The sequence below is a fragment of the Paenibacillus nasutitermitis genome (assembly GCF_014641075.1).
Taxonomy (GTDB): domain Bacteria; phylum Bacillota; class Bacilli; order Paenibacillales; family Paenibacillaceae; genus Paenibacillus_Z; species Paenibacillus_Z nasutitermitis.
On sequence record NZ_BMHP01000009.1, the window covers coordinates 1 to 115,343 of the forward strand.

General features: G+C 49.6%; 103 protein-coding genes and 3 pseudogenes (1 of these 106 running past the window's edge). 82 read left to right on the top strand and 24 right to left on the bottom strand.

Annotated features, from left to right (window positions below; all coding sequences use genetic code 11):
* The 3 genes from IEY46_RS31860 to IEY46_RS31870 all read right to left on the bottom strand — a co-directional run.
* The coding region (locus IEY46_RS31860) for a sigma factor-like helix-turn-helix DNA-binding protein (RefSeq protein ID WP_268239553.1) at positions 1-201 on the bottom strand (201 nt) is incomplete at its 3' end.
* Positions 202-607: 406 nt separating this feature from the next.
* A complete protein-coding gene (gene map, locus IEY46_RS31865) occupies positions 608-1,354 on the bottom strand; it encodes a type I methionyl aminopeptidase (RefSeq protein WP_188999156.1) in 747 nt (248 codons plus the stop codon).
* Between the two features lie 7 nt (positions 1,355-1,361).
* A complete protein-coding gene (locus tag IEY46_RS31870) occupies positions 1,362-1,946 on the bottom strand; it encodes a TetR/AcrR family transcriptional regulator (protein WP_188999159.1) in 585 nt (194 codons plus the stop codon).
* Between the two features lie 536 nt (positions 1,947-2,482).
* Between IEY46_RS31870 and IEY46_RS31875 the strand changes: the two genes are divergently transcribed.
* The 7 genes from IEY46_RS31875 (at position 2,483) to IEY46_RS31905 (ending at position 12,476) form a co-directional block, all read left to right on the top strand.
* Positions 2,483-4,105 (top strand): sensor histidine kinase, encoded by a 1,623-nt coding sequence (locus IEY46_RS31875; protein ID WP_188999161.1) that lies wholly within the window; start codon positions 2,483-2,485, stop codon positions 4,103-4,105.
* Between the two features lie 16 nt (positions 4,106-4,121).
* The gene (locus IEY46_RS31880; RefSeq protein WP_188999163.1) at positions 4,122-5,807 is read left to right on the top strand and encodes a helix-turn-helix domain-containing protein; all 1,686 of its coding nucleotides are present in this window, start codon (positions 4,122-4,124) and stop codon (positions 5,805-5,807) included.
* Between the two features lie 106 nt (positions 5,808-5,913).
* On the top strand, positions 5,914-7,626 hold the full coding sequence (locus IEY46_RS31885) for an extracellular solute-binding protein (protein ID WP_188999167.1): 1,713 nt from the start codon (positions 5,914-5,916) through the stop codon (positions 7,624-7,626).
* Between the two features lie 73 nt (positions 7,627-7,699).
* The gene (locus IEY46_RS31890; RefSeq protein ID WP_188999168.1) at positions 7,700-8,599 is read left to right on the top strand and encodes an ABC transporter permease; all 900 of its coding nucleotides are present in this window, start codon (positions 7,700-7,702) and stop codon (positions 8,597-8,599) included.
* A gap of 19 nt (positions 8,600-8,618) precedes the next feature.
* The gene (locus IEY46_RS31895; protein ID WP_188999170.1) at positions 8,619-9,503 is read left to right on the top strand and encodes a carbohydrate ABC transporter permease; all 885 of its coding nucleotides are present in this window, start codon (positions 8,619-8,621) and stop codon (positions 9,501-9,503) included.
* A gap of 11 nt (positions 9,504-9,514) precedes the next feature.
* Positions 9,515-10,921 carry a DUF4832 domain-containing protein gene (locus IEY46_RS31900; RefSeq protein WP_188999173.1) on the top strand — a complete coding sequence of 469 codons (1,407 nt, stop codon included), beginning with the start codon at positions 9,515-9,517 and terminating at the stop codon, positions 10,919-10,921.
* A 19-nt stretch (positions 10,922-10,940) separates the two neighbouring features.
* Positions 10,941-12,476, top strand: a complete 1,536-nt coding sequence (locus IEY46_RS31905) for a glycoside hydrolase family 31 protein (protein ID WP_188999176.1) — start codon at positions 10,941-10,943, stop codon at positions 12,474-12,476.
* A 108-nt stretch (positions 12,477-12,584) separates the two neighbouring features.
* Here the strand turns inward: IEY46_RS31905 and IEY46_RS31910 are convergent, their stop codons facing one another.
* Together IEY46_RS31910 and IEY46_RS31915 are read right to left on the bottom strand one after the other, a co-directional pair.
* Positions 12,585-12,980: a type II toxin-antitoxin system death-on-curing family toxin gene (locus IEY46_RS31910; RefSeq protein WP_188999179.1), complete on the bottom strand. Its 396-nt coding sequence runs from the start codon at positions 12,978-12,980 to the stop codon at positions 12,585-12,587.
* A 1-nt stretch (position 12,981) separates the two neighbouring features.
* The gene (locus IEY46_RS31915; RefSeq protein WP_188999182.1) at positions 12,982-13,245 is read right to left on the bottom strand and encodes an AbrB/MazE/SpoVT family DNA-binding domain-containing protein; all 264 of its coding nucleotides are present in this window, start codon (positions 13,243-13,245) and stop codon (positions 12,982-12,984) included.
* 277 nt (positions 13,246-13,522) lie between these two features.
* On the opposite strand from IEY46_RS31915, the gene trpB reads away from it, so the two are divergent.
* The 14 genes from trpB (at position 13,523) to IEY46_RS31985 (ending at position 31,660) form a co-directional block, all read left to right on the top strand.
* Complete coding sequence (trpB, locus tag IEY46_RS31920) at positions 13,523-14,686, top strand: tryptophan synthase subunit beta (protein ID WP_188999185.1); 1,164 nt, start codon at positions 13,523-13,525, stop codon at positions 14,684-14,686.
* 356 nt (positions 14,687-15,042) lie between these two features.
* The gene (locus IEY46_RS31925) at positions 15,043-16,380 is read left to right on the top strand and encodes an ABC transporter substrate-binding protein (RefSeq protein WP_229750683.1); all 1,338 of its coding nucleotides are present in this window, start codon (positions 15,043-15,045) and stop codon (positions 16,378-16,380) included.
* Between the two features lie 82 nt (positions 16,381-16,462).
* On the top strand, positions 16,463-17,392 hold the full coding sequence (locus tag IEY46_RS31930) for a carbohydrate ABC transporter permease (RefSeq protein ID WP_229750684.1): 930 nt from the start codon (positions 16,463-16,465) through the stop codon (positions 17,390-17,392).
* 1 nt (position 17,393) lies between these two features.
* Entirely contained in the window at positions 17,394-18,221 is an 828-nt protein-coding gene (locus tag IEY46_RS31935; protein ID WP_188999187.1) for a carbohydrate ABC transporter permease, read from the top strand.
* Positions 18,222-18,257: 36 nt separating this feature from the next.
* Positions 18,258-19,454, top strand: coding sequence for a trans-sulfuration enzyme family protein (locus IEY46_RS31940; protein WP_188999190.1), 1,197 nt, complete (start codon positions 18,258-18,260; stop codon positions 19,452-19,454).
* A 165-nt stretch (positions 19,455-19,619) separates the two neighbouring features.
* On the top strand, positions 19,620-20,297 hold the full coding sequence (locus IEY46_RS31945; RefSeq protein ID WP_229750685.1) for a FadR/GntR family transcriptional regulator: 678 nt from the start codon (positions 19,620-19,622) through the stop codon (positions 20,295-20,297).
* A 304-nt stretch (positions 20,298-20,601) separates the two neighbouring features.
* Positions 20,602-22,356, top strand: coding sequence for a methyl-accepting chemotaxis protein (locus IEY46_RS31950; protein WP_188999192.1), 1,755 nt, complete (start codon positions 20,602-20,604; stop codon positions 22,354-22,356).
* A gap of 297 nt (positions 22,357-22,653) precedes the next feature.
* Entirely contained in the window at positions 22,654-24,795 is a 2,142-nt protein-coding gene (locus IEY46_RS31955; RefSeq protein WP_188999194.1) for a hemoblobin-interacting domain-containing protein, read from the top strand.
* A gap of 56 nt (positions 24,796-24,851) precedes the next feature.
* Positions 24,852-26,630: an S-layer homology domain-containing protein gene (locus IEY46_RS36840; RefSeq protein ID WP_268239554.1), complete on the top strand. Its 1,779-nt coding sequence runs from the start codon at positions 24,852-24,854 to the stop codon at positions 26,628-26,630.
* Positions 26,631-26,884: 254 nt separating this feature from the next.
* Positions 26,885-28,276 carry an MATE family efflux transporter gene (locus IEY46_RS31965; RefSeq protein ID WP_188999198.1) on the top strand — a complete coding sequence of 464 codons (1,392 nt, stop codon included), beginning with the start codon at positions 26,885-26,887 and terminating at the stop codon, positions 28,274-28,276.
* A gap of 55 nt (positions 28,277-28,331) precedes the next feature.
* Positions 28,332-29,573 (top strand): MFS transporter, encoded by a 1,242-nt coding sequence (locus IEY46_RS31970; protein WP_229750686.1) that lies wholly within the window; start codon positions 28,332-28,334, stop codon positions 29,571-29,573.
* A gap of 164 nt (positions 29,574-29,737) precedes the next feature.
* Entirely contained in the window at positions 29,738-30,550 is an 813-nt protein-coding gene (locus IEY46_RS31975) for an alpha/beta fold hydrolase (protein ID WP_188999200.1), read from the top strand.
* Positions 30,551-30,659: 109 nt separating this feature from the next.
* The gene (locus tag IEY46_RS31980) at positions 30,660-31,001 is read left to right on the top strand and encodes a DUF1801 domain-containing protein (RefSeq protein ID WP_188999202.1); all 342 of its coding nucleotides are present in this window, start codon (positions 30,660-30,662) and stop codon (positions 30,999-31,001) included.
* Positions 31,002-31,045: 44 nt separating this feature from the next.
* The gene (locus IEY46_RS31985; RefSeq protein ID WP_188999205.1) at positions 31,046-31,660 is read left to right on the top strand and encodes a DUF8426 domain-containing protein; all 615 of its coding nucleotides are present in this window, start codon (positions 31,046-31,048) and stop codon (positions 31,658-31,660) included.
* Positions 31,661-31,899: 239 nt separating this feature from the next.
* Here the strand turns inward: IEY46_RS31985 and IEY46_RS31990 are convergent, their stop codons facing one another.
* A complete protein-coding gene (locus tag IEY46_RS31990) occupies positions 31,900-32,652 on the bottom strand; it encodes a phytanoyl-CoA dioxygenase family protein (protein WP_188999207.1) in 753 nt (250 codons plus the stop codon).
* A 162-nt stretch (positions 32,653-32,814) separates the two neighbouring features.
* Between IEY46_RS31990 and IEY46_RS31995 the strand changes: the two genes are divergently transcribed.
* A complete protein-coding gene (locus tag IEY46_RS31995) occupies positions 32,815-33,690 on the top strand; it encodes an AraC family transcriptional regulator (RefSeq protein ID WP_188999210.1) in 876 nt (291 codons plus the stop codon).
* 153 nt (positions 33,691-33,843) lie between these two features.
* Here IEY46_RS31995 and IEY46_RS32000 read toward each other — a convergent pair whose 3' ends face one another.
* Both IEY46_RS32000 and IEY46_RS32005 read right to left on the bottom strand, forming a co-directional pair.
* Positions 33,844-36,798 carry a DEAD/DEAH box helicase gene (locus IEY46_RS32000; protein ID WP_188999212.1) on the bottom strand — a complete coding sequence of 985 codons (2,955 nt, stop codon included), beginning with the start codon at positions 36,796-36,798 and terminating at the stop codon, positions 33,844-33,846.
* On the bottom strand, positions 36,795-38,444 hold the full coding sequence (locus IEY46_RS32005) for an SWIM zinc finger family protein (protein WP_188999215.1): 1,650 nt from the start codon (positions 38,442-38,444) through the stop codon (positions 36,795-36,797). Before IEY46_RS32005 ends, IEY46_RS32000 begins: the two co-directional genes overlap by 4 nt.
* 217 nt (positions 38,445-38,661) lie before the next feature.
* Between IEY46_RS32005 and IEY46_RS32010 the strand changes: the two genes are divergently transcribed.
* The 5 genes from IEY46_RS32010 (at position 38,662) to IEY46_RS32030 (ending at position 43,100) form a co-directional block, all read left to right on the top strand.
* Positions 38,662-39,129, top strand: a complete 468-nt coding sequence (locus tag IEY46_RS32010; protein ID WP_188999218.1) for a cytochrome c biogenesis protein CcdC — start codon at positions 38,662-38,664, stop codon at positions 39,127-39,129.
* A gap of 34 nt (positions 39,130-39,163) precedes the next feature.
* Positions 39,164-39,826: a peptide-methionine (S)-S-oxide reductase MsrA gene (locus tag IEY46_RS32015; protein WP_188999221.1), complete on the top strand. Its 663-nt coding sequence runs from the start codon at positions 39,164-39,166 to the stop codon at positions 39,824-39,826.
* A gap of 74 nt (positions 39,827-39,900) precedes the next feature.
* On the top strand, positions 39,901-40,827 hold the full coding sequence (locus IEY46_RS32020; RefSeq protein WP_188999224.1) for an AraC family transcriptional regulator: 927 nt from the start codon (positions 39,901-39,903) through the stop codon (positions 40,825-40,827).
* A 165-nt stretch (positions 40,828-40,992) separates the two neighbouring features.
* Positions 40,993-42,246, top strand: coding sequence for a hypothetical protein (locus tag IEY46_RS32025; protein ID WP_188999226.1), 1,254 nt, complete (start codon positions 40,993-40,995; stop codon positions 42,244-42,246).
* Between the two features lie 71 nt (positions 42,247-42,317).
* Positions 42,318-43,100: a glucosamine-6-phosphate deaminase gene (locus IEY46_RS32030; protein WP_188999229.1), complete on the top strand. Its 783-nt coding sequence runs from the start codon at positions 42,318-42,320 to the stop codon at positions 43,098-43,100.
* A gap of 171 nt (positions 43,101-43,271) precedes the next feature.
* On the opposite strand, the gene IEY46_RS32035 is transcribed toward IEY46_RS32030, so the two are convergent.
* From IEY46_RS32035 to IEY46_RS32045, 3 genes are all read right to left on the bottom strand, one after another.
* Positions 43,272-44,012 carry an SDR family NAD(P)-dependent oxidoreductase gene (locus IEY46_RS32035; protein WP_188999231.1) on the bottom strand — a complete coding sequence of 247 codons (741 nt, stop codon included), beginning with the start codon at positions 44,010-44,012 and terminating at the stop codon, positions 43,272-43,274.
* A gap of 83 nt (positions 44,013-44,095) precedes the next feature.
* Positions 44,096-45,274 carry an epoxide hydrolase family protein gene (locus IEY46_RS32040; protein ID WP_188999234.1) on the bottom strand — a complete coding sequence of 393 codons (1,179 nt, stop codon included), beginning with the start codon at positions 45,272-45,274 and terminating at the stop codon, positions 44,096-44,098.
* Between the two features lie 105 nt (positions 45,275-45,379).
* A complete protein-coding gene (locus IEY46_RS32045) occupies positions 45,380-46,324 on the bottom strand; it encodes a helix-turn-helix transcriptional regulator (protein WP_188999236.1) in 945 nt (314 codons plus the stop codon).
* Positions 46,325-46,592: 268 nt separating this feature from the next.
* Here IEY46_RS32045 and IEY46_RS32050 point away from each other — a divergent pair, with 268 nt between their 5' ends.
* The 13 genes from IEY46_RS32050 (at position 46,593) to IEY46_RS32110 (ending at position 57,296) form a co-directional block, all read left to right on the top strand.
* A complete protein-coding gene (locus IEY46_RS32050; RefSeq protein WP_188999239.1) occupies positions 46,593-47,894 on the top strand; it encodes a phytoene desaturase family protein in 1,302 nt (433 codons plus the stop codon).
* Positions 47,872-48,735: an RNA polymerase sigma factor SigJ gene (gene sigJ, locus IEY46_RS32055; protein WP_229750687.1), complete on the top strand. Its 864-nt coding sequence runs from the start codon at positions 47,872-47,874 to the stop codon at positions 48,733-48,735. The genes IEY46_RS32050 and sigJ overlap by 23 nt, the downstream gene beginning before the upstream one ends.
* 296 nt (positions 48,736-49,031) lie before the next feature.
* Positions 49,032-49,703, top strand: a complete 672-nt coding sequence (locus IEY46_RS32060; protein ID WP_188999244.1) for a Crp/Fnr family transcriptional regulator — start codon at positions 49,032-49,034, stop codon at positions 49,701-49,703.
* 73 nt (positions 49,704-49,776) lie between these two features.
* Positions 49,777-50,331 carry a redoxin domain-containing protein gene (locus tag IEY46_RS32065; RefSeq protein ID WP_188999247.1) on the top strand — a complete coding sequence of 185 codons (555 nt, stop codon included), beginning with the start codon at positions 49,777-49,779 and terminating at the stop codon, positions 50,329-50,331.
* Positions 50,332-51,010: 679 nt separating this feature from the next.
* Positions 51,011-52,471 (top strand): HAMP domain-containing sensor histidine kinase, encoded by a 1,461-nt coding sequence (locus IEY46_RS32070; protein WP_229750688.1) that lies wholly within the window; start codon positions 51,011-51,013, stop codon positions 52,469-52,471.
* 51 nt (positions 52,472-52,522) lie between these two features.
* Positions 52,523-53,188, top strand: a complete 666-nt coding sequence (locus IEY46_RS32075) for a response regulator (protein ID WP_188999252.1) — start codon at positions 52,523-52,525, stop codon at positions 53,186-53,188.
* Positions 53,189-53,216: 28 nt separating this feature from the next.
* Positions 53,217-53,669 (top strand): hypothetical protein, encoded by a 453-nt coding sequence (locus IEY46_RS32080; protein ID WP_188999255.1) that lies wholly within the window; start codon positions 53,217-53,219, stop codon positions 53,667-53,669.
* 75 nt (positions 53,670-53,744) lie between these two features.
* Entirely contained in the window at positions 53,745-54,320 is a 576-nt protein-coding gene (locus IEY46_RS32085) for a DUF3995 domain-containing protein (RefSeq protein WP_188999257.1), read from the top strand.
* Positions 54,321-54,737: 417 nt separating this feature from the next.
* Positions 54,738-55,046: a PadR family transcriptional regulator gene (locus IEY46_RS32090; RefSeq protein ID WP_308422870.1), complete on the top strand. Its 309-nt coding sequence runs from the start codon at positions 54,738-54,740 to the stop codon at positions 55,044-55,046.
* Entirely contained in the window at positions 55,043-55,390 is a 348-nt protein-coding gene (locus tag IEY46_RS32095) for a DUF1048 domain-containing protein (protein WP_188999260.1), read from the top strand. The genes IEY46_RS32090 and IEY46_RS32095 overlap by 4 nt, the downstream gene beginning before the upstream one ends.
* 11 nt (positions 55,391-55,401) lie before the next feature.
* The gene (locus IEY46_RS32100; protein WP_188999262.1) at positions 55,402-55,752 is read left to right on the top strand and encodes a DUF1048 domain-containing protein; all 351 of its coding nucleotides are present in this window, start codon (positions 55,402-55,404) and stop codon (positions 55,750-55,752) included.
* A gap of 15 nt (positions 55,753-55,767) precedes the next feature.
* Positions 55,768-56,526 carry an ABC transporter ATP-binding protein gene (locus IEY46_RS32105; RefSeq protein WP_188999264.1) on the top strand — a complete coding sequence of 253 codons (759 nt, stop codon included), beginning with the start codon at positions 55,768-55,770 and terminating at the stop codon, positions 56,524-56,526.
* A complete protein-coding gene (locus IEY46_RS32110) occupies positions 56,526-57,296 on the top strand; it encodes an ABC transporter permease (RefSeq protein ID WP_188999266.1) in 771 nt (256 codons plus the stop codon). The genes IEY46_RS32105 and IEY46_RS32110 overlap by 1 nt, the downstream gene beginning before the upstream one ends.
* Positions 57,297-57,460: 164 nt before the next feature.
* On the opposite strand, the gene IEY46_RS32115 is transcribed toward IEY46_RS32110, so the two are convergent.
* The 4 genes from IEY46_RS32115 to IEY46_RS32130 form a co-directional block, all read right to left on the bottom strand.
* Positions 57,461-58,120, bottom strand: a complete 660-nt coding sequence (locus IEY46_RS32115; RefSeq protein ID WP_188999267.1) for a peroxiredoxin-like family protein — start codon at positions 58,118-58,120, stop codon at positions 57,461-57,463.
* Between the two features lie 107 nt (positions 58,121-58,227).
* Positions 58,228-58,428, bottom strand: a complete 201-nt coding sequence (locus IEY46_RS32120) for a cation transporter (RefSeq protein ID WP_188999269.1) — start codon at positions 58,426-58,428, stop codon at positions 58,228-58,230.
* 76 nt (positions 58,429-58,504) lie between these two features.
* A complete protein-coding gene (locus IEY46_RS32125) occupies positions 58,505-58,933 on the bottom strand; it encodes an SRPBCC family protein (RefSeq protein ID WP_188999270.1) in 429 nt (142 codons plus the stop codon).
* 48 nt (positions 58,934-58,981) lie between these two features.
* Positions 58,982-59,374 (bottom strand): VOC family protein, encoded by a 393-nt coding sequence (locus IEY46_RS32130; protein ID WP_188999272.1) that lies wholly within the window; start codon positions 59,372-59,374, stop codon positions 58,982-58,984.
* Positions 59,375-59,547: 173 nt separating this feature from the next.
* On the opposite strand from IEY46_RS32130, the gene IEY46_RS32135 reads away from it, so the two are divergent.
* Positions 59,548-60,426: a TetR/AcrR family transcriptional regulator gene (locus tag IEY46_RS32135; protein ID WP_188999273.1), complete on the top strand. Its 879-nt coding sequence runs from the start codon at positions 59,548-59,550 to the stop codon at positions 60,424-60,426.
* Positions 60,427-60,907: 481 nt separating this feature from the next.
* Here IEY46_RS32135 and IEY46_RS32140 read toward each other — a convergent pair whose 3' ends face one another.
* Complete coding sequence (locus IEY46_RS32140; RefSeq protein WP_188999275.1) at positions 60,908-61,342, bottom strand: SRPBCC family protein; 435 nt, start codon at positions 61,340-61,342, stop codon at positions 60,908-60,910.
* Positions 61,343-61,588: 246 nt separating this feature from the next.
* On the opposite strand from IEY46_RS32140, the gene IEY46_RS32145 reads away from it, so the two are divergent.
* The 6 genes and pseudogenes from IEY46_RS32145 to IEY46_RS32170 all read left to right on the top strand — a co-directional run bounded on the left by IEY46_RS32145 (position 61,589) and on the right by IEY46_RS32170 (position 67,249).
* Entirely contained in the window at positions 61,589-62,266 is a 678-nt protein-coding gene (locus IEY46_RS32145) for a response regulator transcription factor (RefSeq protein WP_188999276.1), read from the top strand.
* Positions 62,267-62,283: 17 nt separating this feature from the next.
* A complete protein-coding gene (locus IEY46_RS32150) occupies positions 62,284-63,618 on the top strand; it encodes a HAMP domain-containing sensor histidine kinase (RefSeq protein ID WP_188999565.1) in 1,335 nt (444 codons plus the stop codon).
* A 259-nt stretch (positions 63,619-63,877) separates the two neighbouring features.
* On the top strand, positions 63,878-64,840 hold the full coding sequence (locus tag IEY46_RS32155) for a hypothetical protein (RefSeq protein ID WP_188999279.1): 963 nt from the start codon (positions 63,878-63,880) through the stop codon (positions 64,838-64,840).
* 156 nt (positions 64,841-64,996) lie between these two features.
* Positions 64,997-65,442: pseudogene (locus tag IEY46_RS32160) on the top strand (group II intron maturase-specific domain-containing protein); the annotation flags it as partial.
* Between the two features lie 119 nt (positions 65,443-65,561).
* Positions 65,562-66,806 (top strand): hypothetical protein, encoded by a 1,245-nt coding sequence (locus IEY46_RS32165; protein WP_229750690.1) that lies wholly within the window; start codon positions 65,562-65,564, stop codon positions 66,804-66,806.
* Between the two features lie 20 nt (positions 66,807-66,826).
* A complete protein-coding gene (locus IEY46_RS32170; RefSeq protein ID WP_188999285.1) occupies positions 66,827-67,249 on the top strand; it encodes an HIT family protein in 423 nt (140 codons plus the stop codon).
* A gap of 450 nt (positions 67,250-67,699) precedes the next feature.
* On the opposite strand, the gene IEY46_RS32175 is transcribed toward IEY46_RS32170, so the two are convergent.
* The gene (locus IEY46_RS32175; RefSeq protein ID WP_188999288.1) at positions 67,700-68,269 is read right to left on the bottom strand and encodes a dihydrofolate reductase family protein; all 570 of its coding nucleotides are present in this window, start codon (positions 68,267-68,269) and stop codon (positions 67,700-67,702) included.
* A gap of 708 nt (positions 68,270-68,977) precedes the next feature.
* Positions 68,978-69,094: pseudogene (locus tag IEY46_RS32180) on the bottom strand (IS1595 family transposase); the annotation flags it as partial.
* A gap of 84 nt (positions 69,095-69,178) precedes the next feature.
* Between IEY46_RS32180 and IEY46_RS32185 the strand changes: the two are divergent.
* The 3 genes and pseudogenes from IEY46_RS32185 (at position 69,179) to IEY46_RS36635 (ending at position 71,328) form a co-directional block, all read left to right on the top strand.
* Positions 69,179-69,397 (top strand): hypothetical protein, encoded by a 219-nt coding sequence (locus IEY46_RS32185; protein WP_505814133.1) that lies wholly within the window; start codon positions 69,179-69,181, stop codon positions 69,395-69,397.
* Positions 69,398-69,536: 139 nt separating this feature from the next.
* Entirely contained in the window at positions 69,537-70,850 is a 1,314-nt protein-coding gene (locus IEY46_RS32190) for an MFS transporter (RefSeq protein ID WP_229750691.1), read from the top strand.
* 116 nt (positions 70,851-70,966) lie between these two features.
* A pseudogene (locus IEY46_RS36635) lies at positions 70,967-71,328 on the top strand (collagen-like protein).
* A 186-nt stretch (positions 71,329-71,514) separates the two neighbouring features.
* Here IEY46_RS36635 and IEY46_RS32200 read toward each other — a convergent pair.
* Positions 71,515-72,372 carry an SDR family NAD(P)-dependent oxidoreductase gene (locus tag IEY46_RS32200; RefSeq protein WP_188999294.1) on the bottom strand — a complete coding sequence of 286 codons (858 nt, stop codon included), beginning with the start codon at positions 72,370-72,372 and terminating at the stop codon, positions 71,515-71,517.
* 275 nt (positions 72,373-72,647) lie between these two features.
* On the opposite strand from IEY46_RS32200, the gene IEY46_RS32205 reads away from it, so the two are divergent.
* The 3 genes from IEY46_RS32205 (at position 72,648) to IEY46_RS32215 (ending at position 75,541) form a co-directional block, all read left to right on the top strand.
* On the top strand, positions 72,648-73,154 hold the full coding sequence (locus IEY46_RS32205; RefSeq protein ID WP_188999297.1) for a MerR family transcriptional regulator: 507 nt from the start codon (positions 72,648-72,650) through the stop codon (positions 73,152-73,154).
* 548 nt (positions 73,155-73,702) lie between these two features.
* Positions 73,703-74,143 carry an Rrf2 family transcriptional regulator gene (locus tag IEY46_RS32210; protein ID WP_188999300.1) on the top strand — a complete coding sequence of 147 codons (441 nt, stop codon included), beginning with the start codon at positions 73,703-73,705 and terminating at the stop codon, positions 74,141-74,143.
* Positions 74,144-74,347: 204 nt separating this feature from the next.
* Positions 74,348-75,541 (top strand): MFS transporter, encoded by a 1,194-nt coding sequence (locus tag IEY46_RS32215; protein WP_188999303.1) that lies wholly within the window; start codon positions 74,348-74,350, stop codon positions 75,539-75,541.
* 158 nt (positions 75,542-75,699) lie between these two features.
* Here IEY46_RS32215 and IEY46_RS32220 read toward each other — a convergent pair whose 3' ends face one another.
* On the bottom strand, positions 75,700-75,939 hold the full coding sequence (locus IEY46_RS32220; protein ID WP_188999305.1) for a hypothetical protein: 240 nt from the start codon (positions 75,937-75,939) through the stop codon (positions 75,700-75,702).
* Between the two features lie 571 nt (positions 75,940-76,510).
* Between IEY46_RS32220 and IEY46_RS32225 the strand changes: the two genes are divergently transcribed.
* The 6 genes from IEY46_RS32225 (at position 76,511) to IEY46_RS32250 (ending at position 84,883) form a co-directional block, all read left to right on the top strand.
* Positions 76,511-78,769 carry a helix-turn-helix domain-containing protein gene (locus tag IEY46_RS32225; protein ID WP_229750692.1) on the top strand — a complete coding sequence of 753 codons (2,259 nt, stop codon included), beginning with the start codon at positions 76,511-76,513 and terminating at the stop codon, positions 78,767-78,769.
* Positions 78,770-78,965: 196 nt separating this feature from the next.
* Positions 78,966-79,889, top strand: coding sequence for an ABC transporter permease (locus tag IEY46_RS32230; protein ID WP_188999308.1), 924 nt, complete (start codon positions 78,966-78,968; stop codon positions 79,887-79,889).
* 12 nt (positions 79,890-79,901) lie between these two features.
* Positions 79,902-80,801, top strand: a complete 900-nt coding sequence (locus IEY46_RS32235) for a carbohydrate ABC transporter permease (RefSeq protein ID WP_188999310.1) — start codon at positions 79,902-79,904, stop codon at positions 80,799-80,801.
* Between the two features lie 114 nt (positions 80,802-80,915).
* On the top strand, positions 80,916-82,628 hold the full coding sequence (locus IEY46_RS32240) for an ABC transporter substrate-binding protein (protein WP_188999313.1): 1,713 nt from the start codon (positions 80,916-80,918) through the stop codon (positions 82,626-82,628).
* 52 nt (positions 82,629-82,680) lie between these two features.
* The gene (locus IEY46_RS32245) at positions 82,681-83,925 is read left to right on the top strand and encodes an alpha-L-fucosidase (RefSeq protein ID WP_188999316.1); all 1,245 of its coding nucleotides are present in this window, start codon (positions 82,681-82,683) and stop codon (positions 83,923-83,925) included.
* 85 nt (positions 83,926-84,010) lie between these two features.
* The gene (locus IEY46_RS32250; protein WP_188999318.1) at positions 84,011-84,883 is read left to right on the top strand and encodes a sugar phosphate isomerase/epimerase family protein; all 873 of its coding nucleotides are present in this window, start codon (positions 84,011-84,013) and stop codon (positions 84,881-84,883) included.
* A 239-nt stretch (positions 84,884-85,122) separates the two neighbouring features.
* Here the strand turns inward: IEY46_RS32250 and IEY46_RS32255 are convergent, their stop codons facing one another.
* On the bottom strand, positions 85,123-85,893 hold the full coding sequence (locus IEY46_RS32255; RefSeq protein WP_188999320.1) for an ANT(4')-I family aminoglycoside nucleotidyltransferase: 771 nt from the start codon (positions 85,891-85,893) through the stop codon (positions 85,123-85,125).
* A gap of 445 nt (positions 85,894-86,338) precedes the next feature.
* On the opposite strand from IEY46_RS32255, the gene IEY46_RS32260 reads away from it, so the two are divergent.
* From IEY46_RS32260 to IEY46_RS32285, 6 genes are all read left to right on the top strand, one after another.
* On the top strand, positions 86,339-87,541 hold the full coding sequence (locus IEY46_RS32260) for a glycosyltransferase family 39 protein (protein WP_229750693.1): 1,203 nt from the start codon (positions 86,339-86,341) through the stop codon (positions 87,539-87,541).
* Entirely contained in the window at positions 87,531-88,007 is a 477-nt protein-coding gene (locus IEY46_RS32265) for a hypothetical protein (RefSeq protein WP_188999325.1), read from the top strand. The genes IEY46_RS32260 and IEY46_RS32265 overlap by 11 nt, the downstream gene beginning before the upstream one ends.
* A 42-nt stretch (positions 88,008-88,049) precedes the next feature.
* Positions 88,050-89,267 (top strand): hypothetical protein, encoded by a 1,218-nt coding sequence (locus tag IEY46_RS32270; protein WP_188999328.1) that lies wholly within the window; start codon positions 88,050-88,052, stop codon positions 89,265-89,267.
* Positions 89,268-89,346: 79 nt separating this feature from the next.
* Positions 89,347-90,426 carry an ankyrin repeat domain-containing protein gene (locus tag IEY46_RS32275; protein WP_188999331.1) on the top strand — a complete coding sequence of 360 codons (1,080 nt, stop codon included), beginning with the start codon at positions 89,347-89,349 and terminating at the stop codon, positions 90,424-90,426.
* 82 nt (positions 90,427-90,508) lie between these two features.
* Entirely contained in the window at positions 90,509-90,880 is a 372-nt protein-coding gene (locus IEY46_RS32280; RefSeq protein ID WP_229750694.1) for a hypothetical protein, read from the top strand.
* 68 nt (positions 90,881-90,948) lie between these two features.
* Complete coding sequence (locus IEY46_RS32285; protein ID WP_188999574.1) at positions 90,949-91,563, top strand: hypothetical protein; 615 nt, start codon at positions 90,949-90,951, stop codon at positions 91,561-91,563.
* Positions 91,564-91,677: 114 nt separating this feature from the next.
* Here the strand turns inward: IEY46_RS32285 and IEY46_RS32290 are convergent, their stop codons facing one another.
* Positions 91,678-92,010, bottom strand: coding sequence for a DUF1904 family protein (locus IEY46_RS32290; RefSeq protein WP_188999333.1), 333 nt, complete (start codon positions 92,008-92,010; stop codon positions 91,678-91,680).
* Positions 92,011-92,187: 177 nt separating this feature from the next.
* On the bottom strand, positions 92,188-94,566 hold the full coding sequence (locus IEY46_RS32295; RefSeq protein WP_188999336.1) for a PDC sensor domain-containing protein: 2,379 nt from the start codon (positions 94,564-94,566) through the stop codon (positions 92,188-92,190).
* A gap of 342 nt (positions 94,567-94,908) precedes the next feature.
* On the opposite strand from IEY46_RS32295, the gene IEY46_RS32300 reads away from it, so the two are divergent.
* The 7 genes from IEY46_RS32300 to IEY46_RS32330 all read left to right on the top strand — a co-directional run bounded on the left by IEY46_RS32300 (position 94,909) and on the right by IEY46_RS32330 (position 102,417).
* Positions 94,909-95,772: an ABC transporter permease gene (locus tag IEY46_RS32300; protein ID WP_229750695.1), complete on the top strand. Its 864-nt coding sequence runs from the start codon at positions 94,909-94,911 to the stop codon at positions 95,770-95,772.
* 26 nt (positions 95,773-95,798) lie between these two features.
* The gene (locus IEY46_RS32305; protein WP_188999338.1) at positions 95,799-97,352 is read left to right on the top strand and encodes an extracellular solute-binding protein; all 1,554 of its coding nucleotides are present in this window, start codon (positions 95,799-95,801) and stop codon (positions 97,350-97,352) included.
* 86 nt (positions 97,353-97,438) lie between these two features.
* Positions 97,439-98,314, top strand: coding sequence for a carbohydrate ABC transporter permease (locus tag IEY46_RS32310; protein WP_229750696.1), 876 nt, complete (start codon positions 97,439-97,441; stop codon positions 98,312-98,314).
* Between the two features lie 37 nt (positions 98,315-98,351).
* On the top strand, positions 98,352-100,328 hold the full coding sequence (locus IEY46_RS32315) for a tail fiber/spike domain-containing protein (protein ID WP_188999341.1): 1,977 nt from the start codon (positions 98,352-98,354) through the stop codon (positions 100,326-100,328).
* Between the two features lie 214 nt (positions 100,329-100,542).
* Entirely contained in the window at positions 100,543-101,397 is an 855-nt protein-coding gene (locus IEY46_RS32320) for an ABC transporter ATP-binding protein (protein WP_188999344.1), read from the top strand.
* Positions 101,390-102,046: an ABC-2 transporter permease gene (locus IEY46_RS32325; RefSeq protein ID WP_188999347.1), complete on the top strand. Its 657-nt coding sequence runs from the start codon at positions 101,390-101,392 to the stop codon at positions 102,044-102,046. Before IEY46_RS32320 ends, IEY46_RS32325 begins: the two co-directional genes overlap by 8 nt.
* The gene (locus tag IEY46_RS32330; protein WP_188999349.1) at positions 102,043-102,417 is read left to right on the top strand and encodes a GntR family transcriptional regulator; all 375 of its coding nucleotides are present in this window, start codon (positions 102,043-102,045) and stop codon (positions 102,415-102,417) included. Before IEY46_RS32325 ends, IEY46_RS32330 begins: the two co-directional genes overlap by 4 nt.
* Positions 102,418-102,859: 442 nt before the next feature.
* Here IEY46_RS32330 and IEY46_RS32335 read toward each other — a convergent pair whose 3' ends face one another.
* Positions 102,860-103,420 carry a TetR/AcrR family transcriptional regulator gene (locus IEY46_RS32335; protein WP_188999351.1) on the bottom strand — a complete coding sequence of 187 codons (561 nt, stop codon included), beginning with the start codon at positions 103,418-103,420 and terminating at the stop codon, positions 102,860-102,862.
* Between the two features lie 171 nt (positions 103,421-103,591).
* On the opposite strand from IEY46_RS32335, the gene IEY46_RS32340 reads away from it, so the two are divergent.
* The 10 genes from IEY46_RS32340 to IEY46_RS32385 all read left to right on the top strand — a co-directional run.
* Positions 103,592-104,317: a hypothetical protein gene (locus IEY46_RS32340; RefSeq protein ID WP_188999353.1), complete on the top strand. Its 726-nt coding sequence runs from the start codon at positions 103,592-103,594 to the stop codon at positions 104,315-104,317.
* A gap of 45 nt (positions 104,318-104,362) precedes the next feature.
* The gene (locus IEY46_RS32345) at positions 104,363-104,914 is read left to right on the top strand and encodes a cupin domain-containing protein (RefSeq protein ID WP_188999356.1); all 552 of its coding nucleotides are present in this window, start codon (positions 104,363-104,365) and stop codon (positions 104,912-104,914) included.
* Positions 104,915-105,425: 511 nt separating this feature from the next.
* Positions 105,426-105,878: a helix-turn-helix domain-containing protein gene (locus IEY46_RS32350; RefSeq protein WP_188999359.1), complete on the top strand. Its 453-nt coding sequence runs from the start codon at positions 105,426-105,428 to the stop codon at positions 105,876-105,878.
* Positions 105,879-106,033: 155 nt separating this feature from the next.
* Positions 106,034-106,351, top strand: a complete 318-nt coding sequence (locus IEY46_RS32355; protein WP_188999362.1) for an ArsR/SmtB family transcription factor — start codon at positions 106,034-106,036, stop codon at positions 106,349-106,351.
* Positions 106,352-106,365: 14 nt separating this feature from the next.
* Entirely contained in the window at positions 106,366-106,848 is a 483-nt protein-coding gene (locus IEY46_RS32360; RefSeq protein WP_229750697.1) for an SRPBCC family protein, read from the top strand.
* A 159-nt stretch (positions 106,849-107,007) separates the two neighbouring features.
* The gene (locus IEY46_RS32365; RefSeq protein WP_188999366.1) at positions 107,008-107,406 is read left to right on the top strand and encodes a DoxX family protein; all 399 of its coding nucleotides are present in this window, start codon (positions 107,008-107,010) and stop codon (positions 107,404-107,406) included.
* A 97-nt stretch (positions 107,407-107,503) separates the two neighbouring features.
* Positions 107,504-107,914 carry a VOC family protein gene (locus tag IEY46_RS32370; RefSeq protein ID WP_188999369.1) on the top strand — a complete coding sequence of 137 codons (411 nt, stop codon included), beginning with the start codon at positions 107,504-107,506 and terminating at the stop codon, positions 107,912-107,914.
* A gap of 335 nt (positions 107,915-108,249) precedes the next feature.
* On the top strand, positions 108,250-112,494 hold the full coding sequence (locus IEY46_RS32375) for an RCC1 domain-containing protein (RefSeq protein WP_188999372.1): 4,245 nt from the start codon (positions 108,250-108,252) through the stop codon (positions 112,492-112,494).
* A gap of 194 nt (positions 112,495-112,688) precedes the next feature.
* A complete protein-coding gene (locus IEY46_RS32380) occupies positions 112,689-114,419 on the top strand; it encodes a sensor histidine kinase (RefSeq protein ID WP_188999375.1) in 1,731 nt (576 codons plus the stop codon).
* Positions 114,419-115,343: the 5' portion of a response regulator gene (locus IEY46_RS32385; RefSeq protein ID WP_229750705.1), read on the top strand. Its footprint extends 191 nt past the window's final position; 925 of the gene's 1,116 nt are visible here — the first part of the coding sequence; it begins with the start codon at positions 114,419-114,421; its stop codon lies off the right edge, out of view. The genes IEY46_RS32380 and IEY46_RS32385 overlap by 1 nt, the downstream gene beginning before the upstream one ends.

Below are 115,343 nucleotides of genomic sequence, written 5' to 3' on the forward strand. Positions count from 1 at the left end.
TTGTTCGAAGGCTTCCACATACCGTGATAGCAGCTCACGATCAGGTTCGACATCCATCATGCTAAACTCGTTAGAATGAAGTTTCGTTCGGTCCATTGTTTCTCTGGCTCTTTGCAAGGCACTGTTAACCGCTGCCGGCGTCATTCCTAACGATTCCGCGATCTGTTTGGAGGACCATTCGAATACATCTTCCTCACGCATCTCTGAATATAACGGTAGCTTCGTCTACAGAGTAGCATAATTCGGTTCCCATGAACATTTTTTAAGCGGATGTTCCATCCGCTTTGTTTGCTGTACGCTTTTTCCTTGCTTGCATAAAGGGGCTGGTGTTTGTCGCGCGGTTCACCGGAGATGAATTCATCGTACTGGCATGTGATCGCGCCCAGACTAGCAGCCTCATCACAATCCTTGAAGATACGCTATCCGTGATCTTGCTGCGGCTTGAAAACGGGAACGTGCTATCGATTACCGTAATATCGGAGCCAGCAATTATCCGAAAAAAGCCTTTGAGCTCTATAAGAGAGCAGGTGAACGCATGTATCGGATGAATGCTATGCCGCATACGTAAAAAAGAAGTCGACTATCTCGGTAGCCGGCTTCTAATATTCTATTGGGCGGTCAGGATTTGTGGACCTTCAGCCGTGATAGCGATCGTATGCTCGTATTGGGCGGCGAGCTTGCGGTCCAGCGTCCGCGCGGTCCAGCCGTCCGGATCGATTGTCATGTCGTAGGTGCCTTCGGTGATCATGGGCTCGATCGTGAACACCATGCCTTCCTTGATGCGGAGGCCTTTGCCGGGCTTGCCGACATGCATATAGTTCGGATCCTCGTGCAGGTCCCGGCCAATGCCATGCGCGAGAAGGTCGCGCACGACGCCGAAGCCGTTCGATTCGGCATGCTGCTGGATGGCGCTCGTCACGTCACCGAGCCGATTGCCGGGCAGCGCCCGCGAGATGCCGAGGTCAAGGCATTCCTTCGTGACGCGCATCAGCTTCTCAGCCGTCGGCGAGATCTTCCCGACTGCATAGCTCCAGGCCGAATCGCCGAGCCAGCCGTCGAGCTCCGCGACCGTGTCGATCGTCACGATATCTCCCTCCTCAAGTGGCTTATCGCCAGGGAAGCCATGAGCGATCACGTCGTTGACGGAGGCACATGTCGCATATTGATAGCCCTTGTAGCCCTTCGTGTAGGGCTTGGCGCCGTGCTTCAAGATAATGTCCTCGAAGATGCGCTCAATCTCGTTCGTCGTGATTCCCGGTTTGATGAGCGGTGCGATCGTGCGATGGCATTCGGCCACCACTTGGCATGCCTTGCGGATAGCCTCGATTTCATGCTTGCTTTTTAAGATGACCATGTTCGTATCAGGACTCCTTCGTAATAGCTTGCATCGCGAGCTTGGCGATTCGATCGACGTCCAGTTCGGAAGTGCCCGCATAGTAGTGCAGCCCACAGCAGCCGACCAGCACAGCAAGCATATGGTCGACGCTGTCGTCTTCGCGCTGGGTGATCGATTGAAGCGGAACGTACAGCCGTTCCATGAATCGTCTCTTGGTGGGGTGCCGATCCTTCTCAGGCAAGCCCGCATAATGTTCCGCCGCCATTTTGTAGACGAGATATGCGCGGGCGTCCGACTGCCACAGCCGGAGCAGCGACTTGCAATACGTCAACAGCTGCCTATCATCCGGGCTGCCGCCGCAGATGTTTGCCCATTCTGTCAGGGCTTGCTCGCATCGCTCGAAGCCGCTGGCCAGCACATCCTCTATTAATAAATGCCGGTTGGGGTAATAATGGTATACCGTGCCGTAACCGAGCTCGGCCTCGCGGGCGACGTCGCGAATATCAAAGCTGCCGCCTGTGCGAAAGTAGGCACACGCAGCGGCGTCCAGGATCTGTTCTCTGCGCTGCATGCGGATGAGCTCATTTTGTTCTTTGGTACGGGGGCACATGTCGTGTGAACCTCCTTGTTTAGACCTGCAAATATGTCGATATAAATATAATAATGCATGGGGCGGGGATATGCAAATTATCTGTTGGCGGCGAACTGTGGTTTGCATAGCCACGGTTCGCCTCCACCAGCCTTATCAAATACGAACATACTTATCCGTAACGGTTTGGAATAAAAAGGAGGTTAGGGCACATTGAGAAGTCATTGCTGTTCCGACCGACTGGCTTACCAATAGCGGCAAACAAGTCGATAAAGCGCAAGGAAGTAAAAAGATCGAAATATCCGATTGAGGAACCCGGTGATATACTGGAAACGGACTGTACAAAAAATGATTTGTCTTACTGCACGATATGAACGCATGTCATGCCTGGGAAGCTGCTCCGCTTTTTCGGGATTTTGTCTTGTTCTCCTTTAATTAGAGGCCGCAAAAAATTACAGGAGGGATACGCCATCAAATTTTCCGTTTATATTAAAGTTCTCGTCGTTTTCACTGTTCTGATTATCCCCGTCTATGTCGTAAATTTTTGGATGAACGCGATGGGTATGAATTTTATTCGCCAGAAGGATGAGGAGACGAGGACCTACAATCTGCGGTTTTACGCGAGCCAGCTAAATGAACAACTTTATTTTATTCGTAATCTCCAGAGGCAGCTGCTCACCGATTCGGATCTTCAGAAGCTCGCCTTCCGGTCCGGATCACTGGATCTGTACGATGAGTTTCGTTTAGCCAGCAGTGTCAGCGAGAGATTGGCGACGATTCGGAATTCCAATGAATATGTGATAAACGCAGGCGTCTGGGTCAAATCGTACAACAAAAGTATCTCTACGAGCCAGGGCATTTCGGCGCTTCCGAACGAGGAGTGGTCGACCATCGAAAGCATCGTCGGCCTTACTCCCAGGCCATTGATTTATTATGGAGAAAATAGATTGTTTTTTCTCGAATATTCGAACAATGCGAGCATTGTCTCTTATCTGGAGCTGTCGATCCCGAAGCTGCAAAGCACGTTGAACCGGCTTGCACCATACCCGGGGTCGGGCGTGTTGCTGACGAACAGCCGGTTTGAAGGTTTGATCTCAGATCGCTTCGATGAGAAGATCGTGGCGGCCATTCGCGACCAAGCGAACGCTCATGACAGCAGTGGCTCCGAGACGGATAGCTGGCTCTTGCGTGTGGATGGCGGCCAATACCGCGTAAGCCTGAATCTGGTACCGGCTATGGGGTGGACCATTTATACGTATGTTGATGAAAACGAGCTCACGGGCTTCCTCAAAAAGTACAGCATCTGGTTTATCGTACTTTCCGTCGTGTCCGGCATCGTAATTATCGCGTTTGCTTTTTCCGTCAACCGGATGATTCACCGCCCGCTGCGCAAGCTTATCCGCGTCTTCAACAAGATGGAGCCGGATCACGTTCGCCTCCCCTCGGGAGGGAAGGAAGAAAGCGAATTCGATTACTTGTATCGAGGCTTCGACAAGATGGTGGAGCGGCTGAATAAGTCGATTCGGGAAAATTACGAGGACAAGCTGGCGCTCCAAAATTCCGAGCTCAAACAGCTTCAGTCCCAGATCAACCCCCATTTCCTGTACAACAGCTTCTATAATATTTACCGGTTTTGCAAAATCGGAGACTACGATCATGTAGCGATTCTGACGCAGAAGCTGGCGAGCTATTACCAGGCGATTACGCGTAACGGCAAGGACGAAGTGCCCCTGGACAAAGAATACCGACATGCCATGGATTATTGCGAGATTCAGGCGATTCGATTTTCGAACCGGATACGCGTCTCGGCGCCAGAAGTACCGGAATCGTGCAAATCGCTTACAGTGCCTCGCTTGATCATCCAGCCGCTTATCGAGAACGCCTTCGAGCATGCTTTCGAGAGTGTTGCGCGGCCAGGTCATATTCGCTTGACCATGACTTACGAGGATCGCCGTTTCACGCTTTGTGTGGAAGATGACGGAACCGGCTTGACCGTTGAGTCATTAGCCGAGCTGCAGCGCAGGCTGGGTTATCCCGTAACGGGGAAGAATACCGAAACAACCGGGCTGATCAATGTATGCCGGCGTATCCGGCTAAAATACGGTGAGAACAGCGGCGTATTCGTGTCGAGAAGCGAGCTTGGCGGTCTGAGAACCGAGCTCGTCATCTTGTGGAGTTAAAAGGAGGTCAAACAAGATGTACCGATTACTGATTGTAGATGACGAGCCGATTGTCGTAGACGGGCTCGGACAGTTGTTCCGGGAGCAAGAGCCAGGTCTGGACGTGTGTCAGGCTTATTCGGCCGTTGAGGCGCTGTATTGGATCAAACGGGCGAAGGTGGATATCGTCATCAGCGATATTCGTATGCCGGAGAAAAACGGACTCCAACTGATCGATGAACTGATGCATTATTGGCCTTCCTGCAAAGTTGTTTTCCTGACGGGGTACAACGAATTTGATTATGTCTACTCGGCGATTCGCAAAAACGCGGCGTTCTATATTTTGAAATCCGAGGATGATGCCGTGCTGCTGGATGCCGTTAATCAGTGTGTACGACAGTTGGATGAGGAGGCAAAACAGGTCAACATGATCGAAGCGGCTCGCAGCCAGATGATCCTGATGGGGCCTCTGTTCCGAAAGCAGCTGCTGGAAGCGGCGCTCTACGGTGAGAATGTGAAGGAGCTTGTCGCGGAGATGGACAATCGTGCATGGGATGATGCCGATGGCCAGGGGTTCGCGATGGAAATGAACATGAACATGCCGGTGCTGCTGCTCGCTTGCCGTGTGGACCGCTGGCGGAAACAATCCACGTACAACCATAAGCTGCAAGCGTATTTTTCCATCCAGCATGTCGTCGAAGAACGTCTGGCCAAGTCTATTGTCCGTGAATCACTGGTGTTCGAGCATGAGCTGATTGTATGGTTCCTTCAACCTGATCCCACCACAAGCAAGTTCTGCGGGGACGGCGGAACGGTGGATTGGCGCGGGTTGAGCACTTATCTTACTGGCGTATTAGAGTCCGTGCAGCAAGATTACGGGGATGGGGCGGGTGAGAATCTGATCTTCATCATGGCCAAACAGGCCGCGGCGTGGGAGGACGTTCAACGGGAGTTCGACGTGCTTCGGTTATTTCTGAAACATCGGTTATTGCCGAACCGGGAATCGGCGGTCATCGACTTGGGCGTGCAAGGCGGTATTGGAACGAGGAGCGCCGAGACGCCTCTGACCCCTATGCTCGAATTCAAACGCAAGCTGCATGAGCTGGAACGAAGCCTGGAGGGAGAAGAAGATGCGCATGCTGAACGGATCTGCCGGGAATTGCTGGCAGACATTCGCCTACAGGTCGAGACTTACTATTTGACGGGCACAGAGAAGTATTACGCGTTCTTGCTCGTCTTTCTAAGCGCCATGGATGTGCTCGAAGTCGATCAGGTCACGATAACCAATATTCCGACGGATTGGGACGCCGCCGCTGAACATTTTGTTGGACTGGGACGGCGAATCTGCGCAGACAAACGTCAGCGGCGGCACCGGGAGGGGGATGACCTCATTCGGCGGCTGCAAAACTATATTCAGGAAAATTTGCATGACGATCTTTCCCTTGTCCGCATGGCGGAAGTGACGTTTTTTAATCCGAGCTACTTGTCCCGTTTGTATAAGCAGCATACGGGAACGAACTTGTCGGACTATATTCAATCCGAGCGATTGGAGGCAGCCAAACGTCTGCTTGCAGAGTCAGGGATGAAGGCGAATGATATCGCGGTCAAGCTCGGTTTCAGTTCTCCGTCGTATTTCTCTACCTTCTTTCGGAAGATGATGGGTCGTACGCCGCAGGAATATCGGGAAGACTTAAGCAGCTCCGAAAGAAAGTCATCAAAGTAAAACGATGTAAAAGAATCGAAATTGTAATCGCTTACGGGGGTACCTATAATTAGGCTCAGAAAGGTCGACCTTTCCATAATCATGACTGTTAATTGGGGGAGAACGCATGCCAGGTAAATGGATAAGCGGAATAATGGCTGTAATGTTGTGTTCGACAATTCTGCTTGCGGCCTGCAGCTCGCAGGATAACGAAGAGCAAGCACCTCAGACGCCTGCGGCGAATTCGGACAGCAGCGGAAGTCCATCCGAGAGCGGCAACGCACCTGACGAACCGGCCGCGGATCCGCTGGGCAAATACGAAGAGCCGATCACGGTGACTCAAGTGCTGGGATTCGCCCCGCCTCAGGATTCCAAGACGCCGAAGGGTCTTACGCCTGAGAAGAACGGCTACGTTCTGAAATTGAAAGAGATGCTCAATATCGACCTGAAATACTTGTGGACTGTGCCTACGGAGCAGGCCGAACAGAAGTTTGCGTTGACTGTATCGTCAGGTGAGCTGCCTGACGTGCTATCGCTGAGTCTGCTCGATTTCGAGAGCTTCAGGCAGCAGGGACAACTGGCTGACCTGACCGAAGCTTATCAGAAATATGCTTCTCCGACGTTGAAGAAGTACCTGGAATCGGATGGCGGCCGAACATTGGATATGTTCACGTACGAAGGCAAGCTGCTCGGGCTGCCGTCTTATGAGGATCCGTTCATGTCCAGCCAGATGCTTTGGATTCGGGCGGATTGGCTGGACAAATTGAAGCTTCAGCCGCCAACGACGCTGGATGAATTGGAGAAGGTCGCGGAGGCATTCGTGAATAACGATCCCGACGGCAATAACAAGAACGACACGTACGGCATCGCAATGAACAAGGAACTCATTTCATGGGGATTCGATGCCAGGGGATTATTTTATTCGATGGGTGCCTATCCGAAGGCGTGGACCAAGGGCAGCGACGGCAAACTCATCCCGGGTGAAATTCAGCCGGAAACAAAAGCCTCGCTGGAGAAGCTGAACGATTGGTACATGAAGGGCATTCTGGACAAAGAATTCGCCTTCAAAGATATTGATAAAGCCGTTGAAGACGTCGTAGCGGGTAAAGTGGGCATCACGTTCGGCGAGTGGTGGGATCCCGAATGGCCTCTGAACCTTGTCAAGGAGAAAAATCCAAAAGCGGAATGGATGGCGCTGCCACTCCCTTCTTATAATGGAAAGCCGGGCATGACGCTCGTTCCGGGACTGCGGCTCAATTGGGTCGTGTCCGCAAACAAAGAAATGGAACATCCGGAAGCGCTCGTCAAGATGGCGAATTTCTACCACGAGTTAGGGCTGCCGAAATATAAGGACGAGAACAAACCGGAGAATGGCTTCGTGTACAACTGGTATAATCCGAGGATTTACAATCCGCTCAATATCGACGATTTGTACACGCGGGTGAACGCCGCCCTCAAAGCGAATCAGGACACGATAGATTCGGAAAACCCTGAGGCTCCGAAGCTGTTTGAGCAAGCCAAAAAGTTTCTGGCCGGAGATACGGACCCGACCGCCTGGGGCTTCTATAATAGCAGGGTAAATGAAAACGGGGGCTGGGGTCTGACCCGCAAAATCAAGGAAGAGAAGAAATTCGTATACAATGAATTTTACGGTACACCGACAGCAACTCAAGTGGAACGCGGCAGTTCGCTCGGCAAGCTGACGGATGAGACCTATCTGAAAATCATCATGGGCTCAGGCAAAACGGACGAATTCGAAAAGTATGTCGATAGCTGGAAGAAGCTCGGCGGGGATGAGATTACCGAAGAAGTGAACGCGTGGTACACAGAGCGTCAATAAATGAAATGCAATCGAAAGGGGAGAACTGCACCTGGGCTCTCCCCTTTGCGGTTCATGTAGGAGGTTGTGACCGATGGGAATCAGAAGCCGTTTGAAGGTGGAATGGCCGCTGCACTTTCTTCTCTTGCCAGGCGTATTGGTAACGCTGGTTTACCATTACGGTCCCATGCTGGGGATCGTCATGGCTTTCCAGAAATTCCAGCCCATTCTCGGCTTCTTCAAATCGGAATGGGTCGGGATGCGAAACTTCGAGTATGTATTCCACCTTCCTGGATTTGAGCAAATTTTGTGGAATACGCTCATCATCTCGTTTTTCAAGATCTTTTTCGGCCTCGTGGTGCCGCTCACGCTTGCGCTGCTGCTCAACGAGGTACGCAAAGCGTGGTTTCAGCGCATCATTCAAACGAGCATCTTTATGCCGTTCTTTCTGTCTTGGACAGTGCTTGGGGGCGTAATCTTCGAATTATTCACCCTTCAGGGTCCCGTCAACGGGATGCTGTCGGCGATCGGAGTTGAGCCGATCATGTTTATGGGGAGCAACGGATGGTTTCGGGGCATTCTGATTGGGTCCGATGTCTGGAAAGGCATGGGCTACAACATGATTATTTTTCTGGCGGCCATCGTGGGCATTAACCCGAATTTGTACGAAGCGGCGGAAGTGGATGGGGCAGGCAGATGGAAGCAAATGCTGCATATTACGCTGCCCGGCATGATGCCGATTATCATATTAATGTCCACTTTGAGCATCGGCAACATTTTGAATGCAGGATTCGATCAAATTCTACTGCTGTATAATCCGATCGTCTACAAAGGCTCCGACGTAATCGATACGTTCGTGTATAGGCTTGGATTGTTCGACCGTCAGTATGGTCCCGCGGCAGCGGTCGGACTGTTCAAGTCGGGGATTTCGCTGTTGCTCGTCTCCATTTCCTATTTCATGGCATATCGGTTCAGCAGGTACAGAATTTTTTAACATAAAGGAGGTCGGACCTATGTTTTATAAAGAATCGCTCGGCAGAAGGTTCTTTCACATCGTTAACGTTATCTTGCTGAGCGCCATCACGCTTATGGGTTTTCTTCCTTTCGTGCATTTGCTCGCTGTTTCGCTAAGCTCCAACACCTTTGCCTCCGCCGGCGAAGTCACTTTATGGCCGAAAGGGTTTACGACCAATGCTTACCAATACATGAGCCAGAATGCAGCCTTCTTCAAGTCGGTCGGCGTATCTTTGAAACGGGTACTGATCGGGACTATCGTCAACATGCTGTTGGTCATCATGACGGCTTATCCGCTGTCGAAGGAGAACACCAAATTCCAATTCCGGACAGTCTACGTGTGGTTTTTCGCCATTACCATGTTTTTCGGCGGCGGGTTGATTCCCACGTATATCGTCGTGAAGGAAACCGGACTGCTCGACTCGATATGGGCACTGATCTTGCCGGGGGCGCTCAACGTGTGGTTCACGGTTATGCTGTTGAACTTCTTTCGCGGCGTGCCCAAAGATTTGGAGGAGGCAGCAATTATCGACGGGGCGGGACACTGGACGCTGATCTGGCGCGTGTACTTGCCGATATCGGTCCCAGCCATTGCCACGGTGCTGCTGTTTACAGTTGTCGGCCACTGGAACTCCTGGTTTGACGGCATTCTGTACATGAATTCGCCGTCCAACTATCCCTTGCAATCTTACTTATCAACGCTTATTACCGCGATCAACGTGCAGATCATTTCCATGGACAGCTTGGCGTTGCTTCAGAATCTGGGCGAGAAAACGCTGCGTACCGCACAAATTTTTATGGGCGCTTTGCCGATTATGATCGTCTATCCGTTCCTGCAAAAATATTTTGTCAAAGGCATCGTCGTAGGGAGCGTTAAAGAATAAGGAGAGGAAGAGTGGATGTGGTGAGAGGACAGACTGACGTAACCGCATATCCGATCGAAGATACGGACCGCTTCCTCCGCAATCCGGCGATGGGCTGGGCGATTTATATCGACTCATTCGAGAAGCCGTTTCCCGATGCGGAGGATTATTGGCGGCGGCAGGATCCGAATATCGGGATGGCCAGCCTTCTGTATATCCGGGTGCCGTGGTCTCTAATGGAGCCTGAGGAAGGCTGCTATGCTTGGCAAGCGGACGATAATTACCGCAGGCTCATCGCCATGGCGCTGGAGCGCGGCCTGAAGCTGGCTTTTCGAGTCTATATGGATAGCAAGGATGCTTGCCGGCAAGCGACACCGCAATTTGTATTCGACGCGGGTGCACGGGGCTACGTGAACGAGACGAAGCAGGGGATGCCGTTTCAAACGCCTTATGTGCTAGATGCTGTATTCCAGGCGAAGCTCGACCGATTCGTGGGGGCATTCGCCCGCGAATACGATAAGCCGGGCATCGTAGACTTCATCGATGCTCAAGGATTAGGCTGGTGGGGCGAAATGCACAACCTGAACTATTTGCACGGACCGCAAAAAAAGCGGGCGTTCCAGTGGATCGTCCGGTTATATAGCGGACACTTTCATCACGTGCTGCTTGGTGGCCAGTACGGCAAAGGCGGATTCAGTTACGGTTTGCAGGAATGGGCGATTCGAGAACATGGCTACGTCATCCGCCGGGACAGCTTCGGCAGTCCGATATGGTTTAAAGAGCCGGACAAGCGGCAAATCGCGAAGCTATGGCCCTCCGTCCCGGTGTTCGCCGAGAACTGCTATCATACGTTCGCTGGCCGTCCGGAATGGTATGAAGGCGACGGATTTCAGACCTTGCATGACATGATGGCCCGGGTCGTTCAAGACGCCGTGGATATGCACGCCAATACACTTGATTTGCGGAATCCGGAGGATGCGGAGCTGTGGATGTCGACCACGCCCGAGCTCGTTCGCGATTTCGCCCTTCGTTGCGGCTACCGGTTTGTGCTGACGGAGGTTACGTATCCGGGAGAAATGGCGGCGGGTCAGGAATACGTCATCCGGCATACGTGGAAGAACGCCGGTGTGGGCAAGCTTCCCAATGACAACCGCAACTGGCGAAATAAATACAAGCTGTCGTTCGCGCTGCTGAAGCGGGGAGACGGCACTCCGGTCTGTCGGATACTTGCGGATGCAGAGCCGGCGGAATGGCTTCAAGGCGTGGAATACCGATATGAGACCCTGTTCGCTTGCGGCGATTGCCCTTCGGATGTCTATGATCTCGCCGTAGCGATCGTTAATACGGAGCAAAGGAACGAACCCGAAATCCGGCTTGCGCTCAAAGGAGAGACATTGGACCGAAAGTGGTATATCATCGGCAGAACGACAATCATCTAAGAAAGGCACGGTGCAGCCAATGGCAAAAAAGAAGCTTGAAATCGAGAGGAGCCCGGGGGAATTCTGGTGGGGCGGAAATATCGATGACGGGATTCATATGCCGCTGGGAGAACTCGATCATGCGCGGGACTTGATCAGCGAAGCTAGAAATAATCAAGCTGTCCCGCTGCTTCTATCGAACAAAGGAAGATATATTTGGTCGGAGGAACCGTTTCGTTTTGAGTTGGCGGAAGGCAGACTTACCCTGGAAATCGAGAGCGGAGATTTCGTCTATCGCGAACGAAACGGCAGTTTGCGCGAAACATTCAGAACCGCAGCGGAGTCCCATTTTCCGGCTTCCGGCTCTATTCCCGAGGAACTATTCTTTACCATGCCGCAGTATAATTTATGGATCGAATTGCAATATAACCCTACCCAGGAGAAGACGCTTGCTTACGCGGAAGGTGTCCTCGCCCATGGTTTGCCGCCGGGCGTGATTATGATCGATGACAACTGGATGGAGGATTACGGGGTGTGGAAGTTTCGTGCCGACCGTTTCCCGGATCCGAAAGCAATGACCGATCGCCTGCACGAGCTTGGCTTTAAGGTGATGCTGTGGACCTGTCCTTTCATCAGCCCGGACAATGCCGCGAATTTTCGTTATCTAGAGCGGGAAGGTTTTTTGCTTAGGGATGAGAACGGCGAAACGGCGATCCGTCGATGGTGGAATGGCTATAGCGCCGTACTCGATTGTACGAACGCGGCGGCGGTCGCGTGGTACGAAAACGAGCTTAAGAGATTGATGGACGACTTCGGTATCGACGGTTATAAATTTGATGCCGGGGACCCGCAATTTTACCGCATGTCCGACAAAAGCGCCAAATCGGCCCATCCGAACGGTCATTGCGAGTCTTGGGCGAAGATCGGGCTGAACTTTCCTTTGAATGAATATCGGGCGTGCTGGAAAAGCGCGGGACAACCACTCGTGCAGCGGCTTGCCGACAAGAACCACAGCTGGCATCGGGACGGTCTTGCTTCGCTGATCCCGAACGGCCTGGCGCAAGGATTGGCTGGTTATGCGTTCACCTGTCCCGATATGATTGGCGGCGGCCAAATCGGCGATGTGGAGAATAATCCGGATTTCAAGCTGGATCAGGAGCTGTTCGTCCGGTATGCGCAATGCTCGGCATTGTTTCCGATGATGCAGTTTTCTACTGCCCCATGGCGCGTTCTAGATAGCGAACATTTGTCCTGCTGCGTCGAAGCGGCAAAGCTGCATGAAGCATTCGGTCCTGCGATCCTGGCTTTGGCGCATCACGCGGCAGTAACGGGCGAGCCGATCATTCGCCATCTGGCCTATGTATTTCCGGAAGGCGGATACGAACGAATCCAGGACCAGTTTATGTTAGGTGATCAAATTCTCGTTGCACCCGTTCTGGAGAAAGGCGCGCGCAGCCGAACGATTGCGTTCCCTCCCGGCTCCTGGCAGGGCGACGATGGAAACATCATTACGGGTCCATGCCAGCAGCCAGTCGATGCGCCTTTGTCCCGATTGCCGTGGTATCGGCTTATGTAGCGACAGATGATAAAAGAAATGAAGCTTGGCGCGCACCGATTCGGTGCGCGCCAAGCTTCATTTCGCTTGAAAGCGGTGGTAGTTACAGTTAAAATAGGTCCGATTTTGCTATGCCTTTCTTTTTACGCAGTGCTTTTGTATAAGAGCTGAGAGTTCTTCAAAAGAAAAGTTGTGATTCACCCTATCAACCGTCATGTCATCAGCGTCTTTCTGATTCATCACAAATCGGTATCCATTCAACTGCAAGAAGATAACAAGAGCTGCAAAGGCCGTTCTTTTATTAGCATTTTGGAAGGGATGATTCATTCCTAACGATTCAAATAAAGCACTTGCTTTATCGAATAATGAAGGATAGGCATCCTCACCAAATGAACGTGGACGTTGAACAGCTGATTCCAGTAAGCCGCTATCTTTGACTCCAATGTATTCGCCTGGACTATATCTTTGAATCATAGCTACATTAACCGCAATGATCTCTTGAACAGCTAAATAACGGATCTCCATTCTAGCGATCCTTCAGTCCTTTTAAAGTATCATCATATTGTTCCATGACTTGAGAGAGGGTTTCTATGAAGTCGGGGCCAATACCAGCAGGCAACTCGATTTTATTAGCTTTGCGAATGATGATTTCTCCATCTGTTTCTTTTACATCGATATGCACAGTGTCACCAAGTTCAAGGCCGATTTGCTTCAATGCTTCTGTCATCGTGATTCCAAGACTGTTTCCAAACTTTGTAACTTTACGTTCCATCTCTATCACCTTACCCATATGATTCACTCCTTATTATACTATTCAACTGTTATAACAATTATATAAATGGTTTGATTAATAAAGCTTGTGTAGCAATTTATCTGTTGCCTGACTCTTGTTTCACCAGATAGTATAGAATCAGATGAATTAAAGTCTCATCGGCGAGTTTTTGGAAGAGGTGTTTCTAAATTATTCGCCATCTCATTAGGGCGGGTTCTACCCCAACTATCTTCAGCAAACGGGATTTATGATAGGATGGTAAATGGACAGAATTATTAGGAGGAGGCTTGCGAAAATGAGTCAGGAAATATTGCATGAAGGGTACTTCGGGGAATTTGGGGGCAGCTTTGTCCCACCGGAATTGCAGGAGGTACTGAACTACCTGAGTGAGCAGTTCTACAAATACAAGGACGATCCCGAGTTCAACGAGGAATACCGTTATTATTTGCACGAATATGTTGGCCGGGAGAACCCCCTGACTTACGTGAAGCGGTTGTCCGAGGCTTGGGGCGGCGCCAAAATCTATCTGAAACGCGAAGACCTGAATCATACCGGTGCACACAAAATCAACAATGTCGTTGGCCAAATTCTGCTCGCCAAACGGATGGGCGCCAAGCGGATTATCGCGGAGACGGGCGCCGGACAGCATGGCGTAGCGACCGCAACGGCCTGCGCCATGTTCGATATGGAATGCATAATCTATATGGGAGCCGAAGATATGCGCCGTCAAGCGCTGAATGTGTTCCGGATGGAGCTGCTGGGTGCTACCGTCGTGCCGGTTAACAAAGGACAAGGCAGGCTGAAGGATGCGGTGGATGAGGCGCTGGGCGATCTCGTCCGGAACTACAAGAACACATTCTATCTGCTGGGCTCGGCAGTCGGTCCGCATCCGTTCCCGACGATGGTGAAGCATTTCCAGGCGATCGTGAGCGAGGAATCGAAGCGTCAGATTCTCGAGAAAGAAGGCCGTTTGCCGGATGCGGTTATCGCCTGTGTCGGGGGAGGAAGCAATGCGATCGGCGCATTTGCCCACTATATAGACGAGCCGTCCGTTCGATTGATCGGTGTCGAGCCGGATCAGGCGCCTACGTTAACGCAAGGCGTTCCAGGCGTCATCCACGGCTTCAAGTGTTTGGTGCTGCTTGACGAAGAAGGCAATCCGCAGAAAACCTATTCCATTGCGGCGGGGCTTGATTATCCCGGCATCGGACCCGAGCACAGCAACCTGAAAGTGATGGGTCGGGCGGAATACGTGACGGTTAGCAACGAGGAAGTATTGGCGGCATTCCAGGAGCTGTCTCGCATGGAAGGCATAATCCCTGCTCTCGAAAGCGCGCACGCTGTCGCTTATGCGAAGAAGCTGGCACCGGCAATGAATAAGGACCAGATCATAATCGTCAACCTGTCCGGACGCGGAGACAAGGATGTCGAGCAAGTGTTTCACATGCTTAAGAAATAATACGCCATAATAATCGTGAAAGAAGGGCATCCAGTCCAGGGGTGTCCTTTTTAGTTTTCGCCAAAGGTCACAAGATAATGGACTAACCATCCTCTTCGTGTTGCCCGCATCGGGCTCCTTCATGTCCGCGATCCGGATTGGCAGAGTCCTCTCGGCGGGGATTATAAGCGGTCGGCCCACTCTCTGCAAATAGGATAAAAAATAAATATTTAGAGCGGCTCAAAAACCACTTGTCAATTAAAGCGCTTTCATTTACAATGAACCCATCAGACAGGCGGAGTATATGCTTGGATGATGAGAAGAGGAAAAAGCTAATTGTTAGTGGGTCTGTTTTTTAAAAAAAGGAGGCTATATCAATGGCGGCAAAGAAAGCAAAAAAGATGTTGTTCGGCGCTTTTGCAGGTACTCTGCTCCTGGGCGTTGTGGCAGGCTGCGGCAGTAACACAGATAACTCGCCAAGCAGCGGCGGGGACAACAAAGGCAGCTCAAACAAGAAAGTTACCTTACGGATGATCGAAAGCTTGACCAGCCCCGCCCGGACAACTGTATTGAAGAAAATGATTTCCGATTTCGAAACAGCCAATCCGAATATCAAGGTTGAATTGATCTCCCCTCCTTTTGACCAGGCCGACAACAAAATCAAGACGATTCTTGGAGCGAAGCAGGATCTGGACGTGCTCGAAGTGCGCGACCTCACCGTTTCCGAATTTTCCAATAATGGCTATCTGGAGCCTCTGAATGATTATGTGAAAGACTGGGCGGATTTCGCTACTGAAGTCGATGTGGCAAAATCGGTGGCTACGCTTGGCGACAATCTTTACTTTATCACGAACGGCATGTATCAGCGTCAAATGTTCTACCGCAAAGACTGGTTCCAGGAATTAGGCATTCAGCCTCCAACGAATTACGAAGAGATGGTGGCAGCCGCAATCAAAATGACGGATCCAGGCAAGAACCGCTATGGCTTCTCGTTCCGCGGCGGGGCAGGAGCTAACGGCGTTCCGGATACGATCATTCTGAATCAGAACTTCGATAATATCGATCATGATGATTCGATGTTCCTGAAGGACGGCAAGACGATGTTCTCCACTCCGGAAGCCAAACAGGCGCTGGAGCTTTATGTGAAATTATATAAAGAAGGTTCGCCGAAAGACTCCATCAACTGGGGCTACCAGGAACAAGTGCAAGCGTTTACATCCGGAGTCACGGGCATCCTGCTTCAAGACCCTGACGCTATTCCGGCGCTGGTAGAAAAAATGGATGTCAACACGATTGGCACAGCTCCAATGCCAAAAGGTCCAAGCGGCAAGGCGTTTACGGCAACGGGCGGCGGCGGCTGGGGCATCACCCAATATTCGAAGAATAAGGAAGAGGCGTTTAAACTCATCGCATTCCTGTCGAGTCCGGAACAAAACACGTATTTTGCCAAAGAGACAGCACTCATTCCCATCCATTCGACAGCAAGCAGCGATCCGTTCTTCCAAACGGATATGTACAAATCGCTGCTGGATATGGCCAGCAAGCCGGATGAATTCGTTAACTTGAAAGCGAATACAAAATATCCGGGTACCGGCCAATGGGGCCAAGTTGCGATGGATGCGGGTCAAGCCTTGCTGCTGGGCGCTGCTACCGTTGATGACACGTTGAAAAAATGGGATAAATTCTGGGCCGACCAAAGAGCAAATTTAAAGTAAGAAGCGGATAAATAAAAGGACGGTGGGTGGCAGGCAAGCCACCCATCGTTACCATTTCATTCCTGATAAGGTGGTGTGTTTCATGAAAGATGATCATCCTTCCTTCATTGGACGAATGCGGGCGAGCTTCCGTAATTCGCCCAGCGGATTCATCTTTTTCAGTTTGCTGCCGACGCTAGTGCTGGTACTGATCTTTACGTACTATCCGTTCTTGCGGGGCATTATAATGGCGTTTCAAAACTATCAGCTCTTCGACCTGACCAACGTCCATTTCATCGGTCTCGACAATTTCAAGGGCATCTTCAGCGATCCGAAATTTAAGCACGCCTCCATCAACAGCCTGTATTGGGTGTTTATCTCGCTTATTTTGCAATTTACGATCGGGTTGTCGGTCGCGCTTATGTTAAGCAAGAAGTTCCGCGGGCGGGGAATTTTTCAGGGCTTTGTTTTTTATCCGTGGGCGTTGTCCGGATTTCTGATCGGCCTGATCTGGAAATGGATGTTCAACTCGCAGATCGGGGTCATCAACGATTTGCTGATCCGCGCCGGTTTTATTAAAGAGCGGATCGGTTTCCTCTCTGATCCGGATTGGGCGATGTCTTCGGTCATAGCCGCGAATGTCTGGTATGGAATCGCTTTTTTTGCCATTATGCTGCTAGCGGCGCTGCAGTCGGTTCCGTCGGAGCTGTATGAAGCGGGAAGCATGGACGGGGCGGGCAGTATTCGCAAGCTGTTCAGCATTACGCTGCCCTTCATCATGCCAACCGTCATTACGACAACGCTGCTGCGGGCGATCTGGATATTCAACGATCCATCGATTATATACGGGCTAACGAATGGCGGGCCCGCCGGCTCGACTCATATATTGTCTTCACTTATGCTGGACAAAATTATGTATGGCGGCGACTACGGCGCTGCTTCGGCAATCGGAATTGTCATGATCGGTATCCTTCTGCTCTACACGATCTTTTATTTAACGGTGACTAGATCAGAGAAGATAGGAGATTTCTAACATGAAGCGACATCTATTGAAAAGTTTTAAGGTCATCCCGATGACTCTCTATTTCATTGTGATGGTATTTCCGCTCTATTGGATCGTCATCACGTCGCTGAAGCCGCAAAAAGAAATTTTCTCCTTCCCGTTGAAATATTGGCCAACTAATCTGACCTTTCAAAACTACATTAACATTATCAAAATTTCAAAGTTTCACATCTATATCGGCAACAGCTTGCTGGTCTCGCTCAGCGCTGCCGCGATTGTCGTCTGCATTGCGGTTCTCAGCGCCTATGTGCTGGCACGGTTCAAATTCCGCAGCCACCGTCACGTTATGCTGGGCTTCTTCCTGACACAGATGCTTCCCGGCTTTGTTGCACTCGCGCCGCTCTATCTGCTGATGACCAAGCTTGGATTGGTGAATACGCGAATCTCGCTTGTGTTGATGTACACGGTTGGCCTGATCCCGTTTTCGACGATATTGCTCAAAGGTTTTTTCGAACGGATTCCGTCCAGCCTTGAGGAGGCGGCGATGATCGACGGCTGCTCCCGCATGTCGGCCCTTATTCGCGTCATCATGCCGGTCATGCTCAACGGGATTGCGGCAACCTTCATTTTCGCGTTCGTGCAGAACTGGAACGAGCTGTTCATGGCGGTCATGTTTATCGATAATGAATCGCTAAAGACACTGCCAGTTGCAATGAATTCATTTGTCATGAAGTTCGACGTCGATTGGGGCGCGATGTCGGCCGGCACCGTCTTGTCGGTCATCCCGACCATCGCCTTATTCGCCATTGCGCAGCGTTTTATTGTTGAAGGATTGACGCAGGGTGCGGTCAAGGGTTAATCGGCAGATTGCAGGATAAGGAAAGGAACATAAACGATGACCAAGCAGAATGACCGGGAATGGCAGTACACATCGGCGGCTCACGATGCTGTCGATGAACGGCATCATGGATCGATTAATATTCCGATCTATCAAACAAGTTTGTTCGCTTTTGAAACGTACGACAAGTTCCAGCAGGCTACGCAGAGCTCACAGTCACATCACGTTTATTCACGGGGGAATAATCCCACCGTCCGGTATTTAGAGGATAAACTGGCCGAACTGGAACATGCTGAAATGGCGAAATGCTTCGCATCGGGGATGGCCGCAATCTCGGCTGCGATCTTCTCTGTCGTCAGGACGGGTGACCACATCGTATGTGTGGATCAGGCATACGGTCCGACAAGAGAGTTTGTTCACCGTTACTTGAAGCGTTTTGGCGTCAAGTCGACCATGGTCGACGGACGTTCAGTGGATAATATCCGTGAAGCGCTGCTGCCGGAAACGAAGCTAATCTATCTGGAAAGCCCTACCTCAATGATGTTCCAGCTGCAGGACCTAGCAGCCTGTGCCCAGCTTGCCCGCAGCCGGGGGATCGTGACGATTGTCGATAATTCCTGGGCGACCCCCATCTTCCAGCGGCCTTTGGAGCTGGGCATCGATCTCGTAGTCCATTCCGTCACCAAGTATATTTCCGGGCAAAGCGACAGTGTCGCTGGAGTGGTGCTGGGCTCCGGGCAGCTTGTAAGCCGGATTGCCGAGGATGAATATATGTTGATCGGAGGTATCATGACAGCGAATACGGCAGCCCAACTGACCCGCTGCTTGCGTACGCTGCCCTTGCGGATGGAACGGCATGAACGCAGTGCGCTGGCGGTTGCGAATCATATGGCCGGCCAGCCGTATGTCCTGCAGGTCAACCATCCCGCACTTGCTTCGCATCCGCAGCATGAGCTTGGCTTAATACAAATGAACGGCTCCAGCGGACTGTTTTCGTTCGAATCAGCCGAGCCGCCGGAGCAGATGCGGCAGTGGGCAAACAGGCTCAGGCTGTTCAAAATTGGCGTAAGCTGGGGCGGCTTCGAATCACTCGTTACGGTCAATCCGGCCAACGACGCTTGTACGTCGGAAGCCCGAAGTCTGATCCGTCTGCATATCGGTTTGGAAAGCGTGTCCGATTTGATCCTTGATCTGGATCAGGCCTGGGCAGCCGTCTCGGCGGCTGACAGTAACATAGCATCAGCCGCCGATTAATGCGGCTATCAGCCCCTCCAGGAGGGGGCGAAAAAGGGTTGTCTATTCTCCTCCTGGTGGAGTAAGCTATTTTAATAATAGTAATAAATGGATATTTTTTTCATCTGTGGGGTTCCAGTTCAATGAAGGAAATAACAGAGCTTGATAAGGGGGTGTGGGGCGATAGTGGCAAAAATTCAAAAACAAACGATGCATGAATTGGTCTCACAGGAGATTCAGAATTTTATTGAGGAGAAGGAAATGCAGGAAGGAGACAAGCTGCCTTCGGTTGAGGCCATGACGCATATGTTCGGGGTCGGCCGTTCTTCGCTTCGTGAAGCACTGCGCTACCTGGAGGCGATCGAGGTGATCACGGTTGTCAATGGAAAAGGAATTTATGTCCGTGACGTAGGCACTTATCGTTTTGCTGGCAAAATCAAGGTTGAAAACGAGAAGCGGTTTTTGCTTTCGATTTTGGATGTGCGCCGGGCGCTGGAGGGGAAGGCGGTCGAATTGGCGGCCAAACGGATTACTCCGGCGCAGATTGTTGAACTGACGGAATGCTTGGATGAATATGCGAGACTGAAAGAATCGGGTAAACCAACCGGTCAAATCGACTTGGCCTTCCATCGCGGAATTATGAAAGCGGCATCCAACCCCATCTTGTTCAGCGTGCTGGAGTCGATATCGGCCATGTACGAGAAGTTTTTTAACGAACCGCTTGGCGAACAAAGGCTGTTCGACGAGACATATCCTTATCATCACACGATGTTCGAGGCGATCGCGGCTCACAATCCGGAGCTGGCGCTGGCCGAATTCAACAAACTTATGGACTGCATCGAGAGTATCATCCGAACTTATTAATCTGTGATCGAAGGCTCGAGCTTGGGGCACTATTGAATTCCCTCCGATATCCACAATCATAAACATTCAGTAACATAGCCACAGCATAAACTGGCGGCGAATAGCTGGCTGTTCAGCGATGATTCGTCTCCACCCAAATAAATGAAGAAACCGGCCTGGCTCAGACCGGTTTTTTTGCTTGCGGTATTTAGGGGGACCCAGGTCTCATGTCCAAAATGAAATATAATCCAAAAGATGCAGGGAATCATCAAGATTTGTCGAATTAGGAGTTGTCCGCAAACAATTTCAAAGGAGTACGGGGTTTATGTTTATATTTAAGAGCCGTTTGGTATTAAAGCTGTCTGTCAGTATTTTGGCTATCCTCATTCTCTTATCCTCAGCTCTTCTATACATACAGATCCAGAACATCAAGAAGGCAAGTGAAGAAGCCATTGGGAAATTCAGCATCCATATCGCAGAGGCTTATGCCGGTCAATTCGACTTGAAATCCTATGAGGATTACTTGGGGGATGCAGAGGAGAACGATTTATATTGGAGTCTTCGTGAAGAGCTGAATCAGTATCGGTTACAGATCGGCGCTTTATACGTATATACGGTGACAATCGATGAGAAAGGCCAGCCCTTTATTCTTATCGACGGCCAGCCAAAAGGATCGGAGTCCGCTTCGCCCATCGGTGAAGCAACCGATATGCCGCAAGAGGCGGTAGAAGTGGTATTGAAAGGGCAATCGGCCAAAACGGGCCTTATTCATAACCCGGAGTATGGCGATTATATTTCATCCTATGCACCTCTTCGCAATGCGGAGGGAACGATAATCGGAGCTTTGGGGATCGATACGGATGTATCGGTATCCAATTCCATCTATCGGGAACTCATCGATAAGAATACACCTTTGTTTATAATAATGGGAATACTTACCTTGCTGGTGTTTATGCTGATTGTCTGGTTTATAGCCCGTGCTCTGAGGCCCTTGGGAATGATTGTAAAAGGGGCAGAGGCTATGGCGCAGGGCAATGTGGCGGAAGCGAAGACTCATTTAAGTACCCTGAAAGGTGCTTCCAATGATGAAATCGGTCAAGCCTATTCCGCCATGATCAAAATGATTGAAAGGCTGGGCACCACACTCGAAGATGTTATCCGCGATATGTCGGTGACCGCGCAAAGCATCATTCAATCGACCAATCAGTTTGGATCTGAAGCGGATCAGATGCTGTCCTTAAACATGCAGCTTGAGCAGTCCGCAAGAGAAATGGCTGAAGGAGCGCATCATCAACGCGCAGGGGCAGAGGAAAGCGCAAATGCGATGCAGGAAATGGCGGCAGCAATCCAACGGGCTGCCGAAGCTTCAACGAATGTTTCCTATGCTTCCAGCGAAGCCATGGAAACCGCTGCGCAGGGCAGGGACTCGATCCATTCGTTGAGAGAGCAGGTTGATTATATTTCCGAAGTTGCGAGGCAAACGACTAATTCGGTTCAGGTTCTCCATTCCTACATGCAATCGATTGCGCCGGTACTTGATTCGATTACGATCATCTCCGACCAAACGAAGCTGCTGGCCCTTAATGCCTCTATCGAGGCTGCCAGAGCGGGTGAGCAAGGGGCGGGCTTCGCTGTCGTTGCCGGTGAAGTGCGCAAGCTTGCGGAGGCTTCTTCCCATTCCGTGAGAGAGATTACCTCACTGCTTGAGCAGATCCAATTGGAGTCCGTTCATATTGGCGAGAGGATGTCGGAGGGCAGCCGCCAAATGAACAAAGGAACCGAACTGGCAGGCCAGGTGGAAACCCTGTTTGATCACACGATGAATCAGTTCATTCTCGTAAATAATCAGATTCAGGAGATTTCGGCAGCCTCCGAGGAAATTCTGGCCGGTTCCGAAGAAGTTGCCGCATCGGTAGAGCAAATATCCCAAATCTCTAAAGCAACGGAAGCGAAAACGGATTCCATCCAAAAAATGTCCATCCATCAGCTGGAGGCAGCCAAAAGAATCGCTGACGCCAATGAGCTGTTAAAGAAAAGAAGCTCAGGTCTGGAAGCGGCAGTAGCCAAATTCAAACTGTAGAATGCCATAAGAAACCTGGTCACATTGGCCAGGTTTTTTTGTCAGGTATCTAGGACATGTCTCCTATCAGGAATGGGTGCTAACTTGATCATAGGAGCATGATCGCCCGACGGTCATTTAATCACTCTCTAATTTTTGTCATATGACAATAATGATGACAACACTCACTATTTTCTCAGGGTGTTTTACGTTACAGTTAGTGTCAATGTCGTGTTTTTCGGATATCGGGGGGCGGACGGGAAACAACGAAATTCGGAGCACGCAAGGACAACTATAAGAGGAGTGACAACAAAGACGATGAGTACAACAAAAGCAATGACGGCTGTAGACAATGCGGGAAGAACCATGCTGCGTAAGGTTTCCCTTTATTTGTTAATGGGAGTAATGGTGGTTACGGCTTTGGCGATTTCAACAAAGGCTTCAGCTGCGCCAGGCTATTTTGTTCCCGTTTATACGGGATCTAACAACTATGGTGACGAATTATCTTTATATTTCAGCTCCAATTTCAGTATCAATACTTTAAATGAGGAAGAAAGATATACCTTCCTGAAAAATAAAATTACGATTGCCACGGATGGCGTGAATTTCGAAGCGTTGCCAGGACATAGCGAGATTTACCAAAATTCGTCATATATTAACATCTATTATGATAATAATATACCGGTTGTGCCAACTCAGAACACAAAAATTAAAATAGCGGCTGGTGCACTGGTGACAAGCAGCGACGATTTAAATGAAGAGATGATTCTCAATGTATCTCCGCCGGTTATTCAAGGCACCGAGATCAGCGCAGACAATAAGACCGTTACGATTACTTTTCAAAACGAATTACAAGAATACAATATTTATAATTTAGCACAAAACATCTATTTATCACGAAATGGCGTAGACTCCTATAGAGAATACTTGTCTTCCAATTTAGGTACCGCTTCGATTGTATCCGGGAAGCTTGTTATCACTTTTAACCAGTCACTCTCAGGGGCTAATAATCTGATTTCGATAAACGGCGGCGCCCTAAAGGACAGTTTTGGAAATACTCAGGGAAATGGGATTATGAGTGCGCCTATTCAAGTCCATGCGAACGTAGATAATAAAGCGCCAGAATGGGAAAGGGTTTATTTTTCAAATTCCAACCGCACCCTCAATATTGTATTTGATGAAGATATTCAGAGCAATATCACGGAACCAGGTAGTATCCGGAATTTCATCGAATACTATAACCCTACCACGGAAAACTATGTGAACGTGGGTCAACAGTCTGAAGAGGATGTAAAGGTGACATTCTCAGGCCGTAGCCTGATGATTGAATTCAAAACTTCCATGAGCAGAAGCGAGATCGGTTATATCCAAATTGCTCCTAATTCCATTAAAGATATGGCAAACAACGTTTACACATATTGGATTGGTGGGAGTGTTTACCCTGTTGAAGGCTGGGAGGACTATTTCAATTACGCCTACTTCTCTCATAATGGCCGTTGGCTGAATCTGGAATTTGAAGGTAATTTATTAGATCAAACCCTGGATGAAGATGACGTGTCACACCTGCAGGACAAAATTAAAATTTCGACGGATGGAACAACCTTCACGGATTTGGATCCGCGGGATACCGTGACCTTACAGGACAACAGAATGGTTATTATCTTTCATGACATGAAGAAGAGCGGCACCGTTACCCTTAAAATCCTGGAAGGTGCCTTTATGGATGGACACCATAACATGCAGCTCCCGGAATTTAATAGTGTGATTGGCTTCAATGTTCCTGATATTACAGGATATCTCTTCAGTAATGAAGCAAGTGAATTGGCATTCGAAGACAATGAAGAGTGGAGAAACAAAGTAAGAACAATTAAAATTCAAGGTGAAAATGGCTATGCAAGAACGTTAACCAGCTCGGAATACGCCTTGACGGCAGGCAAGCTTACCATTGTTCCAGGCATCTTTGAAAAAGGTACCGTATATGAAATTATTATTCTTGCAGAGGGTTATAGCGAACGAGCGGCCTTTTATACGAAATCTATATTCGCTCGCGCACAACAATCATCCGAAGTTTTCTACATGACTGCACCTGCAGTAACAAACGAAAATGGCATTACGGCAAAAATAAATGTACTGAATATGGATATCTCAGCTTATATCGACCCCGCGGGGTTAAGGATAACGCCAACACAATCCGTAGTTTTCCAACTGATGGACGGAGATACTCCGGTGAGTATTGTATCAGCTAAACTGAAAATGAACACGGGCACGTATTCGGCTAATTTCAATGTGAAGGAAACAGCCGGCAAAGCGTATACGGTCCGCGCCTTCATTGTTAGTAAATATGATGCGGATACGACGAATATTGGCATGAATATGGCCAAGCAAGTGACCCAGCTTGAACTGGATTTGAAGCAGAATGAACTGGAACGTGCTGTCGAATATATTTTAAATGATTATTAGAATGGATATTATCGCCCGTGGCTAACGAAGAAGAACTGAAAGTGAGGAACGTCCAAGTGAAATTACGCAGGTTGAGTGTTATGTTAATTCTGGCGCTTTGTTTAACGTTAGTACCTGTAACGGTATTTGCCGCTTCAGCGGCGGTTACGCTGAATCCCGTCACTTCCGTAGAACAAGGCAAATCCGTTACCGTTTCGGGAACCTCCACGTTAAATGAAGTGATTATTCAGATACTGCGTCCGGATCAAGCCGGAACGGTATTCTACGATATTACGAAGGTTGTAGACGGAACATTTTCAAGTACGTTCACCTTTCCGCGTACAGAGCCTGCCGGGACCTATAAGGTAGCCGCAGGTCAGGGCAATCAAGTGGATACCAAGGATCTTGTTGTTACCGCGGCCGTAATACCGCCGGGTCCTACGGAACCCGAGATTCCGGGCACCATTACGCCACCCGTAACGCCGCCGGTTACGCCACCGGTAGTTAATCCACCTGGACCCGTCATCATTGGTCCCGTTGGTCCGCAAGCACCCGTCGAGACAGGTAAGCCCGTAACCCCGCCGCAAACGAAAGCGCCGGTTGTTACGGTGGACCCGAGCAAATTTGTGGTGAGCCAAACGACAGGAGCCGATGGCCGGATAACGAACATCGTTACGGTAGACGATGCGGCGCTTGCTGCAGCTTTGGCCAAAGCGGCAGGTCAGGATAACCAGGGCGACGCACCCATCATCTCGGTTTCCTTCAACAACAAGCCGGGAGAGAGCGTCAAATTCAACCTGTCAGCTTCGGTGCTTGCTGCTGCAGCGAAAGCAGCCCCTGACATCATCATTTCGCTCCAATCGAATGATGGGGAATATTCATTGCCTGTTCGCCTGATCGATTTGGCTGCACTCGCGCAAAAGCTGGGTGCTGCCCAAGCCGACATCAGCATTCAGGTCTTAATCGCTACGGCCAATGCCGACATCAATGCCCGAATTAAAGCCAGCGCACAAGGTATTTCTGCTTCCCAGATCGGAAGCGCTATGGAATATTTTGTGTTTGCCGAAGGAAATGGCCAAACGTTCGAAATCAATAGCTTTGGGACCACTTATGTAGAACGATCCATTATAGCCGCTATTCCGGATGGAGCAACATCGACAGTCGTTCTCTATGATCCAGCTACAGGTGAATTTTCATTTGTTCCCGCCCTGTTTGTTAAACAAGCGGACGGCACCTACAAGATTACCTTCAAGCGTAACGGGAATAGTATCTACACCGTGCTTTCCGCTCCAAAAACATTCGCGGACGTTGAGAAGCATTGGGCTAAAGCAGACATTGAGCTGCTCGCCTCCAAGCTGGTCGTTAATGGGGTTACCAATACAACGTTTGTGCCTAACAAGGATATTACACGTGCAGAATTCGCTGCGCTGCTGGTCCGCTCCTTGGGCTTAACAGCGGATGCCGCTGCAGTCTCCTTTAAGGACGTGAAATCAACCGATTGGTTTGCAGGTTCGGTAGGAGCGGCTGTGAAAGCGAAGCTGGTTGAAGGCTTCATCGATAACAGCTTCAAGCCGAATGCTCCGATTACGCGCGAGCAAATGGCGGTTATGGTGGCAAGAGCCATCAGCGCTGCAGGCAAGCAAATGGAAACATCGTCATCCAGCGCTGCCTTGTCTGTATTCAAGGATCAGGCATCGATCAGCAGCTGGGCGAAATCGGCTGTGTCTCAAGCCGTTGAAGCCCAAATTATTAACGGTGTAACGGACAAGACTTTTGTTCCTGCAGCGAATGCCAGCCGCGCTCAAGCGACGGTTATGCTCAAACGATTGCTGCAGTTTGCAGATTTCATCAACTAAATCTATTCATGTATAAAAAAGAGCTGTAGGCAAGCGATGCCTTCAGCTCTTTTTGTTGCCGTCTGTTTGCGTTGACAGACCTTAAGCTCCGGTGGTACCATCGATCTAAAGTCTTTATTCCGGTTATGGACGAGCCTTATTGGCCGTCTTCTGGGGCGGATTCTGTTCCTTTTGCTGCCTGTTGTCTGACATTAGATAAGCAAAGCTCTTCGTTGAAGAGCTTTTTTTGAAATCCAAAAAAAGAATGTGATGATGTGAATCAGGCAAAACTGCGTGTCAGGACGCAAAGCTTTCTTGACAGGCATCTATCCGGAGAATCTATCGATTACCGTCAAATTATCGCCCTTTTTTTCCCGATTCTGATCGATCAGGCCTTCATCGTTTCTCTCAGTCTGATGAACACCGCGATGATCAGCTCCTCGGGTGTGGCGGCGATCAGCGCGGTTAATATGATCGATTCGCTTAATATTTTTCTAATCAGCGTTTTTGTCGCCGTGTCGACCGGGGGAACGGTGGTGGTTGCGCAATATAAGGGAAACGGCAATGATTTGATGGTTTCCAAAGCTGCGGCCAGTTCCGTCACCTCGGTTTCCTTGCTGGCCTTGTGCATCAGTCTGTTTATTATTATCTTTCATCAACCGGCGTTGACGATTTTGTTCGGAGGAGCTTCTTCGGATGTATTTGCCAATGCCAAAATTTATCTGGTCGGCAGCAGCATTTCCTACGTGGGGATTGCTGTCGTGGAGGCGGTTTGCGGCGCGCTCAGGGGGATCGGGAAGACGAGGGCCTCGCTTGCATTGTCGCTGTTCATGAACTTTTCTTATGTGCTCCTGAACCTGCTGCTGATCAATGGTTTTCATATGGGTGTCCATGGCATGGTTATCGCAGTGAATGTTTCGAGATATTTGGCTGCGGCCTGCGCGATTATTTTCCTGGTGCGAATGGATACCAACCTGCATGTTCAAATCCGGGATATGTTTCGCCTTCAAGCGGGCATGCTCAAAAGGATCCTGTTTGTCGGACTTCCTTTTGCAACGGAGCAGATGTTTTTTAATGGGGGGAAAATTATAACCCAGACGTTCATCGTCAGCCTGGGTACTTACGCCATCGCGACCAATGCCATCAGCGCTTCCTTCGCCGGCTTGTCCCAAATTCCCGCCAGCGCGTTGTCCATTACGCTCATTACGGTGGTCGGTCAATGTATGGGGAGGCGAAATATTGAGGATGCCCGGAAATTTACAAAGTCGTTTCTCTGGCTGGCCTCCTTTTCTTTTGTGATTATGGGATTGATCATTCTCCCGTTGTTTGGCCCGCTTGTCAGTCTGTTCCATCCTCCTGAGGAGATTGTGGATGATATATTCACGATTGTCCTGATTAATTTAATTGCGCAAGTCCCGCTCTGGGCGATCAGCTTTATTATGCCATCCGCGCTGCGGGCGGCGGGCGACTCGAAATTCACATCTGCCACGGCCATGCTCTCGATGTGGCTGTTTCGGATCGTGCTTGGTTATATTTTGGGCATCGTGCTGCATTTCGGCATTATCGGCGTCTGGTTGGCAATGAACTGTGAATGGGGCGTGCGCGGCGCGATTTTCCTCTGGAGGTTTACAGGGAAGAAATGGTACCGGCACCGTTTGATTGATTGAGCGTACGGTCATGGCAAGGATCACCGCTTGTTATACTTGCTCGTCAAGGTTAACAATGTGTAAAAGCAGAAATGAGAACAATAACCAAGGCAAGGAGAGTGCAGCAGGTTTGTCATCAGGTGTTATCGCTTCAGAGTCCCTTGCTTTCCGTCATCGTCTGAATACGTTGCTGCTGGTCGTCGTCGTTGCTGGAATGAGCCAGGGACTGCTGCTGCCGCTGTTGTCCATCATGCTGGAAGACTCCGGTGTCTCATCGGATAGGAACGGTATAAATTCAGCAGCCATGTATATCGGAATTTTCTGCACGATGTTCTTTGTGGAGAAGCCGGTTATGCGTTTTGGTTACAAGAAAGTCATTTTAGCTGGCATGATACTGGTCACCTGTGCGAATATCCTGTTCCCGTTCACCCATTCGCTGACCGTCTGGTTCGTGTTGCGGCTGCTGGTTGGCGTAGGCGACAGCGCGCTCCATTATTCAACCCAGCTATGGATTGTGAGTTCCAGCCCTGCAAACAGGCGGGGAAAATATATCTCTTTGTACGGCATGTCATATGGACTTGGCTTCAGTCTGGGGCCGCTTGGCATTAATCTGCTCCCGTTTGGGAGGGCAGTCCCGTTCCTTGTATCCGGTCTGTTCTTCTTTATTGTGCTGCTGCTTGTCGTGAGGATGAAGAACGAGATCCCCGAACGGCCTGCGAAAGGAGCTGCGGATCAGAACCGGTTCGTGACCACCTATCGCCTCGCGTGGTTCGTGCTCATACCCGGTCTTCTGTATGGATTAATGGAAGCATCCATGAACAGCAGCTTCCCGCTGTATGGCCTGCGGATTGATTTGGATCAGCATTGGATATCCCTCCTGTTAATGGCATTCGGCGCAGGGGGCCTGATTCTCCAACTGCCGCTTGGTCTATGGAGCGACCGGATTGGGCGAAAGCCGGTATTGATAGGCTGCGCAGCAGTAGGCTCATTAGCATTCTTCGTCATACCTGCCGCAGGAAGCAACGTTCTGCTCCTGTTCCTCTTATTCGCGATAGCCGGCGGGGTCATCGGATCATTCTATTCCCTTGGCCTTGCGTATGCGGCGGATATTTTGCCCCGGGCCATATTGCCTGCGGCCAATGTCGTGGCCTCCATTCATTTTAGCGTGGGGAGCATCCTGGGCCCGACTCTCGGCGGTTACGGTATGCGTTATGTATCTGTCCACAGCATCTTTCTATTCCTGGGCGCCGCGTTTCTTGGTTTTGCTTTGCTGGGTTTTGGATTTCGTCCGAAAAACAAAGCAGAATCGCCGGTTTAGCTTATAAGCCGGAATTAAAATTTTTTTTGCGGCGATGTCGATTTTGTCGTCCTTCGTTCGTCGTCTATGTAGAGGCCCGGATAGTCGAGTGAAAATAGGGATCCGGACCATCATCTTATCCCTTATCCCTTCATGATGGCTGCAGCAGCAAAGGAGGCAGAACGATGTACGACGTACATTCCAAGGACGGCACCAGGATCGTCTATGATAAAGTTGGCCAGGGGCCGGCGCTCATACTGGTAGCGGGTGCGTTTAGCTACAGAAAATTTCCGGGGCAGGTGGAGCTGGCAGGCCGGTTGTCAGAGCAGTTTACGGTCTACAATTACGACCGCCGCGGCCGCGGCGATAGCTCGGACGCGCTCTCTTATGAGACAGCGCGCGAGATCGAGGACCTTCAGGCCATGATTGAGGAAACGGGCGGCTCCGCCTATGTGTGGGGCTTGTCATCCGGAGCGGCTCTTGCCCTGCTTGCAGCAGCGGGGGGAGCGGGCATTGCAAAATTGGCCCTGCATGAACCTCCCTTTGTGGTTGAGGCTGTGGACCGCAAGCCGCCGGAGAATTTCGTCATGCATGTCACGGAGCTTATCGCCGCCAACCGCCGGGCCGAGGCCATCAAATACTTTATGACCAAGGGCATGGGGGCGCCTTCATTTGTTGTCAGCCTGATGCGGATGATGCCCGGTGTGTGGTCCAGGCTCATGGCCGTTGCCCACACGCTCCCCTATGATGCAGCGTTATTGGATGGATTTATGGATGGAAAGCCGCTGTCTTCCGACATGTGGACGTCCGTCACGATGCCAACGCTGGTGCTCGAAGGCACGGAGAGCCCGTCAGGGCTGCGTCATGGTGCAGAGGCGCTTGCGAAGGTTCTCCCCCATGCGCAGCTGCTGAGTAAAAAGGGACTCGGCCATACCAAAAAGCTCGATACGAAGCTTATTTCTTCTGAGCTAACAGCATTCTTTATGGGCAATCGCTAGCGGAAATCCAATTCGCCGGCTTGCGTCCGATCCTTGCGGGCCGTCTCTTCGGCAGCTGCAAGCAAGTCTTTTTTATTAACCATTACATAACTAAAGGAGAGTATGCATAATGAATCAGGAAATCACCGACTTTATTGAAGCCTTAAAGGAACCCTGGCAGGGAGAGCTTGCCGCAAGTCTGCGCGGGGTTGTCCATCAGGCTGTACCGGATGTGCAGGAACGCATGCAGTATAAGAAGCCCCATTTTTTGAAAAACGGCAAATACGCCGCGGTCATCTCGACTTCGAAGGATGCGGTCAGCTTTACAATCTTTCATGCCGCCGGGCTGGAGCTTCCGGAAGGCATGTTTGACGGTCCCGAGGAAAGAAAAACACTGAAGCTGCGCAAAGGGGATACGATGGATGCCGGACAGTTGGGGACATGGCTGAGCCAGGCTTCAAGCGCCCTTTAAGTGCAATGGACATCCAATCTGTTTCAAACGGAGGGCACATTCGGATGCATATTTATCAATTCAAACCGGGTCTGCAGGGAGCCGGTCGTACGGCGGAGTTCCTGAGGGAGAATTACGTGGGAATGGATTGGCCGGGCATCGGAAATGCGGAGAATATGAGCGGGGAACATATCCTGCATCTTCTGGGACAGATGGATCTGAATCAAGCGGAGGAGCATACGCAGCTCATCCGATTCGAAGAGATTATGATGTTCTGCCATCAGATGAAGGACGGGGATTATCTGCTCATGATGGATGAAGACCGGGTCCACCTGGGTGATCTGGGGGACTATTATTACCTTCATCCTGCCGGCACAGAGGAGACAAGCTTGCATCACCGGCGCGGCGTTACCTGGTTGAAGAGCTTTGAGCGGGAGGAGCTGAACAAGGAGCTTCAGCAATTTCTGCTTAGACCGGATACGATATCGCGGTTTGACAGGCCATTTTCACAGGAGCAGTTCGAAGGCTGGGCAACCAAATCCGAGGAAGAAACCGGGCGGGTACACGTCGATACCCAAACGATTCAGCGGGCCATCGAAGTCCTGCAGGAAGCGATGCAAAGCGACGATGCCGACCGCCGGGTGCGGGCGGCGATCGCCATTTTGCAATATGCCAAATGATGATTCATCCATTGATGTACGGACGGAGTGAAATCATAATATCAAGCGGCATGCGGTCGCTGACCCGTCATGCAACTGCCGCACAGTGAGGGCCAGGGGGCCGTACCCGGTGCTGGAACCCGGAAATGAAAAAGGTGACTTCATTTACGAGCTGAAGTCACCTTTGTTATGTGTATCGGCGGCGATTCGGACGTGAACGGATCCGCCGTTTCGGTGGGGCTTTGGCGGCAATGGGTCAATCAGCCGTAAGGCCCGCGCGGATGTTCGCCAAGCAGTCTGCGCTGCCGCGGATTGGCCGCCTCGTAAACCTGGTCGGGCAGCTTGTAATTCAGGAAAGGGTAGAAACGCTGCGACACCCAGCGGCGTCCATAGGTGATTTGCTGCACGACGCGCGGCTGCTCATGTTCATTCCTTGCGCCGCGATGCCAGGTCTGGCCGCTGAAAATAATGAGATCGCCGGCTTTGCCGGTGCAGGAAACCGGACCTTGCCCTTTATAATCCGGCACGCCATCGACAAGCTGGGGGTGTTGACCGCTTCGATGGGAACCGGGAACGACCTGAGTCGGGCCTTTCGTTTCGTCGACATCGACCAGGTAGTAATTGCACGTGAATTTGAAGACGGGCATGCGGATGGCGGGGTCGAGCTCGCTGCCTTCGGGAATCGGGAAGAACAAATCCTCATCCACATGCCAGGTGTCTATGCCCGCGCCCTTGGGGTTGCGGACAGCATTAACAGCCACGACATGACAATTTGCTCCGAGCACCGCCTCGGCGAATTCGATAACGCCGTCCTTATCCATTAAGTCGAGAAACATATTGCCGCGCTCGAACATTTTAACCCGAACGATTCCACCATAACCGTCATCCGGTTCCTCGAATGCGCCTTCCACAGCCGCCCGCAGCGTATGAACCTCTTCCGGGCTTAGAACCTGGGGGATTTTGACGAAGCCGTCACGGTAGAAGGCTTCCAAATACCCGTCGTATTTACCCATTTTTCATCCCGTCCCCTTGTCATCAATGATAGAATACAAGTAATCCACGACAAAATATTATCATGATCGGGCGAACCTTGTATTTCGGATAATCAGCGGGAATTTATCATTTTCAACGGTAAATTAACCAGGATGCCTGATGAGAACGGGAAGGGGAGCGGAATGCCCAGACTTTCCACAATGACGCCGTTTATTTATGCGGGTCATTATTATTTGTTTCCCAAAGAGAGAAATGCCGGAGAAAGGGACCGCACCGGGTATTGCTACGCCTTCCATTATATAGCCGAGGGGCGCGGCGTTATCACGATCGCAGGCAAGCCTTATCCCGTGCGCAAAGGCGATTTCATCCGCATTCCGCCTCTTGAGCTCCATACGTTCGACACGCAGGAGCCGCATTTGTTCGTCACCTACAATATTTATTGCGATTTGTGGAATCCGGCACCGGGCAAGGACAATCCGCTGGTTACTTATCATCAGGTGGATCCGGGGCAATTGGTCCGCATGCTTCCATGTCCCGAGCTTGACGAGATGCCGGTCGTCCTGCCGCTCCGGCATCACCCCATGCTCTCTGAAATGTTCGTGCGGACTTATGACCTTTATGCGGCCGGGCAATCAGAGGGGATTAAGCTTGCAGGGCTCTATCTGCAAGCGCTGCTCCTGGAGCTGAGCCTTCTTCCGAAGCAGACCTCCTTCGATCCGAGAATCGCCAGTTTGTCGGAACGGCTGGAGAAGGGGGACCCGGACCTGCAGGTGGCTTCGGTAGCCGATTGGGCGGCGGACTGTGGTCTGCGCAATACGCAGTTTAGCACCCTGTTCAAACGGATGACGGGCATGGCGCCACAAGCCTATAAAACGCGGATGAAGATGAGAAAGGCGGCAGCGGCTCTGATCGAAAGCACGAGATCCATTTCCGATATCGCCGCTTCCCATGGATATTCGACTATCCATCACTTCTCCAGGCAGTTCAGCGCCTATTACGGTGTGTCTCCCTCCGCTTACCGGGGGCGTTATATCCGAAAGGAGATGGCCCCCGATTAGCATCTGTGTCTAACCCTGCGATCATTAGGATCATGAATAATCCACCTTATTAATGATTCAACCGCTTAAAGGCAAGCAGCTTTTCTGGCCATGCGTCGAATATAGTCCCTTCTGCCGGGCTATAATGACGATCCTCTCCAGGGGACAACCGATTTACCCCATCCAATCCCGCCGCAGCGTAAACAGATCCTTCAGCGCATCTGTCGATAGCTCGGTGATCCAGCCTTCGGAGCTTGTGATCACATTATCGCTGAGCTGCTGCTTGTTCTCCAGCATTTCATCGATACGCTCCTCCAGCGTTCCGAGTGAGATGAACTTGTGTACCTGAACATCCTTCGTCTGGCCCATCCGGTAGGCACGGTCGGTGGCCTGATTCTCGACGGCGGGGTTCCACCAGCGGTCAAAATGAAAAACATGGTTGGCCGCCGTCAGATTAAGGCCGACTCCGCCGGCTTTGATCGATAAAATAAATACATTCGGCTGTTCATCCAGCGGAAGAGTCCGGGACTGAAACTGGTCGATCATCCGGTCGCGCGCGGTTTTGGAGGTGCTGCCGTTCAGGTAAAGCACAGGTTCCTGAAGCTCCTGCTGCAGCACCATTTGCAGCAGCTGTCCCATGCCGACATATTGGGTGAAAATCAGGCAGCGCTCGTCTTCCTCGCGCAGCTCCTTGACCATGGCCAGGAGGCGCTCCAGCTTGGAGGAACGGCTGATCAGGGTCTCCGTGTCGAGCTGACCGGACTTGGCTGCGGCTGCATCCGGGAGAGGCTCCTTCGTCAGCAGCATCGGATGGTCGCAGAGCTGTTTAAGCTGCGTCAGCGCCGCGAGAATGGCACCTTTGCGTTCAATGCCCTCAAGCTGCAGCATCCGTTCCATCAGCTGGTTCACGGCCTGGTCATACAGGGCACCCTGCTCGGCTGTCAGATGGATATAGGTCTTCATCTCGTTCTTATCCGGCAGGTCAAGCAAGATGGCCGGGTCCTTCTTCTTCCGGCGGAGCATGAAGGGCTTGACCAGCTTCTGCAGCTCCTTGGTGCGTTCTTCATCCCGCTCCTTCTCAATGGGATTGGAGAACCGCTCACTGAAGCCCCGCGGCGTGCCCAAATAACCGGGATTGATGAAATCATAGATGGACCAAAGCTCGGACAGCCGGTTCTCGATTGGCGTTCCGGTGAGCGCGATGCGGTGGCGGGCAGGAAAGCTGCGGACAGCCGAGGATTGCTTGGTCTGGGCATTCTTAATATTCTGGGCTTCATCCAGTCCGACGGCCGCCCAGGTGAAGGATTGAAGCAGCTCCTGATCCAGGGTTGAGGTGGCATAGGAGGTTAGTACAATATCCGCTTCCCTGGCCGCGGCTTCAAACTCGTCCCCTCCAAGGCGCCTGCCGCCATAATGAAGCAGTACGCGCAAGGGCGGCGCGAAGCGGCTGAGCTCCTTCTGCCAATTTCCGATAACCGAGGTCGGGCATATAAGCAGAGATGGCCAGTTGCCCGTCTTAGCGGTTTCCGTCTCCTTGATATGCAGCAGATAGGCAATAAACTGCACGGTTTTGCCCAGGCCCATATCGTCGGCAAGGCATGCGCCGAGTCCGAAGCGGCGCAGGAAAGCAAGCCATGCGTAGCCGTCATGCTGGTAAGGGCGCAGCTCGGCCTGCAAGGCATCAGGAACCGGGAGGGAAGGCCACTGCGACTGCTGGCTGATCTGGCCGATGAGCGTGCTCAATTGCTCGCTCAGCTCCACCTCAAGCCGCACGCGCTGCGTTTCTTCCGGCCGTTCCCCGGCCTCGCCGCCTGCCGCATCATCTGCGCTGCCCAGCAGGTGCAGCTGCATCACATCCTGGAAGGACAGGCCTTGATGGACGACACTCATCATAAGCTTGCGGATCTGGGCAAGCAGGGCGGGATCGAGGGGGACCCACTGTCCCCGGAAGCGGACCAGCCTCGCATTGCGGGCGAGAAGCTCCGCGAACTCGGCTTCTGTGAGATCCGTGTCGCCGATTGCGATGCGCCAGTCAAAATCGACCAGCGAATCCAGTCCGAACAAGGATCCGCCGCTGCTGCCTTGTCCGCCTGCGCCGGAACGGACCTTGGCGCGGAGGCGGGGTTTCTTCCGGCTGGCCGCATCCCACCATGCAGGAAGCAGCACCTGCCAGCCGGCATCCAGCAGACGGTCGCTGGCCGCCGTCAGGAAATGCCAGGCTGCTTCGTCATCCAGCGGGCTGCCCAATATATCTTCGCTGCCGCCGGCCAGCCGCCCGGCAGGCAGAATCATCCGCAGGCGTTCCAGCCACCCGGCTGAACGCTCGCGGATAGGGGCCGACCAGGCAGCAGGCCATGAGCCTTGTGCCTCGCCGTCTTCTGTCAGCCGCACGGGCATAAGGAGGGACGGATCTTCCTTGTCCTGCAGGACAAGGCCAAGACGCCACAGCGTATCCTCCTCATCGGCCGGTTCCAGCAGCTGCAGCATCGGACGGAAGGGAGCGGTATCCGCTTTCCAGCCGACCGCAATCAGCCATGCCCGTTCATCCAGGCCTTGCGCAGCCGGGTCGTCTTTGGCAAACAGCAGCGGGAATTCCCGGCGTAGATCGGCTGCCGCCGTTTCCGTTGCATAATAACGGCTGAATGCGGCAGCGGAGAATGAAGCGCGAAGTCCGCCGCCGAAGCCGTCGGAGGAACCGGCGAGCTTAAGCCTCGGCCGGTTCTCTCTATTCAGCGCTTCTTCATCCCAGGTCCAGCGCAGCTTGCCCATCTGGAAGGCGGAGAAGTCGGGAATGATTTTCTTTTCCTCCAGACAGGCCGCAAGAGGGGGAGCGAGTTCAACCAGCCGGGCCGCATCACCCTCCCACACCCATTCAATATGGTCAAGAAGCTTGCATTCCGCAAAGAAGGGGATGACATGCTCGGCCGGAAGCAGCACAAGCTCCACCTCCTGTATCGTTTGAATGGCCAGATCGGTGCCGTAGAAGGATGCTTCATGCCAGGCGAATAATAAATGCTTCAAGGCCATTCCAGGCAGATAATCCCGGGTGCCTCCCGTTCCGTAGATCAGCGCATCCCCATAAGCGCTTAAGCTGATCTGGACCGTGATGGTTTCCGTATTGGCAATCATGAGATCAATTTTCCTTTCCGCAGCTCTTCCTGCAGCGCCCGCAGCCGGCTGTGGCGCTCGGCGAAGGCGCTGATGAATTGTTCCCAGCGCGGCTCCTGCTTTATTTTTTTGTACAGTTTGGCCAGCCGCTTAAGCAGTTTTACCGCCGCTTTATAGCTGTCTCTATTTTTTTGGCTGACATATCTCTCGGCGGCCTGGTGATAGAAAGGCAGGAGCATCTCCGGGGCGTTTTTCTCTATCGGCGCAAGTGAGCTGACCCGGAATTCCAGCGGCTCTCTGCGGGAACTGAGCGTATAATCCATCCACAGCTGCCATTTGCCATGCTCCAGAAGCTTCTCTTCGTACACGGTTCGTGAATACGGAAGCATGCCCGCGAGGGTTTGCCACATCGAGGATTCCTGATCCGGCAGCTGCTCACACACCGCATTCCAATAGTTCTGGTATGCAGTCTGTACCGCATACTCAAAGCTGTTCAGAAGAGGGCCGGTCTCCGCCAGCCAATCGGCCAGCCGCTGCCACTGGCCGGACCGCTGCAGCTCATCCAGATACGCAAACAAATCGGAGGCAAGGACATCCGTTTCATCGGCGGCTTCTTTCAACAAGGCCCAGGCTTCGGGGTCCCTACCGAGGAAATAAAACATCCGGCTCCGGGCGAGCATTTGTGGAACCCGGGATAAAGCCGTACCCGGCTTATTCCCATCCGGCTGCAGCTGCTGCAGCTCTTCCTCGACCATGGTGCCCGGGTCGTCCATATTCGGAAGAAGCCAGCTTCTCCACATCCGGTCATAGTATTCAAAATGGTGATGGAGCTTATAAGGCTGGCTTACCATTGCATCGCGCAGTAGAGCCAGCGTTTCGGCAATGCGTCCCCACGGGTCCGGATCATTATCGAGAGCAAGCTCTTCTTCCAGGCTGCTGCTGATGGCTGCTTTTAAATCATCAATGGCCGTGTAGGTATGAAAGCCTCTGAAATAAGGAGTCCATTGGTTCTGCCGTTCCCTTGTCACCTGATTGAGAACAAACAGCAAGGCATGAAGATTAAACAGCCTGTCCAGCAAGGGGGAAAGTGGAGGCTTGATGCCGCCGATAGAACGCAATGCCGTTTGCACATAGGAATGGTCATAAGTCGTATGGTCCAGAGGAGCGGTGCAAAGCGCAAACAGCTTGTACCACTCTAAGACCGGCGTATCTGGAATCTGGCGTGCCTGTTCTTCAAGCTTGGCCTTGTTCTGCGCCTCTTGTTTACGGGCTTCAGCAGAAGCGCGGGAGGCAGCTGCGGCAGGTGAAGAAGCTTTCGGCGGTTGCCCGGATTGCGCCATGGACTTGGCATTGACCAGTGGCTGGACCGGGCGGTTGCTTCGCTCGGCGTACTCCAGCAGAACGGCCACCATATGTTTGCAGCTGCCCTGCACGGGGCAATCGCAAGTGCTCGCCCGCAAGCTTCGGAGGTCAATCTCCACGAGGTACTCCTCGACCCCTGCCACTACTGCCCGGATAAGGGAGTCGTCTGACCTATTAAAATCCTGAACACGCTGCTGCTTGAAATATTGAAATCCGCGTTTGATGGTAATGTCGTCAAAACATTGGGCCGTATTTATTATAAGCTGCTGCCACTGCGCTTCATCTATGGTAGAGGTTGGTTTCATAGGCGGTAAGTCTCCTGAAAGGATGGTAGTTTGGGCTTGAAATCCATCTTCATTATTATAGCAGGTATAGCAAATAAAGAAGAGAAAGAAGGTCCTTCCGGGTGGCTAAACATAAAGAATGTACAGGAAAGAAGGGAATAAAGGGGAGATGGAGAATAATTAATGCTTGCCTGGATATCAGGTGGGGAACGGTGATACTAGCGAAAGTGGTGGAAAGATGAATAATTCGTTTTATGTTATTGTTATTCTGGTAGCAGGGTTGGTGCTCTGGAGGCGGACCAGAAGCTTCTACCGCCCGATTCGCGGGAATGGCAGCAGACTGTTGGTTCCGGTCTTGTACATGCTCCCTGGTTTTTTCCTTATTTTCAGCCCTGAGGTCCATGCGCCTTATTACGAGTGGATCGTATCCGCAGCGCTCGGTTTGCTGCTGTCCATCCCGCTGATCTGGACGACAAGCTATGAAATTCGCGGGGATAACCACATTTATGCCAAGAAGAATATGGGTTTTATTATTGCATTTCTGGCCGTGCTGGCCATTCGCTTCACGCTTCGCAGCTATTTGTCCATGATCGATCCCCAGTCCTTGGCCGCTTTGTTTATGGTGGTCGCGTTCTCATACATCATCCCTTGGCGAATCGTATCTTATCTTAAATTTCGAAGAATCCTTAGAATGCGCGCGGCTTAGAGGTTGATATAATCATCGTTGGGAGCGGTTGAATATGCGGGAAAAGGTGGACGGACCTTCTTTTGGACAGGCGGAAATTCGGTCGGTCACGCTCGGAATGGGTTGTTTTTGGAATCCGGACGCTTTATTTGGGCATTTGCCCGGAGTCGTCAGAACGCGGACGGGGTATGCCGGCGGTACCTCGGTTGATCCGGTTTACCGCCATATGGGGGATCATACGGAAACGGTCCGCATCGACTTTAATCCTGCTATTATCGCGTTCGAGGACATCCTGGATCTGTTCTGGGATTCACATAATCCGGCGAACATCAATGATTATAAGGGAACGCAGTATAAATCCCTGCTGCTCTATGATGATGGGGAGCAGGAGGAAGCCATCCGGCAGGTGCTTGCGAAACGGAAGGAACAGGGGAAATCGGAGCCGGATACGGAAGTGGCCCCTTTGTCCGCGTTTTATCCAGCTGAAGACAAGCATCAGAAATATTATTTGAAAAGATACTCGCATGCTATTGAAAAGCTGAGCCTCCTCTATCCATCCCCGGAAGACAGAGTCCATTCCACACTTGCCGCCCGTTTGAACGGATTGGCCAAAGGCTATACGAGCCTGGAGCGCATCATCGAAGAACTCCCGCAATGGCCCATTGACCCGGAAACCCGGGAGAGAATGACGGGGCTGATTCGTCAAATTCGCTGGTAAGGCTGGAGAAGAGCATCCCTTCCGGAGCTCTTGGCCGCAGGATGCTATAATGGGGGCAGGGGAGGAGGCTGGGCATGAAGGAAACGTCGTCATTCCTGGACGCATCGATGTTTAATGGGCTTCCTGGATTATACCTTTGCGGAGATTTCACGATCCGTGGAGGTTGGCAGCTGGGCCCGCGCAAAAACAGGGAATACGAGATCGTCTATTTTCCCGCAGGCTCAAAGTCCGTCTACACGGCGGGAAGCGTGAAATACCCGCTCGATGAGCCTTGCTTTATCCTTACAAGACCGGGTGAGACCCATGATTATGATTTCGATTCCGGGAAGCCGATCCGCCATATCTTCTGCCACTTCGTGCTTCCGGAGGGAAGCCGCCTTGACGGACTTCCTGCCTATATCCGGGCGGAGGGCATTGCGTATGTTCCCGCTCTGCTCAAATATGTGGTTTATCTGGCCAGTGTCATGACGGCAAATTATCGGGAAAGGATCTCCTCCCTGCTGCTCACCATACTGGGGGAGCTTGGCGCAGCCGCGGCTGCAGAGCAGGTGGCGAAGGAAATACCTGCCAAGACGGTTCCTATGGTTATCACGAAGGCGATGGCTTATATGGATGAGCATCTTCATGAGCCGCTAGTTATCCGCGAGCTGGCGGAGCTTGCCGGATGGTCGCATGAATATTTTACGCGAAGGTTTGTGCAGTACCAGGGACAGTCTCCCAAGCAGTACCTGCTGCAGCGTCGAATTGACCAGGCTTGTGAAATGCTCTGCTCGGATAATTTGTCCATCAAGGAGATTGCCTATAAAGTCGGGTTCCAGAGCGAGCAATACTTCAGCCGGGCGTTTATCAAGGTCGTCGGAATCAGCGCCACGAAATACAAGGAAAGGCATGCCGATCCGCGCCTGCTGAGCCTGCATCTTGCTCCAACCGGAGACATTAACGCGCCTTATCCGCTTAACCGCATGTTTGGGGACCTTCAGGAGCCATCGCAGAAGAAATGAAAGCGATTACCGGTCAGCCGGGCTTCGTTCTTTTATTATGCCGGCTTTGATGCCAGGGGGTCAAATTTGTCCAAGATATGTTCGTTTCGCTCTATCGACAGTACGGTCAGCCTTTGTCATCATTAGGTTTATCACGTATCCGTATAGTGAAAGGGGAACGAACAAGTGATCAAATTTGCCGGAATCGCCGATCCGTATCGAGTAGGGGTCTATAGTGTCGAACGCAATGCCGCCGTGCTCCAACGCTATCGTTATCTTCATGAGGGGCTCCTGCGCGCTGCCGCCGGACAGCTCCCAGGCCGCGGGGACTGGAACCTGCGTATGGGCATGTGCAAGCATTTATACGAAGACGCGGAGGCAGCGGACCTGCTCCACAAACGTATTCCCGAGCTTCGGACCTCCTCCGCCGTGCTGGTTAAGGATCCCGATCCGCGTCTGACCCTGCTGATGGAGGAGCTTGTCCACGCACAAACAGATCTGGAGTGGGCAAGCGCGGTTTACGAGGTTATCAAGCCGGCCATGCTTGAGGCGTTCCGGCACCATCTGGCACATACGCAGCAGATCGTAGATCAGCCTACGATCCGGATTCTCCGGCAGGCAGCGGCCGATCTCGAGGATCAGATTGAGTGGGGAGCCGCCCTCCTGGTGGATCTGCGCACGCAAGGGGAGCCAAGCGGCGAAGAGCAGGAATTATGCAGCGTTCTGCGCTTGCTGCTCCAGGCCGCCGGCGGCGTCGCTGGCGATCTCCCGCGCTCTGCGGAGGTTCCCAGACGCTGGCGTTCCGGCAAGCCATATGCGATCCCAAGCCGCTCCAGGCGGGATCCGAACCGGATGGGTCCGACGACTTTGGCCCGAACAGGTGTGGAGAATCCGCCGGCGGACCCCGTTCTGAGGGAGCTGGTCTTCAAAATGCGCGTCCGTCAGGAAGAGATGACCGCATGCGATCTGATAGCCGGCGTACTGTACAGCCAGCAGCATATGCCGTGGAGCTTCTATCATGACCTGGCCCGCCATATTTGGGACGAAGCCCGTCATGCGATGTTCGGTCAAGCTGCATTGGAAGAGGACGGGTATGAATGGATGACCCGTCCGCAGTACACCTCCGACTATGATGTGAATGCCGAGAAGATTCCCGCCGCTCAATACGCGTGGCTCAGTATCGGCATCGAGGAGGGGGCCATGGTCAGTCTTGGAAAGAAGAAGGAATTTGAATGGTGCCGGGATGAAGCCAAACACCCGCTGATGACCCAGTTCCAGGATTACGATTGGGCCGATGAAGTGGTGCATGCCAATCTTGGACGCAAATGGGCGCCTGATTTGATGGGTGAACCCATTGGTTTTGTCCGTGAGATCGCCCAGAAGGAGCTGGACCATTTCTGGGCGGAGGTCAGAAAAGCCGAACAGCAGCAGGCAAAGTAAGGAAACCGGCAGGAAGATGAGGCAGAGGGTTATCATAATAACGGGATATTAAAGAAGGAGGGGGTAGGCAGATGAATATTTATATCATGCAGACGGCTGCAATCGGACCGTTTGTGGCGGATCAATTTCAGGAGCTTCTAGCCCTCACGCCGGATGCCGTTATCGGCTTAACTACGGGCAATACGCCGCTTACGACCGGCATCTATAAGGAGCTGGTCCGCCGGGAGCGGGAGGATGGCATGGACCTTCAGTCCTGTGTATTTGTGAATCCTGACGAACAGATCGGTATTACCCGGGAACACCCAGAAAGCTACAGCACCTATATGAACCGGCATTTCTTTGATTCCATCACGCATCCCCTGGAGAAACGCTTCATTCCAGACGGAATGGCGGAGGATCCGCAGGCGGAATGCGAGAGGATGGAGCGCTTTATCGAGCAGTCCGGCGGCATCGATTACCAGCTGATCGGGCTTGGCATTAACGGCCATATCTGTTTCATCGAGCCGGCTCCGTCACTGCCTTCGCGCAGCTTTGTAACGCCGATTGCCCCCGTGAACCGCGAACTTTATGCACCGCTGTTCGGCTCCGTGGATGCCGTGCCGACCCATGCCGTGACCTTCGGCTGGGGGACGGTTATGCGTTCACGCAAGCTCTGCCTTGTAGCGGTGGGAGAGGGCAAGGCGGAGATTGTCGCACAGGCGCTGCTCGGCCGCGTTACAACCGAGCTGCCGGCAACCTTGGTGCAGCTGCATCCCAATGTCGATATTGTGCTGGATTCCGCCGCCGCCAAGGTGCTTGAAGCCCATTGCGAGAGCGGGAATAACCCGCCTATCAACATCCGGTATATCACCTGAAGCTTGTGACTTTAGATCGTCTCATCAAATGAACGATAAAAAAAACGCCACTACATTAAATGTAATGGCGTTTTTGTTAAGGGGCCTGGGGATAGCTGCCCGTGATTCACTCGCTCAGCCTCGTTATATGCATGCGAATGTTCCGTTAGCATACACGGGCTGCTAGTCTAGTTACAATCCACCGGTAACAGGGGCATACGATCCGGTAACAAAACGTGAGTCATCGCTTGCCAGGAACGAGATAACGCCTGCAATATCTTCTGGCTCCGCCACACGCCCGAGTGGTGTGAAGCTGCTGATGGTTTGTTTCTCTTGCTCAGACATAAAGGAAGTTGCATCGGTTTGCACGAGTCCAGGTGCAACCACGTTGGCTGAAATCCCTTGTGGGCCGAATTCTTGGGCAATATAGGCGGAAAAGGTATTCAATCCTCCTTTTGCCGTTCCATGAGCGATCATATAAGGAGATGGATCCTTTCCTAAACTGCTGGATACATAAATGATTCGTCCGAACTTTTGCTTGATCATGGACGGAATAACGGATTTAGTCGTCACGAATGCCGCTTTTAGTTCATCGTTTAATTTCTGGGAGAACTCCTCCCAATTCATTTCGGCAAAGGGCTTCGCAGTGAAACTCATATTCGCATTGCATACCAATATATCGATTTTTCCAAAAGCCTCTAACACAGTGTCTACAAGTTTTGCAACGTGACCAGGATCACGAACATCCGCCCGCAGAGCGATAGCTTCTCCGCCGTTGGTTCGAATATCGGATACTACGGCTTCAGCTGCTTCTTGATTATTCAAATAATTGACTACGACTTTCGCGCCGCGCTGGGCCAATAATTTTGATGCAGCCCTCCCAATTCCTCTAGCTCCGCCTGTAACGATAGCAACTTTTCCCTCAAGATTCATCGTATTCTTCCTTTCGTTTTCCTATTTGATTTTGAATTTTTTACATGTAAGATCCGAGCTGGCTTTCAACATTCCGGGAAGTCCTAGCGAAGTTGACCAAAAAACTTTCGGACGTCATGAACTAATAAATCAGGTGCTTCCATTGCCGCAAAATGACCACCCCGATCGAATTCCGACCAGTGTACGACGTTATGCTCGCGTTCGACAATACCCCGGATCGAGAGGTCATTCGGAAAAACCGCAACACCGGCAGGAACTGTAGAGCGCTGAGCAGGCATGCCCCACGATTTCGCTTCTTCTTTATATATCCGTGCCGATGACCCTGCCGTTCCGGTTAACCAATACAAGGAGACATTTGTTAGCAAGTGGTCGAGATCAACGGCATCCTCCGGAAGAGCTGCTGCAGGGTCTGTCCATTCCTTGAACTTCTCAACGATCCAGGCAAGCTGACCGACGGGCGAATCAGTCAGACCATAGGCAAGCGTCTGAGGTCGTGTAGATTGTATAATCGCATAACCTGTTGTCTCATAGCTTTGTCCAGTCAACTTATCGTAGCGCGCTTGCTCAATTTCAGTTAGATCAATCGATTCTGCGGGATCTCCCGACGGGAATGTTGTAAGTCCGTTCGCATGTATCCCAATAACAGAGTCTGGCACCAATCGCCCAAGCTCTGGAGAAACCATGGATCCGGTGTCCCCGCCTTGTGCGCCGTAACGTTCATACCCTAGCCGGCGCATTAGTTCAGCCCAAGCTCGGGCTACTTGACCAATGTTCCACCCCACCTCGGTTGTCGATCCAGAAAAACCAAAGCCAGGTAGAGAAGGTATAACAACATGGAAGGCATCTTCAGGGTTGCCGCCATGAGCACGGGGATCAGTGAGCGGTCCTATAATGTTCATGAACTCTACGATTGAACCCGGCCAACCATGCGTAATGATCAGCGGCATTGCTCCAGGTTCCGGTGAACGTACATGCAGAAAGTGAATGTTCTGGCCATCGATGGTGGTGGTGAACTGCGGGAATTTGTTTAGCGATTCCTCGTGTTTGCGCCAGTCGTATTTGGATTTCCAATACTCCGCCAGTTCCTTAAGGTAATCAACTGGAACACCATAGTCCCAGCCTACACCCGGCAAATCATCCGGCCAACGGGTGCGGGCTAAACGATCCCGCAGGTCATCAAGGTCAGCCTGTGGAACATCGATGTGGAAGGGATATATTTCGGTACTTTGACGATCACTGCGTTGTTGTCTTGAATGAATCATTTTTTGAAAGCCTCCTCTGAATTCTTTAACCTTTTCCTATGACCGACTAACGTAATGTTCGCTATCTGATATTCATCATAAACCATGCTTATTGACAACAGCGTGTCAACAATCCATATAAAGTTCGGATATTTCTAACGCCGTTTGTCGTACAGCTGCAGCAATATGTAAGGGTTCAATAATAAACAAATCCGCTTTGAAACCAAGTAAAAAGCCAATTAGCCACTCATTATCCGGGTATCGGACCCGAACGATAAGCGAACCATCGGGTTGCCGTTCAATTTCATCCTCATCAAAATGATCCTCCGCTGCAACTTTAGCCGGACCTTTGATACGAAGCACTAGATCAATCATCTTGGAAGTGCGCTGCGGACTCAAGTTTTCATTCAACTCAGACAACGTCGCCGATCGACGCTCAAAAGTATCCTCAAGAATGAGCAGATCCCGGATCCGGGATAGCCTGAACATGCGGTAAGCGTCCCGGTTTAAACAATAACCGTGGAGATACCAGGTGTAGCCTTTGAGTACCATCCCCATCGGCTCGATACAACGCTCTGTTTCTCCTCCTTGTCCGTCTGTATAAGTAAACCGGATCACCCTTTCATCATTTACGGCTTTATGCAGCGTATCAACCTTGTTTCGTTCGGAAGAGCTGTTTCTCCACGGATTCAGGTCTATCATGACCTGTTCAGAACCTGCCATACGACCTTGTTCCGCCTTCGAGACCAATGCGCCAACCTTATCGAGCAGTCCTTCCAGATTCCGGTTGCCAAAAGCCTGCGTGGAATGAAGGCCCCGCAAAGCTGTAAAGAGTGCAATAAGCTCATCAAATGAGAGCATTTGCCGGTCCATGCGGAAGCTATCCATGATTTCGAATCCGCCTTCTGCCCCCGTGTATGATACGATCGGAATTCCTGCTACATTCAATGATTCCAAATCGCGGTAAATGGTGCGAAGCGAAACCTCCAGGCGTTCCGCCAACTCCTGGGCTTGTACACGCTTGCGGTTTAATAGAAGGATGGTAATGGCCATAAGCCGCTCAAGTTTCACTGCTGCTCCCCCTTATTTCTTCTTCTTCTTCGCTGTGGATCCGGAATCCGGATATTTCTTCAGAGCTGTACCTCTTTTCATTCTAACTGTCTGACATGTAAAAAGAGAAAAAAGTTTCTTTATCATGTCAGCGATGCAGGCAAAGGCAGGAGATTGGTCTTCATGTTCTTAGTATCTTGATAAACAAGATTTCTTTTCTTTTTTATTTGTGTCACATTCCGTCTTGCTTCCCCGTCATACGGGTACAAAATGGAAAGGGATGATTCCGATGCTAAAATATGAAGTAGCAGTTGTGGGTGGAGGAGTAGCGGGGTTAACAGCTGCAATCTATGCAGCAAAAGCGGGAAAACAAACGATTGTGATTGAAAAACAGGATCGCTTAGGAGGCCGAGCCATTTCCAATAAGAAAAAGGGAGCTTACTTTAATTTAGGCGGACATGCCTTGTATCATGGAGATGCTCTTGCAACGTTCCGTGAATTGGGACTGAGTTTGCAAGGAAATCAACCTTCGATCGATGGGTATGGCATATGGAAAGGGAAATTACTTACTATGCCTATGGGATTTAAATCCCTGTTCACCACCCCTCTCTTAACTTGGAAAGGTAAAATGGAGCTTGCCTCTTGGCTCACGAAATTAGGGAAACTGGATACCCACCAATATGATCAAATCAGTCTCCGTGAATGGATCGAAGGGAATTTACATGATCTCATGGTGCGGAATTTATTCTATTCTCTACTGCGTACGGCAAGTTATGTGGTGGCGCCTGATTTACAAGCTGCGGGTCCTGTATTAAAGCAACTTCAAAATTCCCTTAAAGGTGTGTTGTATCTGGATCGAGGCTGGGGCGCAACGGTCGATGAATTAGAGAAAAAAGCAACGGATCATGGGGTACAATTTTTAAAGAAAAACAAGGTTGTTTCTATTGATCATCACAACGGAATCGTTCAACAGGTTGTTTGTGAAGACGGAACGAAAATAGAGGCGAAAAATATTATCATCACATCTCCGCCTGCGATCGCTTGCCAACTGGTGCCCCATGCCGAAGCAACCGCTCTTCACATTTGGAAAGAACAAGCGATTGAAATCACGGCTGCTTGTTTGGATGTAGCTTTGCGACGTCTGCCAAAACCGAAACAACAATTTGTTTATGGAATTGATCAAACAGTCTTTCTCTCCAACCAGTCGCGTGCGGCTTACCTAAGTGAAGATGGCGCTCAAGTCTTATCCGTTATTAAGTATCAAGGGAAGGGGGTTGAAGCAGATAAGGAATTACAAGTGCTGGAACAAACCTTGGATTTGGTTCAACCGGGTTGGAAGGATGAATTGATTGTCAGTCAATACCTTCCTAAGATTACAGTTAGCTATGATTTTATGCATACGAAACGTCAAGAGAACCCAGGGCCCGCTGTCCCGGAAATTAAGGGTTTATATGTGGCAGGAGAATGGGTAACACATGGTGAATTATTGGTCGATGCTGCGACAGCAAGCGCCAAAAGAGCCGTACAACATATACTCTCGCAAGAGAGTAAGGAGAGAGGACACTTTCGTGAGCTTAGAGACATTGTATAAAGCCTATAAAACTCCTCTTTTTTCGTTAGCTTATCGAATGTTGGGAAGTGTCATGGATGCGGAAGACATTGTACAAGAAGCCTTTCTGAGCTATGATCAATTGCCCAATGCTAATGCGATTCAAAATGAAAGAGCGTATCTATACAAAATCGTAACTAATCGGTGTCTTGACCTTTTACGTTCATCAGCCAAAAAACGGGAAATGTACGTTGGACCATGGTTACCGGAGCCCCTGATTGAACAAGGGGCCCTGGAAACCGACCCCTCCGATGCTTATTTGCAACGAGAATCTATTTCAACGGCTTATCTCTTGCTCCTGCAACAGCTTAACGCGGTGGAAAGAGCCGTATTTCTTCTCCGCGAGATTTTTCATTATTCGTATGACGAAATTGCCGAAATGATCGGAAAAAACAGTGCAAATTGCCGTCAAATCTTCCATCGCGCCCGGAATAGCATCCACTTCGAACCGGATCCGACCCCGTCAATCTCGGTTGCGGAAGAGAAAGTCAAGGAATTCGTGAACTCACTCATGCAAGGAAATACAAATAAGCTGCTTGAGCTGATAAGTGAAAACGTGGTGTTCTATTCGGATGGCGGAGGCAATGTCAGAGCGGCGCAGATTCCTATTATCGGCATCGATCAAGTCATCAAATTACATCAGAGCCTGCTGAAAATGTACGAGGGAAATTTCAGTTACACTTTCCTGCCCGTGAATGGGTCGCCAGGGATTCGAATTAACATTCGTGATGGTATCCGGCATGTATATTCGTTTGCTTTTAAAAATAATCAAATTCAGACGATTTATTCCGTAGCCAATCCAGACAAACTAAGACATCTATAGAATTGGGCAATTCAACTATGAAGGTTACAAGCCTCGAATGGATCGCATCGGCAACCGCTGGATATAGATCCAATATGTTTTATATATTCGTTAACGGGAACGATAGATGAACCTACTCACACACCGCGGCAGCCGGCCATACGATCGGCTGCCGTTGCCCGTTGAAGTAACGGGCAGCAGGATAGTGTGGTCATTATGGTATAATTTATAGCATTAAGGATGAGAACGAGTAAACCACGAGGAAACAGAAAAAATGGATTTTAAAGAAAACGAACTCTAAGAATGGGGACACAGATATGACTTCAATCGTCATGGATATTGGGTGGCTGGAAGTTTTCCCGTGTTTGAGGGATGTATGCCCCGAGGATTGGGCTGAAGCAAAGCCGGAAATCCGGACGTTCTCCGCCAAATCTCGTCTCTTTAATCGGGAGGAAGCAAGGTTCTACGGCATGTTCTTGCTGAAGGGTAGTGCTCGCATCAGCCAAATCGGAAAAGATGGGAACGAGCGGGTTGTCAGTAAACTTAAACCTGGTGAAATATGCGCTCTCCTTGTGCTTAGCGGTCTGAGCGGACGAGACTACCCTGCCGTCATCGAGGCTGAGACGGAAGTCGAGGCGCTGTTTATATCCAAACGCAGCTTCTTACTCTGGGTGCAAGATTACGAGGCGATCCGTAAAACCGTATTCGGTAACCTGCTCGAAGGAATGATGCATATGGGCGAACAGCTTCAAGCGAGACAGACCAAACCGCTGGAAATGCGGCTGGCTGAAGCACTGCTGCGTTCCACGTCAGAGCAGCGGCCGATGCTGCGAATGACGCATTATGAGCTTGCTTCTGAAATCGGCACTGCCCGTGAAGTCGTGAGCCGTACGTTGCAACGATTTCAGCGTCAGGGATGGGTGGAGACAGGACGAGGTTGGGTACAAATCACCTGCCGCACTGAATTGGAGGAGCTATTTGGTGACTAAGTCACAGAAACGGTAATGCTATTCTGGTAAATTGGATTAATAAATTAAATTCCAAGTGCAGGAGGTATCACCGATGACTCACCAGCTTCAGCAGGGCATGATTGCCCCAACATTCCGAACTGTCGACCACTGCGGCAATCCGATATCGTTTGAAAATTATCGTGGCCGCAAAGTACTGCTCGCCTTTATGCGATTCTCCGCTTGCGCTCTTTGTAATTTGAGGGTGCATCAATTTATCAACAGATATCCCGATTGGCAGCGCCAAGGTATGGATGTCATCGCCTTCTTCGAATCACCAGAGGCGAATATGCGGACATATGTCGGAACTCAAAATGCTCCGTTCCCACTCGTCAACGACCCGAAAGCACGCTTGTACGATTTGTATGGTGTTGAAACGTCCGAAGAGAAAGTACGTATGACAATGGCCGATGCGCACACAAAAATGTTCGTTGAAGAAGCTGCTGCTGCCGGCTTTCCTCTTACTCCAGAGGAAGGTTCAAATTTTAATCGAATACCTGCCGATTTTTTGATTGATGAGAGTGGTATTGTACGGGTTGCACATTATAGCCATATTATTACCGATCATCTCCCGCTTGTGGAAATTGACAGCTTCGCTTCAGGCGAATAATTACGCCAGACTCGGCATTCGATCTCTTCATGCCTTTCAATTTGTTCAGCTAGCGGAGAACGATAGTTTAATTCATCTACACCACCACTAGGCTGCCGTAGATTGTTGATCGGCAGCCTTGCTACGTTAATAGAAGCGTATTTAAGTATTATGAATTGTTCCTAATGGATGGCTTATTATATTCGGCCTATCACCGATCGATCTCCAGCATCATTCGGCTAATACTAGGGCAGAACATTTCATGAATATGGTCGACCGATATCGGGGATCCTTCTATGAATTTACCGTTCAGCCGTATCCTCGTGGTTTTCATTTTGTATAATAATACAATCTTAAGTTTATAATTTCATTTCTATCATCCGGAAGTGTCCCCTCACAATCTATCCTCCTAATCTTTTTTTGATCCCGCATGATAGGTTCCCGTATAATTTGAAGAGACATGTCGTATTTCGTAGGAACGGGTCTGGAGACACTTTCAACTCATTCGGATACACAAAAATAAGTGATGGGGAGACCCATTCAGTTAAGAAATATAGCTTCATGTGATGTGCGGTTTGTTTTCCCTGCCTCTGGAGTATCGTTTCAAACACATCTTTGGAGGCATCCCCTATCGGCGGTTCTGTTGTATTCTTATGGATGAAGGCCAGGCAAGCGTGCGAACAACAAAGGAGAGAGCAGAGTGGGGAAACGTTTTTTTAAGTCATTTCGGCAGATGCATTGGCGACTCACGTGTTCCTATATGCTGATCAGTATACTGGCATGGCTCCTTGTAGAGCTTCTGCTTCTCGCGGCGTTGGGTTGGGGATTGCATGCCTCGCGATCATTTTTGCTGACGAGCGCCTTGAAATCTAATGCGAATGTGGTCGGCTCTTTGCTGGCAGGCAGCCAAGGACCCGATCGTACGGCCTTAACCCTATGGCTGAAGCAACAACAGCGTACCGTGGATAGAGTGTTCTCTTACACAGGCATATATGCTGTTGTTGACCCGCAAGGGAGAGTCATTGTCTCGACAGGGACTGGTAACCCCCCTCCGTTGCAAGGAACCTTGCTGTCGGCGCAGCTCTCAAACCAGGCGGCGGGACTGCTGCAAACTTATCTCGACAGCAGGGACCCTTTCGAGACGATAACGCATAACAGCCCATCCACAGGGGTCTTTGCACTCATTCCGATCGAGGCAACGGATAAGCAGGCAGCCGGAGTCCTCGTTTTCCAAGCCAATGACCTCGATATTCGCGCCTCATTATGGCTTGGAATTGGTGTGACCATCTTGCTTCCGGCCTCAGTGGTTATTGTTCTGTGTGTCGGAGCGGCGGGCGCCGTGTTTGGTGCGGTCACCTCACGGCCGCTCATCCGGCGGTTCGGCACGTTAGCGGATGCCGCCGACCATTGGAGCCGCGGCGATTTTACCACTCTGGTGCAAGATCCTGGCGAAGATGAAATCGGACGGTTGACTCGACGCTTGAATCATATGGCCGAACAACTCCAGCACCTGGTGCAAGTGCGCCAGGAGCAGGCCGCTGTGGATGAGAGGGGAAGAATGGCGCGGGATCTGCATGACAGCATCAAGCAGCAGCTCTTTGCCCTGTACATGCAGACTAGTGGAGCGAAAGCGCTTCTGTTGCAGGGGAAAGAAGGAGCGGTCATCCGTCTGGAACAAGCAGAGGAGCTGCTGGGGCAGGTGCAGGACGATCTTTCGAATCTGATCCATGAGCTGCGTCCCGCCATGCTGGAAGGTAAAAGGTTTCCGCAAGCGCTGCGGGAGCAGATTGAGCAATGGACGGAGCGGACAGAGATCGAGGCTGTTTTTCAAGTGCAAGGGATGAGGCCGATCCCGTTGCAGTTGGAAGAAGCCTTGTACCGGCTTACACAAGAAGCGCTGTCGAATGTTGCTCGCCACAGCCAGGCAAGTAACGTTTGTATTCAACTCATATTTCAGCCAGATAGGACGATGCTGGAGATTGCCGATAATGGCCATGGATGTAATGTCTCAAACAAAATTGGCAAGGGGGTCGGTCTCCTCTCCATGTCTGAGCGGCTTCTTCCTTTTGGAGGAGAGGTTCGCTATCAAAGCAAGCCGGAGCAAGGATTTGTCGTGACCGCAATAGTGCCGGACGAAGGGCAGAAAGACGATAAAGCATGATGAAGCATAAGCACAAATGCCAATAAACGACGAGAGCGTGGAATTATACCGATGACGGAGAACATTCATATTTTGCTCGTTGATGATCACAGTGTGGTGCGCCAGGGGATTCGTTCCTTTCTCGAAACGCAATCCGATTTGCGCATCGTGGGCGAAGCGGCTTCTGGGGAGGAAGCGGAACGTCTTGTTGCCGATCTGGTGCCTGATGTCATTCTAATGGATTTGTCGATGCCGGGAATTGGAGGGATTGAAGCGATCCGCCGGGTGAAGAAAAGCAGTCCCCGTTCCCAGATTGTCGTGTTGACCTCTTTCCAGGAGGACGACTATATTTTTCCCGCTTTGCGGGCGGGAGCTCTTTCTTATGTGCTAAAGAACGTCCAGGCGGGAGATCTTGCTGATATTATCCGAAAAGCGCGTGGCGGCGAAGCATTTCTCCATCCGCGCGTGGCTACACGAGTAGTGCAGGAGCTTCGTGAGGAACGAAAGGATATTCCGAACTTATTTAACGATCTTACCGATCGTGAGCTTGAAGTATTGCGCCTTATCGCCCAAGGAAACGCCAATGCGGCTATCGCGCAAGCGTTAGGCATTAGTGAGCAGACGGTAAAAGGGCATGTCAGCAATATTCTTGGCAAATTGCAGTTGGCGGATCGTACTCAGGCGGCTGTCTATGCTTGGGAACAAGGCGTCGTTCAGCGCAAACGAGGGGATGTATAGGATCCAGTGAAAAAGGAGTGATCGGATTATGAACGAACGAAATGAAAAAATGCAAACAATGGGTGAGAAAAGGATGGGATACGGCGCATGCGCCTCGGCGTTCGGGCTTGGTATTATCCATTTTATCACCAACCTCATCGGCTTCATAAACGCTCCTGCTGCAGAACAAAAGATAGGACTGTTTTTCGTAGGTGGTGTGCTTCCCAGCCTCATCTGTTTTGTGTTCGGCTCAGCTGTATTGGTGCTTGTCCGCTTCTGGGGGAGCAGAAAATGGTTCCGGGCAGCGCTTGCGCTCACATGGACTGCGTTTGTGATTTTGAGTTTACAGAATGTCTGGCATCTGATACTCGGGTTGAAACGGGGAGACTTCTTCATTTATTTGCATCCATTAGGGCCGGGTCCATGGGCTCTGATCGGAGTGATTTTGTTTGGCTTAACCGTAAGGAGTACACGTCGCAGACTGAAAGAGAATGACGCTTGACAAAGTGATGATACCGTGTCACTAGCAAAAGATAGGAGTTCGAACGAAAAAATCAAGGGAGGTGTTTCAATAAATATGTATTTGAAAACGCAACAATCGAAAACAAAATCGCTGGTTTGGTCGGGATACGCCGTTTTTATTTGGTCCATTGCCTATATGCTTCCACACCTTTATTGGGCTTTGGGCGGCAAGATGGGAGGGGTATTGCTAAAACCTGGAAGCATACATTTAAACTATTTTGAATGGATTAACTGGGTTGCATCCGTGTTTCTAACCGCTGCCGGGCTCATCGGCCTTGCATTTATTTATTGGAGTAAGAGTAGAGTTTCTAGTTATATTTTGCTATTTATATCCTTCGCAGGATGTTCACTATCCACTTCGCACGGCATTTATGGAATTTTTTATCGAATCCTTCAAATCATTGGGGTAGCTGATTTGGAGTCGGGATCATTTGACATCAATAAAGATGCTTATCTGTTGTGGGATCTATTGCTAATTGAGCCGTGGTTTTTAATCGAGGGGATTTTATTAGGCATTGTAGGGTGGTATTTCTTGAAAGAAGCGCGCAGCAGAAAAATTTGGCTGGCTGCTTGCATTTTCGGCACTATTCTCGGTTTGATCACTGGGATTATGGGGGTGCGATTTTTATAAGCAATTGGCAGGCAGAAGGATTCGCACCCACCCCAGTCCGTTTCCATTCCACAGAATACGAAGAGCTGCGTGTCTTGAAGCTACTCCCACCTCTGTTCCCGCACGTCTTCTAACGAATGAAACTATGAATCATAACTTTCTCTCTTACATCATCCAAATCTAAGGTGGATGAAATCCTGCGAATACACGGGCTTGGGTGAGAAAATCAAATCATATCGAGGGAGTTTAATAAGTACATCGGCAGCCGGTCACAATGACCGGCTGCCTTTTTCTCAACAGGCAGATAGTTGAAAATGTTCAGAGCAAACGCTATTGACAAACCAACTACTACGTGTTACTTTGTAGAGGTAGTAAGTAACACTTCATACCAGTCATACAGAATAGCAAGGGGTGATGGTGCTGGAAAACCTAACGGAAATGCTCAAAGGCGTGCTTGAAGGCTGTGTCCTTGAAATTATAAGCCGCAAGGAAACTTACGGCTACGAAATCACGCGGCAGCTGAACGCCCTTGGCTTCACAGATGTTGTGGAGGGGACGGTATACACCATCCTGATCCGGCTTGAAAAAAACAAGTTGGTGGAGATCACCAAGAAGCCCTCCGATATGGGACCGCCGCGAAAGTTCTTCGCGATCAACGACGCGGGGCGAGAGGAACTGCGGAGGATCTGGGAAAAATGGGAGTTCGTATCATCAAAAATTAACGAGTTAAAGGAGAGAAAATCATGAATTTTTGGGAAAAAATCACCGGCAGCGACATGACTAAGGAAATGAAAGCTTTTGAATCGCGAGCCAAAAAGCTGCCGGCGGATTATCAAGCGGCATGGCAAGAAATTAATACCAATATCTGGGCATACTCGGACTTCACCGGCCGCAACCTCATGCCAATTCTTGACGGTGTGCTTGGCCTGCTGGAAGAAACGGCGGCGGACGGTCAGAGTGTCCAGGAGGCTTTGGGTGACGATATCAAAGGCTTCTGTTCAGCGCTGGCCGGCGAAGAAGGGGCAAAGTCTTTTCGCGACAAGTGGCGTGAGCAGCTCAACAATAATATCGCTAAAAAATTAGGTAAATAGGAGGAGATAACATGAAAATACGAGATATCATCGAAGGCAAAAAAGAATGGCGGGCGCATGTGGCCCGTGTCAAAACGCTCCCGCAAGATTATCAGATTGTTTATAAAGAGATCCAAAAATATCTCATTAAGGTCGGCCCTGTTGAGCTAACCGAAGGGACGGGATTGCTCTCGGGGATTATCGATCTTTTTGAAGAGGGCGCGGCCTTGGGGAAAGGCGTGCTCGAAGTGACGGGCAGTGACGTAGCGGCTTTCTGCGACGATTTAATCAAAGATTCAAAAACGTACGCTGACATCTATCAAGAATCTGTTAACCAGGAAGTGAACAAGGCCATGAAAAAGGTTACGGATAAAACAAAGTAAAAGGGGGATGTCGGGATGGAAAAAGCGATTGAAGTGAAAGGTCTGCGAAAGTCTTTCAAGGACACAGAAGTTCTTAAGGGCGTCGATTTTGAAGTGAAGCGAGGTGAGATTTTCGCCCTGCTTGGCTCCAACGGCGCGGGCAAGACGACGATTGTCAGAATCCTCACCACGCTGCTCAAACAGGACGGAGGCACTGCCGCTGTAAACGGATTTGACGTCGTGTCAAAACCAGGGAATGTGCGGCATGCGATCAGTCTGACCGGACAATTTGCCGCCGTGGACGAGATATTGACCGGGCGGGAAAATTTGATCATGATTGCTAAGCTGCGGCATCTGGATCATCCGTATCAGGTAGCGGACAATTTGTTGAAACGTTTCGGCTTAACTGACGCGGCCAACCGTAAGCCATCTACTTATTCGGGTGGTATGCGCCGTAGGCTCGACATCGCCTTGAGCCTTGTGGGAAAACCGCAGATCATTTTCCTCGACGAGCCGACCACCGGGCTTGACCCCGAGGCACGAATCGAGGTTTGGAAGATTGTCAAGGAGCTTGCCGACAGCGGCACGACGGTATTCCTGACCACGCAGTATTTAGAGGAAGCCGAGCAGCTTGCCGACCGAATTGCCATTTTGCACGAGGGCAGGATTATCACCACCGGCACACTCGCGGAGCTGAAACAGCTGTTCCCGAAAACGAAGGTAGAGTATGTTGAAAAACAGCCGACATTGGAGGAAATATTCCTCGCAATCATCGGTAAAAAGGAGGCCATCTAATGGAGGCGGCAAAAAACCATTTTTTCAGCGATATGAGCGTGATGCTTGGACGTTCCATGCGCCATATTTTCCGCAGTATGGACACCATCTTCACGGTCTGTATCACTCCGATTGCAATGATGCTGCTGTTCGTGTACGTGTTTGGCGGCGCAATCGAAACCGGTACGGATAACTATGTGAACTTCCTGTTGCCTGGTATACTGCTTATGGCGATTGCCAGCGGGGTGGCCTACGTGGCTTACCGCCTGTTTTTGGATAAGCAACGGGGCATCATTGAGCGGTTCCATTCCATGCCGATTGCGCGTTCCACTGTACTATGGGGGCATGTGCTGACCTCGGTGGTATCCAACGTCATTTCTGTTGTCGTCATCATTCTCGTAGCGCTCATTATGGGCTTTCGCTCGCCCTCCGGGGTAATGTCTTGGCTTGCGGTAGCAGGTATACTCGTGCTGTTTACGCTGGCTTTGACTTGGGTCGCGGCCATTGCCGGACTGTCCGCAAAAACGGTGGAAGGTGCAAGCGCATTTTCCTATCCGTTAATCTTCCTGCCATTCATCAGCTCGGCGTTTGTGCCGACAGAGACGATGCCGTCAGTCGTACGCGCCTTTGCCGAAAACCAGCCGGTGACGTCTATCGTAGAGACCATCCGTGCACTATTGTCAAGTCAACCGGTAGGCACTGATATCTGGGTCGCTTTAGCGTGGTGCTTAGGGATAATGATCGTCGCATATCTATTTGCGATGCGCGCATACAAACGGAATGCAGCTTAAGGGTCATTAAAGATAACCAGGGAGCAGACTGCCACGGGTAGCCTGTTCTCTTTTTTATCTCAATCGACTCCCGACAGTGTTCTTGGACGATTATACTAGCTGGAACAGGAGCGCCTTAATTTGGGGAGCTGGCTCGAATTCTAGTTGGTATTATGACCCATCCGCTACTCTCCATCTTTCAACACTCCTCTCAATACTTGTAAAATGATTTCTGGTTCCACACGTCGCATAAAGTTAGAATTGGCATGAGCGAAACGGATAACAGCCCTGCTGTCAATTACAAAGGTTGAAGGGACCGGCAAGATCCATCGATTCGTCGCATTATATTCCAACAAATTTCTTCCAAAGCCCTGCAACACGTTTTTTTCCGCTTCCGGGACTTCATACAGCACATGGAATTGGCTCGCTACATGCCCGTTGTTATCACTCAACACGGAGAATCCAAACCGCTCTTTTTCTTGTTGCCCTATCGTATTATCGGGACTTTGCGGTGAAACGGCAATGAGATTTGCGCCGAGTTCCCGAAAACGGGGGAGTATGGCTTGTAATGCCCTGAGCTGAAGGTTGCAATACGGACACCAGCCCCCGCGATAAAACGACAAGATTACAGGACCATTATTTAACGCTTGATAGAAGTTAATCTCGGAGCCTAAAGCATTCTTTAACGTGAAGTCCGGCGCTTGGTCCCCGACCTGCAAACCGTTTGCAACGCCTGACTGTTGCAGGTTCTCTAATGATTGTTGGAGCAAACGATATGCTTCCAAAGGTATAACTGTTTTGAGGTTCTCTTCCATGACCGCTAATTGTTCGTTCAGGTTTTCCATTTATTCTCTTATCCTCCGATCTATGATCATTCGTTACTTTTTAAGACCCACCAAAAGAAACGTAAGATGTGGATAAAACCATGTGAACCGCAGCCTACCTTTTGTCCTTAGACAACGTCGTACCCTAAATATTCAATGGCATCCTTCATAGCTTCTATGGATACTTTGTTTGTATCATGTTCAACAACAACGATGCCCTCTTTCAGGTCAATACACCCTGACACCCCGAGCGCATTCAATGCATCCTCAACTGATTTGACACAATGATTACATACCATACCAAGTACTTGAAGTGTTGTTTGTTGCATATAATTCCCTCCGCTATATATTATTAGATTTCAATAATACGTTATCGTAAACCCTCACTCGAGCTTCATTCTCAGGTCATTTTTTAATTGCTCTTCTTACCAAACGATTGATGAGAACAGTCCAAGCCAGAGACAATTTTTCATGTGCCACGGTATGGGTCCTGCCAGATTCAGCTACCTTGTTCACATCCCAACCCGAGTGAACGACCGTCAATTCCGTTTGTCCATCCAGGTCTCTCAGCTCGAATGTCAAAAGCCAATCCTTGCCCCATTCATACGATAGGCGATTAGGCGGATCGATTAGCGTCACTTTACATGGAATCAAGCCGATCGGGCTTGCATCCACAAAAAACATATGGCCTAGGGCGGGCTTAAAATCATTCAGCATGAACCATGCGGCAATTCCTTCCGATGTGGCGATAGCCTCCCAAACCTTCTGAATGGGAAAATCCACGACCTGCATCATGCGGATATCGGGAAGCAGACCCTGACGCGGAACTTCCATATTCATTCCTACTTTCTATGTGTTCGAATTTTTTTTACCGAAAACCTTTTATATTTGGCAAAGTCCACAAATGGCGCCAGCCGGATATTCAATCACGGCCCCACTGTTTTTTTCGTAGTTCATTGGCTCCATCAATACATTACCTCCCAGCTTTCTGCACCATTCCAAGCTCGCCCGCAGATCACTTACCAGGAAGGTGGGGACCCAGACCGGTGGCAAGCCGGAAAACATTCCAGCGGGATGGTGAACGCCGGCCATGAACTGTCCATCCGGTGTCGTCTTTCTATAGTCCGAATGATCTCCTTGACTGACTTCAATATGCTCCCAGCCGATCACCTCTTTATAAAAATCGCGTACATCTTCGGATTGATTGGTAGTCAAACTCGCTCCAATCATTCTACCCTGCAGGTTGGACGGGGTACCGCTTTGGTTTTGTTCCATTTTTTTAACTCCTGCCTCTCTTCATGGTTTTTTTGCTCCAATGATTTATAATGAGTATCAGAGCATTGAATTTTTACCGATTGGTTTTTTGAAAAACCTATAAGTAACTTATTCCATTCATTATGTTCGACGAACGTTTGAATGTCAATTCTTATTTGAAAAGAGGTAATCCAGTGAGTTTACTGAAACAGAGGATCATGGACTCTGCCATGCGGTTTTTTTCAGAAAAAGGGTACGTGTCTACTTCCATCCAGGATATAGCGAACGATTGCGGCATTGCCAAGCCATCGTTGTATAAATTTTTCTCTTCCAAAGAGGATTTACTAATCGAGGTCTATGCTTTCAAAATACAGGACATGTATGACCAAGCAGAAGCGATAAAAGCAAACATAACACTCTCGCCCAAAGACAGATTCATCCGTGAAACGTTGCATCAGCTAGAATATTTTACGGAACTAAAATTCAGCATAGAGGAAAATCAAGTTCAATCTGTGCAAGAAAAAGGGAAATTTATTTCTTTTTGTCATTGTCTCAGAGCTCGCCAGTTAAATTATTATAAAGACTGCTTGCTAACGGTTTATGGGGGGCAGATAGAAGCGTGCATATGGGATTTGGTTGCCGTATATCACGGAATGATGAAAGAATTTACGCAGTTCCCGAATTTCGTGAACCAACCGTTGAATCTGGAGAGTGCCGCAATATTTATTGTTGCTCGGATGGAAGATATGGTCGTTGGCATTCTGAAAACCAAACTAACGCCCATCCTTCAACCTTCGGTCATCGTGGAATATGTGCAGCACGGTTTGGAAGGAACACCGGTTCCGGCAGCCAAAAACATAGAAGATCTGTTCCGGAACCTCAGATCTACCGTTGACGAGCTAATGGTGCCGATTACGCGAAAAACGGAACTAAATGAAGTCGCAGGGCTGCTTCAGGAGGAAACCGATAAAGATCAGCCAAAACGAATGCTCATTCGAACTATGCTGGAGTTCTTGCAAACACAGCATGAATTAAAAAACATCGTAGGACAGTTGGATAAGCTGCTTGGGTAAATGATTAATATTCTCCACGAGGCTACCGACAATGGTCCGGTGGCATTTCTGATCAAACGGGCTGAAGGGCGTAATAGCAGCTTGAATACCGGTAAGTTCATCCGAATTCAGATAATTAACGATTAACTAAAGGTTGATCGTTGAACTAAAACCACCTCTTGTCAACATTTTTTATATTAAATTAAGTTGGCGATGGCGATATACTAAAAATAGGTGCACTAAAGAGCCTTCTCTGCGAATGCTGGAAGGTTCTTCTTTCGGATGCTGAATATATTTCTTATCGCTTTGTGGCGGTGCCATCGTTTCAAACGGTTATGATAGCTGTTTACATTCTGAATAAACGTCTTTCACACGATCCACCTGGGCAATGGCCTCGAGCTAAGTATCAGGTTTACATTACCGGCCCAAGCTTAATGAACACAAAGAGAGCAGGCTGCCGTAGCAAGCTGCTCATTGTCTGTTCAACGATCATTCTTCGTTCTTATTCTTCTTTAGCCGTCTCCGCATATTTCTTGAAATTGTCCAAGATCGCCTGCCATCCGGCTTGCTGCATTTCAGCGGCGTTGGTCTCTTCTGCTTCAAACGATTCGATGATCTGCGTGTCGTTGTCCTGGCGAATAAAGTCGACCTTTACTTTTCGACCGTCGCCGAGCGTATAGGAGAGATTCTTATTCACATTCACCTCGTCGTATACGCCGCCAAAGTCAAATCCGAAGCTGCCGTCTTTGGCTTCCATTCGCGAGACGAATTTACCGCCGGCTTTCAGATCGTTCTCCGCGAATGGCGTATGCCAGTCGTCGGAAGCCTTATTCCATTGCATGATATGCTTCGGCTCCGTCCAATACTTCCACACGCTTTCGACGGGAGCTTGTACAATCGCTTCGACTGTTATCGTTACCGGACTATTCGTTCCCATAACATAACCTCCTTATAAGATCTATTATTCCGGGAAGAACCGGCCAATGCCACTATCCCCGGATGCTGACGCATATTCAAATCCTAATAATTCCCAAAACCTATTATAGCACAGGATTACCCGCTGGATTTCTTTTCGTTTGCTATTTTATACAATATCATTTCCGGTAGACAAGAACTTCTCGATCTCCTGAGCCGCAATAATATGCTAGACTACATATATCACTTTTTAGGGGTTCATAATACGATGAAGACATCTACCATCTTGTACATTGAAGACGATCAGGAAATCGGTTCCTGGTCCAGGGACTTTTTAATCGGTCAAGGCTATGAGGTGATCTGGAAGACTTCAGGCCATGGTGCGGAGGTAGCAATGGAACACTGCGATCTGGTCGTTTTGGATATTATGCTTCCGGGTCTGGACGGATTCACGGTCGGTCAGCGGCTGAAACGGATCAATCCCGCTATGCCCATCCTGCTGCTTACAGCCAGAACCGCAATCGAGGATAAGCTTGCAGGCTTGACGTTTGCCGATGATTACATAACGAAGCCATTTCATCCGGATGAGTTGGCTGCCCGCATCCAAGTCCTCCTCAGGCGTACCGGCGCTGCGGAAACAGAACTGCTTCAAATCCGGCATTTAACGATCGACCGGAAAGAAAGCCGTTTATGGATTTCCAAAACCAGGGCAGAGATTGTGCTTACAGGTAAGCAGTTTCATATATTCATGTATTTCCTGGATCATCTGAATCACATCTTGACCCAGAAACAGATTTATGAAGCTGTTTGGGGCGAGCCGCATTTGGACGGAGATAAGACGCTGACGGTGCATATCCGGCATCTGCGCGAGAAGATCGAGTTGGATTCCGGTTTTCCAAAAATTATCGAGACAATCCGTGGTGTCGGATACCGGGTGCGATCATGAGAATCCGAGGCTCTTTAATGGGGAAATACCTGATCCTTATTTTGACCGCGTTGCTTCTATGGCCGATCATTCCGGCAATGTTTTATATGCCGGTCTATTTATTCAGGGAAAATGCGCTGTATGTTCCGGAGGATATTAACCGCATGTGGCGGCAAGAAGCAGTCAAGCTGGACGGTGCTAGTAGGGATGAGATATATGAAAGGCTATACAAGTTGAACGAAGACTATCCGGATGCTGAGATGTTCTGGGTGGACTCATCGGGGAAGAAATATCCTGTCATGAACCATCCGCCGGATATACCTGAGCAGTGGACCTATGAGGATGCTCTCTCATTTTGGGCACAACACCGTGAACGTGAGACGTTTGCGGCAACGTCACTCATCGGAAACGATCCGAAGCAGGGGGTTATGGTCATTCAGCTTCCCGAATCCCATATTCTGTCTGCGGAATTGTCGCTATCGGGAAACGCGCTGCTTGTTCTTCTGTTCTTCGTAATCTGCCTGTCCTTTTTCGTGCTGTCGTGGCTCTTCTTCTTTCGTCTTCGCAGAAGACTCGTCAGGCTTCAATCAGCGATGACAGTAAACAATCTGAAGGATATTCCGGATGAAGTCACCATAAGCAAGGACGACGAAATCGGAGAACTCGAAGGTGCGTTTAATCGGATGGTACGAGAGCTTAAGGACAGCAGTAACCGGGAGAGGAAGGAGGAGGAACTGCGCAAGCAACTTATATCGAATATTTCCCACGACCTTAGGACGCCGCTGACCGTGATCCGGCAGCATACCCATACGGTTCGGAAAGACCCTGCTTCCTCCCGGGGACAGGCCTCGCTTGACGTAATCGAGCACAAACTGGATGAAGTGAGCAGGCTGATGGATAACCTTCTTTCGTACACACTGCTGTCCGCGGGAAAGTATCCGCTGCGTGTGCAAACGATCGATATAGCTGAAGAAATAAGGAACAGAGTGGCCGAGTGGTATCCGGTATTCGAGAACAAGGGTTTTGAGGTCTTTGTTGAGCTTCCTGAGCGGCCTCTGAGATGGGTTGTCGATCCGCTCTGGTTTAACCGGATCCTTGACAATGTGTTTCAGAACGTGGTGCGTCATGCTGGGTTGGGTCGGTACATAGGCATTCAAATCGTTGAACGAAAGGGGCAGTCGATGCTTGTCATTCAAGACAAAGGTCCTGGCACCTCTGGCGAGTCACCTGAAAAAGGCGCGGGGATCGGTTTGTCCATCATATCGATGATGGCCAGGGAGATGGGCTTGCAGTGGGGGCTGGAATCCTGCGCAAACGGCAGTGCATTTTATATAGGGTCGGAAAGAAGCTGCAGCGTGAGTCATCTTAGATGATTTGGGCGCGGTTTCTTTTTTTTTAATAAAACATTCCATTTGGATCGTGGGTTCTAACAACTCCCGGGTAAATAAATTAACCTAAACTTAAACTTGAGGTCACTTTACTTTTCGATACGTGTAATAGAATGGGATATGTGGTGATCAGAAAAGGCGGATTTATAGAAAGAATGGAGTGCAGTACGATCCGGACCGCTTCAGCGGTTTAATAGGGCACGATATCGAAACCATTGGGGATTGTTTAAGGAGGTAAAATAAAATGCTGTACGATAACAAGGTAACGGCGGAGCGGTTTGCCCCGCAATGGATGAAGATGCGTAGGTTTTGCGGCTATGGCGCCGCCATAGCGGTGATGCCGTATCTTCTGATTAAAATCGTCTGGACTTTCGGTCTCTTCATTCCGACCGAGCAAATGGGTGATGCCAGCTGGCGCGCGATCAACGGGGCAACTGCTGTTCTCTCTATGGTCGGCATCCTGCTGGCACTGGCATTCAGCAGGCCGTGGGGTGAACGGCTACCGGCATGGCTGGTTGTCCTCCCCGTGTGGGTAGGCACCGGTCTGCTCGTTCCGATGCTGTTGCTGGCACCGGTGCTCGGACCGGCTGCCATGACTCGGGACATGGCGGCAGGCGCAGCCGACATCTGGTCCTACGAACAGATCTTCGTCATGGTCTCGCTGATGGGGATCGGTATTTTCCTGCCGCTCGCCTTGGCGGGATACGCCAAAGCGCGGTGGCCGGAGGCGCTGGGCGGTCCGACCGACATGGAATTGCCGGGACACACCCAGGATATGCAGATCACCTTAGGCAGACTCATCGCAGCTGGCTGCATAATACTGGGTGCTATCAAGATGTACTGGACCGCAGGCGGTACCCTCGGTATCGATCCGGACAGGCTGGATGACCGCGATGTGTGGTGGCATCTACTGACATTGAGTACCGGTGTATGGGCCTTGGCGGGGGCGTGGGGTTTGCTGGTGCTGATCAGCCGCCGCGGATCGCGGAGTTTCCTTCCACCGATGGCAGCAGCATGGATTTCGTCGGGTATGTTGTTTGCATATAATCTCTTCTCCGCCATACGCACCGATTCTGAGTTTTCCCCGGAGTACCCGCTGCCACGGGTCCTGACCACAGAGGCCGGCACCGTGCTGGGCGTAATGATGGCCATGATCATTCTGCTGGTACTGCACGATCGCCGACGAGCTCTGAGCGGCAAGTCCTGAGGACCCGTTATGTTTATGTCCGGGCAAAATGAATTTATGGAAAGAATCGGCGTATGGTGCCGGTTCTTTTTTTGTCGTATCGATGGCAGACATAATCATCAGATTAAGTGATAATAACACCGTCCGTAACGAGAGACTAAGCTAACGGGATCTTGCTACGTGAAAACATGGAAAGCAGGAAAACGAGTGAAGGATTCCGTGACGCAGTTCATTGAGAAGAAGCTGAAACTGAAGGTAAACCAAATGAAAAGTGCGGTTGACCGCCCATGGAAACGGAAGTTCCTAGGGTTTACGTTTAGCTGGGATAAAGCAAACCCAAAGATACGAATCTCAAAACCATCTTTGCAACGAGTGAAGGCAAAGATCAAAGAGATCACATCGCGGAAAAGCCCCCTACCAATGGAACAGCGGATCAAGAAACTGAACCAGTATCTAACGGGACGGACGAATGGACACGAAGAAGATTACGCATGTGCTTGTGGAAACAGTGGAAAGTACCACGAACAAAGGTGAAGAAGCTAACCGCACTAGGTGTATCTAAGGGAAAAGCTTATGAATGGGGCAATACAAGGAAGAAATACTGGAGGATTGCAGGTAGTCCTCAGCAACCAACCCGCAGGGGATAACTTATGGCGCGCAAGCAAATCAACTGGAATTCGTTATTAACAGTGATCTGATACCCAGATTTGATACGGTCTGGTCGGAATACTATAACGAATATTTGGATCATGACGCTCCTGGTCGTTCTTTGCCGACAAATATGACGATTGCGTTTGCCAAAGCTTTGTATGCCATGGCGCAAGTAACCCCTTCCAACCGTCATTATTTAGTATGGGCAGACTTGATTGCCGGAAATTTCAGGAACTCTCTTACAACGAGCGGCAGTGCGTATACCTGGAACTATTGGGAAAGGAAAACTTCGTCCGACAGCCACACGGTATATTCCGAAGGTTGGGGGCACGCCCCTCTGGATATTAGCGGAGCGATATACAACTACATGCGAGGGGGCAGTTTCACAGGCAGTGAACTGACCAAGTTTGGAAATACGGTGTATAGTCTGATGTGGAACGGATCGACAAGTAATCCATGGCTTTCTGATTCCGTAGACGGGTCCGGGGGTTATCCGGGACAATTTACGCTTGAGTACGGTGACCTGGAAAGATGGAAAAGCGGCATTTGGACACTTTATGAAAAGTTTCTTTCTCTTCATTGGGGGACTAGCGCTCGAAAAATGGATGATATCGCTATTTTGATGCAACTTCATCCGGGGCAGTCTTCGCCGCAACCCTTTTCGCTTGGCACACCCTCCAATGGGGCAACCGGTCGGAACAACATTTTAAGTTTCCAATGGCAACCCTCGGCAAATGCGGCAGATTACAGGCTGCAAGTCGCCACAGACAGCGGTTTTATGAATATCGTGATAGACAGGAATAAAATCATTTATCCTTATGCTTTGGTACAAGGATTATCCTACAGTACAACTTATTATTGGAGAGTAACTTCAAGAAATACATCGGGCGGCACGTATACAACGGGTTCCAGAAGTTTTACGACGAAAGCGGCGCCGACTTATACGCTTGCCTTTTCGCATTATGATGATAGAGGCACTACGGCTCCCAAGACCTATCATTACAAGCAAGTGCTCATTGATGGGGTTGTTGTTTGGGAAAAAGATGTGGCAGATGATGACTCAGGGACTTGGTATAACGAGTCCGTTGACATTACCTCTCAAGCTTCAGGGAAGTCAAACGTTGTCGTTACATTACGTGTCTTTGAAAAGAAATCGAACGGTGGAAATTACAGCGTTAATGTCAATTGGGATGACATTTCGATCACCAATAGCGATACTTTGAATGGAGGATTCGAGGGCAATAAATCTTATAAGATAAGTCTGCCGGGTATGATAACGACCGGTTCGTTCGATTACGGCTCAATTCAGCAAAGAGTCGCTTTACAGATGCAATAGGGCGAGGGGGATGCTAAAGTATGAATCATGACAACTGCTTTTATTGCACAGATGAGTACAAGGATTACATGAAAGAAGTAGCGATTTTGGAGCATTCACGAGTTTATCTCAATAATGAGCAGGAATATCCGGGACGTTGCTATGTCGTATTGGACATTCACCAAACAGAATTATTTCAAATGGATGATGATAAATTGGCCGGGTATATGAAAGATGTTGCCAAGGTAGCGCAAGCTATCCAGCATGCTTTTTCGCCTGACAAAATTAATTATGCCGTTTATGGGGATATCGACTCTCATATTCACTTTCACATTGTGCCAAAGACAAAATCAGGAAAATTATGGGGTTGGCCGTTTGAGTTGACTGGAGAGGAGGGCAAGAAGAAATTTTTAACGGAAGAACAGTACCAACAGATCATTAATAGGATCAGGGCGTATTTGTAACTTCAGTTAATGGAGAGTGAAATGATGGGAGTAACAACTCAAGTCTATACGAAAGTGATAGATCATTTGTAACAGCTTCACGATACCATGCAGCCAGCGATTGAACAGGCGGCGGCATGTTTAACTGAACAAATTAAACAAGACAAAGGGAATGCTTTCTCATTTATGAAGCAATAGTAAATCGTGATGATGAGATAGACAATTGATTCAATGAGGAGTTTCAGTGAAGTTTTTTATGACTCCAAAAGGCTTGTTACCAGCATTGGGAGCGGAAGAAACACTTCCGCTTCTTTAGACGTTTGTAAAGTAGGTGGTTTGACTTGACTGGTGAAGGAAGACGGTGAAAAAATCACGGCGTCTTCCTTTTTATTTTTCGCTGTCTCGCATACGCAGTGCATTTTATATAGGGTCGGAAAAGAAGCTGCAAGTTTAGCGGAACACCTTGTACGGCTATTTCTCCAACTCATAGCGGGCCGCGATAATGCCCGAATTGAGCGTTCGGCTGGACAGCAGCTTGAGCCTGATTTTCTCGCCGCCGCCGTCGAATACCGATTTTCCGCCGCCCAGGACGACTGGGCAAATTGTAAGCAGGAACTCGTCGATCAGGCCGAGCTTAAGCAGCGTCTTCGCCGCTCCCGGGCTGCCGAAGATAACGAGATTTTTGCCGGGCTGCTCCTTGAGTACCTTGATTTCCTCTGCGATATTGTCCTTGATCAGCATCGTATTGTTCCATTCCACCTTGTCCATCGTGCCGGAAATGACGATCTTCTTAACATCCTGCACCCATTTGGCATGCTCCATAGCGTGCCTCGACGCATCCGGATTGTCCAGCACCGTGGGCCAGTAGCTCTCCATCATCCGATACGTCGTGCGTCCGTATACGGGAGAGCCGACTTCGGCTACGACCTCCTCGGCGTATTTCTCTAATTCCTCATTGTAAGGAATCCAATTTAGTCCTCCGTTCGAATCCGACGCATACCCGTCCAGCGACATATGCATGAACAATACGAGTTTTCTCATGTCTGTTTCTCCTCCGATTTCGAATTTATTTTGTTCGATGTTTTTGGCCGTTGGCCTGCGTTTCATCCTGCTGCTGACGTTCATTATAATTCATTACGTTACGTAAGGTTCAAGTGGAAATCTGGATTTTTATGAAGACAACACCCCAAGTAAATATAACGTAGTAGGGGAATTTTCAGCTAAATGACTCTAGTTAACTTGATCTCCATCCAATGTACCCAATTCTTTCCGTCGGTCGACAGCTCCCAGCTACCTGTTAACGTAGTGCTATCATCACTAAACATACCTGTGAATCGCTCCGATTTACCCAAAATGGTCCAGGTACTGTCGTGTAGGTTCGCTTGGTATTCACTGATATTGCCATGGTTATCATACGAGCGTGTTGTATAAGTCTGACTGGAAGCATCATAGCCGATGATCTCAATAGCTTTGACCCCCGGGCAAATATTCGTAGGTATCTACTGCTTTCAACTGCGTAGCTGGCCCGGACGGACTAGCTTTAATCAAACCCTCTGTATTCCATTTCCCTACGAAGACATTCAAGCGTGCCATTGCAGGATCAGGTGTAGATTATGCGAAGTTTTTTATATCATAGCATACAACAAATGTTGTAATTTCTTATAGATTGCGTATTTAATTACACAAGATAATCAAAAGCTATATGCCGAAGCTTGATGTTTGTGTCCGTTACAATAAACAGGCAGGAGTTCTTCGTGTCCGCTGAAGTGGGGTATTCGTCAGGTCATAGAATGTTTGAAGCCAGGATTTACAGCGGTAACGTTGCCGTTTGACTTGTCCAGTACGTGTTTTAATAACGTATTTGCCAACTTCCGGGTCAAACAATTTAACCTACTTAAACTTGAGGTCACTTTACTTTTCGATACGTGTAATAGAATGGCCGCCGTAGCGGTGATGCCATATCTTCTGATTAATATCGTCTGGACTTTTGGTCTCTTCATTCCGACCGAGCAAATGGGTGATGCTAGCTGGCGCGCGATCAATGGGGCAACTGCTGTTCCCTCTATGGTCGGCATCCTGCTGGCACGGGCATTCAGCAGGCTTTGGGGTGAACGGCTGCCCATGAAAGTGATCAGATTAAGTGATAATAACAACCGTTCCGTAACGTGACTAAGCTAACGGAATTTTGCTGCAAGGGATGTGTGTTCGTGCTTGTGCAAATGAATGAATTTATTTGTTTTCAGAGTGTATGCATTTGCCCGGAAATTAGATAAAATGAGGCAGACCCGTAAAGGTTACTACTATGATATTGGGGAAGAGATGGCCTTCGCCGCATGAGGCGGATAAAGGGATCGTTTGTGCGTTCACGGCATGGACGGTCCGCGCGAAGCAAAACGGCGGCAGTCGTTTTTTTCTTGAGACAGGGAGAATGATCGTGGACAAACAGCTGGGGACACTTCGAGGATTGCAATTTTGGCTGTATGCGGCGAGCGGTGTAGCGACGCCTTACCTGCCGTTATATTTTGCCGAGAGGGGGTATACTGCCTCTCAAATCGGAGCGATGCTGATGGCCGGGCCATTGATCGCTGTATTCTTCCAGCCCATTTGGGGTTATGTCAGCGACCGGATGCAGACGGTAAAGAAAGTCGTATTTGTGCTGTGGATACTGACGATTCTGTTCAGCATTGGATTGTTTGTTTCGGAAGCTTATGTGATGACGTTTATGTTCATTATTCTGATGTACGTATTCTTCCAGCCTTCTTTTCCGCTGCTTGACAGCGTTACCATTCAGGTGGTAGAGCGAAGAGGGGCCACATACGGGTCCGTTCGTCTGTTCGGTTCACTGGGTTTCACGACGATTGCCGTGGCGGGCGGCTACGTGCTTGAGGCCATGGGCGGGATTCAGAATTTGGGCTATTTGTTCTGGGGAGTTTGGATATTCCCTATCCTGCTGCTATTTCGCCTGAAGGACGAGCCTGTTGATGGGGAGAAGATGACGCTTGGCAGCATAAAGGGGATATTTGGGAACAAGGCGTTCCTGTTATTCCTGCTGCTGGTCTTCCTGATTACGATCCCCCAACGAATGAACGATGCCATGTTCGCCTTGTATATGAGGGAGAATGGCGCATCGGATTCTTTGGTTGGTTGGGGGTTTGCCATCTCTGCGATTGTGGAGCTGCCCGCCTTCTTGCTGCTCAGCCGGTATTTGAAGCGCATTCATGAATTTGTGCTGATCGGTATCGTCGGCATTTTGTATGCCATCCGCTGGCTGCTCTACGCCTGGGCTTCCGAGCCATGGCAGATTCTCCTGCTTCAAGGGGGCGCAGCCGTCACCTTCGCCGTCTTCTGGATCGCCGCCGTGCATTACACCGTGCGCGTGCTTCCCCGGCAGTTGGGCGCAACCGGCCAATCGCTGCTGGCTATGGTATTCCTGGGCCTCGCCGGCATGACAGGCGCCACGATCGGGGGCTGGCTCAACGACAGCTATGGCGGCTCCAGCATGTATTATTTTGCAGCGGCCGTATCGCTAATTGCGGGTGTGGGTTTCTTTGCGGCTGAATATGCGGCGAGGATAAAGCCAGCCCGTATTAAAGAGCGGAATTGGACGCAGACGCCCCGGTGACAGGGAAGGGTGCGCCATGGCGGATGAAGATCAATCGGGGTGAACCGTATCATAAATAGGGCGAAAATTTTTGATAATGCTTATGTTAAGTCTTATTTTTGATATTCGGTTCACTAATTTCCCCCACTACCGTTCAGGTTAGACTGGACGTTTTTTTTTTGGGAGGACCAGGCGGACCAGGAGGACCAGGATTTCCAGGTGGATTTCCCGGACAATTTCCAGGGGGGCACCAGGAGGCGTTCAAGCGCCGACGGCTCCTCCACCGCAATTCGTATCGCAAATGTCGGCTACCACATTTGCCATCGACCCCGGCTGGATCAGACACTGCCTGTTCCGCAACACATACATTTGGCTGAACAATGGCGAGCAATTCTGGTTTTTTCCAGTATTCGTCGGGCGTAATTCTATTGCAGGGTTCAGATGGTTCGGTTTCTCCTGGGCGTACTTCGGCATTGATTTGAATCGGATTCGCTCGTAAGGCAGACAGCGAAAGAGAATAGCCTGCGGGCTGTTCTCTTTGTTGTGTGCTTTTTGTGTTTGCCGCACGTCACGAAAGATCAACGATTATAGACCGTGTTAATGCAGGAATGAGAAAAGAATTGAAAAGGGTTACTGGAATGGCCCTTCAACTCCGCTCAGCCGCTACGCCGCTACAGCCGTAAAGTTAAAAAATACGTTGTAAAAATTCGTGCTCGTAAATCATATTAACCCTTTCCAAAATGTTCCGCGCTTGATCTTTAAATTTTATTTCCGTAACCTGACCTTTCAGCAAAAATACGCCGGTCTCATTATGGTGTTCCCCGAGAGCACCCTCATACAGCTTGCCCGCGCCATGGGTAGGAGGTGAGAAAAACAACTTCATCAACGGTATAACCAATAGGGGCAGTCCGGATTTTTTCCCTTTTCTTAGCGTATTATTGCTACCCGGGTCAACACTGCGGATCTTGATGTCGTCCTTGGCAAGTTGCGACGCGATGGCGTGAGTCCACAGCGAAAGCGCTAGCTTTGAAGTGGCGTAAGGACCAAGCAGCTTGCGGAAGGTTTGGGGGTGCTCTAGAATTTCGATATTAAACTCTTTCGTAAATTTTAGCGCTGAAGATGAGGTATTGATCACCGTCTTTAAGCGACCACTTATTATGAGTTCCTTCAATTCCATCAGAATGATATACGGAACGACCGTCAATAGCTCATAATGCTTTTCGCGTCCTTGTTTCGAAAAGCTTAGCTCAGAAAAGGACCCGCCCGCGTTGTTGAACAAAATATCGATCCGCTGTTCCTTTTCCTTTATCTCTTCCAAAGCCCGTCTCAGGCTGGCATAGTCGGCAAGATCAGCTGTTTTATAAATTCGAAGCCATCCACTCTTAACGGCTTCTTGGATTCTCATATCGTCCGTCGGAAAGTCGGAACGGTTCAAAGCAACCACCTGCCAGTCCTCCGACAGCAATTTGCGGGTTAATTCCAACCCAATCCCGGCGCTTGCGCCCGTAATCAATGCTATATTTTCACGTTGGTTCTTGTTCATAGTACGTCTCCTCCTAATATCGGCATATATACCTGATAGCGCATATTCTATAACTTGGAGTCGACTCCAAGTCAAGGGTCGAAAAAAGTTTTGTTCAAATATAAGAAAGTATGAGTTTCACTGGATACTCTATTCCTTATATTTCCGCTGGAACGGGTGCCGTTTTTGAAGAAAGGATGGCATTACTGGTTCTACTTCTAAGGATAAGAGACTTGACTTGGGGCCAGTACTAAGATGTATAATGCACAGAAAAACAATTTCCGGGAGGGAACAGGATGAGGGAAGAGCAAACTTTTACGATAAAGCAAACCGCTGTGCAAACCGGAATTTCTGAGGATACGATCCGTTATTACGAAAAAATCGCGCTGCTTCCCCGTGCTGACCGGAAGGATAACGGGCATCGCGTCTACCGGCAGGAGAACATCGATACGATTCGGCTGATATCTTGCCTGAAAAAAACGGGAATGCCGCTAGAGGAAATTCGGCCTTTTTTGGCGGTTTCCGCCGATGCCGATCCCGCGGAATATCCCGAACTGGTGGAACACTTAAGAAGCCACCGGGAAGATATCGTCAGCCAAATAGCCTCATTGCAGCAGGTCGTCGATTTTATTGACATGAAGTTGGAGGTGGGGAGATACCGACGGGACTGCTCGGATGAAAGTCAGGTCGGCTTGTCAGAGAAAACGATGGGAGAACCGAAACGAATACCTGTCTCAACCGTTGAGATGAGTTATTTTTCCGTATCGGCCAAAGCGGGCAAGTTATCGTCTTCCGCAAGATAAGCTCGCAATAACAAGGGGGGTACAGCGAAGCTGATCACTTTGGGTTGGATTCAACAACTAATGAAAGATCAAGGGTGGAAAAATGATTGTAGGGGAACTACTTATGATACGGAGAACCTTATCACAAGTAACGGCAAGTTTTTAGGGGAGTTCCCTGCCGAACAATGTGTCGCTGCTCATACGCTATACCGAACACTGGCTGCGCCTGTCCGCATTTGCAGATCTATGCTCCAAATGATCGGCAGCTTTTATTTGTGGCCGTGATTCAACTCGCCTTTGCCATGTTTGTGTTGAAATGGGGCTACCGGGTTCCTATGAATGATTCGGAATGGTCCTTATGAGCAGCTCCTGATTGTTATGATTGCAATTATCCTCCAGCTTGTTAAAGAACGATATTACGATTCCATTTGGTTGACCATCATAATGCTCCTGCTTACTTGTGCAGGCGTTGCGATGGATTTTCGTTTCTCCATATACCGATCCATTTGCGCACTTGACATTATATATCGATGTAACTACAATAGTTTTATTGGGGAGGAGGGAGACCTATGGCCGTTGTAAGTCGGTATACGATAGCACTTCATAGTTTATCGTGGATTGCGATGATGACGAAAGAGAAAGACGAGTTTGTGACTTCGGATCGGATTGCCGCCAGCGTGAATACCAGTCCTGTTTTCATCCGTCGAATATTGGGGCAGCTTCGGAAAGCCCGCTTGGTCATCGTACAGCATGGAGGAACAGAAACAGGCTGGAAACTTGCAAAAGATCCGGATACCATCACACTGCTGGATGTTTATGAAGCGATTGTACAAAAACCGTTGTTTGAGCTCCATCATAGTCCACCCAATCCAAGATGCCTGATTGGAAAGGGAATACAGCCGGCATTAAACGGTATTTTCAGTCAATCTGAAGATGCAATGAAGCAAAGGCTGGCTCAAGTAACCATTTCCGCTCTGTTACAAGAAACGCTCACTCAGACCAGCGTATAAGAGTAATGAGGGGCTATTAAGCGAAGAAACAAAAGGGGCTGGATAGGGTAGATTTTCCGGCGACTCTTTATCGCTTACCAATGTAACCAATTTAGTTCTCTTGATAAGGGTGAACTTTTTGCTTATACATCCATTACTTTGTTATTCAATGTAACTGAATTGATTATATTGAATCAATGAAGTCTTCGAAAGGAGTTCATTTTTATGGGTTTTCGGCTGCTTTTACTGACACTGGGAGGATTCGCCATTGGAATGGAAGGATTTATGATAGCCGGGTTACTTCCTGCGCTTTCTCAGGACTTAAACGTTTCGATATCTACCGCAGGGCAACTTGTTACGGTTTTTTCGATTGTTTATGCGGTCGGTTCGCCGATCTTAACGATGTGGACAGGAAGGGTCGAGAGAAAACGGCTCTTGGCGGGAGCTATGCTTTTATTTGCCGCCGGAAACTTTCTCTGCGGATTGGCAAACATCTATGCTGTTGTTTTCCTGGGGAGGATGATCACGGCAGCTGGTGCAGGGATGTTTTCTCCGGCAGCCGCGGGCGCTGCGTCCGTTCTGGCGCCTCCTGATAAACGCGGCCGTTCGCTATCCATGGTACTGGGGGGTCAGACGATCGCTCTCATTCTTGGGGTTCCTCTAGGGACGTGGATTGCTTATACCCTTGATTGGAGAATGCCATTCTGGATCGTTGGCGTGTTAGCGGTCCTGGCGGCCATTTTCATACACTTGTTTTTTCCAACGATCGATCCGTCTGAGACCGTTTCTTTGAAAAACAGATTATCTTTACTTAAACGTCCTTTGATCCTATCTGCCTTAGTGACGAGTTTAACCTGGGGAATCGGCATTTTCCTCGTCTTTACTTATGTAGCTGATATTTTCGGACAGTTCGGAGCAGCAGGGCAAACGATAACCATTCTTCTCTTTTTTGTAGGGATCGCAAGTTTTGCCGGGGTGAGTTTTGGCGGATATGCTGTTGACCGATTCGGTTCAACACGAACGATCGTACTCAGTCTATTCTTGTTGCTCGGCGCGGTCTCGACTTTATCTTTATTACGCTACATCCATGGTTTCGCAGATCCATTGATCGTCGGAATCACCGCAATGGCTTTATGGGGCTTTAGCGGCTATGCTTTCAATCCTGCCCAACAGCATCGGTTGATTGATTTGTCCGGAAGCATGTCGGGGGTCGTTCTCTCTCTGCACAATTCCTTCATCTATTTGGGAAGCGCGCTCGGAGCATTGTTCGGCGGACTTGGGCTCAAGTATGGATCGGTTAACAATCTTGGATTCTTTTCGGGGGCTGCCGTTCTCTTAGCATTAATCGTTTTTGGAATTAGCTATCGTATATCTAAAACGGAAACCGTTATTAATCGTACGGAAGGAAGGATAGAATGAAGCACATGTAGTGGACATGATTGCTCGTGACATAGGTGGTATGGCACACCTAACATCGGCCCTCTCTTTGCTTCGCGAACCTGCGCGGTCACCTTCTAACCTCACGTACGTTCTTTTCGTTCTGTCCTTGACACCCAATGGCCGGCCTGTCGTGCAAGTCATCCTACACCATCACTTTCTAACAAGGAATAAAAATGATCGCGGTCTTCGTCATCGAATTTACCAAGCATCCGTACCCTGATGAATTCATGTCCGCCATACATGTCTATTTCCTCGCCATACCTATTGTAGAGCGCAATCATATTGCCATCCCGATTCAACTCCATGTACCCGAAGCATTCTGCTTCGGGCGCTTTACCGTAAAGGAGCATAAATCTGATTTTGTCCACTCTGTTCATGCAGACCCTCCTTTTCTGTTTATCCTTTTCGATTGACCTCAAAAGAAATTTTACGTGAAACTGGATGAATTGGAAAAAACGAAATGGCTTCTTATTCTCGAAAATTCATTCCTATTTCGAAACCAGTATTGGGGTTCCCCCGCTTTTTCGCTCATTCACGCATTATTTCTTGACAGGATGAAGTTTGAGGATTATGATAACGTGCCGGTTAACTCAATAAGGTAAATCAATAAAAGGGCGACTTTTCGAAGTGCCTTGGCACCGAATCGTCAGCCTGTCGTGGAGATCATGAAAATAAAAATCCATAAGAACATCAACTAAGGAGCATGCCGCGGCAGCTCCTTTATCTTTTTTTTGCGTGCGTCCGAGGAGCGGGAAAAGGCGGGCAAATGTCCCTCCGGAACTCAATCCCGATCCTTGGTATTTCTTGTTTTTCCAAAGGCATATCGAACATGTTATTATTGGAGAAGCTTTGCGAGGGTAATAGAACACACGCGCGGATCCCGGCTAGGGATGATATCTTTGTACAGTTGAGAAGGAACGCGAAACTTACGGTCAGGAGGCAAAGAAGATGAAGGCAAAGGGACCCTTGATGGGGAAAACATGGTTTTATCGCCTGCTGCTATCTTATATTCCAATCTTTTTTATTGTCATTACCTTCATCTTTTTCGTTTTCTTCCAAATGCTGAGTGAGCAGAACCGCAAGGAGGCGCTCAATGCGAATAAAATGCTATCGCTGCAGGCGATGCGCCTCATCGATACGTCACTCAAAGCCATCGACAACGCGGTGATGCTTGAAATTATCAATAATAAGGTCCTGAACGACTTTTTTAACAGTCCAACGGACGGCGATCCCTATGTCAATATTAATGCCGTTAAAAAAATGAAGGATATGATTACATCCTATCCGTTAATCGATTCCATCTATTGGGTCCGCTATGAGGATCAATTCGTTCTCACGAATGCGACAAGCGATTATGTAAGCAGTTACAATGACCACTTATTCATTACCAGCAACAAAATGTCTTCTTCCAATAAGAAGTGGACGAGCGTGAGAAGTTTCAAGCCGTTCTCGGTCATTAAGGGCAAGCAAGTTGTCAGTCTGGTGAGAGGCGTCCCTTTCATTACGAATGAGAAAGGGCTTGTCGTCATTAATGTATCAACCGAGTCGCTGCGCAAAATGACCGAAGATCTCTACGATCCGAATTTGAGCTTTATCCGGGTGAAGGATGCTTCGGGCAGTGCCTTGTTCACGGATAGCGGAGCGGCGGATACGGCCAAAGTGTATTCCCATTACGTATCAAGCTATTCGGATTGGACTTATGAAAGCGGACTCGTGAACGGCAGGGTCGTTCATTTTATATCCTCCTTGTACAATGTCTGGTTTATGATCGGTCTGGTGATGATAGTCCTGGGCATTGTTTGGATGATCGTTGTGTCCCGGCGAAATACCCGGCCGCTCGAACAGATCGTCTCGCGCCTGCGCGGCTATACGCTGCCGATTCCCGGCAGTCTGGTTACGAAAGGCCGAATCGACGAATTTATCTTTATCGAGTCGGCGCTGGATAACATGATGGAACAGGCAAACCAATTTCAACAGAAGCATAAGGAAGATCTCCATCTGCGTACCCGGCATTTATTCCACAAACTGATTGAGGACAGGCCGGCCCTATCGATTGATCAGTGGAAGAAAGAAGCGGACAGTCTGCAGCTTCCGGCGCCTACGAACCGTCAGGTCATGGCCGTGATCGAGATTGACAAGTATGGAAACTTCTGCGGGGACTATTCGAGCCAGGATCAAATATTACTGAAGTTCGCCCTGCGGACGATGGTCCAGGAGCTGGCAGCGAAATACGATTGCGAGCTGTGGACGGAATGGACTTCGGCCTCGCAGCTGTGCGTCATGGTGTTTGAGCAAAGCGATGACGAAGAGCTCGAACAGCAGCGGACGCTGGAATTATTTGAGAATGTCCGGAGCTGGACACAGCAGTATATGAAATTTTCCGTCACGATTGGAATCGGCCAAACGGCCAACCAACTGGCCGATCTTTCGAAATCATTCAAAGAAGCGATCGAGTCGCTCAAATACAAAATCATGCTCGGTGAAAACGGTGTCATCACGTACAAACAGATTATGAGCCAAGGACAGGCGGAAGTATTCTCGCATCTGAACGCGATTCGCTCTATTGTGCAATCGTTCCGCCTTCTCGAAGAGGATTGGGCTCATAAATACGACGAGCTGTTTCAACAGCTGAATCAAGGACTGCTGAAGAAAGAAGAGATTATGAGCTTGATGAACTATCTGGTCTATTATCTGGGCCGTGAACTGACGGGTTTGAGCAAGGAAGTTCAAGAAATTTGGAACCGGGAAGGGCTGCCGAAGCTGAGTGGATGTATTGACGCCTGCGAATCGCTGGAGCAAATGCGGGAGGAGACACAGCAGCTGTTAACGGATCTTGCCGCTGCTCTGCAGGAGGTTCAAAATAAGCGCCAGCATGCCGTCATGATCAGAGATATGCGAAGGTTGATCGAAGAGCAGTTCGCCAGCCCGAACATGTCCCTTGAGTATTTGAGTGAAAATTACGGTTTGAATGCAAAATACGTCAGCAAGCTGTTTAAGGAAGAAACTGGTCAGAAATTCGTCGACTTCCTGATTCATCTCCGCATGCAGGAAGGGAAACGTCTGCTTGCTGAAGCCCATTTTTCGGTGCAGGAGATTGCGGAGCGCGTCGGGTATACGAGTGCGATCTCATTCAGCCGCGTGTTCAAGAAGATTGTCGGGGTTTCGCCCAGCGAATACCGCGAGGAAGCGGCCAAACGGCCCTCTTAGCACGAAATCGGTTAACTTGTAGAAAACAGTTTGGTCCTGCTGCCAGCCCCGGAATCCTCCGGGGCTGCGTCTTTTTTCAGCTTAAAAGGAAAACGGTTGCATCGCCGATTCTTGTTTATTGCCATATCCGTTCACAGAGGTCTAAACTGGGCATCAGAAAAGCAAAACTACAGCATGGACGAAAGGAGATGAGAACTTGTCAAGTCCGAATGCGGCACCTTCGCCATGGAGAAAGGCCAAACGTCATTGGCAGCTGTATCTGGTCTTATTTTTGCCGCTGGTTTATTTGATCGTCTTTAAGTACGTCCCTATGGCAGGTATCGTCATCGCTTTCAAGGATTACAACGTCATCAAGGGAATGTGGGGCAGTCCCTGGGTGGGGACCAAATATTTCATGCAGTTTTTTGATTCCCCCAATTTCTGGTTGTATATGAAGAACACGCTCGGCATCAGCTTGTATGGTCTGTTGGTCGGCTTCCCTGCGCCCATCCTGCTCGCCCTGGCCTTGAATGAAATCAGGAATGGCTGGTTTAAGAAAAGCGTTCAGCTTGTCACCTACGCGCCTTATTTCATCTCAACGGTCATCATGGTTTCCATTCTGGTCGTGACCCTCTCGCCGAATGTCGGAATCATCAGCAAGTTCTTCTCCTTGCTTGGCATGGAAAATACGAACTTCATGGGTATGCCGAGTTTGTTCAAATCCATTTATGTCTGGTCCGATGTGTGGCAATTTACCGGGTATGGCGCAATCATCTACATCGCCGCTCTCGCCGGAGTTAACCCCGAGCTCTACGAATCAGCCAAAGTGGACGGTGCTTCTCGGTTCCAGAAAATCATCAGCATCGACATTCCGAGCCTGATTCCGGTATCTGTCGTGCTGCTTATTCTGAATCTCGGCAACGTTATGAAGCTCGGCTTCGAGAAAATCTATCTGATGCAAAATCCGCTGAACCTGAGCACGTCGGAGGTCATCTCTACCTATGTGTACAAGGTCGGATTGCTCGGTTCGAGCTTCAGCTTCTCCGCGGCCATCGGTTTCTTCAACTCGATCATCAATCTGATTCTGCTCGTTTCCGTCAACTATATCGCCAAGAAGCTGTCGAGCACCAGCTTGTGGTAGAAAGGAGTCATTATGGATAAAACAACCACCATTCGCGAATCGCAAGGCGACCGGCTGTTTATGTTTGGGATCTATCTGTTCTTGACGGTGGTGCTTCTGGTCGTTCTGATTCCACTGTTGTATATATTAAGCTCTTCATTCAGTTCGCCGCAGGCCGTCGTATCGGGCAAGGTCTGGTTGTTCCCAGTCGATTTCACCCTGGAGGGCTATAAAGCCGTCTTCCGCAATCCGCAAATTCTGATCGGCTATGGGAACTCTATCTTTTATGCGGTGATCGGGACATTGGTTAACGTCACTCTGACTGTTATGCTGGCTTATCCGCTGTCCAAAAAGACATTGTACGGGCGTCATTTAGTTATGGTGCTGCTGGTTATTACCATGCTGTTCGACGGAGGACTTGTTCCGTTCTATCTGGTGGTCAAGAATCTGCATCTGCTGGATACCCGCTGGGCGATGATTGTGCCGGGGGCGCTCGCCGTCTTCCAGGTCATTGTAGCCCGCACCTTCTTTCAAACGACGATTCCCGATGAGCTGGCCGAGGCGGCCGAGCTGGACGGGTGCGGCGATATCCGCTTCATGACAAGAATTGTACTGCCGCTCTCGAAGCCTATTCTGGCCGTCATGACGCTGATGTACGCCGTCGGGCATTGGAATGCGTATTTCGATGCACTCATCTTTTTGCGGTCAGCCGAGCTGTTTCCGCTGCAGATCGTTCTGCGCAACATTCTGATTCTCAATACGATCGATCCGTCAATGGTTTCCGATGTTGATCAGCTTCTGGCCCAGCAGGGACTTAAGGACCTGCTTAAATATTCATTGATTGTCGTTGCCAGCGCACCTGTAATGATCATCTACCCGTTTGTACAGAAGCATTTTGTCAAAGGTGTCATGATCGGATCGTTAAAAGGCTAAGAGGATTGAACTTCATGCGGGAGGTGATGCAGGGCCCGCCGCGCCGGCGCAAACTGCTGCCATTGGAGCATTGATTCATGCGATACTTAATACGATAATTGGAGGAGCGGTACGATGAAAAGAAAAACAAAAACGTTTGCGGTCATGATGGTTATGCTTCTAATTTGTTCGCTGGTGATGAGCGCCTGCAGTTCCGAATCCGGGAATAAATCGGAAGCGGGCGGCAATTCCGGGGATAAGCAGACATCAGACAATACGGGAAGCAGCGAGCTGTTTACCCCTGTCGGTACGTACCCCATTGTATCGAAGCAGATGAAGCTCAAGATGTTTGCTCCCCAATTCGCCAGCATTGAGAACATGGATACGAATGAATTCACGAAGTATGTCGAAGAGAAGACGAATATCGACATTCAGTGGGAGCTTGTACCCGACAATGCATTAAATGACCGCAAGCAGCTTATGCTGGCCAGCGGTGATTACCCGGAGGTGATCCTGCAGGGAGCCCTCACGAAGGAAGAACAGATGAAATACGGGAAGCAGGGCGTCTTCATCCCGCTGAACGACCTGATCGACAAGTATGCGCCGAATTTTAAGAAAGCGCTAACGGATATTCCCTATCTGAAAAGCTCGATTACAGCACCGGACGGCAACATCTACGCACTGCCGCAGATCAACGAATGCTACCACTGCGACTACGCCATGAAGCTGTGGATTAACAAGGAGTGGCTGGATAAGCTTGGATTGTCCGTTCCGACGACAACGGATGAATTCTACACCGTGCTGAAGGCGTTCAAGGAGAAGGACCCGAATGGCAACGGAAAGAAGGATGAAATTCCGCTTACCGGCTCGGATGAAATGTGGGCGGGCAATGTCTCCGCTTTCTTGATGAACGCGTTTATCATGGACGATTATACCGAGAAGAGTAATGGCACGTTCCTGTCTGTAAAGGACGGCAAGGTCGATATGGTTGCCGATAAAGAGGAATGGAAGCAGGGACTGCTGTATCTGAACAAGCTCTATAAGGAAGGGCTGATCGACCCGGCTGCGTTCACGCAAAATGCCGATGCGATTCAGCAGCTCGCCAACCGCGAGCCGGACAATGTCATGGGCGGCTTGACAACGGCATTGATCAGCTACGCGCACAGTCCGGACGACAAGCATCCGAGGCATAAAGAATATGTCACCGTACCGCCGCTCAAGGGACCGAACGGGGTGCAGCAGACGATTTATTTTGCCGGGATCGGCAGTTCCCAGTTCGCCATTACGAACAAGGCAACGGAAGAGCAGCAGATCGCCGCAATCCGGCTGGCCGACTATTTGTATACCGAGGAAGCGATCGTTCTGGAGGAGCACGGTCCCGAAGGCAAGGGCTGGCGCAAAGCGACAGACGGAGAGATGGACATGGACGGCAAGCAGGCGAAATACACGGCTATTATACCCGAGGTGAAGAAAACGACGCATAATGACGGCTGGGAGCAGATCGGCCCGTCACTCCGCACTTATGCATACCGCAATTCATGGACAACTCCGCAGGATCCGCTGGCCGATGATGGATATGGCACCCGGCTGCAGCGGGAATCAGAGAAATACGAGCCGTTCAAATCGAATGAATCCTATCCGAACAGCGTCTTCATCGCGCTGGAGGATGCGGAAGCCGCTGCACAGCTCCAGACGACGATTCGGGACTACATCAAATCCAATATGGCGCAGTTCATTACGGGATCCAAGGATATCGGGAAAGAATGGGATTCTTATGTGAAAGGCTTCGCCGGACTTCAAGTGGATAAATATATGGAGATTTACCAGAATGCTCTTGCCGTAAAATAAATCAATTTGAGGTCCACCGGACTAACAAAAGAAAGCGAGTGAAGAAACGAAAATGGATACGACTGAATTGGCGAAACCATCTGCGCAGCAGATGGCATGGCAGGATTTGGAGTTCGGGATGTTCTGCCATTTCGGCATGAATACATTCTGCGATCAGGAATGGGGCGAAGGGAACGACTCGCCGGAGCTGTTCAACCCTGTCAAGCTGGATGCCCGCCAGTGGGTAAGGACGGCAAAACGGGCTGGATGCAAATATTTAATCTTCACGGCGAAGCACCATGACGGCTTCTGTCTGTGGCCGACGGCAACGACCGATTATTCGGTCAAGTCCAGTCCGTGGAAGAACGGCAGCGGCGATGTCGTGCGTGAGGTTGCGGACGCGTGCCGGGAGGAAGGCTTGCTGTTGGGATTGTATTTGTCGCCATGGGACCGCCATGAGCCTTGTTATCCGGACAAAGACGCGTACGACCAATTCTATGCCGAGCAGCTGACGGAATTGCTTACGCAGTACGGACCGCTTGTGGAGGTATGGTTTGACGGAGCGGGCTCCCAGGGAAGAGAATACGATTGGCCGCGAATAATCGGATTGGTGAAGCAGCATCAGCCCGATGCGATGATATTCAACATGGGCTCCCCGACCATCCGCTGGGTCGGCAACGAGGACGGGGTTGCTCCCTATCCTTGCTGGAATACGGCCGAATCGGCAAGAGAGAGCATGTTTACCAGCGATATGCTTACCTGGATGGAAGGGACGCCGGCCTGGGTGCCCGCGGAATGCGATGTGCCGATCCGCAGCCGTCATTGGTTCTGGCATCCCAATGACGAGAGCAGCCTGCACAGCCTGGAGCATCTGCTCGACTTGTATTACCGTTCGGTCGGTCACGGCGCAACGCTGCTGCTCAATGTGGCGCCTGACGACCGGGGACTGCTGCCGGACGTCGACGCGGAGCGTTTAATCGAGCTCGGCGATGAAATCCTCCGCCGGTTCGGGGCCGCAATTGCAGCTGCGGCAGGCGAAGGAACGGAAGTCACACTGGAACTGGAGGAGAGCCAGACTGTGGACCACGTCATTCTGATGGAGGATATCGCCCATGGGGAGCGGGTAAGAGAATACGTGCTGGAGGCGTTCCGGGAAGACCAGTGGGTGGAGCTTGCGGTTGGAAGCGCCATCGGACACAAGAAGATCGACCGATTCGAGCCGGTCCTGGCAAGCCGGCTGCGCCTGCGGGTTACAAAGCATGCGGCGGAGCCGGTTATAAGGCGATTCGAAGCTTATTGCGTGAGCGGACAGCAGTAGTCGAGCGATAAATAAAGGGGAAAGCCTGGAGCAGACGAAGCTTAAGCTTACAGCTTACCTGGACGAAAGCGGGGAAACGAATAAAGTGAAGATCGGAATAAGTTCATACAGTCTGCTGCCCGCATTGAAATCGGGAAAGATGACGATTCTCGATGTGGTACAGTGGGTGAAGGATCATGGCGGCGAGCATCTGGAACTGGTGCCGTACGGATATTCGCTGGTGGATCATCCAGAGCTGGCCGATGCCTTGAGAGAGCGGGCGAGAACGCTCGGGATCGAATTATCGAACTATTCGATGCCCGCCAATTTCGTACAGGATACGCCGGAATTGTTTGAAGCGGAGCTTAATCGCGTCAAACTACATGTTGATCTTATTCACCGGCTCGGCATGCGTCACATGCGTCATGATGTTACAGCATTTACGCTGCCGCCGGAGAAGATGACGATTCATTACTTTGAAGAGCATTTGCCGGAGATCACTCAGGGCAGCCAAATCATCGCCGATTATGCCGCCGGTTTCGGCATTACGACAACGATCGAGAATCATGGCTTTTCCGTCCAGTCGAGCGATCGGGTTCAGCGGGTGCTGCGCCAGGTGAATCGTCCGAACTTTTCCACAACACTCGATATCGGCAATTTTATGTGCGTGGACGAACCTTCGCTTGTCGGCGTCAGAAAGAATTTGCCGTTTGCTTCATTGATTCATATCAAAGATTTCTATTTCCGCCCCTATTATGAAGACCCCGGCGAAGGCGATTGGTTCACAACCTCGAACGGAAATTATTTGCGGGGCGCCATTGTCGGTCAAGGCGATATTCCAATACGAGAAGTTCTGCGGCAAATCAAACAATCCGGCTATGACGGCAATATTACAATCGAGTTCGAAGGTATGGAAGATTGCGAAGCGGGAACGAAGATCGGAATGGATAACGTAAAGCGTATCTGGAATGAAGTATAAACGAAGTGCCTGGTGCGGCCAGGCGGACTCGTGCAGATACCGCGACATGATATAAGTAAAGGAAAGGCACCCAAGCGGGTGCCTTTCGATTTTTCTCTAAAGACAGACAACAGGGACGTACAGTAAAGGGTCTCCTCAAATGCTGTTCCGATATCCAAACGACTGCGGAGGCAAGCATCACCCATACGTTGCAGTCGTCGTCCCTTGGCCGCTAGTGTTGTAAAAGTCGCATTTGCGGGTCAAAACGGGATTCTTTTTGTACTTATTACGTAGTCATGTTCGGCTGCCCACTTCACGAGGCCATTCCAGAAATTTTCACAAGCAGAAACGATCTTTGAAGGTTCTGATAACTCTCCAGACATAACCATTCGCACAATATTGTCGAATCCTTCTGGACGGTTAGGCAGTTCCAATGCTTCCGGTAAAACCATTGAGCCGGTCGAGAAAAGTTTTTGGTTGTGCAACCCGACTAGCATAGCTCCGTATTGGGAAAACTCCACTGCCAAGTATGGCAAGTAGGTGTGTGGGCCATTTAGACTGGCATTCCTAAGTTTCCCAACAAATTCGTACATTTCCCCTACAAGGACTTCATTGATTGAAAGTCGGAAATCTTCCCTTGTTGGTGATTCGGCAACTTCCTTCAATCTTGGGAAAAAGCCTTTTGGATCATACAGGCTAAGTTGAGAAAAGAATGGCCCATGCGTCAATGGCCAACTTCCTTCAATAGTAGAGGCTGTTTTAAGTAGAACGTCTGCACTTTGGACGTCCACTTCTGCTTTCCAAGGCCCCGCCGACCATTCATAGCTAAAATCTACGGATTCGCTGGATTCACTTAGTACGCAAAACATCTCAATGTCTGAAAAAGGGCCGTCCGTACCTCTGGAAACAGAACCGTAGACTCCAATGGCAAGGATTTTTTCGCCGTACACCTCGTGTAATCTCGAGGCAATTTCGTGGCAGGTTTCAAGTCTTTCGTTTCGAGATATATTTACAGGTCCATTCATGTGCATTAGTGTGCATCTCCCTTTGATTTATTTGGGTGAATAGTCACTAACACATGGATGGAGGACCTCGGGCTTAACGGGGGACTTTTTTTGGATGCATTTGATCTCCTCCCACAAAGTTTTCTTATGGAAATTGTACCCAAGACAAGCTGCTTTGACAAGGTATGGGGCGTGGTTTACAAAAAACTTGCCGTTACAGACAGAGCGGTGAACCGTATCATAAGTAAAGCGAGTTTTATTCGATACACAACGGGGGTTTTCATATCCCAAAAGTGAATGTTTATATTAAATCGTTTTTGATGTACTATTTGGTAGATAAAAGGGATTAAATATTTATTTTACGAGAGAAAACAGAGAATGGAAGTCTCATATGTTTCAGTTTACCGGGGTAGACTCGCTAAATGAGTATCAAAGGAAAGTCACTCATGTTTATGGAAACGAGGCCGAACAAATGCGCTTTAAATGGATTTATCTTATACTTTTGAGTGCTTTGGCGATTAGACTCTACTACATTTTTGGCAACTCGTTCCCCCCTCTGGCCGAAGATGCAATGTTCTACAGCAAGATGGCGAAGCAATTTCTGGAGACCGGGATACTTGGCTATAATTCAACAGAGCCTAATAGCTTTGTCACGCCTGGGTTTCCGCTGGTTCTCTCCGCAGTGTACGGGTTATTCGGTACCGCTCAGCTGGGGTTTCAACTCACACAAGTTGCGTTCAGCGTACTCACGATATGGGTTGTCTATCGGATCGCCCAAAAGTATTTAAGCGAGACGTTCAGCTTAATTAGCGCTGCATGCATGGCCATTTATCCAGGTTTTATTTATTCCAATGGACTGCTTCTGACCGAGGTTACGTTTACGTTGCTGCTGGCCTCATTTTTGTTATTGCTGTTGGAGGGCTTACAGAGGGGCCGGAGTTCGATATTAATTGCTGCCGGAGTTTTGCTGGGATTCAGCGTCTTGGTCCGGCCGACACCCGCGATTCTCGTCCTGCCCCTGGTTCTTTATTTCGCAATTCAGCTTCCATCCAAAAAGCTTGTTTTTCGAGCACTGTTCTATGTCGGTTTCAGTTCATTTATCGTCGTTCTTCCGTGGTGGATTCGAAATTCCCTGTTATTCGGCGAGCCCGTGTTATTTACTACTTCCGGAAACAATCCTTTACTGTGGGGTGTCCATCCTTACTCCATTGGGTGGGAGAATACTTTCTATTCTATTTATCTAATGGATACCACTGAGCTTGAGCGGAATGCATTATGGGGTGACAGGGCGAAAGAAATGTTCCTCTCCCAGCTTCACCAGGCAGGATTTATCAAATGGTTTCTAATTGGCAAGCTAAACGCTTTCTGGAGGATCCCTTGGGTCGAAAACGGAGAGATTGCCCACATGTTCGGAAAATGGCGGAATCCTCTGCACCTGTTGTTCGTTGCGGGAGGCTGGCTGGGCTTAATGGCAAGTGTTTGGCGCAAGCATGCGATCGCTTGGCTGGCGTTGGTTATCGTTATTTATACCATTATGCATCAAATCATGCTGCCTATTCCCCGCTATGCTTACCCCATAATGCCTTACATGATTATCTTTTTCTGTTACGGAATGAGCCAGCTTTATGATGCGGTAAACAAGGGTGTAACAAAGGAGAATCGACATGCTTTATAAAGCTTATGCTGGAGTTATCCTTGTATTTGCCACTCTTGTCTTATACAGTGTGTTTATATTCGACCGTGATAGAGGAGAGCAGGAATGGAGGCAGGCTCAGGCAGAGAGAACTGCAGAATTCGTATTCACAAATTTTGAGGATTGGACGGTTTACAACATCAGCAAGAAGGAGAGCGAATGGACCTCTACGACAAATGACCCGATCTTGATCGGCCCTTCTATGGAGATCTCTCAAGCCAAGCAAACTTATTTTCGCATCCAGCTATCGGTAAATGGCGAACGTGAGGTTCAAGTGTTTTGGAGGGGAGCAGGAGAATCATTTTCGGAAGCGAAAAGCAAAGTATTCTCCGGCAAGACGATCGAATCGATGGTCGATGGCGATGTTGAACAGCTTCGAATCGATCCTGCTATGAAGCCAGGAGCGGATTTCATTATGCAGGAGGTACGTATTGAGAAGTATCGCTAGCCCTTCTGCACTTGCCGAAATGACTATGTTAAAGAAGAAAGGATGATAGAAGTGCCAAATGATAGCCAAGCTCATCCTCCTACTGGTTCTGTTAGAGAAGTTGGTCGTTATCCGATCGATCTGACAGGTCCACGCAGTCACACTCTTGTCATTCAGCCCGGTGTGGGCAGTCTATCCCTTGGACCGTCGCAATTGGGGAAGAAAGCAGACCTTCATGTCGCGTCTGATGCGCACATCGATTGGACCGTATTCAATGTCTTTGCCACACCGGCGGGCTCTCCCTGGCCGCGTTTTCTGCATTATACCGGCAGTGACACAGGCTTCTTTGACTGGGCGAAGAAACGTCCCATTGAAGAGATGACATGGACTCCGATCCTGTCCGCAGACACAGTGGTGGACGCCAGCGAGTCCAATTTGCATGGCTTGAATATTGAGTTGGACAAGTCAACGGGGCCTCTGAGCCTGAAACTTCCGAAGCGGCATTTCCGCTTGAGTGTGTCCGGCGAACTATCACGCTTCTCGGCCACAGGCGATATGCCCAGTTCGCTGACACTGGCACCACGCACCGGCCGACGCAGGAATGATCCTCCTTTCTTGCTGCCCGACCTGGGTGAGCTGCAACAGGTGACGAGCCTGACGCTGCAGAACACACCGCTGGGACAGCCCATATCGTTGGGGTGTCTAAACCGGTTCCCGAACCTTAACTCACTGAGTTTGTGGGGGAATTTCTGCGACCTGGAGTTATTAGCTCATCAAGCCCAGTTAACGAGTCTGGAGCTGCGCTTCATGCCCGATCTGGAGGAGTTGCCGGCCTTGAACGCGTGGCCGTTGCTAGACAGATTTATCGCCTACAATGTGGAAGAGACCGCTGGCAAGCGTCTCAAACAGCAAATGAAAACACGCGCCAAAACCCGCCCGTGGACATACCATGCTTCAGTGAGCCAATTACGAAAGCCTGAGTGGTGGACGGCCGAGTTCGGCCGCCCGTTCTCTTCCTGGCCTAAACGTCTGGCCAAGCCGGCTAACGAAGCTTACAATATTGCAAAGGCAGCCTTGGCCGAGGCCCGCAGCTTTGCCGATGCCGAGGCAGCCATTACCGCTTTCACCGTGCGCTTCAACACCCTCAAAGGCATCGAAACCACCGAACGGGAAGACCTTGGTGAAGCGGTATGGCAACTCAGCCAGTCTGACCACCTGATTGGCGGGCCTATAACGGAGGAGATGGCTCAACGCTGGTTCGATGCAGCGCGCGAATACTAACTAAAATGAGAACATGAAGGTAAAGAAGGGGTTGACCGGTGATTACCGTTTATGAGGAACAGCGGAAAGGAGCTATAGTATGTTCAATCTAAAAGGTATCGGGAGATTCGAGGAGCTGCCGGAAATCGCGTTGCACATTTACAAAGGAAATATTCCGGCTTTGCAGGCTGCAATTGCAGCAGGCTGGAATATTGAAGATGGCATCGTACTTAGCAAGCATACCACATTAAGTCCGCTCGATCTGGCGCTTATATTGCAGAGAATGGATGTTGTAAAGCTGTTGGTCGATCACGGCGTCAACCTGAATGTCCATCATAATCCGGCTTTTCTGCGAGCTGTTCGCTATTGCAAGGGGGACATCGTTCGCTACATTGCAGCGCAAGGAGCCAAGATGGACAAGCTCAATCAAACGGGATCAGGCGCATATTCACAGGCCTACTATGGCAACAAAAATAATATCCCGCTCATTCATGAGCTGGGATTAGATATGAAGCTGCATGGCGGTGCTGTATTGCGTCAAGCCGTATCGGACCATGACTATAAGACACTCACGTATTTGCTCGATCATGGGGTGGACATCAATTATAATAAACCGGATATGGTCTATCCGTATCAAGCGACCCCGTTAACCGTTGCCGCGCGCATGGGTAATATGGCTATGGTCAAATTTTTGATTGAACGCGGTGCTGATGTGACTTTTGCGGAAAAGGACGGCGAGCGGCCGTATACGATTGCGGTCAGCAATAAGGATAAAGCATTGGCTGAATATTTGAAATCGCTGGAGCTGGAAGAATTACATAATATGGAAAATGAAAAATATAAGTTGAAAAAATATAAATTGACCGATGAGCTGGTCAGCTTTCTTACCGGAGACAAGCTGCGCCATGAGCTGGCGCAAAATGAATATGAAATCGGGTATATCGAATTTTTCACATTAACCGATACGATTGAGATGAAAGTTGGCAGGCAAAAGCTGCTGCGTCTGTCAGCCGATATCGACGATTACTCCGATCTGCAGCTAGTGTGGAATCCGAAGAAAAAAGGCCTGATAGGCTGTTATGACGTGGAGCATCAGGTTTATGCGGATTTATGCAGCTTCACAGAGTTTCTAGCGCAGCCTGAAATATACCTCATCAGGTTTCTTGAAGGAGAGCTGTAAATGAAGAACCGCTGTTTGTCACACTAACGCTGGTAGGGGAGCAAGTATAAGTTAATGGAAAGCGATAAGAGGAGGCCATCCCGTGGTGAAGAAGATCGGCCAAACGTTGTCCCGGATTATCGAGGAACCAGTGATGACCGCCGGATATATGAATGAGGACTTGTTTGAGTTGTCTTTTTTCGAGAATGGAGGCATTCAAGCCGAAAGGATCTTTTGTGAGCAGTGGATGAGGGAAGAATATGAGGAACTCAAGGAAGAGCGTATTAATGATGACTACCTGCGGAAAGTGCTGGATATCCGTAAAGAGAATTTTGACGACTTCATTAGCATGACGAGTCCGGAACAAGCCGTAGATAAGCTGTCAGAACTTGTAAGCATGTCTTTATGGAGTGATTCGAAGTGGATACCGCACGAAGAAACGCTCAGAAAACGATTTAGGAAATATGAATTTTGAACATATATGAGCTGAATATGCGCGCTTCCCTGCTTTAGACAGAGATGATGAAGAGTGGTGAACCAGAAATGGACAAATTAAAGAACAGCGGATTTTATAAGCTTAAATTCTTCATACGGCCGGAAGAGTTCAAAAGCGTTTTGAAGCTTTTTGAACATAAGCAAGCGCAATTTCATCTTACCAACTATGACCGGACAGAGCATGATCAGAATCAGGTGTATGAGGCTTATCAGACATTTTATCAGTATTTTGCGGCAGAGGAAAAAAGCAACGCTGGTCACCCCTTCTTTGTTTATTCCATTTCTGTTGCATCTGATCATGAAAGCTCCGGATTTTTTGCGAGAAATGAAGGTGTCCATTTTCCATATTGCGGACAATGGGCAGAGGATGAACTTCCGTGTATCTTGCTTTCATTTCCAAAAGGCTTTCAAATTGAAATGGAAGATGAAAAAGGGAAGTATTATATCTATGAGGATATCCGGAACCATAAACCGTTAACGTATTCGTTCTTCGATGAGATAACGGGCACTATTAAAAAAATGACAAAGCCGCTTCGCTTCTCGGCTCATGACGCAGATGCTATGAAGGAGCAAAAGCCTTCGGTGCGTATAAGCCATGATGCGATTCACGACTTGAGCAAATCGTGGATTTTCAGTAAATATGGACTTGTGATCCATGGCTAATGACGACCAGGCCGCCGATTAATTCGACGGCCTTCTGCCGGGCAGCCGTTTTCCGGATCGGCCCCGGCATTGCAAAGTCGCTGATCGTGTTCGGCTGCATAAATAATGAGGTGCTTAGGACCCATAACGGCGTCCGTTCATATAAAAATTGTCCTCTCGGCCGACCCGGAAGGAAATCTCCAGATCGGGTATGCCAAGCGACCGGACATGCCTATCGATCGCCTCGGCCATATTATCACGCACTTCGTCCCCCCGCTCAAACCACCATACGTCGATGAAAGGGTACGAATCGGTATATTTCCCGTCGAAGATAGCGGTGACGTGCAGGCACTCTAAGGTGAAATTATCCGTTCCGCACTTACATATTGCGGCCATCTCCTCTACGAGAGGTATGCTAATTGCGCGTATGCCCTCGGCTGGAATTCCTCTAAAAATTAATTGCGGCATCTAATATCCTCCTGTGATATGGCTTTTTTAAAATTAGGGCGATGGAAAGGATCGCTCTTTTTTATGTGGGTCCCGTAACAAAAGATTAAATCAAAATAGGTCAAGATGCTAGTCTTTATTGAATCTTCCTGGCTCAGGATACGATGCATCCAACCTCGGCCGATGTTGACAGACACTTTATATAGGAAACGGGGACCTGGCGGCCTGTTGTTCCGCATGTTTCCGGTATTGTCCGGGCGTGACGCCCGTCGTTTTTTTGAACGTGCGTATAAAATTTTGAACGGAAGTATACCGCAGTTTTTCGGCGATGTCCTGAAGCTTGATCGTCGGATTGTCCAGCATCTCTGTTGCTTTCCGCATCCGGTAAGCAATAACATAGTCCACGAACTTCTCCTCGACGATCTGCTTGAATATTCGGCTGAGCTGAACGGGATGAATATGGACGAGATCGGAACAGAGCTGTAAGGAGATATCTTGATCGTAACGGGCATGGATATAATCCAGCACTTCTTGTACGATGCGGATTTTCTCGGCCGTTTGGTCTTCCGGCTTGGGTGTCAAGAGCGGGATGATCACCGTTTTGAAATAATGATTCATATCCGATATCGTCGGCTGTTCGGCAAGGGAGAGCAGAAGCGGTTCGATCGTCTCCGGCGAGATAGCCTTGTTCTGTTGGTGTTTAGCCGCTTTGATCAAAGACGCAAAAAGCCGGGTGAAGAAGCCGGTGACAAACTCCCTTGTCATTTCGTATCCGTCCTTCATCGTCTCGGTCAACAGATCGAACGTCTCTAAAGCTTCTTCGATTCGCCACGCTTGCAAAGCCGCGCATATTTTCGCTTCTTGCTCATAAAGAACGTCCACCTGAAAAGCCAGCCGGGGTTCAAGCGCATTCATTAGAATGGTTTCTTTATCGCCCAGCAGAAAACGATAGCGCAGTGCTCGGACCGCTTCGATATAGGCATCGTGCACATCCGGTATTCCAAAGCTTGAATGACTTGCAGCGATAAAAACCGGGAAAGGCAGGTGACGGCGAAACGCACTCAACATCTCGTTTCCATATGTCCGAAGCAATTCATTGCCGGGAGGATGCGCCATAGGAATCAGAACGGCGAATAAGCCCGGATGCATGGTCAGAATATGAGGGATCAGACTGTGTAAGCGCAAGACCTCCTGAGCGATATTCTGTATGCAATAGAAAAATAAATATTGGTCGGTCCGCGAGTATGTCTTATCGAGCATCAACTGATCCGTCTCGATTAGAAACAGAGCGTAGTGAGCTTCTCCTTGTCCGGCTGCCCAGCCGGTCATGGAGGCGGAATCCTGAGGATTACCGAGCAACAGCTGATGTAAACGGTAATTTTCCATATGCGCGAAGTAGGCGGCAGCTTCTTCCGAAAGCTTTTGGTTTTGCTCCATCACGCGGCTTACAAAATGATCGAGCCACTGAATTTCATCTCCGACGCGCCCCTCCGTCTGCCCTTTGGAAAGTTTGCCGGCAAGCCGCTGTACAGGTTCGTAAATATTACGGGACGCCTTCAATGCGATGAATATGGCGATTAGAATAAGTGCGAGACTGATAAGTAGAATCGTATACAAGGTTTGCCTGGGCTTCGAAGTCAAGGCATCCATAGGAATCGAAATGATATAATTCCATGCTTTAGTACCGGAGGGCAGCGTGTAAATCAAGCGTCGTTCACCCTCCAAATCTGCCGTATATTTTCCGATGGCGGGAAAATCGTCGTCGGAGCCGCCGGAGTTCGAGAGACTGTTCAGCTCCTGAACGATATCGTTGTTCAGACGGTTTCCGATGGCATCCGGGTTGGAGTGCATGAGTATGTTGCCGTCTCTATTGGCGATAAACATGGATGATGACGGGTATTCGGGAGGCAGCGTCAACAGCCGGCTTAGCTCGCTCGCATCGAAGTAAATGATAATGGCTCCACCTAGCGAGTTGCCCGTGCTTTGCATGAAAGGGCATATCACTGTAATGACCGGCTTCGTAAATCGTTCGTTTACTTGAAGTCCCATACGCGTATCGATCCATCGGCTGCCGATCGGATGGTCACGGGATTCGTTCAGCACCTTGGGGTCGTTGAATTGGTCTTCCGTTAGGATATTTCCGTCGGAGGTCATAATTTTTTTGTAATGGGGCGAATAAAAATCGACTTCCAGCGCCTGGCCCATACCGTTTTTCACGACGTTAAGCATGTCCCCCAACTGCAGAACCATTTTCCAATTAGCCGGGACAAGATCCTCATTCGTAAAACGATTAAGTGTAGCGAGATTATCGGAATTGTAATTATGGTAGGTGAATTGAAACAGCAGATCGTTCAGCCGTCTGAAAACCCCCTCCATTTCTTTTTCGTTCTGCCGCAAAAAATACATATTGGATTGATAGGCTTGATCAAGAATGATAGACGACGTAAATCTTGCGGTGAACAGTCCGATAACGGCTACGGGAATACTGGAAAGAAGCAGCAGGCTGACCAGCAGCTTCTTTTTCATTTGATGGCCGGAGCGCATCCAGGTCCACAAGCCTTGAAGCTTCTTCATCATGAGAGTCAACTCCGGTAGGGGATTATCGCAATATGCCTAATTTCCATTTCCATTATAGCATCAAGCATTCCCGTCAATGGAAGTGTCATCATTTTCACATGTATCATTTTTTAGCAGCAATACGCTGCGGAGGCTTTCGATAAGGATTAAAAAGTGATTATTGATTGTCACGGAAAAATCCGCAATGATGGGTTCATGTCATCGATGACGCTTATTTTGCCGCAAAAACGGACGGAAGCGGGAGGGAACCGATTGGATGTAACGACAAACGCGGGGGCTCGAATAATTACAGAAGCTCGTAGGCGGAAAAGAGGCTTTCGCCGTTTTCGGGATGAGAAGTACTTGTGGTTATTGGTTTTGCCGGGGCTGATTTATTTCGCCGTGTTTAAGTATTTGCCGATGTTCGGCATTGTGATCGCCTTTAAGGATTACAATCCTTTCACGGGCATTTGGCGGAGCCCCTGGGCCGGCTTCGAATATTTTCAGCGCATGGCGGACAGTCCCGATGTTTTGCGCGTTTTATGGAACACGATTGTGCTCAGTTTTTATCAGATCGCCTTTGTGTTTTTCGTACCGATTGTTTTGGCGCTGATGATTAACGAGGTGGCTTCTCCGTGGTTGAAGCGGCTGATCCAGACCGTCATTTATTTGCCGCATTTTTTGTCCTGGGTCGTCGTGGCGGGCGTTTTTTACCTTCTGTTCAACAGCAGCGGGAGCGTGACCGGCATTCTCGCGAGCCTTGGCTTTGACAATGCGAATGTGCTGACGGATCCGGCGATGTTCCGGCCGCTTATTATTTTGCAATCGATCTGGAAAGAGGCGGGCTGGGGGACCATCATTTATTTGGCTGCCCTCCTGGGCGTCGACCCGGAGTTGTACGAAGCGGCCAAAATCGACGGTGCCGGACGTTTCCGCCAAATGTGGAATATTTCGCTTCCGGGTATTAGAAGCACAGTTTGTATCCTGCTTATTCTCCGGATGGGGAGCGTGCTGGATGTCGGCTTCGAGCAAATTTTTCTTATGCTGAACCCGCAAGTATCCCATGTCGGTGAAGTAATCGATACTTATGTATACTTCCAAGGGATTCGTCAAGGAAACTTCAGCTTCGCGGCAGCCGTCGGCTTGATGAAAGGGATTGTCGGATTGTTCATGATCGCATCGGCTAATTGGCTGACCAGGAGATTGGGCGAGAAGGGGTTATTTTAATAAGTATAAATAGAGGAGGTCATTCTATGAAAGTTCCGAAACTAGCAATCACGGCGGTGAGCGTTCTTATGGCAGCAAGCCTGCTTGCCGCCTGCGAGCCTTCCCCTGCAAGTAATCCGCCGTCGCCGGTTTCTTCCGCAAGTCCGAAAGCGGACGACATGAGCAAGAAATATGCGGTGAAAGCGATGACGATTTTGTACGGGAATCCACCGGAGGCGTCCGGCTACGGGATTCAGGCCATCAACGAGCGGTATAACATCGATTTCCAATTCAACGCGGTTCCATCCGGCGATTATAACAATAAGCTTGCAACCGCGTTCGCATCCGGGAATATTCCGGACATCACTTTAATGGAGGATATTACTCAAACGTTCTATAACTATGCGGAGGCAGGAGCTTTTTTACCATTGGAAGCATATATCAAGGATTACCCCAACTTATCCAAAATTCCGCAGGATGTGCTCGATCTGATGACGTATAAAGGCCATCTTTATGGAATTCCGCGTATTCGGGCGGCTTCCAACTGGGTACTGTCGATCCGGAAGGACTGGTTGGACAATCTCAATCTTCCGATTCCGACGACCTACGAAGAATTGACGAACGTCATGAAAGCGTTCACGGAAAATGATCCGGACGGTAATGGCAAGAAGGATACCTATGGTATGGCGATGTCTTACGCCTCCGGATTTATAAGCAGCGTTGCGGCGTTCACGCCGACCAAGGTGATGCCGTTCCAGTCGTGGGTGGAGGACGGGAAGGGCGGAATTTTGCCGGGCTGGGCTGCGCCGAACGGGAGAAAGCTTGTAGAGCTTGTGACCGATTGGTACCGAAACGGGTATATCAGCAAAGATTTCGTACTGATGAAATCAAGTCAATCAGAAGAAGATTTCTTGCTCGGCAAGGCCGGGATTCACGGCGATTTCGCTTACTTGGCCTACTCTCCGGAGCGGTTGAAGAAGGCAAGAGCCGCCAACCCCAACTTTCAATGGGACGTCGTTCCTCCGCTGACTGCGTTGGACGGAACGGAAGGCTCGTATTCCCTTGGCAACGGGTTCTATGGCTTTAATGTTCTATCGGCGAAAGCCGGCAGCGACGAAGGGAAGGTCCGCCGACTGCTGAAAATACTGGACGACCAAATGAATGCGCCGGGCATCGTGCCGTTCAGCGATGGGCAAGAAGGTGTGCATTTTACAAAAAACGCCGACGGGACCAAGTCGTACACGAGCTTGGGCAATTCGGAACGGCCCGGCTTATATTTGCTGACGAATCCGATTCCGGAAGGGGATTACCTCTTATCTCCAAGCCTGCCCGACGAGATCAAACAAATTCAGAAGAAAGCATATGATACGGCACTATCCGGAACCCCGTATAAGGACGCGAGCCTCGGAGTGATATCCAAAACGAAAATAGATAAAGGCGAGGAGTTATCCAAATTTTTGCTGGACGGGGTCGTTAACATCATCGTCAATGGGGAGCCGATCGCCAACTACGATAAGTTGATCGGGGAATGGAAGTCCCGGGGCGCGGAGCAAATGATCCAAGAGATGAACGAAAGCTACAAGTCTAAGCACGCAGAGTAAAGATTCATCCGGCACGCTGCGAGTACGGGGTTCTCCCTTCGATCCCCGTTGTCTCGCAGCGTATCAATCGAAAGGAGGGGCGGCCTTTGCCTTCCGCGAAATGGTCTTATCGTATTTTTGACGGAATGAATATGCTCCTGCTGCTGGGCTTTTCCTTTCTGACATTCGTTCCGTTTCTCCATGTGTTCGCCATGTCGCTCTTGTCGCTTGACGACACGAAGGAGTTTCAGCGGTTTCTTCTATGGCCGACACGATGGGATTTCAGTTCCTATCGGTATATTTACGACACCCAAATCTTTTTTAGCAGCTTGAAAAACACCGTATGGATCACCATTGTCGGTACGCTCATCAACATCGCGGTCACTTCTTCAATGGCTTATTCCTGCTCGCGCCGTTCGTTCAGCGGCAAAAGATGGATCATGCTGATGGTGTTGTTCACCATGCTCTTCAACGGCGGCTTGATCCCGACCTATCTTGTCGTAAACGGCTTGGGGCTTATCGATACGCTATGGGCTATCGTTATTCCAAGCGCCGTGTCGGCATTCAACATGATTGTGCTCAAAGAGTTTTTCGAGGGCATACACGAAAGCATTCTGGAATCGGCTAAAATTGACGGCTGCAACGATCTGAGCATTTTTGTCCGAATCGTGCTGCCGCTATCTTTGCCGGCGCTGGCCACATTCACGTTGTTTTATGCCGTAGCCAACTGGAATCAATATTTCGCTTCCATTATTTATACCAACAGCTCGGATTTATGGCCTTTGCAGGTCCTGTTAAGACAGGTTGTTATGGTTGGTCAAAGCGATATTTTCGGGGCAATCGACTTAAGCGCGCCTCCGCCTCCGCCCATGTCCATCCAGATGGCAACAGTCATGTATACTTCGCTGCCGATTCTAATCTTGTACCCTTTCCTGCAAAAGTACTTCGTCAAAGGAATGACGCTCGGAGCTATCAAAGGATGAGCGAACAATAAAATCCGATTTTGGGGAGGTAACCTTGATGAACGAAAACAAGCGCGTGTTGAGCCGCCGGGAAATGCTAACTTCTCTCGGGATGGCCGGGGCGGCCGTGATGCTGGGCGGTAAGATAGTTTACGGTGCGGAAAGTATGACGGGTGAGCATGGGGACGATAATGAATTACGGAAGCTGCAGCAATCGTCAGCCGTCATGAAACGGTTGGGAAAATTCCGGCTAGGCATGAAGCTGACGTCGGAAAGCGAAATTCTGGAACACGATGACAATGAGGTGACGACCGGGTATCGCTGGGCCGGAGCGCTGCCCCATACAACGGGGGCCGACGATCCGGCAGGCGACGGAGGCATAAGCTCGACCGCATGGGTTGCCGTTTATCAGATCGGGCTGAAACATGCGCTTGCATCCAGCTCTGGCGCCGGTGCTATCGGATACGGCTCCGAAACGGTGCAAGGGACTTTCGATCGAATTCAAAAAAGAACTCTCGTCGATGCGAGAGAATTCGGGTTATCCGCCGACTCCGTAAATGACACGGTGACGCTCATCAACGCGATACGCGAGTGCTATAATAACGGAATGACGCTCAGCATATCCGGCCTCCTTGACTTCGGCGACGCCGAACTGATTATCGATACCCCATGCGATATTTGCGGCAGCGGCTGGTTCAAAGATCTTAAGTTTATCATCGGAGGAGCCGCCAATGGCGATCTGTGGGCGCGGATAGACGGCATAGGGGTGATCGCTTCCGCCGCAGGCGGCGATCACGGCTTCGTGGTCCGAAAAGGCAGGTTCATCGACTTTCTGAATATTCGGGCAAGGCTGGTCGATACGGCGATCAAGGGTGAGTCCTTCACGGATACGGGCAGACATACCGTGGGGCTTATCACGATCGATAATCTTAACGCGCTTGATGTTGGATCCATGGTGAAGCTGGTCAAGCAAGGCGGGGATTTATATGCGTTTAATGACATTAAAATACAAAACAGCAGAGGCTGGTTTTTGCGCGATTACGGGACCTATATCGAACAAATAGACGGTCTGGTGTACGCCGATAATTACACTCACTTCGGGCGCAATATGCCAACCTCCAAAAATCATCTGCGGGTCCAGGATGCCGAATGGTTGAACATCGGAGGAACGAACACAATGTTCGAAGGGGGGGAAGAGGCCGTATACATCAGCGAGGTTGGCCAATTGGCGATCGGCGGTTCTACGCTTATCGGCTTGACCGGGCAAAACAGGCCGGCAAGCGCTTTGAAGATTGCGAACAGCAGCAAGTTCCTTTCAGCCAGCATTGCAGACGGCGCGATTAAATTCGAAAAGCCGTCGCTGCACGGCATCGAAATTTCATCCCCTTCGGGCATGATTCATATGGGATCGGCCCAAGGCGCGATAGATGCAAGAATCGGATCGAACGCAAGTCCGTCTTACTTCGGCACTACCGATCTGTCTTCGATCAATCATTACGGCGTATTCATTTCAGGCGGCGTTGCGGCATATGGAGAATGCCAATCCGATGGATTATTCATCAATGCGGGGAGCGTTTCGAGCAAATTGAAGGATTTCAACGCATCCACTGCCCTTCGAACAAACATGAAAAAGCTTGGAAACAGGGCTGCGGTTGCTTCCGTAACCGTGACAGCCGTTGTGCCCGAGAACATGGGAACGACCATAATCGGCCCCACAGATCTATCGACAATATCGGGCAATACCCCTACCGGAGCCGAAATATTCGTTCAAGCCTATAATGCGGACGGCTCCAAGGTCGCCGTCTACCATTTGCTCTATCGCCGAGCTTCAGCAACTGTGGCGGAAGTCAAAACAGTTTCGTTTAGCGAGGAATCGGCGATCGTTGACGGCACGCCCGCTTTTACTTGGGGGACGTCCAGCTCGGGCTCCTTGCAGGTATATCCGAAATCGAAAACGGGAGGCGGCGGAACGGTTATGGGAAACTTCACTTTTGTCATCTCTTCGATCGGCGGCGTGACTTTCGGTACGAGATAACATCAGAGCCGCTATTTGCTAGATATTAGCTAATAATGACGATGGCTAGGTCAAATAACGTCTTCTCGCTGCTTAGTAGGCACGTTTTAGTGCTTTGTAAGCGGCTTTTTTTTATGATTGTTCGGACTTTTTGGAGCTAAATCAGTTGACTTGGTAAACCCCTCGTGGTACATTGTGCATACACAACATACACAATTTGATGAGGAGGTATGGTATGCTGGCATTAGACATTCGAAATTTAAATAAGACATACCCAAATTTTCAGTTAAGAGACGTATCGTTTCAACTGGAAAAGGGTTATATTATGGGTTTTATCGGTGCCAATGGCGCAGGAAAAACAACCACGATAAAATCGATCCTGAAAATGATTCATATCGATAGCGGCGAGGTACGCATATTGGGCAAGAATATCGCCGAACAGGAAATCGAATTGAAGCAAGAAATTGGATGCGCATTCGGCGGCATCGATTTCTATACTCGCAGCAAGATGAAAACGTTGACCGGTATCATTAAGAAGTTCTACAAGAATTGGGATGATGAAACCTATCATAATTATCTGAGAAGATTCAAATTGGATGAAAACAAAAAAATTGCCGAACTGTCGACAGGAATGAAAGTAAAGTACAGCCTGGCCCTGGCCCTGTCCCATGGCGCGAAGCTTCTCGTCCTTGATGAACCGACAAGCGGACTCGATCCGGTGGCAAGAGATGATCTGTTGGATATTTTTCAAGAGCTCGTAGTCGATGGTGAAATCAGCATTCTTTTCTCTACTCACATTACATCCGACTTGGAAAAATGCGCGGATTTTATTACCTTCATCGAAAACGGACAAATCATCGCAAGTTCGGAGAAAAACGAATTTATGGAGTCCTATCGTCTACTTAGTGGCAGCGAGAGCCAGTTACACCAAGTGAAGGAACAGTTGATTTCCTACAAAATTAATTCATTCGGTTTTACGGGATTGATCCATTCCAGAGACTTCGATCCCTCTTCCGATGTTAGAGCCGCTACGCCGAGTCTCGAGGAAATCATGATTTATTTCGCAAAAAAGGAGGACATGCATGTATAACTTGGTGATGAAGGATTTGAAATTAGGAGTAAATCCGATGTTCTTCGTCTTTCCTTTCGTAATAGGTGCCTTAATGCTTATTCCCGGTTGGCTGTATTTTCTCGTCCCGCTGTATTTTTGTTGGATCACGATACCGAACATGTTTGCCGGATTTAGAACTCAGAACGATTTGATGTTTACCACGATGATGCCCGTATCCAGGAAAGATATCGTGAAAGCAAGGGTAACCGTTATTGTCATCCTGGAAATATTGCATCTTGTAATTGCCATGATCTATGGCATGATCACGCTTCGCTTATATCCGCATCTAACCTACTATTTCTTCGCACCGCATATGGGTTTTTGGGGACTATGTTTTGTTATGCTCGCGCTCTTCAACATGATCTTTATATCCATGTATTACAAGACAGCGTATAAGTATGGCGGGGCGACGACCGCATCCATTACGGCCACTATGCTTTTTGCCGGCGTTGCTCAATGGATCGGAACCCAGAACTCTGTTATCTCTGACACTTTCAATGGCAGCGGAGTTGACAATACGGCGCTTCAAATATCCATTCTGATCGCAGGAATCGTGATATTTATTGCAATCACCATGATTGCTTATCGAATTGCGGTCAAACGGTTCCTAAAAGTTGAAATCCTATGAACGTATCGATCTCGAATACATCTGAGAAACCGATTTATCAACAGCTTTACGAACAGATCAGCGCCCAAATTCTGAAAGGGGATCTCGAAAGCGGCTATTGTTTACCGCCCATACGACAAGCTGCCCTGGAGCTTCGTGTCAGTGTCATCACCGTAAAGAAGGCTTGGGAAGAACTCGAACGAAGCGGTTTGATCAATACAATTACAGGCAAAGGGTGTTTTGTAGCCGAATTCTCGCCGGATGAGATGCTGCGAATACGCAATGAAATGATCTTGAAGCAAATGGAAAGCGACACATCATACTACAAATCCTTTGGCCTCACCCTGGATGAAGTTATTGAACTGCTGAAAACAGTTTATAAAGGAAAGTAGGACGTCATCTGATGCCATTCGTGAATATTTAGTTGATGCTAAAAGTAAGAATGCGATTGATTTTGGGTGTGGAACTGGTCTTGTCGGATTGAGCCTGTTCAACGATTTTCATTCTATGCTTTTTCTGGATACTTCTGAAATGCGACCGAGCAAGCGCTCAGGACTGCAACCGTACAGAACATGAAGAAGATTGCCCTCCAGCTAGAAAGGAGGTAATTCGGGTAAAGTCCCCTTCCATTTTTACTGATCCTCTCTACAAAATGAAGAGAAACCCTTGCGTCTTAAAAAGACGGGGGTTTCTCGACAATCTGAGGCACCGATTGCGGTGCCTTTTTACATGCCCTTATACTTGCCAGAGTTAAGCTCCGGGTGGTGTCAGTTACAAAACCAGAATATGTCGTACCAGCAAACAATTCCTTTCGAAACAAGAAGATGAAGAACGTTACCGACCCAGTCCTTGTACAAAGCATGACAGTCCAAGCTGAAAGCCTTCAACCGGAATACATTGCTGCAAGTGCCCCGTTAATTCGAGTAACACATAGCCATGCACAAAAGCCCAGACGGCCTGTGTCGCAGATGCAGCCTGAGATTGTCCGACCAGTTTCCCCGTCGCAGTTAGTATAGGAGCAAAAGCTGCGATGGGCGATGAAGACGAGGTATCCTCAATCGGCGGCGTATTCGTGAAAAGGAGCCGATAGAGTTGAGGATGTTGAAGTGCCCACTCGCGATAGGTCATACCCATTGCGTAGATCTGGCGACGCGGGTCTGATTTTGCTAAGGCAGACACCCGCTCTAATTCTGCTGCCAGGAGAAACAGCCCTTTTTCTGCGACAGCACTAAGTAATGCCGACTTCTCATGAAAATGATTATAGAGTGAGGAGGCGCGTACATCTAACAGCGTAGCCAGCCGACGCATAGAAAGTGCCTCGGCACCCTCCCGCTCCAATAGCTCAAACGCACTCTTTACCAGCATATCCTGATCGATCTTCTTTTTATATACCATACTTAACAGTGTACTCCTTACTGGATCCTTTTTCAATCCATATTTATATGAATTGACGAACATTGTTCGTATTGACATTTCCGTTTTTTTGATGTTATTCTTTTAAGGCGTACACTGTTAGTTTTGATCGTGGAACGTGACCATATTGACCCAAATTAGGAGGAACATTCTATGGCAACAACATCTGCATCCAAAGAGAAAACAGTCTTTTCATCTCGTGCCCGCCTTGAAGCTCTGTCTCTTATCGTATCTGGATTTCTGTTTATACTCTACCCGGTACTTCGACCATTCTCCGACGAATCATCCTTGCAAGGCGCTGAAGCTTTCGCTTCCACTGCTTGGGTTCTGGCACATGTACTGGCTATAGTGGCTTTCATCTTGCTCGCTTTGGGCCTGTTGGGTCTGCAAAGTATATTCCAAAAAACAACCGCTGGAGGTCTCACATCTCTAGCGCTTATCTTAACCTGGATCGGAGTCGGATTCACGCTCCCCTACTATGGTGCAGAGACCTTTGGGTTGTATGCGATCGGACAGGAGGCTGTTAAGCAGCAGAGCGTTACGCTGCTGACTTTAGCAGATGCAGTCCGTTTTTCGGAGCCAGCAGTCGTTATGTTCGCAGTGGGGCTCCTTCTGCTTGCAGTTGGTCCCATCCTGGTTGCGATTGCGGTATGGCGATCAGGCACGATGTCGCGATGGAGTGGTTTTCCATTTGCTCTGGGATTTGCGCTCTATCTTCCGCAGTTTTACGGATCCCAAACAATCAGAGTGGCGCATGGACTCCTGGTTGCTCTTGGATGCATCTGGGTCGCATTGAGTATGTTAAGAAGCCAGAAATGGCGTTCACAGCTCTTAAATCGCCCAGCAACTGAGTCGGTAGAGCAAGTTCAATTTGATTGACCCAGGAATGTTGTTTGGAAATATATAAAAGGAGAGTAGAGAGATGTGGCACATTCAGGTGAAGAATTGATTGACCCGATCAGGAACCAACGCATTGTTTTCCGTAGAACGGCAAAAGATACTAATGGCGAGTTGGTAGAGGTTGAGGCTTACTATCAACCAACCTCGGTAGCGCCACCCGCGCACCTTCATCCTCAACAGGAGGAACGCTTCGAAGTCCTGTCCGGCAACATTACTGTACGTTTGAATGGTCGGGAGTATATCTATTGCGCGGGAGAAACTTTTTGCATTCCTGCCGGTGTCGAGCATGCAATGTGGAATGGCAGCGAAACCGAAACCCACCTGCTTTGGCAGACGAGGCCCGCGCTGCACACAGATAACTTCTTTGAGATCATGTGGGGGCTCGCTCAAGAAGGCAAAACGAATAAGGCAGGGGTACCACACATCTTACAACTCGCGGTTATCATGCAAAAGTATCGTCAAGAATTTCGTCTGATCAAGCCTCCGCTCATTATTCAGAAAATCGTTTTTGCGCTTCTGGCACCTCTGGGAAGGCTCTGTGGCTATCGAGCGACACGTGCTCTAAAGGAAGATTAAAGAACGGTTGAAAGTGAGTGCCAGTACTCGCCTGTATAATCGATAAGATGAAGGGAATTTGTTGCTCTACGTGTGGTGCGGTAAACATCAACAAGGATTTAATCATTAAGGCACCCTGTTTCATTGAATACTTTATAAGAACCCGCATAAGATGTAATAAATAAATCTGGTGTGCTCGTTAGCACATATTCAGCAGTGAAAAAAACAGGCGTACGCTTCAGTATAAATAAACAGGTTGAAGGCGAGGGAGAAATCCTGAGCCTTTTTTTGTATTGAAGCTTAATCTCCTTGTGAAGCATCATAAAATAAATCGTGCAAAGAGCCGTTCTCAAAAAGGACGGCTCTTTGCCAACGCAACATCAATATTGTAGGGAATACAAAATGAAGATTGCCTAACGGGGATATCGATAGCAACCGGGGGTTGCGGGGCACTGCAACCAATGCGGTCTTTACTTTTGCATGGGAGTCGGCAAATAATGGCATATAAAGGTTGGAAAGGTGCTGCTGAACGATGATTTTTGGAACGAAGTTAAAGGCGGAAAGAAATAAGATGGAATGGTCTCAAGAGGAATTGGCGGCTAAGCTTTTTGTTAGTCGTCAGTCTGTTTCGAAATGGGAGAACGGCCAAAACTATCCGAGCATTGAAGTCATCATTAACATTAGCGATCTCTTTGGTTTAACGATTGATGAATTATTAAGAAGCGATGAGGAGCTGACAAAAAAAGTGATAAGAGATAGCAAGAAATTGGCCTATCCAAGATTAAAATTAACGTTCGATGTTTTATTTTTAGCCGGTGTTATTCTGCTGGCGATAAAACTGGGTGTTCTCCTTCTGAACGGGATAACTCCACTGGACATTACATTGTTAGGCGGGAAGTTTCTTTGGAATTTTGGACCTTTAGTTCTAATGGTCGTTGGAGGAGCGGGTTCCGGTATACTCAAAGAGAAATATAAAGAGGACTAACCGACTTGGAATAACTAAATATTCATTATTACTTTCCGAAAGGCGAAATTTCCTGTAAAAGAAATTTCCTATTGAAGAAAGTTCCTTTTTATGTTAAATTCAATTCTGTAAACATCTTCTGGAGAGTGCATAATTTTTACAGGGGGGGATATGGCATGAATGCAACGACTTTGAGCGCACTAGCCGAACCGAATCGAATCCACATCATTGAACTGCTGCGTGACGACGGTGCGCTATCGATGGGGGAGATTGCCGAGCAACTGGGACTCAGGCTGCCTCAATCTTCCAAGCATCTCCGCGTACTTACGGAAGCCGGGCTGGTCAACGTGCAGGCCATCGCCAATCGTCGAATCTTTCAATTAAAGACGGAGCGATTCACAGAATTGGACAACTGGGTACAAACATTTCTCAGTAATAAGGAAGAACAATACGAACGCTTCGATCAGTATTTGAACAAACTCAAAGGAAAATGAAAGGAGCAATTGCGATGAACAAAGCAACGATTATTTCTGAATCCGGAAAACAGGAGATCATCATTCGCCGAATATTCGATGCGCCCCGCGAGCTTGTTTTCAAGTCATGGACCGATCCGGAATCCATACCGGAGTGGTGGGGGCCAAGTCGGCTCACGACCTCGGTGGACAAGATGGAAGTGAGGAAGGGAGGGATATGGAGGTATATCCAGCGTGACAGCAATGCGAATGAGTACGTGTTTAATGGGGTTTATCACGACGTTGTTTCACCTGAACGGCTTATCCATACCTTTGAGTTCGAAGGCATGCCTGGTCAGATTGGCCTTGTCACGGTAACGTTCGAAGACGAACCAGAAGGCAAAACGATGTTTACGGAAACCTCCCTTTACCCGTCCGTAGAAGCTCGTGAAGCTGTTCTTCAATCGGGGATGGCGGAGGGAGCCACTGAGCTGATGGACCGTTTTGCTGAACTGCTTGCGAAAAGGCAAGCTCTTTAAAGAGGTAAAGGAAGGCAATACCCCTCCTCCACGCAAGAATATGTTGGAATTCAAGGCGCTGAGCGATAATGGGAAAATGTCATTCAAGTCATATCGTTGATTTCGAATTACGGGCGGGTATTTGTGAAAAGTTTATTTTCGATTAAGGAGGCGAGGATAATGACAAACAAAATTTCAAAAATTCGGATTTGGGCAGCACGAATGATGAGCGGATTTGTAATTTTGTTTATGATGGTTGACAGTATAAACAAATATATTAAATCTGAATCTGTTGTGGAAGGAACACTAAAACTTGGATATTCCGAACATCATATTATTTTGAATGCAACCCTCGGACTGCTTTGTACGATTCTTTACGCCTTTCCTCGCACATCTATGTTAGGGGCAGTGGTGCTGACCGGATATTTTGGAGGAGCGATTGCTTCTCATATGCGCATAGATGACCCGCTATTTGCCTATATCCTGTTTCCGTTCTATCTTGCTGTCTTAACCTGGGGAGGAATTTGGTTAAGGAATGAAAAAGTGCGCAAACTCATTCCATTTCAAAATAAGGATTGATAAATGGGATAGTGTGCTCCATATGAAACGCAACAACATGCGGAATTTTAATGAAATAAGTTTGTTCAAAAAAATTAATTTGAAAGGATGATTGAAAATGGGAAAATTAACACCTTACATTATATCTGAGAATGCGAGGTCTCAAGCTGAATTCTACATTCAAACACTCGGTGGTGAGATTTTGTCCTTAATGACACATGAACAGTCAATGGGAGCCCAGCATGAGAGCAAGGATAAAGTCATGCATTTGAGTATGGTTGTTTCCGGAGAAAATTCGATATTTATGGCGGATGTATTCGACGAGCCGTTTACGAACGGGTCCAGCGTCTCGCTCAGCATTGCATACTCAACGGAGTCTGAAGCTAGTGAAGCGTTTGTCAAGCTTGCGGCTGGCGGCAAAGTGAAATATCCGATCGAAATGCAGCCTTTTGGCTTGTTCTTCGGAGAACTCACAGATAAATACGGCGTAAGATGGATGATTACCACCGAGCCGAAAGCAAACGAATAACAAGCAAGTCCTTACGGAGCGCCGTCTGCAGAGCAGGCGGCGTTGGTTTTGGTTTATGGCTGTTTTAAGGTCTGGCGCGGGGCGTAACCCATCAAATTCCACGGTCATTCAGAGAATGAAAGAGATTGAACCTGCCCTAGAGAAAGCATCCAGAAAAAATACGATATTGTATTTTCGTTTGTCCAAGTTTCCTTGATTTTTCCATAAGGAAGCTTTTTGCTTTGCTGCGATTAATATTTAGCAGGGCTAAATTTCTTTCATAATTCTTTCAGAGCGATTTGGTATGCTTCCAATGGGAGTTTCGCAATGATGAAGGGGAATGAGGGAGCGGATATATGTTGTTATCTATTAAATGGCGAAAGACGGTTCGCCTTGCATTGGTGTTTGTGTTGTTGTTCAGCGTAACAGTTCCATTCAGTCACCACTCAGCAGATGCAGCGCATCAAGAGGTTGGCAGTCGTGAGCTTGTACGAATCGCTGCGGGAGGCTCTCATTCGCTCGCGTTAGATTCGGACGGCACCGTCGTCGCATGGGGAAATAACGCCCATGGTCAAAGCAGCGTTCCGGATGGACTGACCGGCGTGATGTCGGTCGCTGCGGGAGGAAATCATTCACTCGCGTTAAAATCGGACGGCACTGTCGTCGCATGGGGATTCAACTTTAGCGGTCAGACGACGATTCCGAATGGCTTAGCCGGTGTGGTGTCGATCGCGGCGGGAGAACACCATTCGCTTGCATTGAAAGCGGACGGCACCGTCGTCGCATGGGGAGAAGACTCCAATGGTGAAAGCAGCGTTCCTGGTGGATTGAGCGAAATTGTGGCGGTCGCCGCAGGGGATCGTCATTCGCTCGCGTTAAAATTGGATGGTTCTGTCGTCGCTTGGGGGAAAAACGCGCATGGTCAAACAGCAGTTCCGAATGATTTAACCGGCGTGATAGCAATCGCTGCCGGGAGCGAACATTCACTCGCGCTGAAAGCGGACGGCACCGTAGTAACATGGGGAGATAATCCTTCTGGTGACATGACCGTGCCGGCTGGCTTAACCGGTGTGGTGTCGATCGATGCGGGAGGCTATAATTCATTGGCATTAAAATCGGACGGCGCCGTCATCGCATGGGGATTTAACAATGCGGGTCAAACGATCGTTCCGGGTGGACTGAGAGGCGCGGTAGCGATTGCCGCGGGTGGAATACATACACTCGCGTTGCAAGCGGACGGCGCAGTGGTCGCATGGGGAAGCAATTATAATGGTCAAACGGCCATTCCGGCGGGTCTGGCAGCGGGCCTTTCTTCACCGATCAAAGGAAACGGGATTGCTGCAGGTTTAGGTCATTCTCTCGCACTGAGGTCGGATGGCACCGTCAGCGGATGGGGGTACGGTGTTGGGGGTGCATCGTCTGTGCCGACTGGACTAACCGGCGTGGTATCTCTCGCTGCCGGAAGATATCATTCGCTTGCGCTTCAATCGAACGGCACTGTCGTCGCATGGGGATCCAACAATTATGGTCAGCTTAATGTTCCGGCTGGTCTAACCGGGGTGACGGCGATTGCCGCTGGGGGTTATCATTCGCTTGCGTTGAAATCAGACGGCACGGTTGTTGCATGGGGTGGAAACGGTAGTGGTCAAAGCAGCGTTCCGGCGGGACTAACTGGCGTGGTGGCGATCGCCGCCGGCGACGAACATTCACTGGCACTGCTATCGGATGGCACCGTCGTCGGGTGGGGAGCCGACTTCTTAGGTCAAGCTACCGCTCCGGCGGGACTAACGGACGTGGTAGCCATCGCCGCTGGATGGGAGCATTCACTTGCGCTGAAATCGGATGGAACCGTCGTCGGATGGGGAATCAACTACGATGGTCAAAGCACCGCGCCTGCGGGACTAAGCAGCGTGGTGGCGATCGCTGCCGGATACAGCTTTTCACTCGCGCTAAAATCAGACGGCACCGTCGTCGGATTCGGCGCTAACGCGCATGGTCAATTGAACATGGGAGGACTAAGCGGAGTAGTTGCGATCACCGCGGGGGCCTTTCATACGCTAGCACTGAAATCGGACGGTACTGTCGCCGGATTCGGGAGAAACGACAATTCCCAAAGGACCATTCCAGGCAACAACAATCTGAGCGCTTTAACGCTGCAAGAGGGGGCTGAATTCACGGAAAATTTCCAATCCTCCGTCACCTCCTACACCTATTATTATGACGGTCAATCGTTGAGTAGTGTCCAGATAACGGCAAAGCTTCCTAATGGAGCCCAATCGGAGTTGTATGTGAATAAAGAGTTGGTCATGAGCGGCGATACCGTGACGATTAATCTTGGGGGGGCAGCGTCGGACATCGACATCCCGGTTCGGGTCGAGCCGTATTTTCTGCCTGGCAAAACCTATACGATTACGTTAGCGATCGACTCCACGGTCCCCGATGTGCAATTTGGCACCAATGGCCGGGCCGAGGCGGCGGCATCCGCATCCAGTGCGGTCACGGTGAGCGATACCCAAAGCGGTGTCGATGCCGATTCCTTGCAATATGCATGGACCCGGAGCACAGCGGTTCCGACGGGCGGTTGGTCGGCCTTCAGTGATGGAGATACGTTAAGTCAAACAAGCGGTGACGGGAACTGGTACCTGCACATTCGAGCGACTGATAAAGTGGGCAATGTGGTCGATAAAGTGTCGAATGCTTTTGTTCTGGATAACACCCCGCCTATGGCGGCGGTTTCCAGCCCGGCAAGCGGTACGGTAAACGCAGCTTTTCCGGTGACCATCGCCTTTAACGAGGACGTCAACGGGTTTACGGAGGATGACCTGGTCATTGGCAATGGAGCGGTATCGGACTTCGTTTCAGTGACCTCGTCGACTTACACGGCAACCATTAACCCGACAACCAGCGGTCAGGTTGTGACCGTTAAGGTTGCTGCAGGAGCAGCAGCGGATGCGGCCGGAAATGGCAATACCGAATCCAATATATTGAACGTGCTGTATGACACGACCAAGCCGGTTGTGACCTTCGGCGGCTTTACAGACCGCCAGCGATTTATTGCGCCGCCTGCAGATGTTGCCATTTCTGTTACTGAAGCCGTGTATTGGATCGCAGACGGAGCAGAATTGACTCCGGCGAATGCGCTGTCGCTGATCAGCATGAAGAAGGACGGCGGGGTATTCGCAGCCTATACGCCAAGCTTTGACGAGCTTTCCCGGACGTTTACCTTAAGCTTTAACGACTTGCTCGAAGATGGCGATTACGAGGTGCTGGTTGCCGGGAACGTGGTCAGGAACGTCAACCACAATACGCTTGACGCCACAAGTGCAAGCTTTACCGTAGCTGTTCCTGAGATTACGGGAATCTCCGCCGATCCAACAAGCCTGACAAGCAGCGGAGGCAGCACACGGGTTGCAATAACAGGCAGCAATCTAAGCGGCCAGACCATTAAGGTCCATATAGACGGAGTTGAAGCTGCTGCGGCCAATGTTCTTAGTGATACGAGCGCAGAAGCCACGGTAACTCTTCCATCAAACGCGACGCAGGCCGTTAAAGATCATCTCGTAACGATCTATCTAAACGGCGTGGAAGTGACAGGCCAATCCGCTGTGGTTAGCGTGAACGCAGCACCACCTCCACCGAAATCCAATAATGCCGATTTGGCTGCATTAATAGTAAATGTTTCGGGTAAGGAACTTGCATTATGGCCTGCTTTCAAGCCTGACATTACCTCATATACAGTCGAGACTGATGCTGAGCAGGCAGAACTGCAATGGACTGCTGGCGATTCAAAGGCGGTTATTCAATTAGCAGACAAGCCGATCGATGGAACGCAGGCGGTTGATCTAAAGCCCGGAGCTAATGTGCTGGTAATTACGGTACAGGCTGAGGATGGAACTGTCAAAAGGTATACGTTAACGATTCAACGGATAGTCATAGATGGGCCTGTTTCACCTTCGCCAGGCAACGGGGGCACGCCAGGAAGTGGTCTTCCATCCGATGATGGAGGTCTTGAGCAGAATGAAGAAGAGAGTCCATCCGTTCCACCGGCGAGCCGGGCATGTGCGTTTCGTGACATCAAAGGCCACTGGGCAGAGTTCCCGATTTGCGAGGCGGCAGACAAGAGCATTGTAGAAGGCGACTCGGTGACGGTATTCCGTCCGCAAGGGCTGGTTACACGAGTGGAGTTTGCGGCTATGATGGTGCGCATACTAGGGAATTCTTCAGGATCGGAAGCGGTCAAGCTTTCCTTCACCGATGCCGATAAGATTCCTGATTGGGCACAAGATGCGGTAAGCCATGCGGTGGAGATCGGGATATTGGAGGGATACCCGGACGGTACGCTCCGGCCGCAGCAGACGGTGAGCCGGTCGGAAATGTCTGCCATCATGGCAAGGGCTATGAAGTGGGAGATTGATCGCACACCGACAACTCCGTTTGCCGATGATGCGGATATTCCGGATTGGGCCAAAGGATACATTCATGCTGCTGTTCAGCGTGGATTGTTGGAAGGTCGGGAAAGCAATACATTTATCCCGTATGGGCAAGCCACAAGAGCGGAAGCGGCAGTCGTCCTCCTCCGTTTGTGGAATTCATTACAGTAAGCGGGTTCTTATTGCCTTTCACCGGAACGGACCTATATAATGGGAATAAATTCCTGTTATATAGGTTTTTTTAAATTTTATCCTTGTGAAACGGGTTTCTACATCGTTTGCTTTTTTTTCTTTTTCTTGCATGATATGGTTTCGTATACTATATTGAGAGAAAAGAATACCTCAAACCTAAAGGGACCTACCTCATGAATCCCACTATAGAGCTTGTCTTCATGATTGCTTCCGTGATGATGATGTGCATTATTTTTATCACTGTATATGGGCACAGAAGAGAACGCGGCGTAAGCTATCTGCTCGGTTTAATTATATGCCGGATTATTTATGCAAGCGGTGTCGTTCTGGAGAAAAGCAGCGATTTATTAATGGAGAAGCTGATATTTCGCAATATGCACCTAACGGCGCTTAATTTAATGGTGCCTTTCTTTTTATTGTTTACGCTTGAATTGATCGGCCGCGACAAATTATTACGAACACCATGGAAGATTATGCTATTCACGGCGTTCGCCTTATGGTCGCTGCTGATGTGGTTCGATTCCGATTTGCATCTGATTTATCGCACGATTGAACTGATTGACGGTCAATTAATCACGAAGAGAACCGTCTATTCCATGACGTTCTCTATGATTTGTTATAGCATTATCGTCCTATGTTTTTATTTTTTATTTCACTATATACGGAATATCCGCAGCGATTTGCGTAAGCCGGTCATGTGGGTTTTGTTTCTGGCCTCATTTTCGTTTATTTTTGAAATTATAAAATTCACGAACCCCCATTGGTCGCCGTGGCTGCTTCCGCTAACGGTTTATTGCGGATTTATTGGGATGTTCATGCTCGTCATAATACTTCGGTACAAGTTTTTCTCTATCGTTCCTTTTGCCAGAAATATGGTGCTGGATACGCTTCAGGAAAGTATTCTGATTGCGAATGCTTCAGGGCAGATCATTGACAGCAATAAACAGGCATCCCGATGGTTTTCGAAGATGGGCCATGGATCCGTCTCCGGCCGGAATATTGCCGAACTGTTGGCAGTTTGGCCAGATTGGCACCGGTTGTGCATGTCTATGCAGCAGGGTAATGCAGAGATTGACATCTGGCTCGATGGAGAAAGAAGAATTTACAGTGTGAACGTATATCCGCTGCATACACAGCGTAAGCAGAGGCAGGGCAGTATTTCTCTTATCTTTGATATTACGGAGAAACAACGGCATTTGGAGCAGATTGCCCGGCTCAACGATATGAAGGATCAATTATTTACAATCGTGTCGCATGACATTCGCAGCCCGTTGGCGATGCAGTATCAGCTCATTGAATTGCTGGAAGATGATAAAGACAGTCTCGGTAAGGATCACCGGGAGATCGTGGAGATGTTGGGCGATCAAATTCGCAATACGCTGGGAATGACTACCAATCTATTAGAATGGTTCCGCAGCCAGCGGGAAGACCTGGCACTTCGTCCGCAGTCATTGGAATTGTCCGAGGTCGTGGAGGAATGTTGTCATGCGCTGCATATGAATAACGAGGCCAAACAGATCACGGTAACGAATAGAATTGCTTCAGGTACTCGTGTGTATGCCGACCGGGAAGCGCTTGGATTAATTATTCGCAATCTGTTATCCAACGCGATCAAATTTACCAGATTGGGCGGCAGCGTCCATGTGCACGCCGAGTTATCGGGCGACATGGTGATCGTTTCCGTTCGCGACAACGGGGTAGGTATGGAGGAGGAGCAGGTTCGTCAGCTGTTCGGCGGGAAGCAGCTCAGCTCCATGCCCGGTACTATGGAAGAGAAGGGGGCCGGGCTTGGGCTGCTCGTAAGCCGGCAGTTCGTACAACGAAGCGGCGGGAGCTTATGGGTGGAAAGTACAAAAGGGCAAGGAAGCATATTTTATTTCACCATGAGAGGGGAACATACGTGATGAAAGTTCTCCTGGTTGACGATGAGCCTGCCATGCTGCTGGCCATGAAGCGGATGCTGTCGACTATGGAAGACGTGGAGCTGGTGGGAAGCTTCCGGAATGCGGCAGAGGTGCTGGCATTTGTTCGGAATAATGATGTGGATCTGGCATTCCTGGACATTCAGATCGCTGCGGACAATGGATTGGAGCTGGCCCGCAGTTTGCGCTTGATCCGTCCGAAGCTTGGCATCGTATTTACAACCTCACATACGGAATATGCGCTTCACGCTTACGATGTTTATCCATTGGACTATATCGTTAAGCCGGTTTCCAGAACTCGTCTGGCCCAGACGATCGCGAGGGCGGCTGGCAGAAGCGGCGCTTCTTCAGATGACGCTGGTGAGCGCTCGCCTCATCGGTTGACCGTTCGGGGATTGGGCTGCCTGGAGGCCAGCAGCAAACAAGCAGGTGCTGTGAAATGGATTTCCAAAAAAAGCATGGAGCTGTTCGCCTATTTGGTGGTTCATCGGGGCCGGAGTGCAGCCAAAGTCCGAATGCTGGAGGATATCTTCCCGGATATGCCTCTTAAGAACGCGGAAACCTATCTTCATACAGCGGTCTACCAGCTTAGGAAAGCGTTGTCGCCGCATGGGTTCAAGGAGATCGTCATCTCCGCGCAAGAACAGTATCGTATTGATTTGGATCAGGCAGATGTTGACTTTATTCAATTTGAGCAAGGCGTGGAGAAACTATCCGAAATCAACGAAGAGAATGAAGCGGCAGCCATAGAGCTTGAGAAACGGTTCGCCGGAGAGCTTTTCGAGGATAAATCTTTCATATGGTTAACGGTGGAACGCGAGCGTCTGGCATTGATTTATGATTCCTTCTCCAAGCGTCTGGCAAGCTGGCTGCTGGCTCGGAAGCAATTCAGAGAAGCAGCGCAAA

What these genes read in the sequence shown, in the direction of transcription:
- map (WP_188999156.1), bottom strand. Translation starts at nt 1,354, where the DNA reads ATGGTCATCTTAAAAAGCAAGCATGAAATCGAGGCTATCCGCAAGGCA.
- IEY46_RS31870 (WP_188999159.1), bottom strand. Translation starts at nt 1,946, where the DNA reads ATGTGCCCCCGTACCAAAGAACAAAATGAGCTCATCCGCATGCAGCGC.
- IEY46_RS31875 (WP_188999161.1), top strand. Translation starts at nt 2,483, where the DNA reads ATGGGTATGAATTTTATTCGCCAGAAGGATGAGGAGACGAGGACCTAC.
- IEY46_RS31880 (WP_188999163.1), top strand. Translation starts at nt 4,122, where the DNA reads ATGTACCGATTACTGATTGTAGATGACGAGCCGATTGTCGTAGACGGG.
- IEY46_RS31885 (WP_188999167.1), top strand. Translation starts at nt 5,914, where the DNA reads ATGCCAGGTAAATGGATAAGCGGAATAATGGCTGTAATGTTGTGTTCG.
- IEY46_RS31890 (WP_188999168.1), top strand. Translation starts at nt 7,700, where the DNA reads ATGGGAATCAGAAGCCGTTTGAAGGTGGAATGGCCGCTGCACTTTCTT.
- IEY46_RS31895 (WP_188999170.1), top strand. Translation starts at nt 8,619, where the DNA reads ATGTTTTATAAAGAATCGCTCGGCAGAAGGTTCTTTCACATCGTTAAC.
- IEY46_RS31905 (WP_188999176.1), top strand. Translation starts at nt 10,941, where the DNA reads ATGGCAAAAAAGAAGCTTGAAATCGAGAGGAGCCCGGGGGAATTCTGG.
- IEY46_RS31910 (WP_188999179.1), bottom strand. Translation starts at nt 12,980, where the DNA reads ATGGAGATCCGTTATTTAGCTGTTCAAGAGATCATTGCGGTTAATGTA.
- IEY46_RS31915 (WP_188999182.1), bottom strand. Translation starts at nt 13,245, where the DNA reads ATGGGTAAGGTGATAGAGATGGAACGTAAAGTTACAAAGTTTGGAAAC.
- trpB (WP_188999185.1), top strand. Translation starts at nt 13,523, where the DNA reads ATGAGTCAGGAAATATTGCATGAAGGGTACTTCGGGGAATTTGGGGGC.
- IEY46_RS31925 (WP_229750683.1), top strand. Translation starts at nt 15,043, where the DNA reads ATGGCGGCAAAGAAAGCAAAAAAGATGTTGTTCGGCGCTTTTGCAGGT.
- IEY46_RS31930 (WP_229750684.1), top strand. Translation starts at nt 16,463, where the DNA reads ATGAAAGATGATCATCCTTCCTTCATTGGACGAATGCGGGCGAGCTTC.
- IEY46_RS31935 (WP_188999187.1), top strand. Translation starts at nt 17,394, where the DNA reads ATGAAGCGACATCTATTGAAAAGTTTTAAGGTCATCCCGATGACTCTC.
- IEY46_RS31940 (WP_188999190.1), top strand. Translation starts at nt 18,258, where the DNA reads ATGACCAAGCAGAATGACCGGGAATGGCAGTACACATCGGCGGCTCAC.
- IEY46_RS31950 (WP_188999192.1), top strand. Translation starts at nt 20,602, where the DNA reads ATGTTTATATTTAAGAGCCGTTTGGTATTAAAGCTGTCTGTCAGTATT.
- IEY46_RS31955 (WP_188999194.1), top strand. Translation starts at nt 22,654, where the DNA reads ATGAGTACAACAAAAGCAATGACGGCTGTAGACAATGCGGGAAGAACC.
- IEY46_RS31970 (WP_229750686.1), top strand. Translation starts at nt 28,332, where the DNA reads ATGTGTAAAAGCAGAAATGAGAACAATAACCAAGGCAAGGAGAGTGCA.
- IEY46_RS31975 (WP_188999200.1), top strand. Translation starts at nt 29,738, where the DNA reads ATGTACGACGTACATTCCAAGGACGGCACCAGGATCGTCTATGATAAA.
- IEY46_RS31980 (WP_188999202.1), top strand. Translation starts at nt 30,660, where the DNA reads ATGAATCAGGAAATCACCGACTTTATTGAAGCCTTAAAGGAACCCTGG.
- IEY46_RS31985 (WP_188999205.1), top strand. Translation starts at nt 31,046, where the DNA reads ATGCATATTTATCAATTCAAACCGGGTCTGCAGGGAGCCGGTCGTACG.
- IEY46_RS31990 (WP_188999207.1), bottom strand. Translation starts at nt 32,652, where the DNA reads ATGGGTAAATACGACGGGTATTTGGAAGCCTTCTACCGTGACGGCTTC.
- IEY46_RS31995 (WP_188999210.1), top strand. Translation starts at nt 32,815, where the DNA reads ATGCCCAGACTTTCCACAATGACGCCGTTTATTTATGCGGGTCATTAT.
- IEY46_RS32000 (WP_188999212.1), bottom strand. Translation starts at nt 36,798, where the DNA reads ATGATTGCCAATACGGAAACCATCACGGTCCAGATCAGCTTAAGCGCT.
- IEY46_RS32005 (WP_188999215.1), bottom strand. Translation starts at nt 38,444, where the DNA reads ATGAAACCAACCTCTACCATAGATGAAGCGCAGTGGCAGCAGCTTATA.
- IEY46_RS32010 (WP_188999218.1), top strand. Translation starts at nt 38,662, where the DNA reads ATGAATAATTCGTTTTATGTTATTGTTATTCTGGTAGCAGGGTTGGTG.
- IEY46_RS32015 (WP_188999221.1), top strand. Translation starts at nt 39,164, where the DNA reads ATGCGGGAAAAGGTGGACGGACCTTCTTTTGGACAGGCGGAAATTCGG.
- IEY46_RS32020 (WP_188999224.1), top strand. Translation starts at nt 39,901, where the DNA reads ATGAAGGAAACGTCGTCATTCCTGGACGCATCGATGTTTAATGGGCTT.
- IEY46_RS32030 (WP_188999229.1), top strand. Translation starts at nt 42,318, where the DNA reads ATGAATATTTATATCATGCAGACGGCTGCAATCGGACCGTTTGTGGCG.
- IEY46_RS32035 (WP_188999231.1), bottom strand. Translation starts at nt 44,012, where the DNA reads ATGAATCTTGAGGGAAAAGTTGCTATCGTTACAGGCGGAGCTAGAGGA.
- IEY46_RS32040 (WP_188999234.1), bottom strand. Translation starts at nt 45,274, where the DNA reads ATGATTCATTCAAGACAACAACGCAGTGATCGTCAAAGTACCGAAATA.
- IEY46_RS32050 (WP_188999239.1), top strand. Translation starts at nt 46,593, where the DNA reads ATGCTAAAATATGAAGTAGCAGTTGTGGGTGGAGGAGTAGCGGGGTTA.
- IEY46_RS32060 (WP_188999244.1), top strand. Translation starts at nt 49,032, where the DNA reads ATGACTTCAATCGTCATGGATATTGGGTGGCTGGAAGTTTTCCCGTGT.
- IEY46_RS32065 (WP_188999247.1), top strand. Translation starts at nt 49,777, where the DNA reads ATGACTCACCAGCTTCAGCAGGGCATGATTGCCCCAACATTCCGAACT.
- IEY46_RS32075 (WP_188999252.1), top strand. Translation starts at nt 52,523, where the DNA reads ATGACGGAGAACATTCATATTTTGCTCGTTGATGATCACAGTGTGGTG.
- IEY46_RS32080 (WP_188999255.1), top strand. Translation starts at nt 53,217, where the DNA reads ATGAACGAACGAAATGAAAAAATGCAAACAATGGGTGAGAAAAGGATG.
- IEY46_RS32085 (WP_188999257.1), top strand. Translation starts at nt 53,745, where the DNA reads ATGTATTTGAAAACGCAACAATCGAAAACAAAATCGCTGGTTTGGTCG.
- IEY46_RS32090 (WP_308422870.1), top strand. Translation starts at nt 54,738, where the DNA reads ATGCTCAAAGGCGTGCTTGAAGGCTGTGTCCTTGAAATTATAAGCCGC.
- IEY46_RS32095 (WP_188999260.1), top strand. Translation starts at nt 55,043, where the DNA reads ATGAATTTTTGGGAAAAAATCACCGGCAGCGACATGACTAAGGAAATG.
- IEY46_RS32100 (WP_188999262.1), top strand. Translation starts at nt 55,402, where the DNA reads ATGAAAATACGAGATATCATCGAAGGCAAAAAAGAATGGCGGGCGCAT.
- IEY46_RS32105 (WP_188999264.1), top strand. Translation starts at nt 55,768, where the DNA reads ATGGAAAAAGCGATTGAAGTGAAAGGTCTGCGAAAGTCTTTCAAGGAC.
- IEY46_RS32110 (WP_188999266.1), top strand. Translation starts at nt 56,526, where the DNA reads ATGGAGGCGGCAAAAAACCATTTTTTCAGCGATATGAGCGTGATGCTT.
- IEY46_RS32115 (WP_188999267.1), bottom strand. Translation starts at nt 58,120, where the DNA reads ATGGAAAACCTGAACGAACAATTAGCGGTCATGGAAGAGAACCTCAAA.
- IEY46_RS32120 (WP_188999269.1), bottom strand. Translation starts at nt 58,428, where the DNA reads ATGCAACAAACAACACTTCAAGTACTTGGTATGGTATGTAATCATTGT.
- IEY46_RS32125 (WP_188999270.1), bottom strand. Translation starts at nt 58,933, where the DNA reads ATGGAAGTTCCGCGTCAGGGTCTGCTTCCCGATATCCGCATGATGCAG.
- IEY46_RS32130 (WP_188999272.1), bottom strand. Translation starts at nt 59,374, where the DNA reads ATGGAACAAAACCAAAGCGGTACCCCGTCCAACCTGCAGGGTAGAATG.
- IEY46_RS32140 (WP_188999275.1), bottom strand. Translation starts at nt 61,342, where the DNA reads ATGGGAACGAATAGTCCGGTAACGATAACAGTCGAAGCGATTGTACAA.
- IEY46_RS32145 (WP_188999276.1), top strand. Translation starts at nt 61,589, where the DNA reads ATGAAGACATCTACCATCTTGTACATTGAAGACGATCAGGAAATCGGT.
- IEY46_RS32150 (WP_188999565.1), top strand. Translation starts at nt 62,284, where the DNA reads ATGGGGAAATACCTGATCCTTATTTTGACCGCGTTGCTTCTATGGCCG.
- IEY46_RS32155 (WP_188999279.1), top strand. Translation starts at nt 63,878, where the DNA reads ATGCTGTACGATAACAAGGTAACGGCGGAGCGGTTTGCCCCGCAATGG.
- IEY46_RS32170 (WP_188999285.1), top strand. Translation starts at nt 66,827, where the DNA reads ATGAATCATGACAACTGCTTTTATTGCACAGATGAGTACAAGGATTAC.
- IEY46_RS32175 (WP_188999288.1), bottom strand. Translation starts at nt 68,269, where the DNA reads ATGAGAAAACTCGTATTGTTCATGCATATGTCGCTGGACGGGTATGCG.
- IEY46_RS32200 (WP_188999294.1), bottom strand. Translation starts at nt 72,372, where the DNA reads ATGAACAAGAACCAACGTGAAAATATAGCATTGATTACGGGCGCAAGC.
- IEY46_RS32205 (WP_188999297.1), top strand. Translation starts at nt 72,648, where the DNA reads ATGAGGGAAGAGCAAACTTTTACGATAAAGCAAACCGCTGTGCAAACC.
- IEY46_RS32210 (WP_188999300.1), top strand. Translation starts at nt 73,703, where the DNA reads ATGGCCGTTGTAAGTCGGTATACGATAGCACTTCATAGTTTATCGTGG.
- IEY46_RS32215 (WP_188999303.1), top strand. Translation starts at nt 74,348, where the DNA reads ATGGGTTTTCGGCTGCTTTTACTGACACTGGGAGGATTCGCCATTGGA.
- IEY46_RS32220 (WP_188999305.1), bottom strand. Translation starts at nt 75,939, where the DNA reads ATGAACAGAGTGGACAAAATCAGATTTATGCTCCTTTACGGTAAAGCG.
- IEY46_RS32225 (WP_229750692.1), top strand. Translation starts at nt 76,511, where the DNA reads ATGAAGGCAAAGGGACCCTTGATGGGGAAAACATGGTTTTATCGCCTG.
- IEY46_RS32235 (WP_188999310.1), top strand. Translation starts at nt 79,902, where the DNA reads ATGGATAAAACAACCACCATTCGCGAATCGCAAGGCGACCGGCTGTTT.
- IEY46_RS32240 (WP_188999313.1), top strand. Translation starts at nt 80,916, where the DNA reads ATGAAAAGAAAAACAAAAACGTTTGCGGTCATGATGGTTATGCTTCTA.
- IEY46_RS32245 (WP_188999316.1), top strand. Translation starts at nt 82,681, where the DNA reads ATGGATACGACTGAATTGGCGAAACCATCTGCGCAGCAGATGGCATGG.
- IEY46_RS32255 (WP_188999320.1), bottom strand. Translation starts at nt 85,893, where the DNA reads ATGCACATGAATGGACCTGTAAATATATCTCGAAACGAAAGACTTGAA.
- IEY46_RS32260 (WP_229750693.1), top strand. Translation starts at nt 86,339, where the DNA reads ATGCGCTTTAAATGGATTTATCTTATACTTTTGAGTGCTTTGGCGATT.
- IEY46_RS32265 (WP_188999325.1), top strand. Translation starts at nt 87,531, where the DNA reads ATGCTTTATAAAGCTTATGCTGGAGTTATCCTTGTATTTGCCACTCTT.
- IEY46_RS32270 (WP_188999328.1), top strand. Translation starts at nt 88,050, where the DNA reads ATGATAGAAGTGCCAAATGATAGCCAAGCTCATCCTCCTACTGGTTCT.
- IEY46_RS32275 (WP_188999331.1), top strand. Translation starts at nt 89,347, where the DNA reads ATGTTCAATCTAAAAGGTATCGGGAGATTCGAGGAGCTGCCGGAAATC.
- IEY46_RS32285 (WP_188999574.1), top strand. Translation starts at nt 90,949, where the DNA reads ATGGACAAATTAAAGAACAGCGGATTTTATAAGCTTAAATTCTTCATA.
- IEY46_RS32290 (WP_188999333.1), bottom strand. Translation starts at nt 92,010, where the DNA reads ATGCCGCAATTAATTTTTAGAGGAATTCCAGCCGAGGGCATACGCGCA.
- IEY46_RS32295 (WP_188999336.1), bottom strand. Translation starts at nt 94,566, where the DNA reads ATGATGAAGAAGCTTCAAGGCTTGTGGACCTGGATGCGCTCCGGCCAT.
- IEY46_RS32305 (WP_188999338.1), top strand. Translation starts at nt 95,799, where the DNA reads ATGAAAGTTCCGAAACTAGCAATCACGGCGGTGAGCGTTCTTATGGCA.
- IEY46_RS32315 (WP_188999341.1), top strand. Translation starts at nt 98,352, where the DNA reads ATGAACGAAAACAAGCGCGTGTTGAGCCGCCGGGAAATGCTAACTTCT.
- IEY46_RS32320 (WP_188999344.1), top strand. Translation starts at nt 100,543, where the DNA reads ATGCTGGCATTAGACATTCGAAATTTAAATAAGACATACCCAAATTTT.
- IEY46_RS32325 (WP_188999347.1), top strand. Translation starts at nt 101,390, where the DNA reads ATGTATAACTTGGTGATGAAGGATTTGAAATTAGGAGTAAATCCGATG.
- IEY46_RS32330 (WP_188999349.1), top strand. Translation starts at nt 102,043, where the DNA reads ATGAACGTATCGATCTCGAATACATCTGAGAAACCGATTTATCAACAG.
- IEY46_RS32335 (WP_188999351.1), bottom strand. Translation starts at nt 103,420, where the DNA reads ATGGTATATAAAAAGAAGATCGATCAGGATATGCTGGTAAAGAGTGCG.
- IEY46_RS32340 (WP_188999353.1), top strand. Translation starts at nt 103,592, where the DNA reads ATGGCAACAACATCTGCATCCAAAGAGAAAACAGTCTTTTCATCTCGT.
- IEY46_RS32350 (WP_188999359.1), top strand. Translation starts at nt 105,426, where the DNA reads ATGATTTTTGGAACGAAGTTAAAGGCGGAAAGAAATAAGATGGAATGG.
- IEY46_RS32355 (WP_188999362.1), top strand. Translation starts at nt 106,034, where the DNA reads ATGAATGCAACGACTTTGAGCGCACTAGCCGAACCGAATCGAATCCAC.
- IEY46_RS32360 (WP_229750697.1), top strand. Translation starts at nt 106,366, where the DNA reads ATGAACAAAGCAACGATTATTTCTGAATCCGGAAAACAGGAGATCATC.
- IEY46_RS32365 (WP_188999366.1), top strand. Translation starts at nt 107,008, where the DNA reads ATGACAAACAAAATTTCAAAAATTCGGATTTGGGCAGCACGAATGATG.
- IEY46_RS32370 (WP_188999369.1), top strand. Translation starts at nt 107,504, where the DNA reads ATGGGAAAATTAACACCTTACATTATATCTGAGAATGCGAGGTCTCAA.
- IEY46_RS32375 (WP_188999372.1), top strand. Translation starts at nt 108,250, where the DNA reads ATGTTGTTATCTATTAAATGGCGAAAGACGGTTCGCCTTGCATTGGTG.
- IEY46_RS32380 (WP_188999375.1), top strand. Translation starts at nt 112,689, where the DNA reads ATGAATCCCACTATAGAGCTTGTCTTCATGATTGCTTCCGTGATGATG.